The organism is Bacteroidota bacterium, assembly GCA_016718825.1.
GTDB lineage: Bacteria > Bacteroidota > Bacteroidia > J057 > JADKCL01 > JADKCL01.
In genome coordinates, this window is the sequence record JADKCL010000002.1 from 57,672 (window position 1) to 173,014 (window position 115,343).

Annotated in this window: 109 protein-coding genes, 3 tRNA genes and 3 pseudogenes (2 of these 115 cut by a window edge); 72 read left to right on the forward strand and 43 right to left on the reverse strand. The window is 50.3% G+C overall.

Annotation, left to right across the window (positions count from 1 at the left end; translation table 11 throughout):
* The 10 genes from IPN95_02230 to IPN95_02275 form a co-directional block, all read left to right on the forward strand.
* Positions 1-312, forward strand: partial view of a hypothetical protein gene (locus IPN95_02230; protein MBK9448236.1) — the 3' portion only. The gene continues 27 nt to the left of window position 1, outside the view; only the last 312 of its 339 coding nucleotides appear in the window; its start codon lies beyond the left edge, outside the window; the stop codon is at positions 310-312.
* Positions 302-1,066 carry a peptidylprolyl isomerase gene (locus IPN95_02235; GenBank protein ID MBK9448237.1) on the forward strand — a complete coding sequence of 255 codons (765 nt, stop codon included), beginning with the start codon at positions 302-304 and terminating at the stop codon, positions 1,064-1,066. Before IPN95_02230 ends, IPN95_02235 begins: the two co-directional genes overlap by 11 nt.
* A 23-nt stretch (positions 1,067-1,089) precedes the next feature.
* Positions 1,090-1,917 (forward strand): peptidylprolyl isomerase, encoded by an 828-nt coding sequence (locus IPN95_02240; protein MBK9448238.1) that lies wholly within the window; start codon positions 1,090-1,092, stop codon positions 1,915-1,917.
* A 59-nt stretch (positions 1,918-1,976) separates the two neighbouring features.
* Complete coding sequence (locus IPN95_02245; protein MBK9448239.1) at positions 1,977-2,231, forward strand: hypothetical protein; 255 nt, start codon at positions 1,977-1,979, stop codon at positions 2,229-2,231.
* Complete coding sequence (locus tag IPN95_02250; protein ID MBK9448240.1) at positions 2,192-3,730, forward strand: amino acid permease; 1,539 nt, start codon at positions 2,192-2,194, stop codon at positions 3,728-3,730. Before IPN95_02245 ends, IPN95_02250 begins: the two co-directional genes overlap by 40 nt.
* A gap of 124 nt (positions 3,731-3,854) precedes the next feature.
* Entirely contained in the window at positions 3,855-4,067 is a 213-nt protein-coding gene (locus tag IPN95_02255) for a DUF2281 domain-containing protein (GenBank protein MBK9448241.1), read from the forward strand.
* Complete coding sequence (locus tag IPN95_02260; GenBank protein ID MBK9448242.1) at positions 4,067-4,225, forward strand: hypothetical protein; 159 nt, start codon at positions 4,067-4,069, stop codon at positions 4,223-4,225. The genes IPN95_02255 and IPN95_02260 overlap by 1 nt, the downstream gene beginning before the upstream one ends.
* A 101-nt stretch (positions 4,226-4,326) precedes the next feature.
* The gene (locus IPN95_02265; protein ID MBK9448243.1) at positions 4,327-5,706 is read left to right on the forward strand and encodes a T9SS type A sorting domain-containing protein; all 1,380 of its coding nucleotides are present in this window, start codon (positions 4,327-4,329) and stop codon (positions 5,704-5,706) included.
* 47 nt (positions 5,707-5,753) lie between these two features.
* Positions 5,754-6,572 carry a T9SS type A sorting domain-containing protein gene (locus tag IPN95_02270; protein ID MBK9448244.1) on the forward strand — a complete coding sequence of 273 codons (819 nt, stop codon included), beginning with the start codon at positions 5,754-5,756 and terminating at the stop codon, positions 6,570-6,572.
* Between the two features lie 146 nt (positions 6,573-6,718).
* Positions 6,719-9,493 carry a T9SS type A sorting domain-containing protein gene (locus tag IPN95_02275; GenBank protein ID MBK9448245.1) on the forward strand — a complete coding sequence of 925 codons (2,775 nt, stop codon included), beginning with the start codon at positions 6,719-6,721 and terminating at the stop codon, positions 9,491-9,493.
* Positions 9,494-9,598: 105 nt separating this feature from the next.
* Here the strand turns inward: IPN95_02275 and IPN95_02280 are convergent, their stop codons facing one another.
* Positions 9,599-10,357, reverse strand: a complete 759-nt coding sequence (locus IPN95_02280; protein MBK9448246.1) for an NUDIX hydrolase — start codon at positions 10,355-10,357, stop codon at positions 9,599-9,601.
* 135 nt (positions 10,358-10,492) lie between these two features.
* Between IPN95_02280 and pfkA the strand changes: the two genes are divergently transcribed.
* The 5 genes from pfkA (at position 10,493) to IPN95_02305 (ending at position 16,939) form a co-directional block, all read left to right on the forward strand.
* Positions 10,493-11,476: a 6-phosphofructokinase gene (pfkA, locus tag IPN95_02285; protein MBK9448247.1), complete on the forward strand. Its 984-nt coding sequence runs from the start codon at positions 10,493-10,495 to the stop codon at positions 11,474-11,476.
* Positions 11,477-11,493: 17 nt separating this feature from the next.
* Positions 11,494-12,354 (forward strand): ATPase, encoded by an 861-nt coding sequence (locus tag IPN95_02290; GenBank protein MBK9448248.1) that lies wholly within the window; start codon positions 11,494-11,496, stop codon positions 12,352-12,354.
* 56 nt (positions 12,355-12,410) lie between these two features.
* Positions 12,411-14,855, forward strand: a complete 2,445-nt coding sequence (locus IPN95_02295; protein ID MBK9448249.1) for a DUF4968 domain-containing protein — start codon at positions 12,411-12,413, stop codon at positions 14,853-14,855.
* 98 nt (positions 14,856-14,953) lie between these two features.
* Positions 14,954-16,033 (forward strand): hypothetical protein, encoded by a 1,080-nt coding sequence (locus tag IPN95_02300; GenBank protein MBK9448250.1) that lies wholly within the window; start codon positions 14,954-14,956, stop codon positions 16,031-16,033.
* Positions 16,034-16,144: 111 nt separating this feature from the next.
* A complete protein-coding gene (locus IPN95_02305; protein MBK9448251.1) occupies positions 16,145-16,939 on the forward strand; it encodes a hypothetical protein in 795 nt (264 codons plus the stop codon).
* Between the two features lie 73 nt (positions 16,940-17,012).
* Here the strand turns inward: IPN95_02305 and IPN95_02310 are convergent, their stop codons facing one another.
* A complete protein-coding gene (locus IPN95_02310) occupies positions 17,013-17,663 on the reverse strand; it encodes a hypothetical protein (GenBank protein ID MBK9448252.1) in 651 nt (216 codons plus the stop codon).
* A gap of 632 nt (positions 17,664-18,295) precedes the next feature.
* Between IPN95_02310 and IPN95_02315 the strand changes: the two genes are divergently transcribed.
* A complete protein-coding gene (locus tag IPN95_02315; GenBank protein ID MBK9448253.1) occupies positions 18,296-18,583 on the forward strand; it encodes a DUF4296 domain-containing protein in 288 nt (95 codons plus the stop codon).
* Position 18,584: 1 nt separating this feature from the next.
* Entirely contained in the window at positions 18,585-21,011 is a 2,427-nt protein-coding gene (locus tag IPN95_02320; GenBank protein ID MBK9448254.1) for an endonuclease MutS2, read from the forward strand.
* Positions 21,012-21,116: 105 nt separating this feature from the next.
* Here IPN95_02320 and IPN95_02325 read toward each other — a convergent pair whose 3' ends face one another.
* The 3 genes from IPN95_02325 to IPN95_02335 form a co-directional block, all read right to left on the reverse strand.
* Positions 21,117-21,659, reverse strand: coding sequence for a phage tail protein (locus IPN95_02325; protein ID MBK9448255.1), 543 nt, complete (start codon positions 21,657-21,659; stop codon positions 21,117-21,119).
* 79 nt (positions 21,660-21,738) lie between these two features.
* Positions 21,739-22,287: a phage tail protein gene (locus IPN95_02330; protein ID MBK9448256.1), complete on the reverse strand. Its 549-nt coding sequence runs from the start codon at positions 22,285-22,287 to the stop codon at positions 21,739-21,741.
* A 42-nt stretch (positions 22,288-22,329) separates the two neighbouring features.
* Complete coding sequence (locus IPN95_02335; GenBank protein ID MBK9448257.1) at positions 22,330-22,872, reverse strand: tail fiber protein; 543 nt, start codon at positions 22,870-22,872, stop codon at positions 22,330-22,332.
* Between the two features lie 245 nt (positions 22,873-23,117).
* On the opposite strand from IPN95_02335, the gene IPN95_02340 reads away from it, so the two are divergent.
* The 5 genes from IPN95_02340 (at position 23,118) to IPN95_02360 (ending at position 27,570) form a co-directional block, all read left to right on the forward strand.
* Entirely contained in the window at positions 23,118-24,230 is a 1,113-nt protein-coding gene (locus IPN95_02340; protein MBK9448258.1) for a tetratricopeptide repeat protein, read from the forward strand.
* 368 nt (positions 24,231-24,598) lie between these two features.
* Positions 24,599-24,778 carry a TM2 domain-containing protein gene (locus IPN95_02345; GenBank protein ID MBK9448259.1) on the forward strand — a complete coding sequence of 60 codons (180 nt, stop codon included), beginning with the start codon at positions 24,599-24,601 and terminating at the stop codon, positions 24,776-24,778.
* Between the two features lie 53 nt (positions 24,779-24,831).
* A complete protein-coding gene (locus IPN95_02350) occupies positions 24,832-25,185 on the forward strand; it encodes a TM2 domain-containing protein (GenBank protein ID MBK9448260.1) in 354 nt (117 codons plus the stop codon).
* Between the two features lie 49 nt (positions 25,186-25,234).
* On the forward strand, positions 25,235-25,516 hold the full coding sequence (locus IPN95_02355) for a DUF2752 domain-containing protein (protein ID MBK9448261.1): 282 nt from the start codon (positions 25,235-25,237) through the stop codon (positions 25,514-25,516).
* 59 nt (positions 25,517-25,575) lie between these two features.
* On the forward strand, positions 25,576-27,570 hold the full coding sequence (locus IPN95_02360; protein MBK9448262.1) for a hypothetical protein: 1,995 nt from the start codon (positions 25,576-25,578) through the stop codon (positions 27,568-27,570).
* A gap of 266 nt (positions 27,571-27,836) precedes the next feature.
* Here IPN95_02360 and IPN95_02365 read toward each other — a convergent pair whose 3' ends face one another.
* Both IPN95_02365 and galE read right to left on the reverse strand, forming a co-directional pair.
* Positions 27,837-28,403, reverse strand: a complete 567-nt coding sequence (locus IPN95_02365; GenBank protein MBK9448263.1) for a TVP38/TMEM64 family protein — start codon at positions 28,401-28,403, stop codon at positions 27,837-27,839.
* Positions 28,404-28,407: 4 nt separating this feature from the next.
* Positions 28,408-29,442 (reverse strand): UDP-glucose 4-epimerase GalE, encoded by a 1,035-nt coding sequence (galE, locus tag IPN95_02370; protein MBK9448264.1) that lies wholly within the window; start codon positions 29,440-29,442, stop codon positions 28,408-28,410.
* Positions 29,443-29,602: 160 nt separating this feature from the next.
* Here galE and moeB point away from each other — a divergent pair, with 160 nt between their 5' ends.
* The gene (gene moeB / locus IPN95_02375; protein MBK9448265.1) at positions 29,603-30,769 is read left to right on the forward strand and encodes a molybdopterin-synthase adenylyltransferase MoeB; all 1,167 of its coding nucleotides are present in this window, start codon (positions 29,603-29,605) and stop codon (positions 30,767-30,769) included.
* A gap of 42 nt (positions 30,770-30,811) precedes the next feature.
* On the forward strand, positions 30,812-31,654 hold the full coding sequence (locus IPN95_02380) for a hypothetical protein (protein ID MBK9448266.1): 843 nt from the start codon (positions 30,812-30,814) through the stop codon (positions 31,652-31,654).
* A gap of 28 nt (positions 31,655-31,682) precedes the next feature.
* On the opposite strand, the gene IPN95_02385 is transcribed toward IPN95_02380, so the two are convergent.
* Positions 31,683-32,942 carry a DNA/RNA non-specific endonuclease gene (locus tag IPN95_02385; protein ID MBK9448267.1) on the reverse strand — a complete coding sequence of 420 codons (1,260 nt, stop codon included), beginning with the start codon at positions 32,940-32,942 and terminating at the stop codon, positions 31,683-31,685.
* 152 nt (positions 32,943-33,094) lie between these two features.
* On the reverse strand, positions 33,095-33,409 hold the full coding sequence (locus IPN95_02390; protein ID MBK9448268.1) for a tetratricopeptide repeat protein: 315 nt from the start codon (positions 33,407-33,409) through the stop codon (positions 33,095-33,097).
* Between the two features lie 64 nt (positions 33,410-33,473).
* On the opposite strand from IPN95_02390, the gene IPN95_02395 reads away from it, so the two are divergent.
* The 5 genes from IPN95_02395 (at position 33,474) to arsM (ending at position 37,166) form a co-directional block, all read left to right on the forward strand.
* Positions 33,474-34,211: an electron transfer flavoprotein subunit beta/FixA family protein gene (locus IPN95_02395; protein MBK9448269.1), complete on the forward strand. Its 738-nt coding sequence runs from the start codon at positions 33,474-33,476 to the stop codon at positions 34,209-34,211.
* A 4-nt stretch (positions 34,212-34,215) separates the two neighbouring features.
* Positions 34,216-35,196 (forward strand): electron transfer flavoprotein subunit alpha/FixB family protein, encoded by a 981-nt coding sequence (locus IPN95_02400; GenBank protein ID MBK9448270.1) that lies wholly within the window; start codon positions 34,216-34,218, stop codon positions 35,194-35,196.
* A gap of 10 nt (positions 35,197-35,206) precedes the next feature.
* On the forward strand, positions 35,207-35,824 hold the full coding sequence (locus IPN95_02405) for a bifunctional nuclease family protein (protein MBK9448271.1): 618 nt from the start codon (positions 35,207-35,209) through the stop codon (positions 35,822-35,824).
* Between the two features lie 155 nt (positions 35,825-35,979).
* Positions 35,980-36,306 carry a winged helix-turn-helix transcriptional regulator gene (locus IPN95_02410; protein MBK9448272.1) on the forward strand — a complete coding sequence of 109 codons (327 nt, stop codon included), beginning with the start codon at positions 35,980-35,982 and terminating at the stop codon, positions 36,304-36,306.
* A gap of 20 nt (positions 36,307-36,326) precedes the next feature.
* Positions 36,327-37,166 (forward strand): arsenite methyltransferase, encoded by an 840-nt coding sequence (gene arsM / locus IPN95_02415; protein ID MBK9448273.1) that lies wholly within the window; start codon positions 36,327-36,329, stop codon positions 37,164-37,166.
* A 31-nt stretch (positions 37,167-37,197) separates the two neighbouring features.
* On the opposite strand, the gene IPN95_02420 is transcribed toward arsM, so the two are convergent.
* Entirely contained in the window at positions 37,198-40,782 is a 3,585-nt protein-coding gene (locus IPN95_02420; GenBank protein ID MBK9448274.1) for a gliding motility-associated C-terminal domain-containing protein, read from the reverse strand.
* Positions 40,783-41,020: 238 nt separating this feature from the next.
* Here IPN95_02420 and IPN95_02425 point away from each other — a divergent pair, with 238 nt between their 5' ends.
* Both IPN95_02425 and IPN95_02430 read left to right on the forward strand, forming a co-directional pair.
* Positions 41,021-41,599: a hypothetical protein gene (locus IPN95_02425; protein MBK9448275.1), complete on the forward strand. Its 579-nt coding sequence runs from the start codon at positions 41,021-41,023 to the stop codon at positions 41,597-41,599.
* A gap of 11 nt (positions 41,600-41,610) precedes the next feature.
* Complete coding sequence (locus tag IPN95_02430; protein ID MBK9448276.1) at positions 41,611-41,835, forward strand: hypothetical protein; 225 nt, start codon at positions 41,611-41,613, stop codon at positions 41,833-41,835.
* Positions 41,836-41,840: 5 nt separating this feature from the next.
* Here the strand turns inward: IPN95_02430 and IPN95_02435 are convergent, their stop codons facing one another.
* The 6 genes from IPN95_02435 to IPN95_02460 all read right to left on the reverse strand — a co-directional run bounded on the left by IPN95_02435 (position 41,841) and on the right by IPN95_02460 (position 48,127).
* On the reverse strand, positions 41,841-42,443 hold the full coding sequence (locus tag IPN95_02435; protein ID MBK9448277.1) for a hypothetical protein: 603 nt from the start codon (positions 42,441-42,443) through the stop codon (positions 41,841-41,843).
* The gene (locus IPN95_02440; GenBank protein MBK9448278.1) at positions 42,440-43,687 is read right to left on the reverse strand and encodes a glycosyltransferase family 1 protein; all 1,248 of its coding nucleotides are present in this window, start codon (positions 43,685-43,687) and stop codon (positions 42,440-42,442) included. Before IPN95_02440 ends, IPN95_02435 begins: the two co-directional genes overlap by 4 nt.
* Positions 43,688-43,735: 48 nt before the next feature.
* Entirely contained in the window at positions 43,736-44,386 is a 651-nt protein-coding gene (locus IPN95_02445; GenBank protein ID MBK9448279.1) for a hypothetical protein, read from the reverse strand.
* An 83-nt stretch (positions 44,387-44,469) separates the two neighbouring features.
* Positions 44,470-45,123 (reverse strand): hypothetical protein, encoded by a 654-nt coding sequence (locus IPN95_02450; protein MBK9448280.1) that lies wholly within the window; start codon positions 45,121-45,123, stop codon positions 44,470-44,472.
* Complete coding sequence (locus tag IPN95_02455; protein MBK9448281.1) at positions 45,120-45,776, reverse strand: hypothetical protein; 657 nt, start codon at positions 45,774-45,776, stop codon at positions 45,120-45,122. Before IPN95_02455 ends, IPN95_02450 begins: the two co-directional genes overlap by 4 nt.
* Positions 45,777-45,790: 14 nt before the next feature.
* On the reverse strand, positions 45,791-48,127 hold the full coding sequence (locus IPN95_02460) for a TonB-dependent receptor plug domain-containing protein (protein ID MBK9448282.1): 2,337 nt from the start codon (positions 48,125-48,127) through the stop codon (positions 45,791-45,793).
* 141 nt (positions 48,128-48,268) lie between these two features.
* Here IPN95_02460 and IPN95_02465 point away from each other — a divergent pair, with 141 nt between their 5' ends.
* From IPN95_02465 to IPN95_02475, 3 genes are all read left to right on the forward strand, one after another.
* Entirely contained in the window at positions 48,269-49,273 is a 1,005-nt protein-coding gene (locus tag IPN95_02465) for an SMP-30/gluconolactonase/LRE family protein (GenBank protein ID MBK9448283.1), read from the forward strand.
* A 93-nt stretch (positions 49,274-49,366) separates the two neighbouring features.
* Positions 49,367-49,954, forward strand: coding sequence for a hypothetical protein (locus IPN95_02470; protein ID MBK9448284.1), 588 nt, complete (start codon positions 49,367-49,369; stop codon positions 49,952-49,954).
* A 95-nt stretch (positions 49,955-50,049) separates the two neighbouring features.
* Entirely contained in the window at positions 50,050-50,475 is a 426-nt protein-coding gene (locus IPN95_02475; GenBank protein MBK9448285.1) for a VOC family protein, read from the forward strand.
* A 30-nt stretch (positions 50,476-50,505) separates the two neighbouring features.
* Here the strand turns inward: IPN95_02475 and IPN95_02480 are convergent, their stop codons facing one another.
* Positions 50,506-51,249 (reverse strand): glycosyltransferase family 2 protein, encoded by a 744-nt coding sequence (locus IPN95_02480; protein MBK9448286.1) that lies wholly within the window; start codon positions 51,247-51,249, stop codon positions 50,506-50,508.
* Between the two features lie 257 nt (positions 51,250-51,506).
* Between IPN95_02480 and IPN95_02485 the strand changes: the two genes are divergently transcribed.
* Entirely contained in the window at positions 51,507-52,277 is a 771-nt protein-coding gene (locus IPN95_02485; GenBank protein ID MBK9448287.1) for a tetratricopeptide repeat protein, read from the forward strand.
* Positions 52,278-52,351: 74 nt separating this feature from the next.
* Complete coding sequence (locus tag IPN95_02490; protein MBK9448288.1) at positions 52,352-53,110, forward strand: DUF481 domain-containing protein; 759 nt, start codon at positions 52,352-52,354, stop codon at positions 53,108-53,110.
* On the opposite strand, the gene IPN95_02495 is transcribed toward IPN95_02490, so the two are convergent.
* The 6 genes from IPN95_02495 to IPN95_02520 form a co-directional block, all read right to left on the reverse strand.
* Positions 53,100-53,489: a hypothetical protein gene (locus tag IPN95_02495; protein MBK9448289.1), complete on the reverse strand. Its 390-nt coding sequence runs from the start codon at positions 53,487-53,489 to the stop codon at positions 53,100-53,102. The two genes, IPN95_02490 and IPN95_02495, sit on opposite strands and share 11 nt — an antisense overlap.
* A 2-nt stretch (positions 53,490-53,491) precedes the next feature.
* Complete coding sequence (locus IPN95_02500; protein ID MBK9448290.1) at positions 53,492-54,028, reverse strand: hypothetical protein; 537 nt, start codon at positions 54,026-54,028, stop codon at positions 53,492-53,494.
* A 667-nt stretch (positions 54,029-54,695) separates the two neighbouring features.
* The gene (locus IPN95_02505; GenBank protein MBK9448291.1) at positions 54,696-55,118 is read right to left on the reverse strand and encodes a hypothetical protein; all 423 of its coding nucleotides are present in this window, start codon (positions 55,116-55,118) and stop codon (positions 54,696-54,698) included.
* 60 nt (positions 55,119-55,178) lie between these two features.
* Positions 55,179-55,583 carry a DUF4258 domain-containing protein gene (locus IPN95_02510; protein ID MBK9448292.1) on the reverse strand — a complete coding sequence of 135 codons (405 nt, stop codon included), beginning with the start codon at positions 55,581-55,583 and terminating at the stop codon, positions 55,179-55,181.
* Between the two features lies 1 nt (position 55,584).
* Positions 55,585-56,163 carry a DnaJ domain-containing protein gene (locus tag IPN95_02515; GenBank protein ID MBK9448293.1) on the reverse strand — a complete coding sequence of 193 codons (579 nt, stop codon included), beginning with the start codon at positions 56,161-56,163 and terminating at the stop codon, positions 55,585-55,587.
* Positions 56,164-56,321: 158 nt separating this feature from the next.
* A complete protein-coding gene (locus IPN95_02520; GenBank protein ID MBK9448294.1) occupies positions 56,322-56,894 on the reverse strand; it encodes an AAA family ATPase in 573 nt (190 codons plus the stop codon).
* Positions 56,895-57,081: 187 nt separating this feature from the next.
* On the opposite strand from IPN95_02520, the gene IPN95_02525 reads away from it, so the two are divergent.
* Both IPN95_02525 and IPN95_02530 read left to right on the forward strand, forming a co-directional pair.
* Positions 57,082-57,158: transfer RNA gene (locus IPN95_02525), tRNA-His, on the forward strand.
* Positions 57,159-57,430: 272 nt separating this feature from the next.
* On the forward strand, positions 57,431-57,880 hold the full coding sequence (locus tag IPN95_02530) for a hypothetical protein (GenBank protein MBK9448295.1): 450 nt from the start codon (positions 57,431-57,433) through the stop codon (positions 57,878-57,880).
* A gap of 84 nt (positions 57,881-57,964) precedes the next feature.
* On the opposite strand, the gene IPN95_02535 is transcribed toward IPN95_02530, so the two are convergent.
* Entirely contained in the window at positions 57,965-58,462 is a 498-nt protein-coding gene (locus IPN95_02535) for a YkgJ family cysteine cluster protein (GenBank protein ID MBK9448296.1), read from the reverse strand.
* Positions 58,459-59,523 (reverse strand): ferredoxin--NADP reductase, encoded by a 1,065-nt coding sequence (locus IPN95_02540; protein MBK9448297.1) that lies wholly within the window; start codon positions 59,521-59,523, stop codon positions 58,459-58,461. The genes IPN95_02535 and IPN95_02540 overlap by 4 nt, the downstream gene beginning before the upstream one ends.
* Positions 59,524-59,560: 37 nt before the next feature.
* Here IPN95_02540 and IPN95_02545 point away from each other — a divergent pair, with 37 nt between their 5' ends.
* Positions 59,561-60,724: a glycosyltransferase family 4 protein gene (locus tag IPN95_02545; protein MBK9448298.1), complete on the forward strand. Its 1,164-nt coding sequence runs from the start codon at positions 59,561-59,563 to the stop codon at positions 60,722-60,724.
* Between the two features lie 169 nt (positions 60,725-60,893).
* Here IPN95_02545 and IPN95_02550 read toward each other — a convergent pair whose 3' ends face one another.
* Both IPN95_02550 and IPN95_02555 read right to left on the reverse strand, forming a co-directional pair.
* A complete protein-coding gene (locus IPN95_02550) occupies positions 60,894-61,307 on the reverse strand; it encodes a hypothetical protein (protein ID MBK9448299.1) in 414 nt (137 codons plus the stop codon).
* 9 nt (positions 61,308-61,316) lie between these two features.
* Entirely contained in the window at positions 61,317-62,072 is a 756-nt protein-coding gene (locus IPN95_02555; protein MBK9448300.1) for a hypothetical protein, read from the reverse strand.
* A 107-nt stretch (positions 62,073-62,179) separates the two neighbouring features.
* Here IPN95_02555 and IPN95_02560 point away from each other — a divergent pair, with 107 nt between their 5' ends.
* The 10 genes and pseudogenes from IPN95_02560 (at position 62,180) to IPN95_02605 (ending at position 71,747) form a co-directional block, all read left to right on the forward strand.
* Positions 62,180-64,552: a VCBS repeat-containing protein gene (locus IPN95_02560; GenBank protein ID MBK9448301.1), complete on the forward strand. Its 2,373-nt coding sequence runs from the start codon at positions 62,180-62,182 to the stop codon at positions 64,550-64,552.
* Positions 64,553-64,840: 288 nt separating this feature from the next.
* Positions 64,841-65,224, forward strand: a pseudogene (locus IPN95_02565) (GxxExxY protein).
* A gap of 122 nt (positions 65,225-65,346) precedes the next feature.
* Positions 65,347-66,306 carry a glycosyltransferase family 2 protein gene (locus tag IPN95_02570; GenBank protein ID MBK9448302.1) on the forward strand — a complete coding sequence of 320 codons (960 nt, stop codon included), beginning with the start codon at positions 65,347-65,349 and terminating at the stop codon, positions 66,304-66,306.
* A gap of 144 nt (positions 66,307-66,450) precedes the next feature.
* A complete protein-coding gene (locus IPN95_02575) occupies positions 66,451-67,473 on the forward strand; it encodes a dehydrogenase (protein ID MBK9448303.1) in 1,023 nt (340 codons plus the stop codon).
* 9 nt (positions 67,474-67,482) lie between these two features.
* Positions 67,483-68,061 (forward strand): D-sedoheptulose 7-phosphate isomerase, encoded by a 579-nt coding sequence (locus IPN95_02580; protein MBK9448304.1) that lies wholly within the window; start codon positions 67,483-67,485, stop codon positions 68,059-68,061.
* Positions 68,061-68,840, forward strand: coding sequence for a nucleotidyltransferase family protein (locus tag IPN95_02585; protein ID MBK9448305.1), 780 nt, complete (start codon positions 68,061-68,063; stop codon positions 68,838-68,840). Before IPN95_02580 ends, IPN95_02585 begins: the two co-directional genes overlap by 1 nt.
* Positions 68,841-68,854: 14 nt before the next feature.
* A complete protein-coding gene (locus IPN95_02590; protein MBK9448306.1) occupies positions 68,855-70,003 on the forward strand; it encodes a glycosyltransferase in 1,149 nt (382 codons plus the stop codon).
* A 94-nt stretch (positions 70,004-70,097) separates the two neighbouring features.
* Entirely contained in the window at positions 70,098-70,670 is a 573-nt protein-coding gene (locus tag IPN95_02595; GenBank protein MBK9448307.1) for an HAD family hydrolase, read from the forward strand.
* An 18-nt stretch (positions 70,671-70,688) separates the two neighbouring features.
* Positions 70,689-71,273 carry a methyltransferase domain-containing protein gene (locus IPN95_02600; protein ID MBK9448308.1) on the forward strand — a complete coding sequence of 195 codons (585 nt, stop codon included), beginning with the start codon at positions 70,689-70,691 and terminating at the stop codon, positions 71,271-71,273.
* A gap of 36 nt (positions 71,274-71,309) precedes the next feature.
* Positions 71,310-71,747 carry a DoxX family protein gene (locus tag IPN95_02605; GenBank protein MBK9448309.1) on the forward strand — a complete coding sequence of 146 codons (438 nt, stop codon included), beginning with the start codon at positions 71,310-71,312 and terminating at the stop codon, positions 71,745-71,747.
* On the opposite strand, the gene IPN95_02610 is transcribed toward IPN95_02605, so the two are convergent.
* Positions 71,728-72,912 (reverse strand): MFS transporter, encoded by a 1,185-nt coding sequence (locus IPN95_02610; protein ID MBK9448310.1) that lies wholly within the window; start codon positions 72,910-72,912, stop codon positions 71,728-71,730. The two genes, IPN95_02605 and IPN95_02610, sit on opposite strands and share 20 nt — an antisense overlap.
* A gap of 247 nt (positions 72,913-73,159) precedes the next feature.
* On the opposite strand from IPN95_02610, the gene IPN95_02615 reads away from it, so the two are divergent.
* From IPN95_02615 to IPN95_02640, 6 genes and pseudogenes are all read left to right on the forward strand, one after another.
* The gene (locus IPN95_02615; protein MBK9448311.1) at positions 73,160-74,449 is read left to right on the forward strand and encodes an MFS transporter; all 1,290 of its coding nucleotides are present in this window, start codon (positions 73,160-73,162) and stop codon (positions 74,447-74,449) included.
* A gap of 13 nt (positions 74,450-74,462) precedes the next feature.
* Positions 74,463-77,336, forward strand: a complete 2,874-nt coding sequence (locus IPN95_02620) for a T9SS type A sorting domain-containing protein (GenBank protein ID MBK9448312.1) — start codon at positions 74,463-74,465, stop codon at positions 77,334-77,336.
* A gap of 79 nt (positions 77,337-77,415) precedes the next feature.
* Entirely contained in the window at positions 77,416-78,537 is a 1,122-nt protein-coding gene (locus IPN95_02625) for a hypothetical protein (protein MBK9448313.1), read from the forward strand.
* Positions 78,447-78,941, forward strand: a pseudogene (locus IPN95_02630) (cyclomaltodextrinase N-terminal domain-containing protein). The gene IPN95_02625 and the pseudogene IPN95_02630 overlap by 91 nt, the downstream one beginning before the upstream one ends.
* Before the next feature lie 57 nt (positions 78,942-78,998).
* Positions 78,999-79,733, forward strand: a pseudogene (locus IPN95_02635) (alpha-amylase).
* Positions 79,734-79,845: 112 nt separating this feature from the next.
* Positions 79,846-80,526 (forward strand): cyclomaltodextrinase C-terminal domain-containing protein, encoded by a 681-nt coding sequence (locus IPN95_02640; protein MBK9448314.1) that lies wholly within the window; start codon positions 79,846-79,848, stop codon positions 80,524-80,526.
* Positions 80,527-80,609: 83 nt separating this feature from the next.
* Here the strand turns inward: IPN95_02640 and corA are convergent, their stop codons facing one another.
* A complete protein-coding gene (gene corA, locus IPN95_02645) occupies positions 80,610-81,704 on the reverse strand; it encodes a magnesium/cobalt transporter CorA (protein ID MBK9448315.1) in 1,095 nt (364 codons plus the stop codon).
* Positions 81,705-82,182: 478 nt separating this feature from the next.
* Here corA and IPN95_02650 point away from each other — a divergent pair, with 478 nt between their 5' ends.
* Positions 82,183-82,365: a hypothetical protein gene (locus IPN95_02650; protein MBK9448316.1), complete on the forward strand. Its 183-nt coding sequence runs from the start codon at positions 82,183-82,185 to the stop codon at positions 82,363-82,365.
* 501 nt (positions 82,366-82,866) lie between these two features.
* Here the strand turns inward: IPN95_02650 and IPN95_02655 are convergent.
* The 3 genes from IPN95_02655 to IPN95_02665 all read right to left on the reverse strand — a co-directional run bounded on the left by IPN95_02655 (position 82,867) and on the right by IPN95_02665 (position 85,920).
* Positions 82,867-82,940: transfer RNA gene (locus IPN95_02655), tRNA-Arg, on the reverse strand.
* A gap of 67 nt (positions 82,941-83,007) precedes the next feature.
* A complete protein-coding gene (locus IPN95_02660) occupies positions 83,008-84,600 on the reverse strand; it encodes a hypothetical protein (GenBank protein ID MBK9448317.1) in 1,593 nt (530 codons plus the stop codon).
* A gap of 300 nt (positions 84,601-84,900) precedes the next feature.
* Complete coding sequence (locus IPN95_02665) at positions 84,901-85,920, reverse strand: MoxR family ATPase (GenBank protein MBK9448318.1); 1,020 nt, start codon at positions 85,918-85,920, stop codon at positions 84,901-84,903.
* 280 nt (positions 85,921-86,200) lie between these two features.
* Here IPN95_02665 and IPN95_02670 point away from each other — a divergent pair, with 280 nt between their 5' ends.
* The 5 genes from IPN95_02670 (at position 86,201) to IPN95_02690 (ending at position 89,118) form a co-directional block, all read left to right on the forward strand.
* Positions 86,201-86,899, forward strand: coding sequence for a CoA transferase subunit A (locus tag IPN95_02670; GenBank protein ID MBK9448319.1), 699 nt, complete (start codon positions 86,201-86,203; stop codon positions 86,897-86,899).
* Between the two features lie 49 nt (positions 86,900-86,948).
* A complete protein-coding gene (locus tag IPN95_02675; protein ID MBK9448320.1) occupies positions 86,949-87,608 on the forward strand; it encodes a CoA transferase subunit B in 660 nt (219 codons plus the stop codon).
* 6 nt (positions 87,609-87,614) lie between these two features.
* Positions 87,615-88,133, forward strand: coding sequence for a hypothetical protein (locus IPN95_02680; protein ID MBK9448321.1), 519 nt, complete (start codon positions 87,615-87,617; stop codon positions 88,131-88,133).
* A 52-nt stretch (positions 88,134-88,185) separates the two neighbouring features.
* Positions 88,186-88,737, forward strand: coding sequence for a cob(I)yrinic acid a,c-diamide adenosyltransferase (locus tag IPN95_02685; GenBank protein MBK9448322.1), 552 nt, complete (start codon positions 88,186-88,188; stop codon positions 88,735-88,737).
* A gap of 159 nt (positions 88,738-88,896) precedes the next feature.
* Positions 88,897-89,118: a DUF2795 domain-containing protein gene (locus tag IPN95_02690; protein ID MBK9448323.1), complete on the forward strand. Its 222-nt coding sequence runs from the start codon at positions 88,897-88,899 to the stop codon at positions 89,116-89,118.
* Positions 89,119-89,176: 58 nt separating this feature from the next.
* On the opposite strand, the gene IPN95_02695 is transcribed toward IPN95_02690, so the two are convergent.
* The gene (locus tag IPN95_02695; protein ID MBK9448324.1) at positions 89,177-90,331 is read right to left on the reverse strand and encodes a hypothetical protein; all 1,155 of its coding nucleotides are present in this window, start codon (positions 90,329-90,331) and stop codon (positions 89,177-89,179) included.
* A gap of 337 nt (positions 90,332-90,668) precedes the next feature.
* On the opposite strand from IPN95_02695, the gene IPN95_02700 reads away from it, so the two are divergent.
* Positions 90,669-91,073: a BlaI/MecI/CopY family transcriptional regulator gene (locus IPN95_02700; protein MBK9448325.1), complete on the forward strand. Its 405-nt coding sequence runs from the start codon at positions 90,669-90,671 to the stop codon at positions 91,071-91,073.
* Between the two features lie 51 nt (positions 91,074-91,124).
* On the opposite strand, the gene IPN95_02705 is transcribed toward IPN95_02700, so the two are convergent.
* From IPN95_02705 to IPN95_02720, 4 genes are all read right to left on the reverse strand, one after another.
* Positions 91,125-92,462 carry a DUF5103 domain-containing protein gene (locus IPN95_02705; GenBank protein MBK9448326.1) on the reverse strand — a complete coding sequence of 446 codons (1,338 nt, stop codon included), beginning with the start codon at positions 92,460-92,462 and terminating at the stop codon, positions 91,125-91,127.
* Positions 92,452-94,404 (reverse strand): ABC-F family ATP-binding cassette domain-containing protein, encoded by a 1,953-nt coding sequence (locus IPN95_02710; protein MBK9448327.1) that lies wholly within the window; start codon positions 94,402-94,404, stop codon positions 92,452-92,454. Before IPN95_02710 ends, IPN95_02705 begins: the two co-directional genes overlap by 11 nt.
* Positions 94,405-94,499: 95 nt before the next feature.
* Entirely contained in the window at positions 94,500-95,474 is a 975-nt protein-coding gene (locus IPN95_02715) for a CPBP family intramembrane metalloprotease (GenBank protein ID MBK9448328.1), read from the reverse strand.
* 71 nt (positions 95,475-95,545) lie between these two features.
* Positions 95,546-97,789, reverse strand: coding sequence for a bifunctional (p)ppGpp synthetase/guanosine-3',5'-bis(diphosphate) 3'-pyrophosphohydrolase (locus IPN95_02720; GenBank protein MBK9448329.1), 2,244 nt, complete (start codon positions 97,787-97,789; stop codon positions 95,546-95,548).
* A gap of 300 nt (positions 97,790-98,089) precedes the next feature.
* On the opposite strand from IPN95_02720, the gene IPN95_02725 reads away from it, so the two are divergent.
* From IPN95_02725 to IPN95_02770, 10 genes are all read left to right on the forward strand, one after another.
* Positions 98,090-99,115: a leucine-rich repeat domain-containing protein gene (locus IPN95_02725; GenBank protein MBK9448330.1), complete on the forward strand. Its 1,026-nt coding sequence runs from the start codon at positions 98,090-98,092 to the stop codon at positions 99,113-99,115.
* Positions 99,116-99,257: 142 nt separating this feature from the next.
* Positions 99,258-99,339, forward strand: a tRNA-Leu gene (locus IPN95_02730).
* A gap of 31 nt (positions 99,340-99,370) precedes the next feature.
* Positions 99,371-100,768, forward strand: a complete 1,398-nt coding sequence (locus IPN95_02735) for a hypothetical protein (GenBank protein ID MBK9448331.1) — start codon at positions 99,371-99,373, stop codon at positions 100,766-100,768.
* 234 nt (positions 100,769-101,002) lie between these two features.
* Positions 101,003-103,723: an SBBP repeat-containing protein gene (locus tag IPN95_02740; protein ID MBK9448332.1), complete on the forward strand. Its 2,721-nt coding sequence runs from the start codon at positions 101,003-101,005 to the stop codon at positions 103,721-103,723.
* A gap of 194 nt (positions 103,724-103,917) precedes the next feature.
* Positions 103,918-104,595 carry an ATP-dependent Clp protease proteolytic subunit gene (locus IPN95_02745; GenBank protein ID MBK9448333.1) on the forward strand — a complete coding sequence of 226 codons (678 nt, stop codon included), beginning with the start codon at positions 103,918-103,920 and terminating at the stop codon, positions 104,593-104,595.
* A gap of 47 nt (positions 104,596-104,642) precedes the next feature.
* Positions 104,643-105,317 (forward strand): ATP-dependent Clp protease proteolytic subunit, encoded by a 675-nt coding sequence (locus IPN95_02750; GenBank protein MBK9448334.1) that lies wholly within the window; start codon positions 104,643-104,645, stop codon positions 105,315-105,317.
* A gap of 26 nt (positions 105,318-105,343) precedes the next feature.
* Positions 105,344-106,576, forward strand: a complete 1,233-nt coding sequence (gene clpX / locus IPN95_02755; protein MBK9448335.1) for an ATP-dependent Clp protease ATP-binding subunit ClpX — start codon at positions 105,344-105,346, stop codon at positions 106,574-106,576.
* Positions 106,577-106,907: 331 nt separating this feature from the next.
* Positions 106,908-107,747, forward strand: coding sequence for a hypothetical protein (locus IPN95_02760; protein MBK9448336.1), 840 nt, complete (start codon positions 106,908-106,910; stop codon positions 107,745-107,747).
* Positions 107,748-107,807: 60 nt separating this feature from the next.
* Positions 107,808-109,049 (forward strand): bifunctional folylpolyglutamate synthase/dihydrofolate synthase, encoded by a 1,242-nt coding sequence (locus tag IPN95_02765; protein MBK9448337.1) that lies wholly within the window; start codon positions 107,808-107,810, stop codon positions 109,047-109,049.
* Positions 109,050-109,084: 35 nt separating this feature from the next.
* The gene (locus IPN95_02770; protein ID MBK9448338.1) at positions 109,085-109,879 is read left to right on the forward strand and encodes an SDR family NAD(P)-dependent oxidoreductase; all 795 of its coding nucleotides are present in this window, start codon (positions 109,085-109,087) and stop codon (positions 109,877-109,879) included.
* 38 nt (positions 109,880-109,917) lie between these two features.
* On the opposite strand, the gene IPN95_02775 is transcribed toward IPN95_02770, so the two are convergent.
* From IPN95_02775 to IPN95_02800, 6 genes are all read right to left on the reverse strand, one after another.
* A complete protein-coding gene (locus IPN95_02775; GenBank protein MBK9448339.1) occupies positions 109,918-110,271 on the reverse strand; it encodes a T9SS type A sorting domain-containing protein in 354 nt (117 codons plus the stop codon).
* Between the two features lie 213 nt (positions 110,272-110,484).
* Positions 110,485-110,838: a hypothetical protein gene (locus tag IPN95_02780; protein MBK9448340.1), complete on the reverse strand. Its 354-nt coding sequence runs from the start codon at positions 110,836-110,838 to the stop codon at positions 110,485-110,487.
* A gap of 25 nt (positions 110,839-110,863) precedes the next feature.
* Positions 110,864-111,877, reverse strand: coding sequence for a SprB repeat-containing protein (locus IPN95_02785; GenBank protein MBK9448341.1), 1,014 nt, complete (start codon positions 111,875-111,877; stop codon positions 110,864-110,866).
* A gap of 33 nt (positions 111,878-111,910) precedes the next feature.
* On the reverse strand, positions 111,911-113,746 hold the full coding sequence (locus tag IPN95_02790; protein MBK9448342.1) for an HYR domain-containing protein: 1,836 nt from the start codon (positions 113,744-113,746) through the stop codon (positions 111,911-111,913).
* Positions 113,715-114,206: a hypothetical protein gene (locus IPN95_02795; protein ID MBK9448343.1), complete on the reverse strand. Its 492-nt coding sequence runs from the start codon at positions 114,204-114,206 to the stop codon at positions 113,715-113,717. The genes IPN95_02790 and IPN95_02795 overlap by 32 nt, the downstream gene beginning before the upstream one ends.
* Positions 114,207-115,099: 893 nt before the next feature.
* Positions 115,100-115,343, reverse strand: partial view of a hypothetical protein gene (locus IPN95_02800; protein ID MBK9448344.1) — the 3' end only. The gene runs 266 nt beyond the window's last position; the window shows 244 of its 510 coding nt (coding positions 267-510); its start codon lies off the right edge, out of view; the stop codon is at positions 115,100-115,102.

The following is a 115,343-nucleotide window of genomic DNA, read 5'->3' on the forward strand; positions in this document are numbered from 1 at the left end:
TTGCTCAGCGGCATCATCAAAACGAGATTTGGTAAGAAGCCAGACTTGGAAGCGATGCTTTTCCTGATCGGCGTACGCGAAATGGGGAGGATGCCCGATGATTTTACCAAGGAGCAGAAAGTGGACTTGATGCACGTCGGCCTTTGCGCTGTGCTTGCGCCCGGCGGTTACTTCAAAGTGAGTCATCAAGATCAAGACGGATGGCCACATTGGGAACAGTTGATGGATTTGCCGCACATCGACATTTTTTCACAGGAAGTTTTCATGAAATCGTTCATAGTTGATTATTTTGCAGACATCTATGATATCTAAGATGAAGTTTTGCTACCGCAGTTTGGGCATTTTGCTCCTGGCATTGTTTGTGTTGCCGGGATTGGTATTTGCCCAAAAGGAAAAGAAGGCCAAGAAACCTGCAAAGGTCAAGCCCGATGTGATCATCCATACCAGCATGGGAGACATTGGAATTCAGCTGTTTGAGGACACTCCTTTGCACCGGGCGAATTTCTTGAAATTGGCGCATGCGCATTTCTACGACAGCACGACCTTTCACCGCGTCATCAAAGACTTTATGATCCAAGGCGGCGATCCTTACAGCAAGGATCCGGCAAAGAAGTCGCTAGCAGGTCAAGGTGGCCCGGGCTACACCCTTCCCGCCGAGATTTTGCCGCAGTATTTTCATGCGAAAGGTATGTTGGCCGCTGCCCGAATGGGGGATCAGGTGAATCCGAAACGTGAAAGTTCCGGTTCGCAGTTTTACATTGTACAGGGCAAACCCATGACGGAAACTGAAATCGACCGCGCGGAAACCCAAATGAAGGGCGTTTTGGGACAGGATTTCAAGTTTTCTGCAGAGGCCCGCGAGGCCTACAAGACGATCGGGGGTTCGCCTTGGCTTGACGGCCAATACACGGTATTCGGAAAAGTCATTTCAGGCATGGAAGTCATCGATAAAATCGCTGCGGTAGAGAAGCGTCCCGGTGACCACCCGAAAGTGGACATTACGATGACGATCGAAGCGAAAACGAAGCTTCCAAAAGTCAAAAAGGAAAAAACAGCGTCCAACTAATGGTCTCAATGGCCTCTAAATCAATGATCAAGAAAATTATCCTCTCGGCAATTGTTGCCTTATCCGTCATCGGGTTCAGTGGCTGCGAAAGTGCTCCCGAAGGTGCCGATGTCAAAATCACTACAGATTTTGGCAATATCTACGTGAAACTCTACGATGAAACGCCCAAGCACAAGGAGAACTTCCTGAAGCTCGCGAAGGCTGGTTTCTATGACAATACCACTTTCCACCGGGTCATGAAGGAATTTATGATCCAAGGCGGTGACCCCAATACGATCGACAACAGCGGCCCTGCCGGCCAAGGCGGACCGGGCTACACGCTTCCCCGCGAGATCCAGTCACAGTTTTTTCACAAAAAGGGAGCTTTTGCGGCAGCAAGAATGCCGGACCAAGCCAACCCGAATTGGGAATCCTCTGGCAGTCAGTTTTATATCGTCGTTGGTAAAAAGTGGACGGACGAGGAAATGGACGGCATGGAACAGCAAGTGGGGATGATGATTGATTCACATGTCTCCGCGCAATGGCAATCCGATCCCAAAAATGGATGGGTGCGCACGATCGACTTGCAAGCGTTGCAGACCAACAATCCCGACAGCTTTGCCATTGTTGATGCCAGAATCAAGGAAGAATTTGGTGCCTTCAGGTCGCAATGGCCAACGTTTAAACTGACGCCGCAGCAGCGCGAAGTCTATAAAACAATCGGAGGAACGCCATTTCTTGATCAAACATATACCGTGTTTGGCGAAGTCGTCGGTGGAATGGAGGTTGTAGATGAAATGATCAATGTCGAAACCCAGCCTGGCGATGTTCCGACAAAGGAAATCAGGATGACTGTGAAGGCCCTGGACTGAGACCGTTTCCACTGCGAGCAGCATCGGTATGCTGAAATTCGCAGCGATTGAATATACCAATGGATGGCGCGAAACCGAGCTCTGAAAAGGGACGGGTTTCGCGCCATTGGTTTTGGGTGGAATTACAATCCAATCAAAATATGATCAAGATTGGATTGAATGATGATTTTGGCTATGTTTGGGCAAGGCAATCGCATATTCCGATCGATGATTTCGGTAGATTGCTGGAAAAGAATTGTTTACAAAGTACTTGCAAAAAAAAAGCTAAGGAAACATGTCTTCAATCTGGAGAAAAAAATCACTTGATCACCTGATCGCAGATGCCGACGAAGGTGAAAAAGGACTCAAAAGAACCCTGACCGCGACTTCGTTGATTGGTTTGGGTATCGGAGCCATCATTGGTGCTGGACTTTTTGTGCGAACTGCTGCTGCAGCCGCCAACAATGCCGGTCCCTCGGTCACCATTGCCTTTATTGTTGCGGCAATCGGCTGCGCCTTGGCAGGTCTCTGCTACGCAGAGTTTGCCTCCATGATCCCCATTGCGGGTAGTGCATATACTTATAGTTATGCAACCATGGGCGAACTCACAGCATGGATTATCGGCTGGGACTTGGTTTTGGAATATGCAGTTGGTGCCGCAACCGTGGCCATCGCTTGGAGCGAATATTTCAATAAGCTCTTGATGTTTTTTGGGCCGCAGTACGAAATTCCCTATCAATGGTGTCACTCGCCGTTTCAGGAGAGTGTCACCGGAGTTCAGGGTATTTTCAACGTGCCGGCCGTTGGGATTTTGTTTTTGTTGACGCTCTTGCTCATCCGTGGCACGCAAGGTTCGGCGTTGGTCAACAACCTGATCGTCGTGACCAAGGTCGCGATCGTAATCCTTTTCATCATCCTGGGTTGGGGCTTTATTGACGGAGCCAATCACGTTCCGTTCATTCCCGAGCCAACGATGGTGACCGATAGCGCTGGTGTGGAACATCATTATGGCGGTATCATGGGCATCCTTGGTGCGGCTGGTGTCGTGTTTTTTGCCTTTATCGGTTTTGACGCGGTTTCGACTGCGGCACAGGAAGCAAAAAATCCAAAGAAAGACATGCCGATCGGTATTTTGGGTTCGTTGGCCGTCTGTACCATCCTCTACGTATTGTTTTCCTACGTATTGACGGGGCTAGCACCTGTAGAGTTCTTCCGAACCAAGGGCGGGGAGGCGTCGGTCACTGCAGCAATCACAGGCTTCATGCCGGGCTATGAATGGCTGGGCAAATTTGTGACTGTGGCAATTCTTGCAGGATTCTCGTCGGTGATTTTGGTGATGTTGATGGGCCAAAGCCGCGTGTTTTACACGATGAGCCGTGATGGGCTTGTACCAAAAGTGTTTTCGGTCCTTCACCCCAAGCACCGCACTCCGTACAAAAGCAACTGGATTTTCTTGGTGTTTGTCGGTGCCTTTGCAGCATTTGTTCCAGGTGACATCGTCGGGGATATGACAAGTATCGGCACCTTGTTTGCCTTCATGCTCGTCTGCGCTGGCGTATGGATCATGCGCGTGAAGCGCCCAGACATTCCACGTCAATTCAAAACTCCATTGGTTCCGCTTGTTCCTATTTTGGGCATGCTCGTATGTGGCGCCATGATCTACGGATTGGATTGGCCAAACTGGTTGCGTCTGGGTGGATGGATGGCTTTGGGCATGATCATCTACTTTGGCTACAGCAAAAGCAGGAGCATCCTTAACAAGGACCCATCATCCAAGCACGGTGGCGACATCACCTCGATGCAGCACAAAGAGCCGCCACATGGCGAGTCTTGATCGGCTGAATTTCTTGATAAAATGCAAAAGGGAGGGCTTCGGTTCTCCCTTTTGCGTTTGAATGTTTGGTTACTTTTCTCCCAACCGGACTTGCGCTGGAAGGCATTCTTGTTTATTTTTTCGAATGTCAGACGCAGAATTCAACCTGAAATATTCCTTGCTTCCTCCCGAAATGAAGCAACAAGTGATGGATTTTATTGATTTCCTAAAGTTCAAACACGTGAAAGCTCAAGTTGATCCTCCGAAGACAAAGAGGGAATTTGGTAGCCTCAAAGGGGAGATGTACATGGCTCCCGATTTTGATGAGCCTTTGGAGGACTTCAAAGAATACATGTGATGCAATTATGGTTGGATACGCATGCGATCAACAGCCTCCCCATGCACCATCGTGACCCTTTTGACCGCATGCTGATCGCCCAAGCGATGGTCGATGGCCTCACGATCGTCTCTGCCGATGCCGAGTTTTCCAAATACAAGGCCAACATTCCGTGGTAATGGCGAAGATCTTCCTGCCTAAAATTCACTGTCTTCCATTTTTTGGTTTTTCGAAAATTCGCTAACTTGCCTGAGTGTCAAAATGACACGACATAGAATTGATGAAAATTGGGCGAATTCTCGGAATCTGGTGGATGCTGTGCTGCGCGAGCTATGGGTTGCATGCACAATGCACGGTCAGTCTTGGCCCCGATACCTCGCTTTGTGCCGCATCATTCACGCTAGTTCCTTCGCTGGCCATTTCGACCTTCGAAGACTCCCTTGAAATCATCTACGATGCCACCCAGGGTCAAACCGGCCTTGTAGGTGCCAACAAGGTCTACATGCACAGCGGTGCGGAAATGGTTCCTTTTGGTGGTTGGCAAAATACTGTCGGCAATTGGGGACAGGACGACGGGGTGGGGCAGATGACCAATATCGGAGCCAATCGCTGGCGAATCCGGATTTTGCCGCATGCCTATTACAATTACCCCGCAAATGTCACGCCCAACGGCATTTTCTTCGTTTTCAGGAATGCCGATGGCACTGCCGTCGGCAAGGACAATGCCGGCAATGATATCTGGGCCGACATGCAACAAGATCCGCCGGTATCGGCCTTTGGCGGGATTCAATTTTCCTGGAAACGCGATGCCCTTGAGAATCTTTTGTGGTCTGACGGATCAGCGGGTTCCTCACTCGCTGTCAATGCCGCCGGAACCTATTGGGTGACAATGACCGATACCGCGGGATGCATGGCTTCTGACACAATTCAAGTGAATCTAGGTTCGATCCCCTTCATCGATTTGGGCCAACCTGCCATCTGCGATGGTAATCCGGTGACATTGGATGCCGGCGCTGGATTCACTTCCTATGCCTGGAGCACGGGCGCAACCACGCAAACCATTACCCTCAGTTCCGCAGCATTGGTGACAGTCACCGTGACCAATTCGGTCGGCTGCACCGGGATCGACATTGTCAATGTCCCTTCAGCCACGGCGCCGACGGCATTTTTCACGCCTTCGGTTTTTGGATTTACGGTCCAAGTCGCCGACGGATCGACAGGTGGCGGTGATTACCGCTGGGATTTCGATGGCAACGGCTCCACGGACGCTACGACTCCCGGCACGACATCCCATGCCTATTCGACGGCGGGGACTTACACGATCACATTGATTGTGCAGAATTTTTGCGGCGTCGACACTTTTTCCCAAGCAATCACAATCGGTGGGGTGGGAATGGAGAATCCATTTGCCGGAGATGGAAAATTGTACCCGAATCCCGCGATGGATCGCGTGACCCTTGAATTGGACCTCATCAGGGGAGGAGCTTTGACCTTTCAGTTGATGGATGGCCAAGGCAGAATCCTAATGACAACATCCTCGGTGGAAAATCCGGGAACTTTCAGAAAAGAACTCGATATTCAATCTTTGCCGGGCGGAATATACCATATCGCCGCAGTGCAGAGCGGAAAGGTAGTTCGGCGTTCGTTCGTCAAAATTTGAATTCTTGTTAGGTAGAATATTGGAACACAGCTAAAAACACGGAATTTATGAAACGTATTGTTTTACTCTCCTTGATGGCTTTCGGAATAGCTTGTATGACGCAGGCGCAGGCCATTCAATTGAAAATCACAGTCGATGTCGCCCAAATGGCCAATCCAGATTGTTGGATGAATCAAGGCGTCGTCGCTGGAAACAAGGTGTACATCCATTCGGGCCTCTGTTCATCGGATCCGCAATTTTGCTCCGATTCGATCTGTCATCAAGGCTCCAACATCTGGCAAAATGTCGTGGGCAATTGGGGCTTGGACGACGGCGTCGGCTTGATGACCTTCGAAGGCAACAACAAGTGGAGTATCACGATGATTCCAACCACCTATTTCAACCAACCAGGCGCCACACCCTATACGTTGGGTTTGGTGTTTCGCAGCTCTGATGGAGGCTTCACGGGCAAGGACAATACCTGCAGCGACATCTTTATCAAAGGAATCAATACTTCTACACCGACTGTAGTGGGTTGTGACAATCAGGCATTTGCGCCGGTGACGGTTGAACGCACTGTTCTGGCAGGCGTGAAAGAGGCAAGCTATTTGGGCGGCCTTGTAATGAGCCCCAATCCTTTCCGTGACCGTTTGAACATCGACTACAACCTCCAGAGAAAAGCCAATGCCTTCTCTGTCAAGGTCTTCAACGGACTCGGACAAGCGGTGGTGACGCTTGCAAGCGGCAGCCAAGTGCCCGGTTCGCACCGTTTGACTTGGGACGGACGTACCGCTACAGGTCAAAATTGCAAAAATGGCTTGTACTATATGGTCATGAGCGATGGCAATCAAATGATCGCCACCGAAAAGATGCTGTTGATGCGTTGATTGAGTTTTGAAAGACACAAACGCCCCTCCTGAAACCTCTGGAATCGGAGGGGCGATTTTTATCATAGATCATGTATAGATCAAAAGTCAGCCTATTTGTATCATGTATGATCGTTTGTTTCATCTCGAATACAAACGCTCAAATAGTGTCGGTAACGCCGAACTATCCGACGATCGATGACAGCATCACCATCGAATTTGATGCTGCCCTGGGCAACGCAGCACTCGTGGGCGTGCCGGTGGTGTACGCGCATACGGGCGTGATCAACAAATTCAGCACGGATCTCGGCGATTGGGAACACCAAAAGAGTCCTTGGGATTCTGGCGACGACTCCACGATCCGCATGACTTCATTGGGTGGCAATCGGCATCGTATTGGCTTCAGGCCCAGGACATTTTATGGCATCGGGGCGAATGAAGAAGTGCGTGCGCTTGCCTTCGTTTTTCGGAATGAGGCTGGAACCTTGGCTGGCAAGAATGCAGATGGCACGGACATCGTCGTGCCGATTTACCCATCATCTGGGTTTTCGGCCATTTTTGCAGCCCCGATGGAGCGTCCTGAAGTTGTGGCCTTGGGTGCACAACTGCAGGTGAACGTACAAGCGAATGCACCGGGATTGATCACGGTTTTCCAAGATGGCATTCCCATCGGCCAATCCGCAGGGCTTGTTCAGCAATTCGCGATGACGATTCCGGGGAATATGGTTGGCCGCTACGACTTGAGCTTCACTGCCGACAATGGAACTACGGTCGTTCGGGATACCCTCAGCTATGTGGTACAGCCGCCTGTGAATGTCGTCAATCAGCCTACAGGCAGCCGTGATGGCATCAACTACATGAATGATTCGACGGTCGTCCTTGTCCTGCTCGCGCCTTACAAGGACTATGTCTATGTCATCGGCGATTTTAATGACTGGCAGATGGATCCGGCCTACCTCATGAATCGCACGCCCGACGGGCTTCGCTATTGGTTCGAACTCGGCGGCTTGACGCCTGCCCAGGAGTACCGCTTCCAGTATTTTGTAGATCATCAGATCAAAATAGGGGACCCCTACACCGAGAAAGTCCTGGACCCGTTCAACGACAACGGCGTCAACAACTTGGTTTATCCCAACCTGATCGACTATCCCGATGGAAAAACCACCGAATTGGTCAGCATTCTCCAAACCGCCAAACCAGAATACAACTGGCAAGTCAACAACTTCCAGCGGCCCGACAACCGAGATTTGGTCATTTACGAATTGCTGGTGCGTGACTTCAGCATCCGGCACGACTACACCACGATCATCGATTCGCTCAGCTATTTGAAAACTTTGGGAATCAATGCCATCGAATTGATGCCAACCAATGAGTTTGACGGCAATCAAAGCTGGGGCTACGGCCCGGCCTTCTATTTTGCGCCCGACAAATACTACGGAACTGAAAATAAACTGAAGGAATTCATCGATTCCTGCCATGCAAGGGGCATTGCCGTGATCATGGACGGCGTATTCAACCACATGTTTGGGCAGAGCCCTTTCCTTCGATTGTACCAAGACCGGGGGACTGGCAAGCCTGCGGGGAACAATCTTTGGTTCAATGTCGATGCACCTCATCCTTTGGGAGTAGGGTATGACCTGAATCACAGCAGCGGCTTTACGCGCGCTTTGGTAGATAGCGCGATGAGTTATTGGGCGCAAGAATACCGTATCGACGGTTGGCGCCTGGACTTGTCCAAGGGCTTTACGAACACCTTTTCTGGTCAGGATATTGGTGTTTGGAGCCAATATGACCAAAGCCGTGTAGACAATTTGCAACGCTTGGCCACCCATTTTTGGACGCACAACTTCGGAAAATACATCATTCTGGAGCATTTGGGTGGCAATGACGAGGAAACCGTTCTCGCCAACTATGGCATGATGCTCTGGGGAAAAGCTTCCGAACCCTACTATCAATCCGCCATGGGCTATGAGCAAAATTCGGATTTCAGTTGGTTCATTTCGCATCAACACCGCGGCTGGACCTACCACAATTTGGTCGGTTTTATCGAAAGCCACGACGAGCAACGTGCGATGTATCAAAACATCATGTATGGAAATTCGTCGACACCGGCGCATGATTGCAGCGATACGACGGTTGCCTTGAAGCGCATGGCGCAGATTGCGGCGTTCTGGGCCACGGTGCCGGGCCCCAAAATGATGTGGCAATTCCAGGAGCTTGGGTACGACTATCCTATCGAATTTGGATGTCGCACCTGCCCGAAACCCATTCGTTGGAATTACCTTCAAGATTCGCGTCGCCAATTGTTGTACAAGAAATTTGCAGCGATCATCAACTTGAAGACCAAGTATCCAGAGGCTTTTAGGTCAGGAAGTTATGATATCTCAGCTTGGGGAAAACAGAAGCAGATCCATGTCAACAGCACGGCGATGAACGTCACCGTGGCGGGTAATTTCGACGTGGTGAGCCAAAATACCTTCACCGGCTTCCAACATACAGGCCGTTGGTACAATTATATGGCCGGCGACAGCCTCGAAGTGACCGATGTGAACATGACGATTGCCCTGCTTCCCGGCGATTTCCGGATTTACACCGATGTACGGCTGCCCAAGCCCGACTTGTCGGTGACTGTGTTACCTGTCGGCGTTACGGAAGATGAAGCTCCCTCTGACATGGATTTGACGGCCTTTCCGAATCCGTTTTCGGGGTCCACGACACTTGCTTTTCGGCTTCCCAAACCTGCCAATGTGACGATGGAGGTCTATGATTTGGTCGGAGTTCTGGTGTACAAAATGGAACTGCCGAAGAGTGCCGCCGGTGAGCAACAGCTTACCTGGGACGGCCGGAATGCGCTAGGAATGCGGGTTTCTGCCGGTACCTACCTCTGTAAGTTGACGGCTGACGGGATGCAAGGATTTAAAAAATTGGTACTCGCGGATTGAAAGTCGAGTTTCGAATGTTTTAATTTTTTAAATCATTGAACCTTTAACTTATTGGCTTTAAAATGAAACACTTAGCTGCCTGTATTTTCATTATTTGATGGTCCATCAAAGCAAGAAATCAAACGAATTTCCTTTAAGGTTTTCATATTGGGTGCTGTCAAATTGATACAGCTTGGCCGGCTTATGCGGTACACCCAATTGCTTTTCCTCCAGCTCGATAAGAAACCCACGACTCAGGATTTTTCGGCGAAAGTTCCGCTTGTCAAGTTGAACGCCCAAGATGGCCTCGTACAATTTCTGAAGTTGACCAAGGGTAAATTTTTTGGGTAGAAGCTCAAATCCGATCGGCTCGACGCGTGCCTTGTTCTTGAGTCGTTGCAAGGCGGATTCCAAGATTTCGTTGTGGTCAAATGCAAGTTCAGGTACCTCGCTTACAGAATACCACTCGGCACTGCGGGCATAGTAGGCTGGTGCCGGCTTGAACTTATCGATACGCACCAAGGAATAATAACCGACGGTGATGACCCTTGCTTCCGGATTTTCACGCATTGACCTTAGCCAAGCCAAGTCCTTTTCTTTTCGCACGCGTGAAGGGTCTCCAAAGGCGTTGAACTGCTCTAGATAAATTTTGTCGAGGCTGGTAAGCGCTTTCAGAACCCGCAAAGCGCTGCTGTCAAGCGTTTCCGTATCCAAAACAAGGTCGCCAGGCAACATCAACGTGGGTTGTGCGCTAGGTTCTTGTCCATCGGGGAGGCCACGCTCGATCAACAAAACCTTCAGTTCCTCCATTCCGAATCCAAAAATCACGCAATCGACTGAAACGTGAGGGTTTAATGATGATTTTTGTATTAAAGTATTGGCCATCAAACGATTAATTGTGGGGGATTCGAATCAATCAAAGTTCAAAAAAACAAAAATATTCGGTCTGTAGCGAATAAATATTGCAATAGTGTCAATATGACACTAACTTACCTCGCTTTCGTAGAATTCGACGCAAAGATGGCTTTGGAAATTGAAAAGATCGGGGTTTTGACCTCGGGTGGGGACGCGCCGGGCATGAATGCTTGCATCAGGGCCGTGGTGCGCGCATGTGCCTATTACCACAAAGATGCTGTAGGCGTCATGAGAGGCTATTATGGCCTGATCAACGGACTATTCACGGATATGAAGGCCCGTTCGGTAGGCAATATCATACACCGCGGAGGAACGATCCTGAAAAGTGCGCGTTGCGATGAGTTTCGCACCAAAGAGGGAAGGCAGCTTGCCTGGCAAAATATGCAAGAAAAAGGCATCGATGCCCTCGTGGTCATTGGCGGCGATGGAAGCTTCACAGGTGCGCATTTGTTGTATGAAGAGTTCGGAATCAAGGTGATCGGTATTCCCGCGACGATTGATAACGATCTTTTTGGCACGGATTATACGATCGGCTACGATACGGCAACCAATACCGTTGTTCAGGCGATCGATCAGATTCGGGACACAGCTGCGTCGCATGGCCGATTGTTTTTTATCGAAGTCATGGGCCGCGAATCGGGATTTATTGCTTTACGGAGTGGTCTTGCAGTCGGTGCAGAAGCACTCGTAATCCCGGAAAGACCCAATTCGATTGAAGAATTGGTGCGGGTGCTGGACCGTAACTGGAAGAGCAGCAAGTCATTCAGTCTTGTGATCGTAGCCGAAGCTGGCGAAAGCGGCCGCACTTTTCAAATCGCCAACGAGGTCAATCAGAAGTTGAATTACTACGACACCAAAGTGACCGTTCTGGGGCACATTCAGCGGGGCGGCAGTCCGACCTGTTCAGACCGCGTGCTGAGCAGCAGACTAGGCGTCGCGGCTGTCGAAGGACTTCTGGAAGGCAGGACAGACGTGATGGCTGGCCTGCTCAACAACAAAATAGCCTATACACCTTTGCAGGAATCCATTGCCAAAGGGCAAGAACTGGATGACGAATTGTTGCGTATCGCGCATATTCTTTCGATTTAAACTCCCACAAGAAGACGATGATTCTGATTGCTGACAGCGGTTCCACCAAATGCGATTGGCTCTTGCTCGACAAGGGACAACTTTTGTTTGAATGCCATACTATGGGTTTCAATCCCTATTTTCATGATTCAGAGCTGATTGCAGCAGAAATGTTGGCCCAGCCTGATCTCCATTCCTATCACAATACCGTCTTGGAAATCTATTTCTACGGTGCTGGCGCAAGCAGTTTGGAACTCAAAGCAATCGTGGAGCGTGGACTTCGGACGGTATTTCCAAATGCAGCAATTCATGTCGGTCACGATTTGAACGCAGCTGCTTTGGCAACGTATGATGGCGTGCCGCATATTGCCTGCATTCTCGGCACAGGCTCCAACTCCTGCTTTTTTGATGGTGAACAAATCTATGAGGAAGTGCCTGCGTTGGCCTATATTTTGGGTGACGAAGGGGGAGGAAGCTACTATGGCAAGCGGTTGTTGGCTGATTTTTTCTACAAACGCATGCCGGCAGATTTGGCCCCTGTATTCAAGGAAAAGTACAACATGAACATGCATACGATGGTGGAAAAGGTTTATGCCGAACCCCATGCGAATGTTTATTTGGCGTCCTTGTCCAAGTTTTGCTCCGAGCATCGCGATCATCCCTACATCGCGCAGATGGTGCGCCAAGGCATGCGTGCATTCTTGGAAATACATGTAGCCTGTTTTGCCAATCACAAACAGGTTCCCGTGGACTTCGTCGGCTCAATAGCATTCTATTTTGAGGATTATTTGCGCGAAGTGGCCGCAGAGATGGGCATCCAAATTGGCTCCGTCGTGAAAAAGCCGATCCTGGGTTTGGTGCGTTATCATCAGCAGTTCAGCCTTTCCAAGGTAAGCTGAGCATTCAGGCGCAAAACCAAATTTCCGATTCTCGCTTCAAACGCATTATTTCGGGCATGAACCCATCTATTGGAACAAGGCGCAGCAAGAACATTCACCTCGGAAACTTGGTGTCTTATGCCCAGATTTCGCAAGGACTCCACATTCTTGCAGAGAATGGCTGGATACGCATCGAGTTTTGGAATCCCGGCGTTGTGCGGGTACGGGCAGGCCGGATGGGTGAATCCCTCGACGATTTTTCCTATGCTTTGGATCCAAATGCAACCCGCATTCCGGTTTCGGTTGAATTGGAAGCCGCACCTGAGAGTATTGTTTTGAGCGGGGGAGACGTTCAAGTGCGGATCTTAACGCAGCCTGTAAGCATTCAATTTTTGGATGAAACCGGCCGAATTGTAAACAGTGACGACCCTGCCTTCGGGATTTCTTGGTTGGGGCAGGAGGTGAGCGTGTACAAAACCCTTCAACCCGGAGAACGCTTCCTTGGCTTGGGCGAAAAGACGGGACCGCTAGACAAGCGTGGCCGCGCCTACGTCAACAACAATACCGATCACTTTGGCTATGGCCCGGATTCTGATCCGTTGTATGCGTCGATTCCCTTTTTCATCGGCGTTCACGCGCAAGGCATCTACGGTTTCTTCCTCAACAATAGCTACAAGTCCACGTTCAATTTTGGTGCCTCGAGTGATCGGTTTGCCTGGTATGCCGTCGACGACGGCCAAATGGACTATTTCTACCTCCACGGCGGCTTGGAGGGCGGAGTCGAACACGTGTTGAAAAGCTACACAGCGTTGACCGGTGCGATGCCGTTGCCGCCAAAATGGGCATTGGGATTTCAACAATGTCGCTACAGCTACTATCCTGATGCTGAGCTCCTTCGCATCGCCCAAACCTTTCGGGAAAAGCATATTCCTTGCGATGTCCTTTATTTGGACATTCACTATATGGATGCTTTTAAGGTTTTTACCTGGCATCCAGAATATTTCCCGAATCCAAAGTCACTGGCCGATCAACTCAAAGCGCTGGGAATCAGGTTGGTGATTATCATGGATCCTGGCATCAAGGTGGAAGAGGGGTATGCAGCGTATGATTCCGGAATGGCTGAAGGGCATTTTGCCTTGCTGCCGGATGGTAAGCCTTACCGAGGACAGGTTTGGCCCGGATGGAGTCATTTCCCGGATTTTACCGCATCCAAAACGCGAGAATGGTGGGGTGCTCAGATGAAAATCTATTCGGAGGCTGGAATTGAAGGCTTTTGGAACGATATGAACGAGCCGGCAGCCTGGGGACAGCATCTTCCCGGCCTGATCGAATTTGACATGGAAGGCGAGGGCAGCAGTTTCAAGGAAGCCCGCAACGTGTACGGCATGCAAATGGCGCGCGCAACCATGGAAGGTGCATCCAAATTGCTAGGCGACAAGCGCCCTTTTAATCTCACAAGGGCTGGTTTTGCAGGTATACAGCGTTATGCGGCCGTTTGGACCGGCGACAATACAGCTTCAGAGGAACACATGCTGGCCGGCGTGCGACTTGTGAACAGCCTTGGGCTTTCGGGCGTCGCCTTTGCCGGCTATGACATCGGTGGGTTTGTCGGCGAATCGAGTCCGGCTTTGTATGCACGTTGGATGCAATTGGGAGCATTTTCGCCCTTCTTCCGGGCCCATAGCATGATCAATTCCCGCGATTCGGAGCCGTGGTCATTTGGCGAAGAGGTAGAAGACATTGCCCGAAATTTCATACGCCTCAGGTACAGGCTTATGCCCTATCTCTATGGAGCCTTTGAAGGTGCAACCTCGGGTTTACCGATTGCGCGAAGCCTTGCCTTGGAATGGCCACAGGACCCCAAAATCTATCAGCAGCCCTACGACAATGCCTATCTTTTCGGTTCGGAAATCTTGGTGATTCCCGTCGAATCCCACAAACAATTGGCAAAGGTCTACCTCCCGCAAGGGCAATGGTATGATTTCTATGACGATGTGGCCTACGATGGAGGACGCGAAGTGCTCCTCGAATTGAACATCGAGAAATTACCGCTATTTGTCCGTTCAGGGGCCGTGATTGCCATGCAGTCACCCGTTACACATACGGGCGAGGCGCACGATGGCACATTGCAACTGCATGTTTATTCCGGCACGCAATCCCGGAGTTTCGAGCTTTTCCAGGATGATGGACTGGCAAATACAGCTTCCCATCGATCTGAATTCGCGCGAAACCGTGGTTTTCATGATGGCGCCTCCCGCATCCTTCAAATCCAAGGCAAAGAAGGCACATATCCAGGCGAATTTCAGCGAATCAAGCTTTATTTGCATGGCTTGACCTACGAACCGACCGTGCTGTTTAACGGCACCGACATAAACGTGCAATTTGAAGAATTCAGACTAGTGGAACCCGTTTCGCGGTTTGATCCATTTATGCCTCCGGTAGGAAACTCACCCAAGGTGGAGCGCCTTCCGTGTTGCACGTTTAGCTGGGACATGGAAAATGCGATTGAAATTCGGTATTGAGTGTTGTAGCACGCCCATTTTCGGAATGAAATTTGCATTGGCTGCCATGTCAAAATTTCTGTATTTTGCCTATCGCTCAGTTTAGCCAATTTGCAATGATGATGTACCGAATGCGGTTTTTGCTTTTTCTTTTCATGTTGGGCAGTAGCCTTTCAGTTTCAGCCCAAAGTGGCGGTTATGCCGTCTATGAGGACATCCAAGGATTTTTTTACGTGTTTGACAACGGTATCGTCAAGCAATTGGAGGGCCTCAAAGTCAAAGAGTACAAAGTCGCCCGCAATTATGTCGCCTACGTCAACAACCAAAGCCAATTCAAATTGTATGACAAAGGCTACAACAAAACCCTCGCTGAGAATCTCCCGGAATTTTTCACAACTACCGACTATTTGCTCGTTTTTGGCGTAGGCGGGAACCTCTACGTCTACGAAGACAAACGGGCGCAGCAAGTGGCGAGCTTTGTCAAACAGTATGTTGCGGGTGACAGCATCGTTGCCTTCAACAATTTGAACGACAATTTCACCGCATATTACAAAGGCCGCAGCCGGACTTTGGAGGTTTTTGCGGTCACGGGACTTCAGGCCGGAAAAAACATATTGGCCTATCTGGACAACATGGAGCAATTCCAGGCCTATCTCTATGGTCAGAAGTATCAGTTGGACAACAATCCACCCAAAGAGTATAAATGTGGGCGCAATACGATTGCCTACGTTGATTTTTATGGACGCTTCAAGATTTTCTACAAAGGTGAAATCATCGAAGCTGATCCCTTTTCTCCCAAGAGCTATCAGGTAGGGGACAATATGGTGGCTTACATCAATCGCAACGGTCAATTTATGGTCTTTGACGATGGCATCATCACCGAAATCGAATCCCAGCCGCCGATGGAGTATGAGTTGAACGACGCCATTATCGCCTATTCGCTTCCGAGTCGCCAATTCAAAGCCTATTACAAAGGGGAAACTTTTGTGTTGGAAAGTTACATTCCAGAGAGCTATAAGATTGACAACGAATTGCTTGTGTGGCCTGACTACATGAACTACTTGAAGGCGCTTGACCACGGAGAAATCGTTAAAGCGACCAACCGAATCCAGCAAGGTTATGAGCTTTGGCTCGATGTCGTGGTTTCCGATGTAGGAAAAGGAGTTCCTCAAATTTTCCACAAAGGCAAGTTTTACTGATTCCCATAGCGGAAACCATGATCTTTGGCGGGAATTGCACTTATCCACATTGTGGATTTGGGAGCGCAGGCTAGGTTGCGTAATTTTCAGTGCAATTTTTGAGAAAGGTAAATGCGAACACTATACATCCGGGTAAAGCTGCAACAACTCCGTTGCCACGACAAGCCCGACGGTTGGTCCAACGGCGAACCCTACCTCTGGAACATCTTCTTCAAGATCGATGGATCTTGTATCGTCCTCAATGACAAATTCCGTTTAGAGGGTAGGCCGGTCTATCACTTCAGCAAAGGCAGCCAAGGCAATCTATCGGCCAAAAATCTGGAAAGTGGCGGGATGGTGGCCATTCCTGAGGAAGTCGGTGAATGGAAGACGATGTTGGTCCCCATCACGATTCCTTACTTTGAGGCGAAGGTGTCAGGTGTCGCAGGTTTGGTTTCCGTTTTGATTGAGCAGAACTTGGTTTCAAGCTCAGGCGCCGAAGCCGGGCATGAGGCCTTCAACAAATACGTCGTAGAAGCGCTCGATTCCGTGATCAAAGGGTTTGATCCCAAGATGATCGACTTGGCCAATGTCGATGCATCCATCAAGAACTATTTTGACGAGGAGGTGCGCAAGTACACGGAAAACATCAGCAGCCTGGTCGGTCAGGCAGTGGCAAGCTCACAGACGATTCTGCAAAACTTTCTCGCCTTGGTGAAAAAGGACGTTGTGATTGGATACAAAATCTGGGACTTCTCGACAGAAGCCATTGAATTAGGTGGCGGCGAGCTTGCCTTTTCGCATCGCTGGGAAACCAAAAAATATGGCGACTGGGAGCTGAAGGGCCGCATTTACGCCAATATGGAATCGGACACCACCAATGCGCTCAAGCGCGTGCGTAGTAGGGGAGAGGAAGAGGAGGAATGACGGTGGAACCGGGTTATACAAAACAAAAACAGCTTGCCGAGGCAAGCTGTTTTTGTTAGATCGCTGATGGAAATTATCCGCGATTGTAGAGTTCTTCCAGCATATCGAGATCTTCTTCGTCCTCAAATTCAACATCCTCGTAGCCGTCCATTTCATCGATGATCTCATCCCACTGAGAATCCTCTTCCCACCAATTCAACTCAGCGGTTTCAATTTCCTCATCCAAGGAAATTTCTTCTTCCAAGTCAGCGGCAATTTCGAGATCATACGCCTCGACATCTTCTGTGCTCTCGCCGCGCATGGCGACTTCCTCGATTTCTGCTTCCTCGACAGAAGCTGTTTCTGCATCGTCTTGCGAATCGATCACTTGATCAGGATTCTCCCAAGACTCTTCAGACCAACCTTCTTCGATTTCTTCAGCTGCAGGAACTTCTGCCAAATCAAATTTCTCGGCATCTGAAGGATCCACTTGAATCGGATCAACATCCTCAGCCTCGGAACCGACCCAGAGGTCTTCTTCCCACTCTTCGTCAAAGCCTTCCTCGACATCGAGTTCGAAGCCGGCGTTCTCCATTTCGACCACCACAAGCTGGTTCTCCACCGAGCGTTGTGCGGCTTCCATGTTGGAATCGTCCGCTCCGCGGTTGCTGCCTTGGGCCACCACGGAGGCAGTCAATCCAAAGCTGGCAACTAAAACCACTAACACCGACAATAACTTTTTCATATTTCGATTAGAGCAATTTTGGGAATACCAAGTTACTAAGATGATCCACAATAAAAACAAGCGAATCGATAATTTTTGAAAATAAATCAAAGAACAGGTCGAATCATCTACCAAAAGAGCAGAAAACATCCGCCTTTAGTGACAATACGTTAATGCGAAGGCTAAGTTGATCGTGGATGATAAGATACCGATTTTCTTCGATGAAAATGCCCGAAATCGGGAGGAATCGCCCATTCTTGACGACGAACTAAAACGATTCAGGTTGAAATGAGATGCTCAGGCGAATGATATTCTCTTAATTGCAAAGCCATTTCATTGAAAAACCATCAGCAAATATTTTTTTGCCTCGGACAAAAAAAAAAAATCAACCTGGAAAGAAGTTTCTGCCTCTGACCGGCAATTTTCTCCTTCAAAACGATTTAAGTTCCGAATTTTGCAGGATTGGCAGACATTTTGACGGTTCATCAACGATTTCGGCGCCAACACGGAAAAAACGGTACTTTTGCACTCTTAATTTTGAAATGAAACAGTCTTTTCCATACAAGTCCCTGATTCTTGGTCTATTATTTTCTGCTCTGGCATGGGGTTGTTCAGAGGAAAGTCGTCCAGACGCATTGTTGCCTGAGGGGCAAATGGTTCCAGTGTTGAAGGAACTCGAGATTGCTTATGCAGGTGTGGATCAAACTGTTAAGGATCCCAAACAGCGCGCCGCCAAGTACGAGGAAATGAACAGCTTGGTCCTGAAAAAGAACAATTTGGAAAAGAAGCAATTCTTCGACAGCTACAAATGGTATGAAGCCCACCCGGTTTTGTTGGATACGATTCTGAAACAAGTGGTGCTGGAACTGAATGCCGACCTCATCAATCTGGAGCAAGGAGGCAATGTGAAGCCTCAAAACTTGGCACCTGCCGCAAACTGAAATGAAAAACCTGACTGAACAGACCGAAAACAAACTGGGGTATGACGCGATCCGAAAGCTATTGGAAGCGAGGGCCGCAACTGAGCAAGGAAAGGAGTTGTGCATTCAACTGCGACCCTACCGTCAAAGCAAGGAGGTGCTTCAGGAATTGACCCGCGTCGAGGAATGTAGGGACCTGCTTCAATTCGATGAAGACTTTGACCTCGATTATACCGGAAACGTCACCGAACTTCTTGGTTATGCCGCAGTGCAAGGCAATTGGTTACAAGTGCGTGATTTTTTCCAGCTCCTGCGTTGGTTGAGGATGGTGCGCGAACTGATCACATTCTTTAGCAGTCGACAAGTCAAATACCCTGCGCTTGCAGATTTGGTCAAAAACCTGAGTTGGAACAAGGCCTTGCTCAAAGGAATTGAAGCCATCGTCGATGAACGGGGCAACATCAAAGACAATGCAAGTTCCAAATTGCAGGAGCTTCGCAAAGAGCAGGCGCAGCAGAGTGCCGATTTGCGCAAGTCCATGCAAGCCATTCTTCGCAACGCCATTGACAAGGGGTGGAGCGATGCCAACGAGCTGACGATTCGCAACGACAGGTTGGTGATTCCGATGAAAGCAGATTTCAAAGGACGTATCAAGGGATTTGTTCAGGACGTTTCACAGTCTGGTCAGACCATCTTCCTTGAACCTTCGGCTGCATTGGAGGCCAACAACCGCCTGAGACAGTTGGTTTTACAGGAGCATAACGAGATCGTACGCATACTCACGGTTCTCACCTCGGCTTTGAGAGAAGATCTGCCCGGGCTCAAGCGCTATACGGAAGTCGTGGCCCAATTGGACTTCATTCGGGCAAAGGGGCGGCTTGCCGTGGACTTGGATGCGGTGAAGCCAATCTTTGAACCCTATAATAAGGTGTTGCTGTTGGTCAAAGGGAGGCATCCCTTGCTGTTGCTGAAACCCAACCTGGGCAAGTCCAAGGTCATGCCGCTATCGTTGGAACTTTCACCGCAACAACGAATCATCCTCGTCTCAGGCCCCAATGCCGGCGGGAAGTCTGTCACCCTTAAAACGGTTGGCTTGCTCGTGTTGATGCTCCAATCGGGATTGCTGATTCCAGCAGATGAAAGTTCGGAGTTTCCTTGGTTTACGGACATCTTTGTCGATATCGGCGACGAGCAATCGATCCAAAGCGACCTGAGCACATATACCTCGCACCTCAAAAACATGCGGGAGATGTTGAATCAGCTCAAGGAAAACAAGCTCTTTCTCATGGACGAATTTGGCGGGGGAACGGATCCAAAGCTTGGGGGGGCCATTGCAGAGGCATTTTTGGAGCGTTTTGTGGACTCAGGTGCCTATGGAATCGTCACCACGCATTACGGCAATCTCAAAACCTTTGCAGATCGCAAACCTGGCATTGTCAATGCCGCGATGCAGTTTGACCCTGAAACGCTGTCGCCTACATTTCGCATCGAAGTAGGAATTCCGGGAAGATCGTATGCATTTGAAATTGCCCAAAACGTTGGCGTAAGCAAGGAACTCCTCGATGATGCCCGCACACGCATCGAAGGCAATCAACTTCAAACAGAAGACCTTTTGCTCAAGCTCGAATCGCAAAAGGCCGAATTGGAGCATTTGCTGATTGAAAACCGGAAAAAGAATGAAGAGTTGCTGTCGATCATCAGGCGCAACCTCGAGCTTACGAAGCGTAACAAAGAGGAGGAGGCGGCTATTCTCAAGGAAGCCCATCAAAAGGCGCAGCACTTGATCGACAGCGCCAACGCCAAAATCGAAAACACAATTCGTGAAATTCGCGAAAGTCAAGCCGAGCGGGAGCGCACAAAAACGCTGAGAAGAGAACTTGCCGAGATGCTTCCTACCCCGCCACCGGAGGAGGCTGTTGAGATCGCAGAGGAACAGGCGGCTTATGAGGCAGAAAATCCCGAAGAACTTAGCCCCGAGACGATTCCGGGCGCTGCCATCGGCGTAGGGGACTGGGTGTTGCTTTCAGATTCCAATTCCTACGGACAGGTGTTGGAGCTCTTGGACAAACGCGCGGTGGTGAGCCTGGGCGAAATGCGCATCACAGTAAAATTGAAGCACTTGGTCAAGATCAAGGCACCCAAGGACGCCAACCGACCCATCTTGAGAAGGGCGGGGGCAATGGTCACCAAAAAGGCAAATATTTCGCTTGAATTGAGCGTCAAGGGTTTTCGCGTCGAACAGGCACTTCCTTCTGTGCAAAAATTCATTGACGACGCCATCTTGGCCAACCTGTCTGAGGTAAGGATTTTACACGGAAAGGGCACGGGCGCGCTGCGAATGGCAATCCGGGAGTATTTGGCGACCGTAAGAGAAGTGCGTCGCACCGAAGATGCACCTTTGGATCAAGGTGGTGCTGGATGGACGGTGGTCTATTTGGGCAATGCTTGAATGGGCGATCACGTGAATCAGCACGCAGCACCTTCCATTTCAGCTCAATGCTAAAATGAGAAGGGGGCCGAAGCCCCCTCTCTGAATTTTAAGAAAGCAATTTCATCAATTGCGACTTGGGTAGATACCCTCCACTGCGATGATGTAATTCATTGCGAGATAAGGCATCATGTTTTCGTGCGGCTGATTACTGCCTGTGATACCAAGATTGATGGTAAACGGTGTTGCGCCGCCCACTTGGTTGTGCGGTGTCGAATAGATTTCGCTCGAGGAAATGCTGAAGAAGCCATTTCCAGGAGTGCTTGCGGCACCTGCCCCGGATACATTTGCAGCCGGCGTGGCAACGCCATTTGCTGTATGGGTATGTGCTGCGAGTTGCGACTGTATCAGGGTGACCGTTTCTGTGCCTTCGACTTCTCCGAGGTCCCAATAGGACAAACCTGCTCCTTGACCTGTACCTACCGGCACGCGGCCGCGAAGATCTGGAAGTGCAAATGTTACTTGGCCATCACCTCCGTAGGTCGTGCCAATCAAGGAAAATAGCGCAGTATTTTCAGCAATGGAAAGCAAGGCGCCATTGCAAAATGCCCAAGACAATGGGGCAAAGTTTCCCGCAAAAATGCGGATTTCTGACAGGGTTGGATCCATAGTATATTTCGGCTAAACTTATTTTCTTGTTGAAAGTGAAATTACAATGCGTCCATTTGGACGACTTTTGACTGGCTGATCAGTTGCGACTTGGAAAAATTCCGTAGAGGCAAATGATGTAATTCATGCCCAATGATGGCTGAAAGTTGGAGTGTGGTTGACTGCTGCCGGTAACACCAACAGTCAAATTGACCGTGGTTGATCCCATGGAGCCATTTCCAGTTGCGCTGTACAAGTTGCCGGTGCCACTCGTGGAATTGGCAGGGTACCCGGTCGTCGGATTGGATTCGTCGCCTCCGCCATTAAATGCACGCGGATTAACGGAACCCGCCCCCGTATGGCTGTGTGAAGGAATTTGGTTCACCGTCAGACTCACGCCTTCGGAGCCATCCATTTCACCCAAGGTAATATTGGACAATCCTGCACCCTGACCAACGCCAACAGCTACACGAGAAGCGAAATTGGGCAAAGCAAAGGTTTGGACGCCATTTCCCCCGTAGGTTGTTCCCAACAAGGAGAAAAGTGCTGTATTTTGTGCGATTGAAAGCACCTGTCCTTGACAATAGGCCCAGTTCCGAGGTGCAAACGTAGCAGCAAACATTCTAATTTCTGCAATATATCCTTCCATAACGAACGATAGTTTTAGTCTAAAATTTGGTAAAAGTTGGATTTAGTTGCGTGAGGGAAAGATTCCATACATACACACAACATAGTTCATGCCCAAAAGGGGCTGCTGATTGCTGTGGGGCATATTTCCCCCGCTTGAGCCAATTGTCACCGAGACGGGAACGGCCCCCATCGTGGTATTTTGGTCGCCGCTGTAGATGTCGCCCGCGGGCGAAACTGAGAGGAAACCTCCGTTAGGATTCGTTTCATCTCCACTACCGCCCTGAACAAAAGGGGAGTAGGTTCCCATCGTGGCATGCGTATGCGCCGGGATCTGTGCTGTCGTCAATGTCACTGATTCCGCTCCCGACATCTGCCCAAGTGCATAATTCTGTAGCCCAGGACCTTGCCCGGCTCCAATACAGACGCGGCTTTGAAGGTTAGGCAACTGAAAATTGGTGGTACCGTTTCCGCCGTAGGTTGTACCCAGGATCGAAAAAAGTGCTGTGTTTGAGGCAATTGCAATTGTAGCGCCATTGCAATAGGCCCAATTTTTGGGGGCGAAATTCCCTGCAAATAGCCGGATTTCGCCAATCATTCCTTCCATCGAATAAAGTTTTTAGTTGATAAACGGGTTAAAACCGATGACAAGTTAGCAAAAATCTGAAATCGGAAAAGCATTCGGTCGAGAATGCCCAAAAAAACGTTGAAAGCCTTGTTATTCTTCATTGTAGGCATCAGCGGCGCGATTAATGCGGTTGATGCGCGCATTCTTTTTTACTTTTTTTCATCATTTCTCATTCAAAATTTTTGCCTTCTTCATATTGACAGCACATCCACGATATTTGCTCCGTGAAGGCCACGATTCCGATTTTATCCAACTTGACAGCTGTAAGGACGCTCAAAGAAGCGATCGCTTTTTCGCTTTGTCTGTTGATTTTCATGTCCTGTGAACCGCATACCCCATCGCGCACGAGCGATAATTTGGCAGATTCGATTGCTGCAGGGCCGAAGGGAAGCCTTTTAGATCAGGCAAAGAAGCTGCAGTCTCAACAAGACATTGCTGGCGCACTGTTGATCTATGACAAATTGCTTGCTGCAGATCCCATCAATGTGGCTGCCCTGGGAAATCGAGCCTATCTCTTGGAGTCCGCTGGAAATTTGGATGCTGCCTTGATGGACTACAATGTATTAATGGAGGTGGATCCCTCCAATTTCGCAGGGTTGATCCGCCGTGCAAAACTGCTTTCCTCGATGCAAAGGGATAGCGCGGCACTTCAGGACTTTTCGCTGTTACTGACGCATCGACCTTCTGACCCCGAACTTCTCAATGCACGTGGCGAGGTGAATCTGCGCTTGGAGAACTTCAAAGCGGCAATCGCTGATTTTGATGCAGCATTCCGGCTGCGTCGGAATTGGGAAAAGCCGATTTTGAACCGCGCTTCGGCTTGGTACTACCTTGGAGATGCCAAAGCAGCTACTGCGGACTATGAGTTCGTTTTGCAGTTGAATCCCAACAACAGTGAGGCTATCAATGGCCTCGGATTGGTCAGACAGCATTTGATGGGGGATCTTGGGAAAGCTGAGGAATACTATCAAAAGGCCCTTTTCCAAAACCCGAACAATGCCGGCGCTTGGTTCAACATGGCGTTTATTGAGGCGGGTCGTGGTGAAAAGGTCAAGGCTGTCGAAGATTTTGGGCAGGCTATTCGGTTGGACACCAATTATGTGGAGGCTCACATCAACCGCGGAATTCTTGAAATGCAAATGCAGCGGCAAAAGGAGGCAGTGTTGGACTTCCAATTTGCAGCAAAACGCCGCCCCAACGATGGGCGCATGTTCATGCTGCTCGGGTGGGCACAATGCGAAGTCTCACCGTCGATGCAAGGTTGTCTGACATTGGCCCGCGCAAAGGAGCTTGGAGAAAAAGGCGCCGAGGAACTGATCCAGAAGTTTTGCAATTAGACCTTCTCCGAATCGTTTTCTCAAGTTGGGAATTCAAAAGATTTGCAGGATTTAGTACCATTTTCTACCTTTGTCGGAGGTAGAGAGAAAACCCGATTTGCATTGGTTTCAGCGATTTCATTTTTTGAATTGGTGCTGAAAACGATTGCAATCAGGTTGCTAATAAGGCACTTAGTGAGGATTTGAGGCAATGGATTCGTGCAAATTATTGCTCGGTTCGGCTTTGAGTTTTTTTGATTGTAAAAATTGTTCCTATATTGGATCATATTTCGGGGAAGCCGAAAACCGGAAAAAAGAGTAGGCAAAAAAGAAGTTAAAGACACAAAAATTTTATGGCAGAGCAAAAACCAGTCCAGTCCAAGATGACGATGATCCTCATCGGTTTGTTCGTTGGTCAACTTGGTATTCACCGTTTGATGATGGGTTATTCCAACTGGTGGCTTCAGCTGATCACCTTCGGTGGTTGCGGTATCTGGGCCCTGTATGACGTCATCATGATTGCGACAGACAAAATGCCGATGGCAGACGGTCGTCCGCTCGAGAAGTAAAAAAAAAGGGGGCAATCGCCCCCTCTTTTTCTCCCTTTTTTGCTTGGTAGACTATGAATCTTGAAAAAAATACGTGCCCTGCTTGCGGCGCGCCAACTTCAAACCAAGGGCAGTTGTGCCCCGCTTGTGATGCAAGGCAACGTGATATTTTTGCAAATCCGCAAAACAATCAAGGCCGATCTGGCAACGGCGCTCCGCAAGGAGATCAATCCAAATGGATCATCTGTCTGTTACTATGCTGGTTCCTAGGCGCATTTGGCGTACATAGGTTTTACACAGGCCATATCGGGATCGGCATTGCACAACTGCTGACCCTGGGTGGATGCGGTATCTGGACCATCATCGACTTCATCATTTTGGTAACAGGAAACTTTAAAGACTCGGATGGGAACCCCATCAAAGGCTAAAGAAGTCCTTTCTTTGCTGTGGCGCTATGCGCTAAGCAAACCCTTTCTCATGCTGCTACTCAGCTATGAAATGGTGGCGATGTTGTTGTATGCCATCACGGATGGCGAAATCGACGTCTGTATTCCTTGTTTGTGGACAACCATCTTTGGTGTCCATTGTCCTGGTTGTGGCTTGACGACCGCCTCAATTGACCTGCTCAAACTGGATTTTGCCGGTGCATGGGAGGCCAATCCACTTGTTTTTGCTGTGCTTCCGGCGATCGTATTTTTCGCAGTGTCGGATTTCCTGAAGTTCCGCACCAAATCCATTTCGGAAGCCGCTGTGGCTTGAAGCTTTTCTCTGCGAATTCCCGTTCTTGAAGTAAATTCAATGCTGAAAAGGGAATCATCATGCCTTCAAAACTTCAATTTTTGCATCCTTACCAGTTTTTCTTGCTGTTGGTCTTCATGATGTGCGGGAGCGAAGCCAAAGTTCAATCCGTCAATCCTGAGTTCCTTCACCGCATTGCTACCAAGGCCGAATACGACCTGCTTAAAGGCAAACCCTTGACCGAAAAATACGGTATGGTAGAGTCGGTCAAAATTGTCCTCGACCTCCGTGACGATCAACTCTACTTCGTTTCCAGCGACAAATGGCGCTGGCATTACGACTTTTGCCACGATAAACTCGGCTTCTGGCAAAGCAATTTCCTCTTCAATGAAGCCAATTACAGCGACAGCCCCAACCGTAGGTTTGCACTCGCCAACATCAACCACTTTGTCTCCGATGATCGCTGGACGCTCGAATTTTCCAGCGCCGATAATATTCCAATGTCCTTGGTGACAGATCTTTATCACCGTGTTGCGCGGGCAACATTCGTCGGCAAACAATTGCAGCTATTCCTGAATACCGCAAGGCTGGAAACGGCGATGGGGCTTGCGGGCGTTTCAAAAGGTATTCCCGTGGTCCTTCCCGACGAAATCTATGCTGGGCTCACATACCAAGCACTCAACTGCAAAACGGGTTATGGTTATCTCCGCAGAATTCCCGTCGCCAGTCTGGATTCAACCCCGCCGGGTCCGACCGACATCGTTGTCTTGGACGGTCCAGCCCTTGATATTCCTGCCGTTGCAGGCTTGATGAGTCCCGAATTCCAAACGCCGCTCAGCCATTTGAATGTGCTCTGCAAAAATCGCGGGACGCCCTATTTCGCCATGAAGGGCATTTGGGACGATTCCCTGATTCGTTCGCTGGAGGATCAATTGGTTTTCTTTGAGGTCTTTCCAGACAGTTTTCATTTGCTGCCGGCGAATCTGAAGGTGGCGCAGAAATTTTGGGAAAGCCAGCGACCCAAGAAAGTGCAGCAGCTCAAAATGAACCTCAAGCCGACAGAATTGCAGGCAATGGACCGTTTGGGTCTGAATTCGATCGATATCGTAGGAGGGAAGGCAAGCAATTTTGCCGTTTTGCAGCGGCTTGCGGCCGAATCCAAGGGAAAATTCCGTGTGCCGGAAGGAGCATTTGCGATTCCATTTCACTGGTATTGGGCGCATTTCACCGAAAGTGGCGCCAAAAAATTGGTTGAATCCCTGCTTGCCGATCCCGCAGCCATGGCCGACACCCGCCAATTGCGCCACCGTTTGCTCGGCATTCAATCCAAGATCGAATCCCATCCTGTGAATCCAAAGTTGTTGGCGATGATTGACGAAAAGGTGCGCGCCACGAGTCCGACACTGCGTATGCGGTTTCGGAGCAGCACCAATGCCGAAGACATTCAAGGGTTTAACGGTGCCGGCCTCTACGAAAGCAAAACCGGAATCGTGGGAGATTCGAAAAAGCCCATCGAGAATGCAATCCGGCAGGTGTGGGGAAGCCTTTGGAACTTCCGCGCATTTCAAGAGCGGGAATATTTCCGCATCAGCCACCTGAATTGTGCGATGGGACTTTTGGTGCACCGCAGTTTTCCCGACGAAGAAGCCAACGGCGTGGCGATTACCAAAAACCTCTACCGCCCGAATTACTTCGGCTTTGTCATCAACGTGCAAAAGGGAGAAACCAGTGTCGTGAGCCCGCCCGCAGGCGTGGAATGCGATCAAATTATTTGCTACAGTGACAGCGATTTGGAGTTCTACAAAAACAAACGCATCGTCGAATACATCACGCTCGGCAATCAAAACGATGGCAAACCCGTACTTTCAGAGGCCGAAGTCATCCTGCTGACCGAGCAGTTGGCTGCGATCAAACGCTACTATTACCAGCGCCGACCAGAATTTTCCATGGAATACGCTGACGGAAATGCTGACGATTTTGATGCCTACAACCGCTTCGCACTCGACCTGGAATTCAAATTCGACGGGCCAGAAAGAGTCTTGTATATCAAACAGGTACGACCTTACAATGATTAATGGAGAACTGCGAAGCACATCAGCAAAGCTAATTTAGAATTGAAAATAGAGAACTGCGAAGCAATTGAGAAGCACACCGACGCCTGAGTACTCACGAAGACCCAAAAAAGACCCCCCCGCCCCCCACGGGGCAAATCAAAAAGGGGTTTGGCCCAATTGCGGTTCATAAGTTTGGCTGATTTACGCAGCTTTGTCCAACTTCCCATGTCTTCGTGCTGCTCCATTCTCCATTCTGCACTCTCCATTCTCCATTCTCCATTCTCCATTCAAAACAGCCACCCAGCTACCGCATTGCCGCCAAAAACATAAAGGCTCACCAAGGGCAGTTCGCCGATGAGGATTCCCAGGAAAAATTTCCAAGGCTTCATGCGCACAACGCCTGCGACATAGGCGACCAAATCTGTCGGAACCACCGGGAAAAATGCCCATGCGGCGACGATCCACAGACCGTAGCGCTCCATTTTTCGTTGGACAAATTCAGTTTTGTGCGCGAACCGCTTCTGGAAAAACTTTTCGAAGCCAAGGAATTCGGTGAAGTAATAGATAATGGCGGCGCCGGCAAATACACCGATCATGGAAATTGCCAAAACCATCCATGGAGAATCCGGGAAGAGCAAAACCCCGGCAAAAATGAAGGCTGTACTAGGAATCAAAAACGCCCCGCGGGCGAGACAGATCAACAAATACACCAGAAACATCTGGTTTTCATACTGTCGGATGAATCCTGAAATGGCCTCTTTGGAACGGTATTCCGGAAATGCAAAATAGAGGATCAGTCCGACTGCAATCAGGACGCCCCATACAATGGCCAATACCTTTTTTGACTTTTCCACGGAATCAGAGTGGGTTTTGGGCGAGCATTTGTTGCCAGTTCCAAGCATCGCGCATTGCCTCTTCCAAGGTCAATTCGGCCTGCCATCCCGGCAAACGCGTCGCATCATTGGCCGCCCAAACCGCCTCCACATCTCCAGGTCGACGATCGACAAATGAGTAGGGCAACGTCATACCGGAGACTTTTTCAAACGCTTTTACCGCCTCCAAAACCGAGTGACCTTTGCCGGTTCCGACATTGGCAACGTGGTTGAATGTCGTTTCGGACCGATTTTTGAGGATCTCAAGCGCCATCACATGTGCCCGTGCGAGGTCCACCACATGGATATAGTCACGGATGGCGGTTCCATCCTCTGTATGATAGTCTTGTCCGTAGATACTGAGTTGTTCCCGGAGGCCGGCTGCGGTTTGTGTGATAAATGGAACGAGATTGTTGGGGGTCCCAATTGGTAATTCACCGATCAGTCCGCTTGGGTGAGCGCCGATGGGGTTAAAGTAGCGAAGGGTAACGGCGCGCAAGCCGCGATCTGCGATTACGCTGTCGTTGATGAGTTGTTCGCAGACCTGTTTGGTGTATCCGTAAGGTGAGGAAGCCGGTTGAATCGGCGAATCTTCTGTCACCGGCAACTCCTTCGGTTGACCGTAAACGGTACAAGAAGACGAAAAAACCAAACCTGGCTGACCAAAATTGGCCATCAGCATCAGCAGGCGCGCGAGCGAACCGATGTTGTTGTCGTAGTATTCTGCAGGTCGGGCGACTGATTCACCCACTGCCTTGAAAGCCGCGAAATGAATGACAGCAAACAGATCGCCAACCTTTTCAAAGACTTGGATCATCTCGGAGAGATCACGGCAATCGCATTCGAAGACCGGAATTTCCTCACCGCAGATGATGGCCAACCGGTCCAAAACGCCCCGTTTGGAATTGGCAAAATTGTCAACAATCACCGGCTGATAGCCTGCTTTGAGCAATTCGACCACGGTGTGGCTGCCGATGAATCCGGCGCCGCCTGTGACGAGGACTTTTTTGGTTGCAATCATTCTGCGGGCGAAGATAGATTTACTACATCGGAAATTCAAGGAGGATTGGAAATGAGGCATGGACGCGGTATTCTGAATACGGGCTATAATTGAATCTTCGACTTGCACAATCAGCCGTGATTCGCAGCAATCCGAAATTTTCTCCCGATTTTTGCAGACGATGGAATCCACTTTCTCCAACCCCGAACTCGCGCGTTATTCCCGGCACATCATTCTCCCGGAATTTAACATCGAGGGGCAGACCAAGCTGAAAAATGCCAAGGTCCTTGTCGTCGGCGCCGGCGGATTGGGAAGCCCGATGCTATTGTATTTGGCAGCGGCGGGCGTCGGGACGATCGGAATTGTGGATTTTGACAAGGTGGAGGATCACAACCTCCAAAGACAAGTGCTATTCGGGGTGCGGGACATCGGTCAATCCAAAGCCCAAGCTGCCAAATCACGGATTCTGGATTTGAATCCTTTCATCCATGTGATTGTGCACGAAGTGGCCTTGCGCGCAGACAATGCCCTCGAGATCATCCGAGACTACGATGTCGTTGCAGACGGGACCGACAATTTTCAAACGCGCTACTTGGTCAATGATGCTTGCGTTCTGCTTGGCAAAGTCAACGTTTATGCCTCCATTTTCCGGTTTGACGGCCAAGTTTCCGTCTTCAACATGTTGATGCCCGATGGAACCCGAGGCCCCAATTACCGCGATTTGTACCCTACGCCGCCACCTCCCGGAATGGTTCCCAGTTGTGCTGAGGGCGGTGTTTTGGGGGTATTGCCTGGGATTATCGGTTCCCTGCAGGCGAATGAAGTGATCAAGGTGATTGCAGGAATCGGCGAATGTCTCGCAGGAAGGCTCTATTTGTTTGATGCACTCAGCTTCGAATCCCGGACACTCAAAATTCGAAAGGACCCTGCCAATCCGTTGAATGGCAGCCATCCAACGATGACCGAATTGATCGACTATGACCAATTTTGTGGGGTCATTCCAACAAATGCGGATTCAAATACGGCATCAATCCATGAAATTTCAGTGTTTCAGCTCCGCGAAATGCAAACTTCGGGACAGCAGTTCCAACTGATCGACGTCCGCGAACCCTACGAATTTGAATTGGCCAACTTGGGCGGATGGCTGATTCCGTTGAAGGAAGTGGAGGCAAGGCAAGCAGAGATTCGGAGGGATATACCTGTGATTGTACATTGTCGCAGCGGCAAACGAAGTGCACAGGCCATTGCAAAGCTTCAATCAATCGAATCTTGGCCCAATTTGTTCAATTTGCATGGCGGAATCCTCGCTTGGGCGGATGCTTTTGATCCGGAAATGCCGCGCTATTGATAGGGCTTTCCAATTCCAAATATTTTCCGAAATTTAGCCTCGATGAATTTCCAACGGCTCATACTGATCCTGTCGCTGACATTTTGCCAAGCAGCCACCATGGTTGCCCAACGGGTAGAAATGACCGGTGGAGAAGATAGCTTGTATGCTGCCAACCGTGCCGAACAAGTCGAGCAACTCAACCACCGCATCGACGAATACCGGCTTTTGGACATGACCAATCCTGGAAAGATTGACCTGCGCCTCAACCTTTTGGATCTTTGCGCAAAGGCCAAACGATATACGGATGGCGTGTCTTATTACGAAAATTGGGGTTATCATCCCACCAATGTCCCTACCGAATTGCGGCGTAAATATGTCGGGCTTTACTTTCTTTCGCATGACTTTGATGGAATGCGCAAGAAATTGGGCGAAGACATCGTAGTGAAGGAACCTGAGCGGACGCAGATCGCGCTCCATCTTGCGCTTTACGATCAGCAATGGTCCGTGGCCAAAAACCTATACCAACGGTTTGAAATCCAGCATGTTTACAAAACGAAGGAGGCCTATCGGCCGGTCATGGCCGCTGTGGAGCGATTGCGCTATCACCCGGTTGTCGTGGGTGGACTTTTGTCGATTTTTCCCGGTGGAGGTCTCGCTTACAACAAAAAGCTCGGTCCAGCCGTCGCCATGATCGCTTTGGTTGGTGCATCCAGCATGGCGACTTGGAACTTCGCCCGCCAAGGCGAACGGGGCGTGGTTCCAGCTAAGGTATTCGGCGCATTGACCGCCTCACTTTTTGCCGTCAACATCGGGGCAGGTGCCCTTTCCTCCAAGCGCTACAATCAAAATCTCGAGAAACAATTCCAACAAAACATGGACTGGTTTACCGCCCGCCAATTCTAAAACCCGGCAAAACCGAACTTTTCGCTCATCACTTTCCACTTTTCACTTCAAAAGCTTCCATTTGCTTTTCATTCGTGATGTACATCGCTGCTGTACCTCCGAGGTTGATCACTTTCCCTTTGACAGCCACGGTTTTTCCAAGCCACACGGCTTCGGGATCGAGGCTGAAATTCGGGATGTCCTCTTCCTTGATGAAAACAGTGAAAATTTGATCGGGAAACTGCTTGTCGAGGTTAAAAAGAATGTTCCCGGCCTTGCTCCGGCGCGCTCCGACGACTTTGCCACAAATCACCACCTCTTGGTTTTTGTCCATGTAAAGCTTTGCCTGCACGGTGTTGAAGTGGTTTTTGGGCAGGCTGGGAGGGAAGATCGGCTCGACATTCACCAACGATTGTTCCGGCAACCAATCCTTCAGATTTTTTTGCGCCTCAAGTGTTCCTTCGAGGTCATCCGGCAAACTGGCAAAGAAATCCAGACCGGTTTGTTGCTCCACCTCGTCGATCGACAATGCAAACGTATATAAAGGTGTCTCCGAATTCTGGTGCGGAACAATGAAGCCAATCGCGCGGCCCTTTTCAAGGTCGGCCATGACTTTGAAGAAGGCCTTCGGAATCGCGACCTTTTTCGGGCTACGCTCAATCACTGCTGGTTTTGCATCGATAATCGGCCCGGTCACCACAAACAACTTCGACGTCGGATTCTGGAAAATATAGCCCCGCACCTTTGCCTCAAGGTCCGACCAGAGTTCGCGGTTGAATTCCGGCAGCTGCGGCGACATGTTGGAATAGAAATAGGATTCGGAGAGCGCGGTCAATGACCACCGAAAGTCCGCCGAAGGAGCCAAGTGGCCGCGATCGTAACCAAATCCATCGTAGAAAAAGGTGCCGTCAGGTTTGGCAGTCTTGGCAAAGAAGTCAATTTCGTCGGTTGTGCCCGTTTTGACTGCGGGATCCACCCTGAAGTCATTGCTACGGGTGATTTTACCTTCAATAATGTCCGGCGTTACGATATGCGCCACCCATTTTGCTTGTTCGTGGGATTCGTCATAGACCAATGCCATGCAGCTGTGCATCACCACTTCTTCACCTGCCTTGAGCGCAGGCAAGCCCTTTGCTTGGAGATCGGTCTGGACGTTGGCGAGTTTGCGACCCTCGATTTTCCCTTCGATGGCCACGATTTCCTTTTGGAGGCGCTCGCGTTCCGCCTGCAGACGCACGAGTTCTGGATCTTGCGCAAAGGCAGTTACCCATCCCAACAGCACAAAACCAATCAACAACAACTTTTTCATGCGCAAATTCTAGGTAGTCGAAATACACCTTAAAGAAAAGGAATCCATTTGGGATTGCGAAGCAATCGAAGTGCCATCCTGCGGCAATTGATGAAATCTTAAGACCTTTCTACTTAAAATTTAATCCCCTCAAGTCGATTTTGGTTCATCCACTACTCCAAATCCTCGATCAAGGCTTCGATTTCGGCGGCGGTTTTTCCATCTTTTTGCTTTTTGGCCAGTTGGAATCCGATAGAAAGGACCTCCAATGCAGCCGCGATATTTCCCAGCTTGACCAAGGCAAGGCCATGGTGGTAATAGGAGGGCAGATATTCTGGAAAATTCGAGGTGACCTCTGCAAATTGAGCAGCAGCTTCCGTCCAATTTTCGGCAGCCATATACTCCTGAGCCACAGCATAGGGCAAGAACGGATCAGACTTGTCAGTGGCCATCAAAGCCTTGAGTTGAGCGATTCTTTGGTGATTCATTTTCCTTTGGATAACTAAAAACCTTGCATAACTTTGCCCTTCAAATTTAGAAAAAGAGGTAAAAATGAAGTCTCTCGTCTGTATCAGTCACGTGCCCGACACAACGACAAAGATACAATATACAGCCGATGGTAAGTCACTCGACAAGAACGGCGTGACTTTCATCATCAACCCGTACGATGAATTCGGTTTGGTTCGCGCCATCGAGTTCAAAGAGCAATCCGGTCAAGGAAACGTAACCGTCCTTTGTGTCGGTGGCGCCGATGTGGAACCGACGCTGCGCAAAGCGCTTGCAATTGGTGCCGATGACGCCGTGCGCATTGATGCTGAACCGCTTGACGGCATGTACGTTGCCGAGCAGATCGCTGCTTTTGCCAAAGGCAAGGGATATGATTTCATTTTCTTTGGCAAGGAAAGCATTGACAGCAATGGCTCCGAAGTGCCAGGAATGGTGGCCGAGTATCTCGACCTTCCTTTCGTTTCGCAAGGCATTCACCTGACCGTCGAAGGCGGAAAGGCAAAATTGCAGCGCGAATTGGATGGTGGCTACGAAAGCATCGAATCCAGCATTCCAGTGGTGGTTTCCTGCCAAAAAGGTATCGCTGAATGGCGGATTCCAAACATGCGCGGCATCATGATGGCCAAAACCAAAAAGCTTGAAGTTGTCGCTGCTGCTCCAGGTGAAGCAGCCGTCTCCACCGTCAAGCTCGAACTTCCACCCTCAAAAGGTGGTTGTGTCTACATCGACGCAGAAAATGCAGGTTCACTCGTTGAAATGTTGGTTGACAAAGGATTGATCTAAGGCTATGGCAGTACTACTCTTCGCAGAAAACGGGAACGGTAAGTTCAAAAAGGCTGTCTTTGAGGCAGCAGGATACGCCAGCGAGCTCGCCGGCAAATTTGGTGTGGAACTTCATGCGGTGTCCATTGGCCCGGTCAGCAATGACGAGTTGGCCAAATTGGGTGCCTATGGTGTTTCCAAGGTGCACAACATTACGGATGGCGGTTTGAGCACATTCAGCGATCAGGGTTATACCCGCGCGATCGCCGAAGTTGCCAAAGCGATTGCTGCAAAATCAGTCGTTTTTGCACAGACCTACAATGGTAAATCCATTGCACCTCGCGTTGCAGCCCGCCTTGGATCCTCTATGGTTTCCGGCGCAGCTACCAATCCGACACTCGACGGCGGCAGCTTGGTCATTACACGCGGGTGCAATTCCGGAAAAGGAATGGAGACCGTGCGCACCAACCGTGCTACGTCCGTGATTACTGTCAAAATGAACAGCTACGGCCTCAAAGAAAATGCAAAATCAGCCTCCATTGAGGGATTTGCATTCCAGTCGCAGCCTTCGGACTTTGGCGCAAAATCCATTGAAATCGTAAAAACCGCCAGCAAAATCTCCATCACGGAGGCCGATACCGTCCTTTCCGGCGGTCGTGGCTTCAAAGGCCCTGAAAACTGGCATTTGCTGGAGAAATTGGCTGATATGCTGGGTGCAGGTACCGCCTGTTCCAAGCCGGTGGCAGACATGGATTGGAGGCCTCACCACGAGCACGTGGGTCAAACCGGTATTCAGATTGCACCGAATCTCTACATTGCAATCGGCATTTCCGGTGCAATCCAGCACTTGGCAGGGGTCAACTCTTCCAAAAATATCGTCGTGATCAACAAAGATCCGGAGGCACCGTTTTTCAAAATTGCTGACTACGGAATTATTGGCGACCTTTTCGAAGTATTGCCCAAGATTACTGCGGCAGTAGAAAAAGTGAAAGCGGCACACGCTTAATCAAGGAAATTTGGAAAAGATCAAACTAGATATTCTAGGATTGAGCTCAAGCCAATCGGACGTGGGCCATTTTGCCTTGGTCCTGGGTGAGGTCAAAGGGAACAGAAGGTTGCCGATCATCATTGACGGCTATCAGGCAAGAGCTATCGCGCTGGAAATGGAAAGCATCAAGCCCAACCGGCCGATGACCCATGACCTGTTCGTAACATTGGCCCGCACTTTCAACATTGGTTTGGTGGAAGTGCTCATTACCGACTTGAAGGAAGGAATCTTCTATGCCAAGCTTGTGTTTGAGCAAGATGGCGAGCATTATGAAATCGATTCCCGTACGAGCGACGCCGTCGCGATTGGGGTCAGGTTCAAGGTTCCCATCTTTACCTACGAATCGGTTCTCTCCGTTGCGGGTATTGTCGTCAGCGAAAGCGATCTTGAAGAAGAGAATGACGATTACTTCACAGAAGAGGAGGAAGGTGAGGAAGAAGGCGAGGAAATCCCAGCCGATGAGACCATCGAGGACAAAATCGTGCGGATGAAGCGTGAGATGGACGGCGCAATTGGCGACGAAGACTACGAAAAAGCTGCCCGATTGCGCGACGAAATCGCCAGACTCGAAGGCGAGAACAACTAAGTATCGAATTTCAAAGATAAAAAGAGCCGCAGGTGAACAATCTGCGGCTTTTTTATGTCTTCGAATCCTTATCGTAAAAATACGATAAATATTTTTCATCGGTATTGTACGATGAGAATCCTTATCGTATTTTTGCGATGAATAATTTGATTGCTATGTCCAAAACGAAGACAGAAGGATTTTCACCGGCGACCTTGGAACTCGCCACTATTTTGAAAGCGATGGGCCACCCCGCGCGCATTGCCATTCTCCAATTCATTTTGGAGCGGCAAGCCTGCATTTGTGGTTCGATCGTGGATGCATTGCCGCTTTCGCAGGCAACTGTCAGTCAGCATCTTGCGGAATTGAAACTCGCCGGACTCATCAAGGGTACCATTGACGGTCCGAGGGTTTGTTATTGCATTGATACAGAAAACTGGGAAAAGGCCAAGGTCATGGTGGAGAACTTCTTCAAAGCTTCGAATTGCTGTAGCAGTTGTTAGGAAAATCAAAAACACGAAAAATGGAAAATTCAGAAAAAACCAAAACGATGGTGCGTGAAAAATACGCCGAAATCGCCTTGCAGTCCGCTGGGGAGAATGCAGTTTCCTGTTGCGGCGTTAACAGTTGCAATACCCTCGATTACAGTATTTTCAGCGAGGACTACACCAACCTCACCGGCTATCTTGAAGCTGCGGATTTGAAGTTGGGATGCGGCATTCCGGTCGAGCATGCGCAGATTTCCAAAGGCGATACCGTGGTGGATCTTGGATCGGGTGCCGGCAACGATGCCTTCGTTGCGCGCGCGCTCGTCGGCGAATTGGGCGAAGTCATCGGCATCGACATGACGCCTGCCATGATTGACAAGGCGAAGGCACTTGCCGAGCAGCTCAAGATGGACAACGTCCGTTTTCGGTTGGGTGACATCGAGGCCATTCCCTTGAATGCCAATGTTGCCAACGTGGTGGTGAGCAATTGTGTGCTCAACCTTGTCCCAGACAAGCAAAAGGCATTCTCCGAAGTCTTCCGCATCTTGAAGCCCGGAGGCCATTTCTGCATCTCAGACGTGGTACTCAAAGGCGAGTTACCTGAAGAAATCCGTGAGGCTGCTGAAATGTATGCAGGCTGTGTCAGTGGAGCGCTTCAGAAAAAGGAATACATGGGCATCATCCATGATCTTGATTTCCAATCGGTGTCGATCAAGGCTGAAAAGGAAATTCAGATTCCTGACGAAGTGTTGCTCAAATACTTGGATGCCAATCAATTGGCTGCCTACCGCAAAAGCGGCGCAGGAATCTTCAGCATCACCGTTTTCGCAGAAAAAGCCAAATCCTGCTGCGCGCCAGGCGCAGGCTGCTGCTAATTGATCCGAATGAGTTGTTGATAAGACGACCTTATCGCAACACCGTCAGCGACATACCGTCGTCGTGGAAGTTGATTTCATCGACGTACTTGTAGTGCAATCCGATGAAGTAAACGCCGTCGGGCACGTCATTCCCATTCAGTTTTCCATCCCAAGTGGCGGTAAGCGAATTGCCGACAAACATCATTTTGCCCCAGCGGTCGGTGATCCAGAAGTCCACGGACTCGATGTTCTGACCGCGCAATTGGAAAATGTCGTTGATGCCGTCGCCATTAGGGGAAAAGACGTTGGGGATGTCAATCGTGCTGTTGCATTCGTCGCTGAGATCCACTTCGTCCACGAGTTCGCAGTTGGCAAAGGTTACACTCACAGTGTAATTGCCAGGATTGCTGACATTGATCGTCTGTGTGTTGGCTCCGGTACTCCAAGCATAGGAGGTAAATCCGGAACCGGCATCCAGTGTCGCAGTTTCGCCGGGGCAGACGATCACGCTTTCCACTTCGAAGGGCGGAAGCGGGACCAAAGTCACGACGATGCCATCGTTGCCCGTGCAACCTGCTGCATTCGTGACGGTGACTGAATATTGCCCCGAATCGGTCACAACGAGATACTGATCAATGCTTTGGCCGTTGCTCCAGAGATAAGTCTGCAATCCTGGTCCAGCATCGAGAAGCAATTCGCCATTCTGGCAAAGCGGAATCGTGTCTGCACCAAGGTTGACCACAACGGGCGCACTGATTGAGATGGCAATTTCGTCAGCACCTTCACAACCGTTTCCGTCTGTGACCGTCACTCCAAAATTTCCCGTAGCGGAGGTTGTGATTGTCTGCGTAATTGCAGCATTGCTCCAAAGGTAGGAACCGAAACCGGCACCTGCATCCAATGTCAGGCTACCGCCGTCGCAGAGTGCCGTGTCAGCGCCTAAGAAGACCGTTGGGACTGGAAATGCATTCACTGTTACCGTATCGGAGGCTTCGCAGCCGTTGGCATCGGAAACAGTCACGCTGTAATCTCCTGCAGCGGTCACATTCAGCATTGCTCCCAAGCTTCCATTCGACCAAGTATAGCTCGGAAATGCCCCGGAAGCCGTAAGCAGCAAGGTATCTCCCAGGCAAAAGTCCTGAATTGCCGGACCTGCCGAGACGGTCGGGGCGGCAAAAAAGTTCAGCGTTGCGCTTGCTGTACCATCGCAGCCATTGGCATCGGTCACGCTCACGGAGTAAGTCCCGGCGGTAGTTGGTTGAATGAACTGACTGATACTGCCATTGCTCCAAAGGTAGCTCACGAATCCGGCTCCGGCATCGAGCAATGCCGGTTCGCCAGGACATAGATCTAGATTGGCCAATGAAATGCTCACGGCGGGCACCAGCGTCGCCAGAATCGTATCAAAAGCTTGGCAGCCATTCGCATCCGATGCAATTACAGAATAGGTCCCGCCCGCGGTCACGTTGATACTTTGTGTCGTGGCACCTGTGCTCCAAAGGTAGTTGGCAAAGCCTGCGGTCGCCGAAACCGTGACGCCCGGACCTCCTGTGCAGACGTTGATATCAGGTCCCAAATTCACCAAAGGCGCGAAATACCAGCCCAAATTGATTGTATCGATCCCTTCGCAGCCATTCCCATCCGTTACAGTGAGGGAATAGACGCCCGGAAAGGTTGGCGAAATCGATTGTGTGGTCGCCCCGGTATTCCATTGATAACTGGAAAGGCCGTTGGGACCGGTCAATGTCGTCGTGGTACCTTGGCAAAAGTCGTAATTGGCGCCGAGATTGACCGCTGGCGGCGTGAAGGTTCCGATCGTAATCGCATCCGAATTTTGGCAGCCGTTGATGTCAGTGACGGTGACAGAGTAGGTTCCAGCGCCGACATTGACCGTGGAAGAGGTCGCGCCATTGCTCCAGGCATAGTTCACGAAGCCTGTTCCGGCATTCAAAGTCGTCTGCGTTGCCGTACAGATGTCGAAGTTGGCACCCAAGTTCACCACCGGAAGGGGATCGACACCGATTACAACGGTATCCCGCACGGTACAGCCATTCGGATCAACGACAATCACGGAATAAGTCCCTGCGGCCGAGACAATGATCGTGTTCACGCCCGTCGTGCCGGTGCTCCACGTATAGGAGGTCATACCTGCAGGCGAATTCAATGCTGTGGATGAACCGGAGCAGATGGATCTGTCAGGCCCGAGATTGACCACCGAAGGCACAAAATTGTTGATCACAACCGTATCACGCCCGATGCAGCCCGCCACGTCAAACACGGTCACACTGTAACTGCCAGGATTGGTCACATTGATCGTTTGAACCGCCGATTGGCCTGTACTCCAGAAATACTGCGCATAACCCGCGCCCGCATTCAATGTCACCGGCGAACTCGGACAAACGGTTTGATTGACCCCCAAACTTGGTGTCGGACCAGAACTTACCGTAACCGTCATCGCGTCGGTGTCCACGCAGCCGCGGCTGTCGGTCACTTGCAAAGTGTAGGTAGTGGTGGCGGTTGGCGAAGCAATTGGATTGGCAATCAATGGATTGCTAAGGTTTGTGGTGGGTGTCCAGCTGTAGCTGTAGGGACCCAAGCCACCGGAAACCGGAATCAAATCGCCTATGGCAGTACTCTGTCCAGAACAAATCGTTCGGTCAGGACCTGCATTTGCAGTTGGTACCAACGTTGGATTTTCGGAAACTGTAAGTGTAAACGTTCCCTGCGCCAGCGCCGTCGCGCCATCGACCACGATATAATAGATACCCGGCTGACAAATTCCGTAGTTGATCACGCTCGCATTGATTCCGCAGCCGTTGTCGTCACTCGTCACGGTTGTACATGCGCTGTTCAGCAGATAGAGGTAGGAGTCCCAAGTAGCGCCACCGCAAAGCGAAATTGTCAAACCGGTAGGCTGCGTAACGTTGATGGCATAAAAAACATCATTTCCCGGCGAGGAGGCGAAGTTGTTGGTGTAGCACTCATTGGAGTTAAAATGCGTCAATGCGGTGAATCCCGGCGCAACATTTCCCAAGGAAATCGAATTCGCGCAGGCGGTTCCACGGGTGTAGCGCCAAAATGTCTGGATATGCGGTTTGTACCAGTTTGCCGAACCACAAGCTCCGTTGAGAAATCCATGGTCATACCATTGACAGGGTGGGCCACTGCGGTAATTCAAATTGTCATAAAACACCGATGGATTGCAGCGTTCATCGTCGCCTTCATTCACGCAGCCAACAAACGGAATGTTGACGCAGCAAAAAAGCGGGTTGAATGTACAGCGGTTGAAGGTATTCGAATCCCCGCAGACCGTCAGGCCGGAAACAGGCACAAAGTCGGTCGCGATATCGTCTTCCCAGGCATCGAGGTTGATGTCCAAGTATTGTGGAACCGTCGGCGTCAAATAGGTATAGTTGAAAAAGTTATAGTTAAAGTCGACCGATGTATTCGGCACTGTAACAAAGCTTTGACGCAAACAAGCACCTCCCGTGTAGCCGGTAAGATCGAGATCCAAATCGTCGCGTCCGTAAACTTTGAAGGTGTATTCATCGTCGCTGTAAGGACCAAGATTGAGCGGGCCGACGGTGAGGGTCAAGTCAGAATTTGCTGCAAGTGTGACCTGCATTTCACGCATACGCGCCTGCAGTTGTATGGGGCCGTCTGAGTAGGATTGGGCGAATAAAAGGCTTGAAAACAACAAGCAGCAAGGGAGAATGAAAAGTCGTGACCAAAAATGCCTCATGTTTCCGAATTGATTCTTTGAATTCTTACCCCACCAATTTATAAGTTTTCCGCGAAAATTCAGCAAAGTGCATGGAAAACTTGAAGTCACCATTAGTCGGAAAGGTCGTTGGAATTTCTAATTTTGTGGCATGAAAAGGGGAGGCTTTCATCTTCGCATTCCAAGAATCCGTGGCGGGCATTTTGCGCGATCCTACGGGCATTTGACGATTCGCAAGGCTGGCTTGCTGGTTTTTCTCATGATTTTCCTGTCCTTGAGCCGTTGCGCCAATCCAAAGTCGGCCAAACCTGATCTTCAACAAGCATTGATTGGCGACTGGACAGGCGTTGCTACACAATTGACATTCCAAACGGAGGGAAGGTCGCAAAGGTCCCGAACGATCACCGTCAGTGAAGGCGAATGGGAGACGAGAATGTCCCGTACGGCTCCGCAAATGACCTATTTTGCTGATCATCGCTATGTTTCGATGTATGTGTCTCTCGTCGATTTTGAAGGCAGACAAGCGCGGGATACCGTGCGGCAAGAAGGGACTTGGCAATTGAAAGGAGATACCCTTGCCATCAAGGAGCCCATGCTTTCTGTGCCGGAAACGACATTTTTGCTGAAATTTAGCGGCGATGAGGTCGAATTGTCCTCGACCATGGACATGGATGGGGACGGCGAAGTCGATGACAAGTACTGGATGTTACAACGCAAGCGCAAACAATAAAACGCATTCTCGTGGAAAATCAATCCCCCGTCAACCGCCCAAAAGTAAAAATCGGACTTCGAGCAGAAGTTGCATTCGGATTGGTTATTTTGCTTACGCTTAGCGGATTGACTGCGATGATTTTTGGGATCTTGACGAATGCGGTAAACATGCTCGGAATAGGATTGGTGAGCCTCACCATCGCTGGAGTCATGGGACTTTTGCTGCTCAAACCCCGTTCGACGAAGAAAAAGTAGGCCATTCAGTTCATCGAGCCTTCAAATTCGACCAACAGCGCCAAGGTACTGTCGGGCAACTCGCTCAATTGAACCACTTTTTGCAAATCCTTCACAAGGTCATTGGTAGACAGGCGGAAGGTTTCTGGATCTGTCAACAACACTTCCAGTGCCAGGTGCATCGCCTTGATACGATCCGATAGTGCCGCTTCATTTTTCTGCTGCTGAATCAGGATTTCCGCACGCTCAAACAGCAATTCGGCGGCCATCGACCACTTCTGTGCATCAAAATCCTGCTTGTGGTCAATGGCGTTGAGGAATTGGTCTAGCGGAAGGTCCACCAAGGCCTTCGCTTCCCGGTCTTCTGCAAATGCCTCCTGAATGGTCTTCAATGCTTCTTCCAATTCGTTGTTTTTGCGCTGGAAAACCGCCTCAGCCAAGGCTTTGGCAAATATTTGCAAGTAGCGCAGGAGGTAATCGCGTTCCAACATCGGCATTTCAGTGAAATCCTCGAGGGTGACTTTTTTGTCCGCTTCTTCCTCGGCAGCCATTTTCTTGCGCTCCTGCCAAAACTTGCGGATCGAATAGGCCGTGAGAAAGACAATCGTACCGATGATCACCCATTTCATAGCTTCAAATCTCGCATGAATTTTTCGATTCGCGCGACCGAACGTGCATTGCCTTCCTCCGCGAGGATCGTGGGTTGCAGGCTTTTGGCTTTTTCTTGCATTTCCTTCGAATGCATCGCCTCATCGAGCCGTTTTGCAAGGTTTTCCGGGCGCATCCGATGGTACCAAAGCATCTTGGTGCTGATGCCCAGCCGGCGAAGGTTCGCGGCGAAATAGGGCTGATCCGCGATAAACACCACGGGCACGTGGGGAACACCTGCGCGGGCGACGGCCGTGGTTGTGCCCGCACCCGCGTGATGCACCACCGCGCCCGCGCGTGCGAAGAGCCATTCATGCGGCACGAAATCCGCAAAAAAGACATTTTCGGGAGCCTCAGCCGCAAACAAGCCACTGTACCCGCTTTGGATCACAGCTGGATGACCACTGAGCTTCAACGCCGCCAATACCGTTCCGGTCAATTCCGGCCCTTTCGTTCCGCCCATCGAACCAAAGCTCACAATGACGGGTTTGGGATGGTTTTCGAGAAACTGTTTTAAATCATTTTTCGGGGTGAATGCATTCTCCTTCAATATCCAAGGTCCCATTACCTCAATCTTTGCTGGAAGGTCACTGAAAGTGGGACCTAGGGTAGGGGAACAGGCAAGCAGGTTGAGCTCGGGGGCAAGCACGTGGTACATTTTCGGCTTGATGGAGGGTCCGCCGACGCGTGTCAGAAAACTGGCAGCCTTCCGGTCGATGCTTTGAAGGACTTTGGCCATGGCCTTCCACCAAAGTGGATTCAGCCATTTTCCGAGATTGGGCAAATGCGGCGGTGCCCCAAATGCCGTGGGAATGCCGGCAGGCGCAAGAATCCCGCCGATGCGGGGAATGCCAAGCTGTGCGGCAGCTTCGCTTCCCAAAAAGTCCACCATGTGGCAAATGGCGAGGTCGCAACCCATCAAAGCTGCCTTCGCCGAATGAAAATAGCTTTCGCCGTCTGCAAAAAAGGCCTCGAGCATGAGCAATTCCAGTTGTTTCAGCGGATTGCGCATCGCAAGCATCTTGTCGAGCATCTCGTTGAGCTCCTGTTGTGTTACGATCGGGCCGCAAGGGGCAAATTCGAAGCCGAATTGCTCAAAGCGTTGCTGATGAAAGGGATGGCTCACAATTTTCAGCGAATGACCGGCCTCGCGGAGGCTCACTGCAAGTGCGAGATAGGGCTGAATGTCGCCCGTACTGCCAACCGTGCAAATCGCAATTTTCATCGGCGGCAAAGATAGGCCTCGATTGATTCAGCCACAAAGTGCAATCGATCAATTCTGAAAGTAGTAACTCCTCACGAACAGGCCGATGCTGATGCTTAAGGAGATGAACAACAGCCCCTTCGCGAGCAGTTTCTCTTGCTTTCCATACAATGGATAGGAATTTCCATCGATGTCCTTCCCCTTGAGTGTGAGCACGGCAATGGAAAATACACTTGCGATCGGTGCACCTACAATGGAAAATAAGACCCAAAGGATCATTCCGAAGTTCTTGATTTCGATAGGTTTGCGTTGTTTTGAAAGCATTTCTGCACGTTCCTCCTCGATTTTCTCCTTCGGAAGCGCGATTCCACGTTCAGCGAGCAGCTTCTTGGCCATTTCGACTTGATCCGGAAGATATTCGCGGTAATTGACGGCGATTTCGAGCAATTCATCGTTTTCCAGCCCGCCGAGCATTTCACGGTAGGCATCATCGACGTTGACATCGGCAATCAGGCCATATTCAATCAGCAGGGTATTGGCAGCAGGATAATCCGCCTCGGAAACCATCAGTTTGACCGCATTTGTTGGACGGGCAAATGTGAAGTTGGGATTGTAATCGGTGCCAGCGGTTTCGATTTCGAACGCGATGTCATTTGCTTGAAGAATGGCCACGAGTGGTTCAATATCTTCGGGAACGGGACTGGAAAAGAGTTCTTTCATGTTGTCTTGTTTTATTTGTGATTTCCTTGAATGGTAGCAAGTTAAGGTAATTTGACGAGGAATTGCATTGCATGAAAACAGATTCAATAGCCTTTCATGGTAATGTAAACAAGAATCGAGGTTGAGATCAAGGATAGCAAAATGCCGACACCGGCTGTTTGTCGCACATTCGCGACATACCCTGGATGACGTGAACCATCTGGCGCAACGCTTTTGGCGGTTACGATATCAAGCGCCATCAACAGCCCCAGCGGTGGGAGTGCAATGCAGGCCACCAACAGGACGGGACGTGTGAACCAAGGCAGTTCTGCAACTTTCGGCTGACTCCGAAACTTGAATTGCAGCATTTCAACCACGCTCGCAACCGGCAATTTGTTGCGGTTCTGCAGTTCCTCTTTGCAGGCCTGCGCCAATTCGGGATCTTCCTCGATCAGTTCCACCAAAGTTCGCAGCAACTCGTCGTCGTCCATGGAGGCTACAATGTCCAAGCGGTCAAAAACTGCATGTTCGATGCCAGAAAGTTCGTCCTCGAGGGCTTGCTGAAGCAGGAAAATCGCTCTATCTGCCTGGTCATTAGGGCAAATTACCAAATACAGGATTGTCGGATTGTCCTCGGAAACATCAACTTGGGAAATGGCCGCTGTCACCGCATTTTTCACCAATAGGTTAAGCGCCGCAAACGCTTCCGTTTTGGAATCGGTAGAAAATACCTCCTCAAATTCTTCGGTATGCGTCATTTTCTTTGAATGCGCCAGTAAATATTGACGGCAAAAGTGAAAACAAGCATGAGCCAAATTAGACCGCCGAATATGGTTCCAACCGCGCCGCCATGGGCATTAGCGTTTTTGAACCAACGTTTTGGGCTGAATTCAGGGTGATCGGGTGCAACAAGCAATAGCGTACCCAAGATCAATCCCCAAAACGGAATCAACACGATCGACAAATAATGCCGAATACTTTCTTGAATCGGTGTATTCTCCCATTCCTGCTGTTCGTTCGCGGTGTGAAACAATCGGTCCACAGTGGATTGAGAAGGTTTGTTTCCTCGGCGCTCCAGTTCCATTTCTGCCGCAATCGAGACGGCTGGATTGCGATGAAATTCTTCAACGAATGTATTGAGAAGGTCCTCGTCGTCAAGTTCGGGCAATAAAGCAATTCGTTCATGCACGCCAATTGGCGGACTCCACAGTTCGAGGTGGTCCAAAACAGCAACAGCAGCGTCATGATCGGCGTCGTGACAAAAAATGGCGTAGTAACCCGTTGTTCGGCGTTCCGGATCGTGGGTGGGGTCTGTTGCGTAGACGACTTCCGATTCGATGCCTTCTTCCTGCAACCATTCCTGGACCAGATCGGCGCCATACTTGGAGGGGGCAAGGAATATTTGTTTCATGGGTTATCAGGAATTTAGAATCTACAATCTATGCCCCCAAATGCATTGATTCCCGGCGCCGGGTTCCAGAAGCGACCGTTGACGGCATTGAGATTGGGAAAGTTCGTATACCGCGTGTTGAGCAGGTTGTTCACGCCAACGAATGGCGAAAGGGTAACGGCAGTTCCAACTGGTTTTGTTTTGTATTGCCGAATTCTAAAAGTATGGGAAGCTTTCAGATTGAGCAGCATATAACTGGGTTGCGCCACCGTGTTGGCGTTGTTCAGCCAAGATTTGCCGACCAATTGTTGGGTAAATTGGATTTCTGTCGACTGCTTGATCAGCCAATCCGCTTGAAAATTGGCGGTGAAAGTTGGCACCCCTGGGATCGCCTTTCCAGCAAAAGAAACGCCATCCAATGCATAGTCATTGAATCTGAAATACTGAAAAGCCCCCGATGCCGTCAAAGCCAACACATGCGCATCCGATGTCCTTGAAAGTTTGATTTTCGGAGCCGAAGCAAACATTTCCAGTCCGATTTGTGTGGTGCGGCCATTGTTTTCAAAGACGGTTCGGCCGCTGTTCAATGTTTGGGGCACGATCGTATTCCAAATGGTATGGTGGTAGAGGCTGATTTCTGCAACTGCCTTGCGTTGGAAAAACCTGAACAATCCTTTGACTTCTCCATTCAGACCATATTCTGGGAGCAGATCGGTTTGGAATTGCCCGAGCGAGTCCGTCATTTCCCAGAGTGCTGGCGGCGAATAACCCGTAGCCAATCGCACCGCAATCGACTTTCTGAAGTAATTCGGAGCATCTCGCCATTTCCAAGTGAAACTGACCGCCGGCGTTGGAGCCAATTTCGTTTTGCCTAGCGGAATGGTTTCGATGGAGGACCATGCTTCAGATTGCAAATAGGCCACTTTGCTGAGGCTCACATCCGAAAGGAGTTGCATCTTGGAAGACAAGCGGTGCTCCAATGCCGCGAAAACATGGGCTTGTGTCGAACGTGTTTTGGAGTCCGTATTCAGTATTCCCGGATTCCCGAGTACGTTTTCAAACTGCTGGTAATCAAGGAATCCAACTTGGTATTCTGTCCCGAATTGCCATTGGAAATCGAAATTTTTGTAGGTCCTCAATTCGATTCGACCACCGAAACTATTGTCTTGCTCGACTTTGTAGCCTTGATTGAAAACGCTGGTCGCAAAGGGATTTTGCTTGTCGGTCCAATGAAAATAGGCGTTGGTGCTGATCCGAGTCCATTTTCCGAGATTGGTCGAATGCGCGCCTGCGAGCCTCAGGTGGCGTCTCTCAACATGCGCATCACCAGCCTCGCTTACGGGTAGTGCCTGCCTGGGATTGGAAGCAGCCTCGGCACTGTCCAGCGAACCCGGCAATTCCCAGAAACCTTGATAATAGGTTGCATTTCCCTGCAAAAAGTGCCTTCCAGCGACTTTATTCCCTGAAATTTGAGCAAGAATTTTCTGATTGGCCTCCTGTGCGCGGTAGCCCGCGTAAGATTGCCTCACCAACGTCAAGGTGACGTTCTCATTGGTGTTGTGCTCGCTCATCCAGCCCACTTGCAGCGCCGATCGAAGATAACCGTAGGAACCGACGGATTGGCTAAGCAGCCCTCCTCGGAGACCGATTTGGGGACGATCTTCGAAGGAAAGCAGCGCAACGCCTGACGACACCGGACCGTACCGGCTTGCCCAAGGGCCTTTCAAAATCTCCATTTTCCCGATGGCAACCGGGTCGATCAATTCCAATGCAGTAGAACCGTCAGGATTGGTCAAAGGTGTGCCCGCTAAATACGCCTTCACGTCGCGCACACCAAAAGGGGAACGGAGAAAGCCGCCCCGAATCGCCAAGCGCCGACTTCCTCCCGGCCCGCGCGATTCAAATTTGACGCCGGGCACAAGATTCAAGCCCTGTTCAATAGAGGAATTGTCGCCTCGCCGCGTCTCGGATTCGGAGATTTTGTTCATTCCGCGGATGTCCTCTTCGATTTCGACGGTGATCGGGACGGGACCTCCGATATATTCGATCTCCCGAAGCACGGAATGGTACTCAAATTGGTTCTTGCCCTTGGGCCAAATTTTTTGCAGCCGGTAGAGGGTGTCTTCGTAATAGCCTATCGCCGAGATCAGCACAAATTCGGGAATTTCCTTCATTTTCAAGCTGAATCGGCCGTTTTCGTCGGCGTAGGCACCTTCATGCCCATTGGCTGACACGACTTTCGCAAACGCAATGGGCTCATTCGGATCTTCGCTGTGGACGGTCCCGGTCAATACAAATCCCTGCCCATTTTGCGCCATGGTCGAGCAAACAAAGAAAAGCGAAAGGAAAAGTGTCAGGAGGCCGTTCTTCATTCGACCAAAATAATGAGAATGAATTTGGGGTGCAACTTCCATGCAGCGTAGTTTTGATCCTATTGCGAAAGCACGCGTTTGCTGGAAGTTAATGCGCTTTGGATCACCAATAACGCTAAATTGCCAGCAAAATTGATGTCCGTGAATCCGATTCGACAAAAACTGTTCCTGCTGATTGTCCTGGCCGCCGTCGGCGCGACAGGCTGTGTTTCCATTCCAAAAGGACCGCTCAATGGCGGGAAACAAATTGCCGTCGGCCCGGGAACCGAAGATTTGATTTTGGATGATTTCGGCGATCGTCCACGCATTTTGATTTCCTGCGATGATCGCCGCCATGGCGTTCATTCGCAGTTTGGCGCCATTTGCAGCTATGATCCGGCGACAGGAAAAGTGGATACCCTACGAATGAAAGAATACCCTCACGGATTGGCATTCCGGCCACACGGCATTGATTTGCAGCAAATTGGGGAGCGGTTGCATCTATTTGTCGTCTGCCACGACGACACTGCCGGCCACCACTGGATCGCTGATTTTCAAGTAGATGGCAACGATTTACTTTGGGTGCAAAATTTCCATTCGGGAATGCTCACGTCCCCAAATGGCGTTGCTGCGATGCCAAGCGGGGATTTGTATGTGACCAACGACCATCTCAAACGCGGAGACAACGCTGAGTCCCTCTTCAAGAAAAAAGTCGCCGAAATCATCCATTTCCGCCCGGATCGCAGCGATGAAGTGGCTTACAAAGGTATTGCCTACGGCAATGGCATCACGCAACGCAACGGCTACGTGTACGTGGCTGCCACCGTTGAAAATGCTATTTACAGATTCAAAGTCAACACAGACGGGACTTTGGGTGACAAAACCAGGATCGCAAAGGTCAAAGGACCCGACAATTTGCGCTGGGATGGGGACGACCTGCTGGTAGCCTGCCATTTGCGCCTTTTGAAATTTCTTGCACACGCTAAAAATGCAAAAAAGCGCAGTCCCACAACTGTTTACCGCATTCAGCCGGGAAATATGAAACCGATTGCTGTCTATGGCGACAAGGGTAAAACGATTTCTGGCGGATCCACAGCCTTGATGTTCAAGGACCGATTGTTCGTGAGCCAAGTGTTTGAAAACTGGATCGTTGAGGTCCAAAAGTAAACCGGTTGTGGAGAAATAGGAGTGCAATTCACCAAAAATGGACTGAATTTTGCCTTTCAAAGGAATCTGAATTTACTCGAAATCCCATTCGTTATGAAGAATCGCTATTTCATCGCCCTTTTGCTCATTGCGGTCACGCTAGGCGGTTGCAAGTCGATGCGTGAGTTGAAGAATCTCACAAAGTGTCAGTTCCGGATCGGAACGGTGAAGGGGATTACCCTTGCCGGCGTCAACATTCAGACCGTTCGCCGATTTGCAGATTTGAAGCTCACCGATGCCACCAAGGTCGGCGCTGCTTTGGCATCCGGCAATCTTCCTTTGGCGATGACGATCAATTTGGAGGTAAAAAACCCCAATAAGTCGCTTGCAGCCATGAATCGTATGGAATGGATCGCAGTCATCGATCAGTATGACATCCTCAACGGAATCGTTGGCAATCGTATCGAGGTAGCACCCAATGGGGGAGTGGCGACAATTCCTTTGACCGTGAGTGCCAACTTGAGAAGCGTCCTGAAAACCCTCGGCAAAACCGAATTGCTGGACTTTGGGATGGGGTTGACCGACCAAAGTGACCGGCCTTCGCGGGTGGCCTTGAAGCTGAAGCCGACCATCATGGTGGGCAAACATCCGCTGGAGTATCCGGGATGGCTCACGGTGAAGCGCGAGTTTACCTCGCAGTAATTTGATGCAAGCAATGCCAAAGGCATTCCTTGCTGATCCAGCCCTTGGTTTTTCAAACGGATTGTTGATATTCGAAGAAGAAAAATAGATTCACAATGTCGATTCGCCCATTTCACCTTGCATTTCCGGTCAAAGACCTGGACGCAACCCGTAAGTTTTATACCGAAACCCTCGGCTGTCGCGTAGGGCGCAGTGCAGATCTCTGGATCGACTTTGACTTTTATGGACATCAGATCAGCGCCCATTTGGTGCCGGAAAACCAGTCTGAGAAGCGGAGCAATCCCGTGGATGGCAAAAATGTACCTGTTTCGCATTGGGGCGTCATCCTCGATTGGGATACTTGGCATGTGCTGAGCGAACGCCTCACCGATCTTGGAATCGAATTTATCATTGCGCCTTACCTGCGTTTTGCAGGAGAACCTGGCGAGCAAGCAACGATGTTTTTTCAGGATCCCAGTGGCAATTGCTTGGAATTCAAGTCATTCAAGGACGATTCGCATATTTTCAGGGCTTCGTTTTGAAGACATGGTGGGAAGAGGGCGGTGGCGGAATCAGTCGCGGGATTGAAAACGCAACCGAATTCCACGCCAAAAAATCGATGCAAAATTGAGCGATTCACGCAGCAGAATGCCGATTCTTGCCTTTGAGAAAACCACCCCCGGTTTCAATTCAACCTCTACAGGTACAATTTTCAGGTCTGGAGTACTCGAGGCGAGGAAAATGAACTCAAGATCGAAGAGAAAGCGGTCAATCCGCGTCTGAAGGAAAAGCTGTTTCCCCTTCGCATTAAAACCTTTGAGCCCACACTGTGTATCTTGAATCTTGATGCGCAGAAAGGTTTTTAGCATCCACCTTAAAACTTTGGAAATGAACCGTCGAGCGGCAGGTACGTGCGTGTAATATTCCGCATCACGAATCCCGGCTGCGATATCGGCTTTTCCGCTGACCAAGGTATCGAAAATGGCCAAAAACGAAGCATCTGTATAGGGAAAGTCAATGTCTGTATAGATTTGGAAGTCACCTTTGCTTGCCTCCACGCCTGCCCTGAGTGCATGGCCTTTCCCATGATTGGGATGGTAGGAGAAATAGCGAAACCGGGTAAGTTGTTGGTGAAGCCCTTCAATTTCAAGACTTCCGACTCCCCGCTTAGATCCATCGTCGACCAAGATCAAGCACACTTCTACATCCGGCCCCAAAACCTTCTCCAAATGCTGGACTGTTTGTGGCAAAACCGCAGCCCATCCGCTGGGTGGATTGTAGCAAGGCAATATGATATCGAGCCTGATTGTGGACATGTGGCCTCTGAAAGCGCAGAATGAACCGCAAACTACAGATTTCAACCACCATTTTCCAAAGAGAAGAAAAACATGGAGGCCAAGCTGGCACGAAAAATGCAAAGCACCCTGTGTCCCTCGGCTTTTCCGCGGGATCCTTGCGCGGAAAATTGTACAATTTCTATGCAACAGGTGCCGAGGGCTGTGAATATCTCCGCGGATTGAAATGAGATTCGTTTTAAAATTTGATTAGTTTTACCATCCAAAATCCAAAAACGATGAAGAAATTTTTGCTGATAGCTTTATTATTGGGTGCATTTGGCTTCGTCCAAGCCCAAAAAAATGCGCAAATTCTTGAATTGATGACTGCCGCCCAGCGTTTGCGGGATGCCAACAATGAGGGGGCAGCGATTCCAAAGTACGAGGCGGTTCTCAAGCTTGATCCAGGTCATTATGAGGCTTTGCATTCGATCAGTCTGATGTACTCGCGTGTAGGAAACCGATTTACCGAGGCTGACCGTGCCAAAAAGGAAGAATACTTCAACAAGGCGAAGTCTTACGCTGAAAAAGCCATGGTTGCCAATCCAACTGATGCCGAAGGCCAATTTGTGATGGGCGTTGCCATGGGCAGAATGGCGCTGATTTCGGATGCCAAAGGCCGCGTTGCAGCCTCCAAGGATATCAAAAAGTATGCTGAAGCAGCGATCCGGTACAATCCCAATCATGCAGGTGCATGGGACATCTTGGGTCGTTGGAACATCAAAGTTGCCAACTTGAACTTTGCGGAGAAAGCAGCTGCCAACTTGCTTTTTGGCGGTGTGCCCGAGGGTGCGAGCAACGAAAACGCAATTCGCTGCTTTAATAACGCGCTGAGCTACAAACCCAACTACATCCTTTATATGTATGACTTGGCCACGGCGTATTATCAAATCAAAAATGTCACCAAGGCCAAGGAGTTGTTGAATGCACTCATCAAGCTTGCCCCTGTAACGCAGGATGATCCTGACGTGCAGAAGGAAGCAAAAATGATGCTTCAAACGATGAAGTAATCCTTTTTTGAAACGTATCATTGATTGGTTAGTCCGCTTCGGTGGGTTAACCAATCTCTTTTTTTGACGGCAGTATGACGAAGTTCGTTGTTCTTCTCACGTTTTGGGCAGCATTGTTGGCTGGCGTTCCCGTGACCGCACAAGTCATCAACACAGAGCAAAAGCGCACGATCCAAGACTCCGATGGTTGGATCGGTTCCGTAGACGTTGGCTTTGGCCTGACAAAAAACACACGTACGATCCTGCAAACAAATTCGCGGATCAATGCGCAGTACCATAAAAAGCGGCATACGCTTCTGTTGCTCAATGACTTGAGCCTTTTGAAGGTCGACAGCAATTCGATCCAAAACAGCGGTTTTCAGCATGTGCGTTATGCCTATCAACTGCGAAAGTACCTGATCCCTGAGGCTTTCGTACAGGCCCAGTACAACCAGGTTTGGAAATTGGATTTCCGGTTTCTGGCAGGGGCGGGGCCGAGGTTCCAGCTCCTAAAAAATGATTCAAACCGCGTTTTTATGGGTGTTTTGGGCATGTATGAATTCGAAAAGGTCGATGGCGGATTGCGCTACAACCGCGATTTCAGAGTGAGTGCGTATTTAAGTATGGGCTTCGGGCTGAACAAAAAATTGACCTTTGAAAGTATCACCTATTTTCAGCCTTTGATTCGGATGCCAAGGGATTTCAGGTTGAGCAGCGAATCTTCCCTGCGCGCGGCCATTACCAAGCACCTCGGTTTCAAAACCAGTTTCCAGCTCAATTTTGATTCGCGTCCGCCAGACGGTCTCACACGGATGTTTTACAGCTTCCAGAATGGGCTGACGTTCAAGTTCTAGGTGAACGAGCCCTTAACTGACTCACGAAGTCCAGAAAGCCCTTCCGATACCCGCAATGGTCGCAAACCCAGTCAAATGCGAGCTTGGGTTCGATCTTTTGCTGGAAGACCAAGTCGTTGAATCCCAAATGCTGATGCCTCGGCAAGCCGAAAAAGTAGGAGGGGTAGGTGCCGAAATCAATCTGGCAGAAATCACAAAGGACAAGCGAAAATTCCCCGAAGACGAGCACCTCGTTGTAACTATGGGCCAAGTCCTCCAACATGCGCAATTCGCGTGGATCACCACCGCATTCCATGCAGGGGGAAACCGGTCGCCAAACCAATGCGGTGTTGCACAACGGGCATAACGGAGCCGGTTCAGCAGGAGGATTTTCCTTCATGCCTATTTGGTGGAGTCGCCGACGAAATTGTCTTCCTTGTGCTTGAAAAGTACATTGAACGTTGTCAAGGTCCCGTAGATGCGGGTGATGTACTGTTGCAGATCCACCTTTTCGCCATCGTCAAGGCCTTTGCTGGCATTGATTTTTTGCTCCATGACGCGCAGGCGGTCGCGTAGCATCACGATCTTGTGGAAAAATTGCTCGATGGGGACTTCCTTGGCGGCAAGTCCTGGATCTTTGGGTTGCAGGAGCATGTTCCCGCCGCGCCAGCGATCGCCGATTTGCACGAGTTCGGTGACGTCGCTCCATTTGCGCAGGATGCGCATGAGCATTTGTTCGACATCCCAAAGACTCACGCCATCTTCGTCCGGATCGATCTTCTCGATGATCATGATGTCCTGATCATTTTTAGCCAGGTCCTTTTCGCCTTCTTCGATGAACATCACCGTGTACGTCATTGCATGAATGCCGATGATGACCCCTTTTCCAAATTTGTTGTGGCTGATGCGCGAGCCAATTCCAAGTTGTGCGATACCCATATTCCGTTTCAATAGATTAGAGTCGCTAATCTAGGGAGCGGGAGTGTAGGATTCAAGGATTTTGGACGTGGATTTTGCGGAAATGCAATTCGACCTAGCATCTCCATAGCCAACCGCCCACTTCTCTGGACTTGTTAAATCACTTAACAACTACCACACAACTCGCCTAATTTGTTAGACACCCCCCTGTTCTAAAGCGGAGACAAGGGTAAATCGATTTAGGTGGTTTTGGTGTAAGAATTGACCAAAAAGTGCGTTGAAAATCGTTAGTAAAGTTTGGCGAGGAGATCATTTTTGTGGTTATCAACATCAAAAATAGCCCATGTTGATAGTTTTAGTAAATTGATATACAGAGAATTATGAACTATTTTAGCTTTAGTTATGATTTTTCATTGACTTCCGAATCGAATTGTATTTAATTCGCACTCGAAAAGTAACACCACCCGAAAAGTTTACAGTGATGAAAGTTAAAGTAGTTTTGATGTCCTTGGTTCTGATCTCCCTCGCGCTTGTTTATTCTGTCAAGGTCATCGTTCGTCTTGCCCGTGTGATGATGGGCCGTCAGGTCGGAGCCTGATTCTTCGCGCTTGGCGATGGCTTTGCGTCATCGCCAAGCGCTTTGAATTTTTACAGGACAAACCGCCTTCCAAACGACCAATCGCTCAGCTTATTGAATTCCGGTACTCACGTTGAGATTGAGACTTACTGTCCCTTTGTCGGCGACCGTGAAGCTGTTTTTCTTCAGATTGTCGTCCTTGGGGCCGTTTTGTGTAAAGATCACGTAGTCACCCTTGGGCAATTCTACTGAATAGTTTCCCTTTGCATCCGTCATGGCTGTTGTTTTGAGGTGCTTTTCATCGGCAGCCTCGTACACTTCAACTTTGTAATTTGGATACGCACCGGTGCAAGGCGGCACATTAAAATCAGGTTGCCCCGGCTGACAGCCGAGTCCGCTGAAGGTCACGACACCGACGACCTTGCCTGCTGTCGCACTTTTTTGCGACGAGCGGTTGCATCCCCCACCTGTTGGGCCTCCGGCAATGTCAAAAACGAAAAATCCAAGTGTTGCAAAAAGCAGTAGCCTTTTCATAGTTGTGATTCAATTTCAATGATAAGGAGGAAAGTTAACGAAAATCCGTTCTCCGCCAACTCAGGAACAGGTGCATTTGTCGGGTTTGTCCAGCCGGATTGCGGTCACAATCACATGTTTGCCATCGTCGTCTTCCACGATGATGCGGATGATATCACCGCTTTCATCCCGTTTTTCCAAGGCCCAGCGGGCATTTCCCTTGGATTCCGAACTCTTTTTGCAGTTCAATTCGCCATGCAAATAGACGTCTTCCACCAATTCACGGTCGATGTCCCTGCATTCCATGCGGCAACGAGCATGCGCCACGTACACGAGTTCATCGAGTGGCTTGCGTTCGGTGAATTCGCAACTTCCTCCGGGATTCATGGCCACGCGGCCGATTCGCCAAATCGCAAAGGCAAGAATGACAATCAGCAAAATGCCTTGCCACCAAGATTTTCCACGACGTTGGAGGGTGCCTGCCATGTCAGATCGATTCCTTGACCGCTTTCATTCCTTTCCAACCCTCTTCGTACATTCTGAATGCCACCGGAACGAGTATCGAGCCTGTGAAAACCATTTTCCAGTCAATGAAAAACATCGCCGCAAATGGCGCCATGAGGATCAAACTCGCCAGGATCATAAAAACACCGACGATCAGAAATTGCAGATAGAGAAACACGGAGGCTTCCGTCCGTTCGAATTTGCTGTTTTTGAAGTCTTGGTAATTCTTGCTTGCATCGGCCTTGGCTTGTGCGCGGGCTTGCTGTACCCACTGCTGATAGGCTTGATCGCGCGCGCTTTGGGCAGACTGCGTAGCTTGGGCATAATTTTGCCCGGCACTGCGTGCAGCTTGGTCTCGCAATTTTTGGTTGTAGACCTTGCGCTTGTTGGCATCGCTTAAGATCGCATACGCCTCATTGACCTGAACAAATGCATCTGACGCTCCCGGGCTGGGATTTACGTCGGGATGCGACTCCATGGCTTTTTTGCGATATGCACGCTTGATCTCGTCTTGCGTTGCCGTCGCCTTCAGCCCAAGTATATCATAATAGGTGCTAGACATGCCTTTTTAAAAATCGGCAAAAGGAATTGGAAAAACAAGTAGCGCTTTTTAGTTGAGGGGTCAGAAGTTTGTTTTGGGAGTTGAGAGTTGAAAGTGGAGAGTTGAGCGTTGACGCGATTGCCTTTCAGCAATGCATTTCACTTTTCACTTTTCACTTTTCACTTTTCACTTTTCACTTTCAACTTTTCCTTCCACGCTTCGAACGCATTCAGGATTCCTTCAGCAACGGCCTCGGGGCTGCGGTCTGCGGTGTCGGCGATATAGTCGAAGTTGGCCATATTGCCGCAGTCGCAGTTGTATTTGGCGAGAAAACGTTCATTTTCACTGCGTTTTCTTGCAGAAATATCGGCAATCGCCTGAGCTTCTGTTTCGTAGCGTTCGCCTTTGCGGGTGGGGTCGCCCATGATACGCGCAGCAGCAACGTGTACGGGTACACGCATGTAGATTTTGAAGGAATTGGGCATAAAGTGCCAAGCAAGGCGGGAATCGACGATCAGTCCTTCGGGGCGATGGTTCAAGCTCGCAAAGGCCGAATCGATTTCCTCGTCAATTTCAGGATGCGTGTGTGCGTACTGATTCAGCTCCAGCGTGGTCATTCCATAACGGGCCGCGATTTCGCGTTGAACTTTGCCTGTGGAATAAACTTCGTAACCGAGCTTGTCTTGGAGCAGTTTGCTCACGACAGATTTTCCGCTGCCAAGATCGCCCGTGATTGTGATTTTAGGTTGCATAAACGCTATTGAATCTGCCTTGAAAGCAGCTAGCCCGTAAAATTAAGGAATTTTCTGAAGATGCGCGGTTGATAGTCTGGCAGTTGTCAACAACCGACCTTTAAATCATGGATTTTTCAACTTTTTTTCTTCAAAATGTTGCTTTTTCTTGTTCTAGTGGCTTATCTTTGTCTCCTCATTAGAAATGGTGGTTGTAGCTCAGCTGGTTAGAGCATTGGTTTGTGGTACCAAGGGTCGTGGGTTCGAACCCCATCATCCACCCCACTTCGAAAAAAAGAATCCCGCTCACAAGGCGGGATTTTTCATTTCTCCCTTTCTGCCCGGATTTACTTTCATCCGAATCTGTCCAGCAACAAACATAGTTTGATACACTGCAATCCATGATTCTCGCAGAAGATTCATTCGTGTGCAACAAAAGTTACGGAACAAACGGTACCCGATGAGGTTACTTTACCGAATATATTTCCATTGATCATGCTGCGATCCGAATTTTCTTTGCAGCGTCATTTTGATCATTCACACTTTAAGATTTTGATATGAATACCTACAACATCCAATGGACCAGCGCAAATGCAAACCAACTGCCCCTCGAGCGTTACGCGCATTTTTTCGCCATTGAAATGAACGGAGAACTCGTTTTTTTGGGAAAAGCGTACCGCGAAGACTTGCCAGCACTGATTCCTGCCTGCATCGCTCAACTTGACCTAAGCCATTCAGCACCCAATGTTTACCTCGGAAGAATCCGGGAAATCGGATTGGGGCGCATCAGTGACGCCACGGTGGATGCCATGCTTGGAATGTTGGTTTTTGCACGGAAGCCCAGGCTCAACCGTGTCGGGAAATACCGTTACCAAGGAATACTCAATATTGATTTGACCAACGTCGGCCTCGAACTTCTGCCCGCCAAGATGCAGGCAGAAAACAATGTGGTGATTGTAGGGGCACAACCTGCAATCAACGCACATGCCCCGATCCTCGCCTGCTAATGGCACAAAAACACCGACCACCCTTGGATTTTTTTGTCCGAGTCGACGAATGGCAAAATCGGGAAATGGGCTTCGGCCCATTTCTTATTCCTTCAAACCGTAGACCGCTTGCAGCTTTTCCACTACACGAAATGCAGCAGGGCAGAAGAGGATGTTTTTCTTCGTGATTTCGATATGGGAATGGAATTTCCGCTGTCCCGTATGCGGATACTCGCGGCAGGCCTTGGGGCGGTCTTCATAGACGCGGCACTTGTTGTCGGGAAGCAAAAATGGGCAAGGACTGCTTTTCAAGACCATGTCTTGGTCTTCGTCGATGCGGAGATAGACTTCCATGAATCTGCCCGGACTCATTCCTTCGTGTGCTGCGAGACGTTCGACATCTTTGGAGGTAAAGATCGGCGAGATGGATTTGCAGCAATTGGCGCAATCCAAGCAGTCGAGCGTTGCAAAAACGGCTTCATCAGCCTCCATTACGCGCTGATCCAAATCTCTCGGCGGATTCCGCTTGAGACGATCGAGCAATTTGTGGTACGCCTTCTTTGCCTTTTGGGCCTTTTCCTTCTCCGCCCGGAGGTCGATCATTTGTATTCGATGACGACGTTGGAGGTAAGGGGGTGACTTTGGCAGGTAAGTACAAAGCCGTCCTTCATTTCGGCATCGCTCAATCCTTCGTCTTCCTCCATCTCCACCTTGCCAGAAATGCATAGCGCGCGGCAAGTGCAGCAAACACCCATTTGGCAAGCGTAGGGCGGATCCATTCCAACACCAATCACTGCCTCCAGAATTGTCTGGGTATTTTTGACCAGAACTTGCTTTTCCACGCCATCGAGCCTCACCGTGATGGTATAATCCCCACGTTTGGCCTCTGCTGCAGCCTTCGCTTCTGCATTCTCCTCAGGCAATGCTGCAGTAAACACCTCGCGGTGAATCACTTCCCGGCCAATCCCCAAAAATCCGAATGCAGCTTGTGCTTCATCCATCATCGGGACCGGACCACACATCCAATAGGATTTTGGCAAATTATCGGCGCTCATGAGGTTTTGGACGATGCCAAGAATCACATGTCGCAGGGGCAATCCTGTCATCCCGATCCAACTTGAAGATGGTTGAGCCAGAATATGAATCACCCTGAATCGGTCCGGATGTGCTTCAGAGAGCCTATCCAACTCGTTTTTGAAAATGATCGAATTCTCATCGCGGTTGCCATAGATCAGACTCACCTTGCTTTGAGGTTCGGTGCCGAGGATCGTCTTCAAGATCGACATGAGCGGCGTGATGCCACTGCCGCCGCCGATCAACACGAGGTGGCGCGCCGTAGCGGGATTGGGAACAATCGCAAAATTGCCCATTGGAGGAAAAACCTCCAGGACATCGCCGGCCTGCAGCGAGGTGTGGATAAAATTACTGGCTTTACCACCCTCGACACGCTTCACAGTGACCGCCATGTCAGTATCGGAATAGGGGCTGGTGCAAAGCGAATAGGCCCTGCGGATCGATTCTCCGCCCACATTCATCTTGAGTGTCAGGTACTGTCCAGCTTTGTAATTGAAACTGCCATCACTTGGCTTTGCGAAATAAACGGTGCTGGCATCGGCGGTTTCCTTGACCACCTTCAGAACTTTCAACGGTACAAACTTGCTCATCTGAGGCTTTTTCTAGTGCTTTATTCCCGAATTGCGGATGCGAGACGAAGTAGTCAACGCGGCTGCAAATATAGAAGATTATTCTACTTCGGATTTCGTGCGCATTGCCCTTATTCATACAAGATTGTTGTACCGCGGCGGATTGGAGTCGCGCCTGATTGCCTACATGCGTTATCTGCAAGCGCAGGGGCACAAGGTCACCGTCTGTGTATGGAAACGTGACCCGACTGTGGAAATACCCGAAGGGGTGGAAATCAGGTTGTTTCGGTTGCGGTGGCTGCCCAAAATGTTTCGCGCCTGGGTTTACGACAAACGCCTCTGCCGCTATTTTGCCTCCGAGCAATTTGACTTGCGGATTTCGTTGGGGCGCACCACTTGTCACGATGCGATGATCGTCGCGGGAAACCATCTTGGCTTCCTACAAGCGATGGGACGCAAACCGAGAGGTATTGATGACCGCCTTCAAATCATGATGGATGGTCGATCCTACAAGGCACCGGGCGTGTTGCTGCCCGCCTCGGAAATGTTGCGCGACCAAATGCTTGCCTTTCACGAGGTTGATCCCTCAAAAATTCAAATACTGTATCCGCCGACCGATGGAAGGCGATTCCATCGTGAATTGAAAGCACGCAAAGCCGAATTCCGCAAAAAGCATGGCTTTGCTGAGGGAAAACGCACATTCTTGCTGATCTCGGCCAACCATGGCCTCAAAGGCTTGCCAATTCTCATGCAAGTCTTCGATTCCCTACAGCATTTGCCGATCGAACTTGTGGTAGCCGGTGGAAAAAAGGAGGAATCGGGGCTACCCAATGTGCGGCACATCGGTTTTGTGCGCGAAACCGAAGAGTTGTATGCGGCAGGTGATTTCACCTTGTTGGCTTCTCTCTACGATTCATTTGGTCAGGTGGTCACCGAGTCATTGCTCTGTGACACGCCCGTGATTGTGAGCAGCATGACCGGGGCAAAGGCGATTGTCGGTCCAAAAGAAGGAATCATCGTTCAAACGTTTGAAGTGGCGGATTGGAAAGCTGCCATTTTGAAGGCGTTGGAAACGGAATTCGACATCGACCCTGAACTGGCAAAACACAAGGGGTTGCTGTTTGAGGATCACATGACGCGACTTTTGGATTGTGCCGGGGCGGGTAGATTGGGCAATCCAGCTAGCGGTGAAGAAGGAAAGCTGAAGATTGTAGAAGATTGAAAGCCCATTCCTACGCTTCGACGACGAATTGGGCTTCTGATTGCAAACAAGCCACGGTAATCTAGCGAATGCGGTGCGGATTTGGTTTCTCGGATCAGCAAGTCGGCACCGGGTTGACCTCCTTTTTCAACGCAGGTACACATTTTGATCAGAAGATGCCCGCAGGCACCTATTTGCCAGTATCAATTCCTGCGGAATCCAACTTAGGAGGAGACATTAGGCGATTCAGGCTGTCTTGCCGTGCTTGCTCTCGTTCGACTTGTGCTTTGCCTTTTGCCTTCTCCATGGGACTCCCCGTGAAATAAGGATAAAACATCACCAACATCATCAGTAAGAGACTGATCATGAAGAGGATGCGAATCTCCTTCCACATCGTAAACGTGCAAAGGATGGCCAGGGCGATCCCCCAGATATGGTATACAATGAAGAACTTTTGGGATGAAAAAATGGAGTAGGGTCCAGCAACTTCCGGCCCGAAAGGATAGTCGCTGTTGGCGAATGTGAGCAACGTAATCACATTAAACAGTGCAAAACTCATGAAAATCACCGAGCCCGCCCACTTCATCAATTTTGAGTTTTCCATTCGTTGTGCCTAAAATTCTGGCAGCAAAAATAGCAATCCGCCTTCAATTCCTAGTCCATTGAAGCTTGCTTTGTTGTATTTCTCGCCTTCGCCGACACCGTAGCTTTCCAAATCGCCATTTGCGTCGATTTTCGGGTCAAAAAATTCACTGAGGCGTCTCATTGGCGAATTGAAGGAGAATTGCGCCACCGGCCTCAGAAACAACCGCAGATTTCGGTGCAACCTGAATTGCGCTTCGTAGCAAAGGCTCAGGCCAAAAATGCCGCTGTTGTCGATGTTGAACATCTTCCGGGCGCCATTGTAACCCGATTCCGTCGTCCAAGCGGTATGCGCACCCATTACCCCAAACAGGATTCCGCCTCCGGCATAATGGCTGAAAAAATCATCCTCACGCAACGGCATCACCATTCCCACCTCGAGCGTACGCGCACGAAACAGGTATTGCCGGAATTTGGGAAAGTCTGCGTAAGGCGCCTCGATGAACTGCCGCCGCGTTTTGAAGACAGTATAAAAGATCATGTCCTCACGGAAAAGGTAATTCGCTCCAAATTCGAATCCCATCGGCCAATTGATCGAACCAAGATTTTTGTAGATGACGTGGGGGAAGCGGTTGTTGTTGAATTTGGTGATTAAATGGTTGACCGAACGGGAGCCCGTGTTGTGCACGTTGTATCCAAACCGGAACTGAAGCTGCGATGTCGAAAATTGGGCACGAAGATTGCAAACGCAGAAGAAGAAAAGGATAGGCAGCAGGAATTTTCTCATGTAGTCCGATACGGCAGTGTGGGAAATTGGATTCCGTTCTTTGCACGAAGATTGCTAAATTTGGCCTGTTTAGCCTGCTAAGTCTAATAATATTTATTCACCAGTCTATGAATCAGGAATCAAAATTGTTTTCCCTGCGGCGAATTGCCGCTGTTTTTGGCACCCTCGTTTTCTTTTTTGCTTCGCAATCCTTTGCCCAAGTCACCAACCGTTCAGGTGTTGACTCCACGATTTTTGTCTCCCACACGGTTTTTGTACCCAAGGCTCCCTACGAATCCGGAGTGGAAAACTGGGGCGTCGACCTGGGTGACATTGACAAGGACGGTGACCTCGACGTGATCACCTGTTCGAATCTTGACAAGAAAGTTACAGTTCACTTCAACACTGGCAAAGGCATTTTCCCGAGGACCCAAAGCTATGCAGCCGGCAATTACAACCGTGCGGTCGTTGTAGCGGACCTTAACAAGGACACTTGGCTCGATATCGCCACTGTTTCTGTGAGCGACATGAAAGTCAATTGGCTCCTCAACAATGGTTCAGGAGGATTCCTCCCGATGAAATCCGTGGCAGCCGGCGGCGGATTCCCGCACGATATTCAAGCTGCCGACGTGAACCAAGACGGATTCATTGACTTGGTGACGGTCTGCAATACCGCCAACAAAGTCGCGTTGCACTTCGGTGATGGCGCGGGCAATTTCACCGGCGCCAAAAGCTTTCCAACAGAAGCCAAGCCACGTTCCGTGGTCGTCGCAGATCTCAACAAAGACAATATCCCCGACCTGATCGTCGGCACGGACAGCCGTACCGTCAACTACCTTTTGGGTACGGGTGGCGGCAATTTCGCACCTTATGTATACCTCATTTCGGGCGTCGCCAACTGGGGCATCGGGGTAGGGGACTTTGACAAAAACGGTGCTTTGGACATCTGCGCCGCCGATTACATGGAAGACAAGTTGAGCATTCACTTGAATACCGGCAAGCTCAAGGCTGGAAAGATGGAATTCCTTCCGGTGCAGCAAATTCAGTCCGGCGACTACAATTTTGACCTGGTGGTGGGCGATTTTGACTTGGATGGCGACCTCGATATCGTGACAGCAAGTACCCGCGACGAGGTCATCAACGTGCACCTCAACGACGGAAAAGGCGTTTTTGGCGAAAAGAACAAAATCACCTCCGGCAACTGGAACTCGGCCATTGTCGCTGCCGACTTGGACGCCGACGGCGACTTGGACATTGCCACTTCGTCCATCAAAGACAATAAAATGAACGTCCACCGCAACGCCTCGATCGATCCGGAAGGGATTCCGACCTCGACCTGCGTCTATGGAACAGTACGCGACAAAGACAGCGGCGATCCGTTGATGGCCATTGTGTCGGTCGTTGGCGATGATGGATTCAGCCTGAAAAGCATGAAAACCACTGCCGATGGCAAGTACAAATTCTGCGAAATCCCCTTTGGCAGCGGTTTCCACTTGGTGGCAAAGGTCAAGGGCTATCCCAAGTTTGACGAGACCTTCGATCTTCCCGAATCCTTGGGCAAGGAAGGGCTGAAAAAGGATGCCATCCTCGAAAAAATCAAAGCCACGGACATTTTTGGCCGCGTGACCGACATCGAGACGCAGCTGCCCTTGGCAGGGGCCACGGTTGAAATCAAGGACAAAAACGGGGCAGTGGTCACCAAATTGACCTGCGACAGCGACGGAAAATACCGCACGACCTTGCCTTTTGGCACCAACTACGAATTGACAGCAGGTATCGAAGGCTACAATGCCAAGACTGCGGTTGTTTCGTTGTATCCCAATGACTTCCCTGCCGGCAAAGAGCAAAACTTCGAATTGGGCAAGATCAAGCCCAAAACGACCGCTTGTATTAAAGGTTATGTGCTGGAAAAAGGAACCGGCATCAAGCTTGCCGATGCCGAAGTCAAAGTCATGGACGCAGAGGGCAACACCGTCAAGAAAGTTACTTCGAATGCCCAGGGTTACTATGAAGCCTGCGATGTTCCCTTCGGGACTTACAACCTCGCCGGCAACAAAAAGGGCTATATGTACAACATCATCGAAGGGATCAATGTCACGGAAGCCGACGTCGCCAACGGCGTGACCCAGGACATCGAATTGGTGAAATTCGAAGTCGGAATGAAGATCGTGCTCAAAAACATCTTTTACGATGTCGCCAAAGCCACTTTGCGTCCGGAATCCGTTGCGGAGCTTGACCGCTTGGTGCGCATCATGGAGCAAAATCCGACCCTCGTCGTTGAAATTGGCGGCCATACCGACAGCGACGGCTCCGATGTCTACAACGAAAAGCTGAGCCAAGCCCGCAGCCAATCCGTCGTGGACTACCTACTCGACGCCGGCATCGCTGAAAACCGCCTCGTCGCCAAAGGCTACGGCGAAAAAGAGCCCGTAGCGCCCAACGACACCAAGGAAAACAAGCAGTTGAACCGTAGAACGGAGTTTGGGGTGCTTGCCTTCTAGGAGCAGAATTCTCAGAATTTCCAGAATTACATTTTGTGTTGAATTCTCGGGATAGCGCTGAATCTTAGCGTTATCCTGAGAATTTTTCTTTTCATGATCAGCATTTACAGAATCGTACTTTGTGTTGAATTCTCAGGATGGCGCTGAATTTATGGGCTAGGTTGAGAATTCTCTTGGAAAAATAGGCCTTTATCCATTCTAATTGGTTATATTCCTATTTAGTTGGTTTATTAAATTTGTTTTGCTATATTTGTGCAAGCTGGAATTGTTAAACAACAAAACAAAATGATGGAAATAGACCCTCTTACTTATGCTGTTATTGGCTGTGCAATGTGTGCACCGGAAACTTGGGCCTGGATTTCAAGAAAAGATCTATCAGAACGCATTGGAAATAGAGCCGAAGAAGCTTAACTCGATATTGATTGCGAGCTCGAACGACCAATATTTTATGATGGGCAATTGGTCGGTGCACGAAGAGTTGACGTGCTAGTGCATGGGCAATTGATCTTGGAGCTCAAAGCCGTTGCTTGCCTGAAAGATGAGCATGTCGTACAAACGAAAAATTACACAGTGGTTTTCGGATACCCACGTGCCCTTCTCATCAACTTTGGTGCAAGAAGTTTGGAGTACAAGCTTATTTTCAATCCCAATCAGACTTCCAAAGCATCCTGATTTTAGCCGCCATTGGATCAAAACCCAAACATGCGAGAAATTGACCAATAATAGCACGATCGCTCAAATTCAGCATCAACACTGATTCTATAAATTCTGTAAATTCTGCTTAGGTTTGTAACATGGACATTTCAGTGGTGATCCCACTTTTCAATGAAGACGAATCGCTCCCTGAGCTCACTGCTGAGATCAAGGCGGTGATGGAAGCCAATGGCTATGACTATGAAATCATCATGGTCGACGATGGCAGCACGGACCGGTCATGGGCGGTGCTGAATGAGCTTCGAGCCGTAAATCCAAGGATCAAAGGCATTCGCTTTCAGCGGAATTATGGAAAATCGGCTGCTTTGCAGGTTGGTTTTCAGAAAGCGCAAGGCGATGTTGTGTTCACCATGGACGCCGACTTGCAGGATCGGCCGCAGCATATTCCGGAATTCTACAAGATGATCAAGGAGGAGGGTTATGACCTCGTTTCCGGGTGGAAACAGAAGCGCAAGGACCCGATCACCAAGACCATTCCCACGAAATTGTACAATGCCGTCAACCGCATCGTCAACGGCGTCTCCCTGCACGACATGAACTGCGGCTTTAAAGCCTATCGCCGGCAAGTCGTCAAAAGCATCGAAGTGTACGGCGAAATGCACCGCTACATCCCCGTGATCGCCAAAGCTGCAGGCTTCCGCAAAATCGGCGAATTGAAAGTAGAGCACATCGCAAGGAAGTATGGCGTGACCAAATTTGGAATTAACCGCTTCCTGAACGGCTTTCTCGACCTGCTCACCATTACTTTCATCACCAAATACATGAAACGTCCGATGCACTTCTTCGGATTTTGGGGTGTAATTTTTGGGATGATCGGAGGCTTCTTGCTCTTTGGAATGTATTTTTTGAAGCTACTGGGAATGACGGGATTGACCTCCGAATATTTCATCAGTACGCACATTCCGGCATTGTTTTTTGCCATGATCACCTTCCTTTTTGGCGGCTTGTTGCTTTTCACGGGCCTCATGGCCGAATTGATCGGCCGGAATTCGCCATTTAGAAATGAATACCTGGTTGCCGAGCATTTGGGCTTGGATTGAGTACATCGAACGCCCGCACATGGGCGTCGGTTTGTCGAGATCTTTCATGAGGCGTCGAGCATCGCGACAGCATTCTAGTGGCGGTGGATAATCTCCTTTCGCATTCCCCCAAAAAAACTAAATTTGCCTCAAACGCAAAAAGCGATGATTTATCGTTCAAAAGCGCCCTTGCGCATTGGCTTGGCAGGTGGAGGCACCGATGTGAGTCCGTATTCCGATCTCTATGGCGGCGCAATTCTCAACGCCACGATTTCGATGTACAGCTACGCGACGATCGAGCCCCTCGAAAATGGCAAAATCGAATTCGTCTCGATCGACCAACAGCAATCCTTGATCGTGGACGCTACCGACTACCTTACGATTGACGGTACGCTGGATTTGTTGAAAGGCGTTTACAACCGCGTGATCAAAGATTTTATTCACAAGCCCCTGTCATTCAGGTTGTCCACCTTTTCGGATGCGCCTTCCGGTTCGGGTTTGGGATCGTCCAGTACGATGGTCGTGGCCATTTTGGGCGCTTTCGTCGAATGGTTGAAGCTGCCCTTGGGCGAATATGACATCGCCCACCTCGCTTTTGAAATCGAACGCAAGGATTTGAGCATGTCGGGCGGCAAGCAGGATCAATATGCGGCCACGTTTGGTGGTTTCAATTTCATGGAATTTTATGCCGGGGACAAAGTCATCGTGAACCCGTTGCGGGTGCGCAGTGCCTATCGCAATGAATTGTCCCACAACATTTTGCTGTATTACACCCAAACCAGTCGTTTAAGCAGCAAGATCATTGAAACCCAGTCCAAGAACGTCACTTCGAGCAAGGAAGCGCCCTTGCAGGCGATGCACGAAGTGAAAAAATCCGCCAACGAAATGAAGGAAGCGGTGCTGACCGGCAACATTTCGCTGATCGGACCGATTTTGCACCGCAGTTGGCAGCATAAAAAGGCGATGGCTGAGGGCATCAGCAACGACAGCATCGACCTTTTGTACGATGCAGCCATCGCAGCAGGCTCGACGGGAGGAAAAATCTCGGGTGCAGGCGGGGGAGGGTACATCTTCTTCTATTGTCCTGTCAATACCCGATTTGCCGTCGCAAAGGCCTTGTCGCAGTTTGGCGGCAGCGTCCAGGAATACAGTTTCACAGAGGCCGGTCTCACGACTTGGTCCATCTAAAGATAAATTATGCAAGACCGCATCTCCCATTTGATCAAGGATTCGATTGACGTCAAACTCAAGACGCTGCAGGATCCTGAATTGCTCCAAACCGTCGAAAAAGTCGTCCATGAGGTCGTCAAGGCCCTTCAGGCCGATAAAAAAATCCTCTTTTGTGGCAATGGAGGCAGTGCCGCCGACGCCCAACACATCGCAGCCGAACTTTCGGGTCGCTTTTACCACGACCGCGATCCGCTGTTTGCGGAGGCATTGCATGTGAACACGAGTTACCTCACGGCCGTCGCCAACGACTATGGCTATGACCATGTTTATTCGCGGTTGGTCAAGGCAAAAGGCCGTCCGGGAGACGTCCTTTTTGGCATCTCGACAAGCGGCAACAGCACCAACATCACCGAAGCCTTGCGTGTCGCACGTGAGCAGGGCATGGTGACGGTCTCGATGACCGGCCTAACCGGCGGAAAAATGCGCGGCTTGAGCGACTTGCTGCTCAATGTCCCGAGCACGGATACGCCTCGTATTCAAGAGGTTCACATCCTGCTCGGCCATATCATTTGCGAATTGGTGGAGCGCGAACTGTTCCCCCAATGATGCTCTACCCCGAGGAGGCGATCATCCTGGCCGGTGGCATGGGCACCCGGCTGCAATCCGTTGTGAGTGAGGTTCCCAAACCGATGGCACCCGTTGCCGGAAAGCCGTTTTTGGAATACTTGTTCCCGATGCTCAAGCAAGTCGGCGTCAAACGTGTCGTTTTGTCGGTCGGTCACAAATGGGAAGTGATCCAAGCGCATTTTGGGGCCAATTTTATGGGCATCGAAGTGGACTATGCCGTCGAATCCACCCCCTTGGGTACTGGAGGCGGCATCAAGTTGGCATTCGAAAAGACCACATCGCAACATGTCCTCGTCTTGAATGGCGACACGCTGTTTCTGCATGACCTGATGCTCCATTGGGAAATGCACCAAATGTGGAATGAAGGTGCCTTGATCAGCTTGGCATTGAAGGAAATGCGTGATTTTGACCGCTATGGCACCGTCGAAATCTACAAAAACGAGCGGGTAAAGGCATTCCGCGAAAAGCAGCCCAAGGAAAGCGGTTTGATCAATGCCGGCGTCTATGTCATTGACCGTGAACTCTGGAACCTGGTCGATGTCCCCGAAAAATTCAGCTTCGAAAAGGATGTTTTGGAGCGTTATGTGCGGAAATTGCGCTTCATGGGCTACAAACACGAGGGCTATTTCATCGATATCGGCATTCCCGAAGACTATGAAAAGGCAAACCGTGATTTGGTGAATTTTGACTGGACGATTCCTGAATCACCCGCCCAAATGGATGAAATAACATTCGAAGACGGCGAGATTCCCTATTGACAACCAACGGAAAAATGGACAAAAAGCGAATTGTCATTCTGGGAACAACCTATCCGTTTCGGGGAGGATTGGCGGCATTTAACGAACGTCTTGCCCGCGAATTCATCGCGGAGGGCCACGAGGTGACAATTTTCACCTTCAGCCTTCAATACCCGAAATTCCTTTTTCCGGGGAAAACCCAGGAATTGCAGGAAGCAGCACCGACGGGCCTGGACATCCATATCAAGGTCAATTCGGTCAATCCTTTCAATTGGCTCAAGGTCGGTCGAGAACTGCGCAAAATGGCTCCGGACCTCTTGGTTATGAAATTCTGGATCCCGTTTATGGGTCCGAGTTTGGGAACGATCGCCCGCAAGGCCCGCAAAAACGGAAAAACGAAGGCGGTCGCCATCGTGGACAACATGATCCCGCATGAGCGGCGGATCGGTGACATGCAGCTCATCCGCTATTTTGCGCGGAGCATCGACGCCTTTGTGGCCATGAGTCACAGCGTCGAAAATGACATTCACAGCTTCAAGACCGGGAAACCCGTGGTTTTTGCCGCGCATCCGATCTATGACAATTTCGGGGACCGATTTGAAAAGCAGGAAGCGAAAAAGCTGCTCGGATTGGACCCCGAATTCAGCTATTTGCTGTTTTTTGGCTTCATTCGCGATTATAAAGGCCTGGATTTGGCCTTGAAGGCGATGGCCGACCCACGAATGGCCAACCGCAAAGTCAAATTGATCGTCGCTGGCGAATTTTATAAAGATCCCAAGCCGTATTTGGACCTGATTGCGAGCTTGGGAATTGAGGATCGACTCGTGTTGCGCACGGATTTCATCCCCAACCACGAAGTCGGGAAGTACTTTTCGGCGAGCGACATGATCGTGCAGCCCTACAAAGAGGCCACACAAAGCGGCGTGACGCAGATTGCCTATCATTTTCACAAGCCCATGCTCGTGACCAACGTCGGTGGACTTCCCGAAATCGTGCCGCATGGCCGCGTAGGATACGTTACGGAAGTCTCGGAAAAAGCCATTGCAGATGCTCTCGTGGACTTCTACGACCACAAACGCGAAGCATCCATGGTGCAGGAAGTGATCCATGACAAGCCCAAATTCCTTTGGGACCACTTCACGGGGGAAATTTGGAAGCTGTACGCGGGCATGAAGCCGCATTGATTTCTGAATGTCATTGAATTGCAAGCAGGGGACAATTCGATTTTGAACAAAACAGAATTCCTCGGTAATTTGAAGGAAGGCAAAATTTTCCGCCATGAATCGCAAGGATTTCCCCGACAAGATCGATCAAAGCTGGACCTTGTTTCTAGACAGGGACGGTGTGCTCAACGAGCGTATCGTCGATGATTACGTGCGGAAATGGGAGGATTGGGTCTGGGCAGAGGACGCATTGACCGCTTTGGCAACGCTATCGCGGGTTTTTGGAAAGTTGGTGGTCGTGACGAATCAGCGGGGAATTGCACGCGGGCTCTATTCGGAGAAAGATTTAGAAGCCATTCACAAGAAAATGTTGGCTGATGTCAAGGCCGCAGGTGGGCGAATCGACGCTGTTTACCATTGCCCGCATGACAAGGATGCCGGCTGCGAATGTCGGAAACCCAAGCCGGGAATGCTTCTGCAGGCAGCAAAAGACCATCCGGCGATCGATTTGAAACGCGCGATCTTGGTGGGTGACAGCATTTCGGACATGCAAGCCGCCAAGGCGGCCAAGGTTCCGGGCGTATTCATCGGCAAGATGCACCGTGATCTACCCGACAATGTCCTCACGGCTTTGCCGGATTTGGCGACCTTTGCAAGGTTATTTGAACGGGAAACGCCCACAGATTGACCGCATACACAGATAAATATGGACGAAAAATATTGGCAGGAGCGTTGGAAATCAAGTGATACGCCGTGGGACATGGGGACGGCTTGCCCGGCATTGGTCGCCTATTGCAGTCAATTGACCGACAAAGACATCGCCATCCTCATTCCGGGTGCGGGAAGCGGCTACGAAGTCGATTGGCTTTGGGAAAACGGCTTTCACAATGTCACCGCGCTCGATTGGTCCCCACAAGCTTTGGACCGTATTTTGGACCGGATTCCCGATTTCCCCGAAAATCAGTTGGTTTCTGGAGATTTCTTCGAGACAAAAGGCGAATTCGATTTGATCTTGGAGCAAACTTTTATGAGCGCCATCGATCCGGCGAAGCGGCATGCCTATGCGATCAAGATGTTTTCCCTGCTCAAGCAGGGAGGGACCTTGGCCGGACTGTTGTTTGACTTTCCGCTCGACGGCGGACCGCCCTTCGGGGGCAGCGAAGCCGAATACCGGAAGCTGTTTGAGCCGCTGTTTGAAATCAAGACGATGGCGCGTTGCTACAATTCGATTCCTCCAAGAGACGGCCGGGAGTTGTTTTTTATCCTGAAAAAGCGCATGTTGAAGGCTTAATCGCCTGAATCAATTCCCATGGTCGGATCCTTTTTCATTTTGACATCCTATCTCAATTCCCTGCCTTTCCGCGTGGTTGGAATTTTACTGTTGCTCTTTTTTGCCGTCCTGTTTCTGCAATCCGGATTTGACAAGGTGCAAGACCGAAAAGGCAACTTGGATTGGTTGATCGGGCATTTTTCCAAGAGCATGTTTAAAAATGCGGTGCCGTTGCTGCTTGCGGTAATTACCGTCATGGAGTTGATTTCCGGATTTGCTTCGCTCGGCACTGCCGTTTACTTGGGCTTCGCCGAATTGTCACAGATTTGGATTCCCTTTGCCGTGGTCAGCTTCTGTGCCTTGACTTTGCTCAATCTCTTTGCTGGTCAGCGAATTGCGAAGGACTATGCCGGAGCTGCCGGAATTGTACCGTATTTTATCGTTGCCTTTTTGGCAATGGTTTTCTTTGGTGGGCTTATTTTTTGGGAAGGCTGACGGCTTTGTCCCTGACGAAAAGGGCCCACAACACGGCCGAAACCACGAGCGACACGCCGCAAATCACAAAAATGATGTCCAGATTCGCAGCATCCTTGAAAATCCTTCCAAATACTGCACTGACGACGACTTGCGGAATTACTACAGAAAGGTTGAAAATTCCCATGTAGAGGCCTTGTTTGTCCGCGCTGACGTATTCGGTCGCAATTGCAAATGGCAGGCTTACCACGGCAGCCCAACCGATTCCGAGCAAGGCCATGACGACATACATTGCGACCGGCGAACTTCCTGCCAATAAAACCCCAAAATAGGAGAGCGCCATGATGGCGATCGCGGCCGTATGCACCCGTACGCGCCCAAACTTGCCTGCGAGCGGCTGCAACACCAATGCAGGCAAAAGGAAGCCCACCGTATTGAGAATCAGGAAGCTGATGTCAATGATACGCCCCATTTCCGCATCGTCCGAGATGCCCATTCGGCCCTTGATATAGGCATAGAGGAAGACAAACATCGTCTGAACCCCTAGCCACGTGAACGAATGCGCGACGTAAATGGCCAACAGCTGCTGAATGTTGGTGCGTTTTCCATCCTTCGAATCGGCTTCAGCAATCACTTTGATGGTACGCGGCTCTTGAATGAAAAACACAGGAATCAGGTTAAATGCAAGCATCACCGCCATTCCGACATAGATCAGCGTCTCTTTTCCCCAAGCCAATGCAATGAAATAGGCACCCACGCCAAAGAATCCCGAGACCGTTTGCATGATGGTATAGCCCCGCGTACGGGCATCGCCTTCGGGTGTCACGTCCGCGATGATGGCCCTCGTGGGATTGAAGCCAATGTTGATGGCAAGGTCCAATGCGAGCGCGACAGTGAGGGCAACGTAAAGAATATCTACAGTATCTAACGCATTGGAAATAAGATCCAAACGGGGCAACATCCAAAGCATTCCTGCAGCTACAATTCCGCCGATGATGATCAGCGGACGGCGTCTGCCGCCGAGGAACCAAATCTTGTCGGAGATGACTCCGGCGAGCATCTGCCCGATGATTCCAGCGAGCGGGCCTGCCAACCATACGTAGCCAACCTCGTCGATTTTGAGGTGGTATTTGGTCGACAGAATCCACGAAAGGGCAGAAATCTGAACCGCCAATCCGAAGCCCATAGCCGTCGAAGGCAGGCTCAGAAGCAGGTAAAATGCCGTGGAAATCGAATTTTTGGGCTGCGACATCTCGTTTTCAATCATTCCCCGAAATCCACATCGGATTTGGGCAAAACAATAATAGTGTTAAAGTGACACTAATTAAAATTTTTCCTTTTATCTTGGTTAACGAATTGGTATCGAAGTCCTTCAAAACGGTAATATTCTGATGACGCAAAAACCCAGTCTCTCTTTCTGGCAGATTTGGAACATGAGCTTCGGCTTTCTGGGCATTCAGTTCGGATTCATGCTGCAAGTCACGAACATCAGTCGCATTTTCCAAACGTATGGTGGTGAGGTTGAGAACCTTGCCTTGTATGCCATCGCCGGTCCTGTGACCGGTTTGCTCGTGCAGCCGATCATCGGCTACCTGAGCGACCGTACGTGGAGCCCGAAATGGGGGAGAAGACGTCCATTTTTTATGATCGGCGCCCTGTCGGCAACCGGTGCGTTGGTGATGATGCCCAATTCGCCGAGCCTCGCCATTGCGATCGGCATGCTTTGGGTGATGGACAGCGCCTTCAACATCTCCATGGAGCCTTTCCGGGCATTTGTGGGCGACATGTTGCCGGAAAAGCAACGTACATTGGGTTATGCCATGCAGAGCTTTTTCATTGGCATTGGATCCGTCATTGCCGCGTTGTTACCAACGATCTTGACCAATTTTGGCGTCGCCAATACCGCTCCGGACAAGGAAATCCCTGATTCCGTGAAATTTTCATTTTACGTTGGCGCATTTGCGATTGTCGCAGCCGTGATGGTGACCGTCTTTACGACCAAGGAGTATCCACCGGCAGACATGAAGGCATTCGAAGCTGAAAAACAACGTACCAAAGGTCTCTGGCATGCATTTGCCGATATTTTTGGTGGCCTGCTGAAGATGCCTGCGACGATGATTCAACTGGCATTTGTTCAGTTTTTTACTTGGTTTGGGTTGAACGCCATGTGGGCCTTTATGACGCCCACCGTGGCAGAACGCGCCTTTCACGCCACCAATCCCGACTCCGCCGAATTCCAAGCTGCCGGCAATTGGGTCGGGGTGATGTTTGCCACCTATTCGTTGGTGTCATTCCTCGTCGCCTTTTTGTTGCCGGTTTTGGCCCGTTTGACCTCCCGCAAGACCACGCACATGATTTCGATGGCAATTGGCGGCATTTCCTTGCTGTCGATCATGTTCATCGAAGACCAATATATGCTGCTGCTGCCGATGATTGGTGTAGGCATTGCGTGGGCAAGCCTGCTGTCGATGCCTTATGCAATCCTGATCGGGGCCTTGCCGCAAGGAAAACTCGGTTATTTCGTCGGTGTCTTCAACTTCTTCATCGTCATTCCCCAATTGGTGGCAAGTTTCGCACTCGGCCCAATCCTCACCGAACTATTTGGAGGTAAAACGGTGTTGATGAGCACCTTGGCAGGGGCTTCATTCTTGATTGCATCGATTTTGGTATTGATTGTTTCGGATCGCAGCAACCCCGAAGAAAGCCGCCTTCAGAAATCATAAACTGGGTACTATCATGGAAAAACGCCTACGCCCAACCACATTTTTCCGTTCCCTGCTTCTTGTTGTCACCTTTTTTGCCATTCAAAGCGCGGTTTTTGCCCAATTCAACACGGCTATTCAAGACGGCGTGATCAACGCCAATGAATACGGCACCCATACGAACGGCCAAAACCAACAAACCGATGGCGGAACGACCTATTTCATGAGTTGGGACGCCACAAATCTTTATGTTGCCTTCACGGGTTCCAATTTCAACGAAGCCGCGGTCATTTACATCGACCACAATCCGGTAATTCCGGTAAACGGCGGTACGAATGCCGATGGGAGCAATCAAGGTCTGTACACCTACGACCGGAACCACATGATGCTCCCCATGCGCGCCGATTTTGTCTTGTATTTCAAAAACGGGTACAATGAGTACCGTCGAATGGATGGCGCAGGCTATTGGGGCGGCAGCACGGCCTTTGGATTGACTACGGGGAACAATGGCGGCTCGAACACCTGCGAAATCGCCATTCCATGGACGGCAATCACAGGAGGCGGTGCTAAGCCCGCCCAATTTAACTGGCTCACTTACAAGGCCTATGACTACGGTCCAGGAACGAATGGCATTTACAGTTCTCTGCCCGTCGGCAACCCCAATTGCGCCTGCAATCAAGATCCGAGCCGGCTATTTGCCACGCGGTATTACAATGTCTTGAATACGAACAACGGAACCTCAACAGCCCCTTTTTCGACAACGAGCTTCACTTACCATGAAGACTTTTCGACGGCAGGTACTGGTGGGTATTACCAGAATGGAGGTACATTTTACGACTTCACCATCAATGACAACAGTGCCAACAACAACGACAATGCACCTGCATTTCACCTCTACGAAAACAACGAAATCTCCAATCGGGTATTGGTCGACGGGAATATCAGCATTACGCATAATCTGTACGTTGGTCAGGGTTCGGCACTTCTGCCAGCCAACAATACGCCAACGGCGGTCACTGCGAACGTCACCTTCAGCGGCAATTCGGGCAGCATTTACAACTACGGTCGCATTGACCCCAATCCGGAGGCCGTCAATGCCAATGACTGGAACAACCGCCGGATGAACTTCATTTTCGCCGGAACCACGCGTTTGATGCCTTCGAATCTCTTCAAGGACCTCTGGCGCTTGAGCAATGTCACTGTCAATGCCGGCGCAAGTTTGTTGGGTCCGACGGTGGATTCGACGAGTTTGGAGGTTCAGTGGGGCACCTGGAACAATTTGGGGACCGTGGATTTAGGTGACGGAAGCGCAGGGTTTGCAGATGTCGGCACCCGGGGCGACTGGGCACAACACAACGATTATTTTCTGACAGGAACGGGAATCTGGAAAATGCACCAAGTGCTCATCGGGCGCAACAGCTCCAAATTGCAGCCCGCCGTGGGCGGTACGGTCGTGCGTTTGGAGGTGCAAGGGGATTTTGAAAACTACGACGAATTCCTTGGACGGGTCGGTGCAGCAAGGATCGACGTCGTCATGAAGGGTACCCGCCGGCAGTATCTCAGGGGCAATGTGACCGAAACCACGGGCGCCGCCACGAGTTTTTACAACTTTGAAGTCGACAACAGCAATAGCCTGCTGAATTTCAACAACACCGCCGATGTTTGGTTCCTTTCCTTTGGTGGCGGCAACATCACGTACTACGTTACCGGCAATTTCACGATGCGCAACGGGGACCTTGTGACCCGTGATCGCGTGAGCAATGTCGTCCACGACTGGATTTTGAGGGATTCTGCCACTGTGACGGCCACTTTTGTTCACAGCAACCTCACGCCGGTAGGCTCGAGTTTCGTGGATGGGCCGATGAAATGGGAGATTCAGCAGGCGATTACCGTGAACCGCGGCTTCCCGATCGGAAAAACGAAGAATGTATTCGGCTTGGCGGTCGGCGACGCGCGGCCGGTTGTGCTCACCATACAGCATGATGCGCCTACGCGCACCACCTACACGGGGGAAATGTTCCTCGACGACCGCAGTACGACCTATTTGTGGCCTTCGCCTGTGCCTGAGATCATTGCCTGGATTTCGCAACAACGCTACTGGAACATCAGCAAAGGTGCCGGAGCTAACGTGCTTGCTGCGCAAGTCACATTGAGTTATGATGTCACGCAGCGCGTGGATGGCGTGATCAATGCACCTGCATTGCGCATCGTCAAGGACAATGGCGTTGGTCAATGGCTGAACATCACGCCGTTGGGTCCAGGTGGTTCGGCCAACAATACAGGATTCATCACCTCGCACCCGTTTACGACCTTCAGCGACTTCACACTAGCGAGCATCGATGGAAACATGCCCTTGCCCGCAACCTTGGTTTCCTTCGAAGCGACGTTGGAGGGTGATCAGGTGCGTCTCGATTGGAATACCACCCAAGAAATCAACACCTCCGAATTTGTTCTCGAATCCAGCAGCAACCGTATGGATTTCAAAGAAATCGGACGCGTGAATGCCGCCGGAAATTCGGATGTACCGATGGATTATCAATACTGGGACCAGCAACCTGATTTGCAGCAGCCACTGTTGTATTATCGCCTCAAAGTGATCGATCTGGACGGCAATTTTGGCTATTCAGAAGTCAGGACCGTGGCGATTGACCCGCAGCAGACGGCCCAATTGTTCCTCTATCCCAATCCGGCAAATGATGAAGTGACTCTGGAGCTGATCGCATCCAATGAATTGAAGGTGAATCAGGTGAAGTTGGTAGATGTGGTCGGAAGGACGGTTTGGGAAGGAGAGTGGAAGGAGGATCTGCAGCGAATGAGACTCGATGTCAGCGGTTTGGCTGCCGGATCTTATTCTGTGGGATTGAGCACGAGCAACGGGATGGTTTGGCGCAAATTGAGCATTCGCTAATGCTGGATTTGTCCTACGGATTTGTGGCACTATCTTTGGACTTTGGCTATCTGGAGGAAGGGAAATTGCATCCGATTCGATGAGCGAAAACAAGTTTTCCATTGGACATATTCTGGGAATTGGATTCTCGATTTTCTCCTTGTTGGTGACCTTGGTTCAGGTTTGCACACCGAGTAAATCCTCGCAGCGGCTTTCTCCCGAGGAGCAACGTGCCAAGCTTCCAAGTCCCAAGGTGCCCGTCATCAATCCGGCCTATTTCGCAAGTTTGGACGAATTCCATTGGCAGGACTCGTTTCCATTTCGTTGGGAAGCATTGACCGCAGCCAAAATACGGTACATCGAATTGGAGGGAATGGGCTTGCCGCAGGGCGATGATACTGTTGCTGCGAATCGGAATTTGGGATCCGGATCCGGCGAACGCCTCAGTATCATGACCTATTTTGTGAAGCCGGAGGAACAGCGGCTCGACCATGTTTACAGCAAGAAGCTTGGCAATTCGTCAGGCCGGGAATTTTCTGCCGACAACGTCTACTTCAAACAATCCCGCTATTCGGGTTATCCCGAGATTCGTCGTTCTTATTCCATGCAAGGGGCAGATTTTGAGGACAATGGCACCTGGATTTTGGAAGATGATGGCAGGCCTTACAGGTTGAAATTCGACAAAGGCGGGGAATTGAAATTTTTCTACGAATCGAATGCGGAAATTTGCCTGAATAAGCTTGCTGCCAATTCAACGATGTCGATTCGCTTTCTGGATTCAACAATGAGTGCTTCGGCCATGGAATCCAAGGCGTTGGAACTTAAAAGAAAGGTTCTCACGAGGGAACTTGAAGACCTCGATGCCTTTTCTCTAACCTGTTTGCGAGGATCACTGACACATCCCACCTTGGTCATCGAAATCGACAAAGCCAATCAGGTTCAATCCGTCTGGGAAAATGAATACGACTCCCTGCAAAGGCCAATCTCCCGAAAGAGAACAGACGGACGTTCAAAAGAGGTATCCCAATCGTTCAATTTTGAGTACGATCCCGAAACCGGAGACTTGCTTGGATGGGTGCATGACCGTGGGAGCAGTATCCTTCACGTCGAATTCAAATACACCGAAAAGGGATGGCCGGAGCGAATGATCCGTTGGATCGACAACAAAAACGGGACCATCCGGATACTTTCAAGGACTTTCTTCGAATTCAAACAAGCCTGATGGGAAATCCAGTTGAAATGCAAAACATGAAGAATCAAAGATTCAATTTGAAGTTCAATACATCGATGTTTCGTGCATTCGTTGCCGTTTTGGGGCTGTTTGTCGCGTTTTCGCTGCAAGCCCAGGCACCCAAGTTGGGCCTTTACCGTGTAGATCCGCCGTTTTGGTGGGCCGGCATGCAAAATCCGAATCTCGAATTGATCCTGATCGGCGAAGGCATTGGCAAGAAGACGCCGACGATCAATTATCCAGGCGTGACCCTTTCGGAAGTCATTCATTCTGAGGAAGATGGTTTCTTGTTTCTGAAGCTGAGCCTGAGCGACGCTGTGTTGCCGGGGAAATTCGACATTCAACTGACAGAGGGTAAAACCAAGGAATTTGTTCCCTACGAATTGCGGGCACGCACGCCGCAGGCCAATCGACAGCAGGGGATTGACGGTCGGGACGTCATTTATCTCATCATGCCGGATCGTTTCGCGAATGGCAATCCCAAAAACGACGATTTCAAGAGCATGAATCAACGCGGAACGGGCCGGGATTCGATCCTGTTGCGGCATGGAGGGGACTTGCAAGGTATTCAGGAGCATCTGCCTTATATGGTAGACCTTGGCGTGACGGCATTGTGGCTCAACCCGATTCAGGAAAATGACGAACCCAAGGAAAGTTACCATGGCTACGCCATTACCGATCATTACCGCGTCGATCCAAGGCTAGGCGACAACGAAAGCTACCGCAAACTCGTGGAGCAATGCCATGCCAAAGGCCTGAAAATGATCATGGACATGGTTTACAACCATTGGGGCGATCAGCATTACCTCAACAAACGCTTGCCTTCACCCGATTGGATCCATCAGCAAAAGGAGTTTCAGCGCACGAGCTACCGCGCCAATACGCTGATCGATCCGCATGCTTCAGATTCCGACCTGAAGATCTTCACCGACAATTGGTTTGACCGGCACATGCCCGATCTGGACCAAACCAATCCACGCGTGGCGAGCTATTTGATCCAAAACAGCATTTGGTGGATCGAATATGCCAATCTCGATGCCTTTCGCATCGACACCTATCTTTATTCCGATCAGCAATTTATGCGCGACCTGCTCGCTGCGATCTTCCGGGAGTACCCGAAATTCGGGGTGTTTGGCGAGACTTGGGTGCAGGGCACGGCCTTGCAGGCCTACGTCACGCGCAATACGCTTGTACAGGCAGCTCCCGCAACGCTCCCGGGCGTGACCGATTTCCAATTGTACGACGCCATCAACGAGGCTCTTGTCCAAGAAAATGGGCTGGACAGAAGGGATTTCACGCATGTACACCACCCTCGCGGAAGACTATCTGTATGCCGATCCCAATCAAAATGTCGTTTTCCTCGACAACCACGACCTGAGCCGCTTCTATTCGATGGTCGGAAAAGACTTGCGCAAATTCAAGATGGGGATCGCTTGGCTGCTGACGATGCGCGGAATTCCGCAGCTGTTTTATGGCACAGAAATCCTGATGGACAGTTATTCCGGCCCGGATGCCAAAGTGAGAATTGACTTTCCCGGCGGTTGGGCAGGGGATAACAAGAACAAGTTCACCCCGGCGGGACGTACGGAACAGGAAAACGAGGCATTTGACTACCTGCGCACGCTCCTACGCTGGCGCAAGGGCAAGTCGCTCTTCAAGGATGCAAAGCTCACCCATTTTGTGCCCGCGGATGGCATCTACGTCTATTTCCGCACTTCAGGAAGCGAGCGCATCATGGTGGTGATGAACTGCAACGATGAAGGCAAGAAGCTGCAACTGGGCAGATTCGCCGAATGCCTCAAAGGGGCAGCCAAGTTCAAAGAAGCCGTTACGGGTTTGGAAATTCCAGTTGCGAATGAGCTTCCGAATTGGTCCATGGACCACGTTGGTTCTGGAGGTGCAATAACTTCTGCGGGCGGTGCAATTGCCTATTTAGATGGTTTTGAGCTCAAATGGTTGATATTCAATGGTCCTTTGTAAGGGGCGCTCGCGACCGGCCCATACAAAGAACCATTTGCATGCGTCAGCAACCGACGGCAATCCGTCCCTTGAAGGGCCCAACGTCACAACCAATTCCGCCACTTGAAGAGCATAAACATCGAAACACCGATCACCAACATCAAGGACATCGCGGCAGGATATCCCCAAGCTGCCTGTAATTCAGGCATATCTGCGAAGTTCATTCCATAGATGCCTGCGACCAAGGTCATGGGCAAGAAGATGGTTGAAATCAGTGCAAGCACTTTCATGATCTCATTCATCTTGTTGTTTACCACTGACAAATAAAGATCCTGCATCCCGCCGAGAATATCCCGGTAGGATTCAATGGTATCGATGATTTGCACGCAGTGATCATAAAGATCATGCAAATAGGGCTTGGTCTCCTCGGCAACCAAGCTCGATTCGGACTTCATGAAGTTGTTGATCACCTCGCGAAGCGGCCATATCGATTTGCGCAATGTAATGATCTCCCGTTTGAGCACCTGCAGATTGCCGATTTGCCCTTGCGATTTTCCGCTCATCAGCACAGTTTCCAAGGTTTCAATGCGGTCACCAAATTCCTCGAGCACGAGAAAATAATTGTCGACGATGGCATCAATGAGTGCGTAGGCCAAATAATCGGCTTCCGCCTTGCGGATGCGGCCCTTGTCTGAACGAATGCGGTCGCGGACGATTTCAAACATGTCACCTTCCTTTTCCTGAAAGGTGAGAAGCCAACCATTTCCCATGATCAAGCTCACCTGCTCAAACTTGAGCTGCGTACTTTCCTTGTCTTTCAGGATCATCTTGATGACCACAAAAAGGTATTCTTCGGTGACTTCCGTTTTAGGCCGCTGCCCAGTGTTCATAATGTCTTCCAGTACCAACGGATGCAGCTTGTAGCGTTTTCCGACCTTCCGCATCGTGTCTGCGTCGTGCACTCCGACAATATCTAACCATTGTACACAACCGGTATCGGCTGGGCCGGGCATTTCCTGTATGTTTTCCGTTTCCTCGAATGTGGTTTCCCCATAATGCATCAGACGCATGGAAACGCCCACTTCATTTTTCTCACCCAGATAAACAAGTGTACCGGGAGCCACACCGATCTTTTCCTTGCGCGTAGGAGGATGGTGATGACGCCGTCTGTCGCCGATTCCGTTTTGCTTCTGATTCATCTTGACAACTCCCTTCGTCGACCGAAATTCATAACTTCGGCCAAATTAGCAAATTGCCAAGGAAAACCTGTCAGAATTGTCAGTCCCAGACAACTTGTGCCAAAAGCGCATTGCTTTGAGTCACTTTTTGGGGGAACAAAGTTTTGGTGCCGACAGCATCCAAAGCCTGGTCATGTACAAAATTGCTTTGCGCCCAGCCTCGGGGCAGTCCAATTTTTTGATTCTTGCGCATCTTCATCCTCTTCACGGTTCAAAAATGGATCTAAATACAAGAAGAAAGCATCCCATTGTCATTCCTTTCTCCTTTACAAAGCTAAGACAATTGTCCAGAATTTGCAATGGCGCCTAAATTTTTCCCATCATTATTTGCATTTCTCTCCATTTCCAAATAGAGAAACTCCTATGGAGGCGGATTTGCATACTCCACTGCCATTCTTCTTCGCACCAGAAAGGCCTCGTAATTGACGCCGGGTTCGAAATGTTGTATGTGCAGTTTCTGATCTTCTTTACGTACCAGACCTTTGATTTCGAAAACCAGTCGCAGTTCGTCAAGCGCCTTGTTGATCGCCATCCGGTAGAGGCGGGTGCGGCCTGCACGAACTTCCTTGGAAATGACCGTTCGTTCTGGGTACCGGTCGAGAAAAGCAGAACCCTTTTTTAAGCATGGTGGCAAGCATCTTTGTCGCGGTCCGTTGTCAGAAACGATTTGACATCATTCAGATCATCTGTCCCAATAGGTCGCCAAATGCGAGGTTGAATACCCCTTTGCGATTTGGGGTTTCGTGTATGTTCAATTGGACCACTTTCCAGATGGGACCAGATTAGAACGCCCTCGCTTTGGAACTGGAAGGTCCGCAAATCGCTTGAAAACAGAATCTCGCTGTAACTCAAGGGAAATTCATCCGCCGCTTCCTCCTTCGCCTCTTTTTGAATTGGAATGTAGGTAGCAAGGTAATGGTTTTTAACCAAAAAAGCAATCAAAGTTAGTTAAATGCTAATTAAATATATTTAATGCGAGCATTGGTGAGCGGGCTTTGCCAAGTGCGATAAGCGCTCGCCGTGGGTTGTCGGAAGTGTTTTGGGTTTGTATTTTTCAGGCAGAGGTCACTGGAGGTGTTAAGACCCAACCAAAAACGAAAAGCTGGCTAAAAAGCCAGCTTTGTACACCTGTAGGGATTCGAACCCCAAACCTCCTGATCCGTAGTCAGGTGCTCTATCCAGTTGAGCTACAGGTGCAATTGGGAAGGCAAATGTAGGGGTTTATTTGACATTCTACCAACGTTGGACCGAAATATTTTTGGAATTATTCCAATGCGTAGATTTTCAGGGAATTAATTTTGATCAGGCTGTCGATGTTGGGGTGGCTTTCAAAGTAGATGCAGACTTCGACAAAGTCCTTTTGCAACGGCAGTTCGATGATTTTTAAGTTTTGGATGCTTTCCTTGTCTGCGCCGTGGAGCATCTCTGCAATCTGCGCATCCTTATATGTGTAGCTCCGATCCGCAGGAAGGTCGGGCAGATAGTCGCACCGCAGCGAAATCAAATTTGGCTTTTTGCGCGTGATGAATCCAAAATCCGCAAGGCGGGTATGGCCGGGTCCGTACCCGGTAAGGTAACTTGTAAACTCCGTTCGTGGTTCATTCAATCCATAAAGGTCAATGCCATAACAGTTTGAATAGTAGGGAATCCCGCCACAAGCGCCGATCGCCAGCCGTATCGTCCGGTCATGGTCCAGCAGTTCGCCGAGTGCCTTGCCTTGCTCCGCAAAGGAGAGAAAATGTTCTTCATTGGAGCGGGGATGAATCGCCGAATTCATGTACCAAATTTTGAAAAAACGCCCGTGGCCTTGTCCCCAGGCCAACGATACGACTACCATGGCGATCGACACCGCTATGATTTGCCGCATTTGCAAAGCCTTCCGCGCAAGCCGCCAACCCGGCAGCAGGATCAGCAAGGGCAAAATCGGCGTCATCAACCGGAATTCGAGGTAGTCGCCACCCGCCCAAACGGCGTATCCGACAAAAACGGCAACCAAACCCGCACCGACGATGAGAAAAACATCAAAATACCAGCTTCGAAGCACCTTTGTGGTGCGCATCACCAATTCGGGAAGCCAGAATCCGGAGGCAAGCAGGAACGCCAAGGCATATTGCAGGCCCATGGCCCAGGTCCCCGAACCTGTCTTGACGTAGAAGGTATTCGGAAGGAGCGAGCCATAAAAGGCCATTTTCCAGATCAACCAAGGCAGCAATGCCAATAAAACCGCGGCACAGAAATGCCAAAGTCGAACCCATATCCCATGTCTTGCGATTTTGAGCCACATCCAAACGGCGATCGCGCACGCTGCAACGAGCAATGCCCCTTCGGGTCGGCTCATCACCGCCAAGGCACAGGTAAATCCCAGCAGCCAGAGGCTTTTCGGACTTGGAATCCGGTTGCCGCGAAGCAGCGGCTGCAATTGCCATAGCGCTAACGTCCACAGAAAGCCATTGAAAGCGGTTTCCATTCCCGAGGTCGCAAAAATGAGCAGCGTATGGCTGAAGACCAGGGGCAACCAAGCCCAGAAGCCTTTTGCAGGATCTTCGGCTTGTCGGCGTGAAATGTCAAAAAGCAACCAAAGACTGAAGGCAAGGCAGCCCAGGGAAATGACCATCGACGGCAAAACGGGATCAATTCCGAAGGCAATCGGAACCGCCATCATCAGCATCCAGAGAAAATTGGTGTAGCCTTCTACCCGTTGATCGACGTTCCAGACCGGACCATGACCTTCGACAAGATGTTGACTGTAGCGGAAGGTGATAAAGGCATCGTCCTCGACATGACGGTTCAGCCAGGCAAAGCCCACGCCCGCCAAGATCAATATCCAGACCAAAATCGGCCAATGCCTATCCTTCACGCAGCCAAACTAGCGAAAATTGCCACGATTTAACCATGCGAAGGCGGCGCTACCCAAAACAAAACTTGAGCGCCGCCTTAGCTGATTTGCACCAACCGCGATCTTGAAGTTGAAGAATAGCGTCATTGGCGCTCACACCGTGCTTTGGGTAGCGCCAACGACGCTTAGAAACATGCGAAGGCGGCGCTCACACCGTGCTTTGGGTAGCGCCAACGACGCTTAGAAACATGCGAAGGCGGCGCTACCCAAAACAAATGGTGAGCGCCGCCTTCGCTAAAACCTCAAACTGTTATCTCGAACTCAAACTGCCGAAGGCGTGGGAAGTGTCCGGAGGATTTTCTCCGTGATCATATTCGTCGTGACTTCCTCGGCTTCGGCTTCGTAGTTCAGGATGATGCGGTGATTGAGCACGTCGGGCGCAATCGCCTTGATGTCTTCGGGCATCACGTAGCTGCGTCCTTGCATAAAAGCATGGCATTTGGAGGCCAGGTTCAACGCGATGGATGCACGTGGGGATGCGCCAAATTCGATGTAGGGCTTCATTTCCTTGAGACCGTAGAGCTCAGGATTGCGCGTGGCAAGCACGATATCGACGATATAATCTTCCAAACGATCGCTCAGTCTCACTTGATCGACCAATTTGCGGATTTCGAAAATTTCCTCCTTGGTCAATTGGGCACGCAACGGCTCTGGCGCGGAAGTGCGGGCCATCCGGTGCATGATCTCTTTTTCCTCAGACTTGCTCGGATAATCGACGTAGACCTTCATCATGAAACGGTCGACCTGCGCTTCAGGCAGGGGATAGGTACCTTCCTGTTCCACAGGGTTTTGTGTGGCAAGCACGAGGAACGGTGGTTCAAGCTTGAAGGTGGTTTCGCCAATCGTCACCTGCTTTTCTTGCATGGCCTCAAGCAAGGCGCTTTGGACCTTGGCCGGCGAACGGTTGATCTCATCGGCGAGCACGATATTGGCGAAAATCGGGCCTTTCTTGACCTCGAAGGTAGCCTCGCGCTGATTGTAAATGAGTGTGCCGATCAAGTCGGCAGGCAAAAGGTCAGGCGTGAACTGAATCCGCTTGAAGCTCAGGTGGAGCACTTGCGCAACAGAGGAAATCGTCAACGTTTTCGCAAGCCCAGGTACGCCTTCGAGCAAGATATGCCCGTTGCTAAATAGGCCAATGAGCAAACGACTGACCATTTTTTTCTGTCCGACGACCGTCTTTTCGATCTCGGTAAAGAGTCGGTTCACTTTGGCTGCCTTGTCTTGGATTTGCTCCTGCAAGGCGGCATTTGTATCACTTTTAGCGTATTGATCCTGCATAAATCTATTCTCTAATGCTAGCGGGCGCAAAAATAGACCTGCGAGGCTAATTAATCAACTTCTATCGGCCATTAGTTGGGTTCCGAGGGTGAAATCTTTGTGGAAATGCTGCGAATGCTGACAAAACGGCCTTTGGAACGCGGGTTGGGCGATTGTTAAAAATTCCTATTCAGGTTTCCTTGCCTTCGAATGCGTTTTTCATCCGGCTCAACCAAAGCGAAACGCGGCATGTTTTTCTTCCCAAAACACCTTAGCTTTGGTCGGAAATTAATTCAAGTTCATGAACAAGGTCGTTTCAGGCGCCGAAGAGGCCATCAAAGACATCCAAGACGGCATGACGCTCATGCTCGGCGGATTTGGTTTGTGCGGAATCCCCGAAAATTGCATTGCGGCATTGGTCAAGCAAGGGACCAAGGGCCTCACCTGCATCTCCAACAATGCCGGTGTCGACGATTTCGGAATCGGCCTCATGCTCAAAACGCGGCAGGTCAAGAAGATGATCAGCAGCTATGTCGGGGAAAATGCGGAATTCGAAAGGCAATTATTGTCGGGCGAATTGGAGGTCGATTTGATCCCGCAAGGCACGCTCGCCGAGCGCGTACGCGCAGGTGGCGCAGGCATTCCTGCATTCTATACGCCCGCAGGCTACGGCACAGAAATCGCCGACGGAAAGGAAATCCGCGAATTTGATGGCAAATACTACCTCTTGGAGCATTGGCTCCGTGCAGATTTTGCCATCGTGAAGGCTTGGAAGGGCGACACCATGGGCAATTTGATGTTCAAAGGCACTGCCCGCAACTTCAATCCGATGATGGCGACCGCAGGCAAAATCACGATCGCAGAAGTCGAGCACCTCGTGCAACCCGGCGAACTTGCTCCCAACGAAATCCACACGCCCGGCATCTTCGTGCAGCGCATTTTCCAAGGCAGCAACTACGAAAAACGCATCGAGCAACGCACCGTCCGCCCACGTCCTTGATTATTCATCCAGTACTTTTCACTTATCACTTTCCACTTTTCACTTGCAAATGGCTCTGAAAAAAGAACAAATAGCACAACGCATCGCCCAGGAATTGCGCGACGGCTACTACGTGAACCTCGGCATCGGCATTCCGACCTTGGTTGCGAACTATATTCCAACGGGAATTTCGGTTGTGTTCCAGTCAGAAAATGGCTTGTTGGGCATGGGGCCCTTTCCATTCGAAGACGAAGTGGATGCCGACATGATCAACGCTGGAAAGCAGACGGTGACGACTTTGCCAGGTTCGTCGCTGTTTGATTCGGCCACGAGTTTTGCCATGATCCGCGGCGGACATGTGCAGCTGACCGTGTTGGGAGCCATGGAGGTGAATGATCGCGGCGACATCGCCAACTGGAAAATTCCCGGGAAAATGGTCAAAGGAATGGGCGGCGCGATGGATTTGGTGGCAAGTGCCGACAACATCATCGTAGCCATGCAGCATACCAACCGCGAGGGCGAATCCAAACTCCTGAAGCAGTGCACTTTGCCGATCACCGGCGTTGGTTGCGTCAAGAAGGTGGTTTCGGATTTGGGTGTCTTTGACATCGATCCCGCACGTGGGTTCATCTTGCTCGAACGTGCGCCGGGCGTGAGCGTCGAAGAAATCGTGGCCAAAACAGAAGGAAGGCTCGTCGTGGAAGGCGAAATTCCGGAAATGACATTCTGAGAATCCATGCTCCGCAAGCCTACATTCGGGAGAATTTTGATCGGCATCGTGCTGATGCTTGTTGTATTTGCAGGCTGTAAGCATGAACAGAAGCGTTCAGAAATCTTTGACCAAGTTTTCAAGGAGTCGGCGGGAGGGACCTTTCGTGGTGTGGATCTGGGAATGCCCCTTGAGACCGTTCGCAAAAAGGAGGGAACTGAGCCCAAACACGACGATCAATGGGGATATGTCTTCGAATACAGCATCGGTGGAAAGAATAAATACTTCATCGAGTACCTCTGCAAGGATCCCAAGGCCAAGTTGGTCAATTCCATCGTGGTCAATGTTTTTTTGGAGGAAAAATCCGAAGCATCAGAGTTTTTTTCCAATTCCGAATCGCATTTGCGCAACCGTTATGGCGTCGCAGACGGCAACCTTGGAAACCTGAGATGGCTTGACGAGGAGATCAATTTGGTGGTTGCACTGCGCATGCTGGACGACAAAAAAACCATTTCGCTGAGTTACGGGGCCATTCAATCCTTCTGAGTTCGGAACATTCTTGCTATTTGGAGGTTATCGTTCTCAAATTAAATCAAGCATGAAAGTCTATACCAAAAGTGGCGATGATGGAACCACGGGCCTCTTGGGAGGAACGCGCGTTCCCAAGCACCACCTCCGCATTGAGGCATACGGCACTGTGGACGAATTGAATTCCTGGATGGGAATGCTCAAAGACCAGCCGGCCGCGGCACCTTTTGGAGCGTTCATCAAGCAAATTCAAGACAATCTTTTCACACTTGGGTCCAACTTGGCGTCTGATCCAGAAGCCAATAGAATGGTTTTGCCAGAAATTTCAGAGGCCGATGTGGTTGTCCTCGAGCAGAGCATCGACCAGATGGAGGCATCGTTGCCCCCGTTGAAGAACTTCGTTTTGCCGGGTGGGCATCCTGCCAATTCGGCGGCGCACGTGGCGCGTTGTGTTTGTCGGCGGGCCGAGCGACTTGTTGTCCATCTCCATGAACATTCGGCAGTACCGCATCAGAACCTGCAATATTTGAATCGCCTTTCGGATTGGCTGTTTGTCTTTTCGAGGGAAATGACGCGTGTGACCGATTCCCAAGAAATCGCCTGGACACCGCGCAACACTTGAACTTTTTCTGCGTAAGGAAAAGGTGTCAACCGAAAAAAAGGCCTTCAAAGCCTGATTTCGATGGTTTTAATTTTTTTTCCACGAAGGATCAAATTCTTCACTTTCCGTTCTTTTTTTCCTTTCCTTTGCGATCATTTTCCACATTTTTATTGAAAGACTATGTATTGGACCCTCGAACTCGCAACCTATCTTGAAGACGCTCCTTGGCCTGCGACCAAAGATGAATTGATTGACTTTGCGCAACGCTCAGGCGCGCCGCTTGAAGTTGAGGAAAATCTGGAAGACTTGCCCGATGACGGCATGGCTTATGAAAGCATCGAAGAAATTTGGCCAGATTACCCGACCAAAGACGACTTTCTCTTCAACGAAGACGAATACTGAGATAGGTTTTCTCAAGAAAATAGGGCATCCTCAAGCAATTGGGGATGCTTTTTTTATGCTACCAAATGAAGCTGCGCTTGAAAACGTCCTTGCCATTGCTCATCATGAACATGTACTCGCCATGGGGGAGGGCACTCATGTCGATCGTAATGTCGCCGTCCCGTATGGGTTCGCTTTCAAATGTCATTTGCTTGACTTTCTCGTTTGCGGCATTTTCAACGGAGATGAAATACCGGGCGCCCTTTTTCCGGTTGATGTAGTGCACTTGGAATTTTCCAGCTTCAGGCCCAGCCTTGACCTCGCGTACATCAAAGGATTCGACAAGTTTGGCCTTCACCTCCATCGTTTGGGAAATGAGCCGAATGCCATCTGCCGATACCGAAACGATGCGGTAGCGGTAGGTTTTGCCTTGGTTGAAGGGCGTGACATAGTCCGTAAAGGAGTAGGCGGTACGTCCCGAGCCGACAAATCGATGCGGATCCACAAAGCCAACCACGCGTGCATAGCGTGATTCTTGCTTCACTTCTGCAAGATCAGGGAGCAATTCGATGATGTACAGATCCGGAGCCTCGTTGGGTTCAGCGGACCAATTCAGGGTCGTGGTATTGTTGGCGAAGGTGGGTTGCAAATCCGCAATCTCTGCGATCGGTTCATTCTCCAAGGAATAGTCAAATCTCAGAAAGCGATAATCGACTGCCGTGAGGCGCTTGCGCGCACGCAGGGCGATGTCAAACTCGCAAACCGTTCCGTCGTAGCCATCGACCCAAACAAAGTAATTTTGGCCTGCTTCCGGCGCGGGAAGGTAGAGTTTGATCGTGTCGGTGGTGATCTTGTTGGAGCAGCCTCGGTAGACAAACGAGGAGGCGTTACAGCCATCGGCTTGGATCAGCAACGCCTGCAGGCCCGCGGGAGTCGTACAGAAGCTCGCCACGATCGTGATTTCGTAGAGGTCGACGTCAGCGGCAGCCTGAAATTTGTACCACACGTCGTTTTCGATGGTTTGAATGCAAGTCGCTTCAAACACCTCCGGACTTTCAAACGGAAGGCTTGGTGTGGCATCGGCATTGGTGTGGCCGGTGAGTAAATCGCCTTCGTCAAGGACGATTGCCTTGGCACAAATGTCATGGGGAGGAGCCATTTGTCCAGGATACTGGGCGTAAGTGGCCGCTAAAGCCCAACAAGTCAAAACCGTCGCAAGTAGAAAGCGCTGCATATTCGCAAAATACGGAAGGGTAACGAGCTCCCGTCCTGTTCATTCAAAAATTGTTCCAATGCTGTGGAATCTGGAATGTTTCCCGCGCTTCGCCCAGAAACTTGGGATAGTGCAATTCGTATTGAAATTCATAAATTAAAGTTTGCTTTATGAAAATAAAGATTGATTTAAAATGTGAATGCGTGGTTTGGTAACGTAAATGTGAGTGGTATAAACGAAGCGTGGTATTGGAAAATTAATATTTGCAATTGTAAATCAATCCTTCATTTTTCATTCAAGGTTTGCTTGTTTAACTGCAATCAACGAATTTCGACTCGGAATTAATGTTTACAAGTACATGAAGAAGCTCACCCGTGCGGAGGAGGAAATGATGTTGGTGCTTTGGAAGCTCAACAAGGCCTTTTTGAAGGATATTATCGCCTCTTATCCTGAACCCAGACCGAATCAGAGCACGGTCTCCACGATCCTGCGCACGCTCGAGAAGAAGGGATTTGCCCGGCATACTGCCTACAGCAAAACTTTTGAATACTATCCAACGGTTCCCAAACGCGCCTACAGTCGCATATTCTTCAACGACTTCCTTGAAAAATATTTTGGCGGCTCGTACGAAGAGCTTGTAGCCTTCCTTTCTTCGGAAATGGCCTTGCAACTCCGTGTTCCTGAGGAGGTTGCGACCGAAAAGACAAAAGTTCAAAAACCGGTTGAGCAGGTCGAAAATTTGGCGCAGCTGAGTTTGTTTTAGGATGTTGGCCATCAGAAGCGTCGGCCTTCGGCCGAAACGCTTAGGCTTCCATCACCTTTCGTAAAAATTCACATGGCTCATTCCGATCAACTCGCTGCCGCGTGCACCGATCGGCTTGTAATACACCAGGATCGTGTAATAATTCTCGGTTTCCGCATGGGAGCCTTCCAACCTTGCTTCGTCAACCATGCCGTCTTTCCTGCGCTTGACGATGTAGTGGTAGTCATAGACGCCTTGCTTCATCAGCAATTCGCCTTCGTAGCGCAAAGCCGCGGCGTTGTAGCTCAGTTGATTGGTACTGTCCAGCCGCCAATCGTTGAATTTTCCGTGCACATACACATCCCCGTCTGTAATGGGTTCGCCCAATTTGAGCCCAAAGCGCACAAAGGCATAGTCTGCCTCGAAAGCTGAATTCGGATATTCCTGAACGTCAATCGCGTAATTGCCGTTCAAGTCTTGCTTGGAATAATAAATGTTGCGAAGGCGTGGTTCGTCGGTGAACAAATCAAAACGGTAGACCGAATCAACATTGGAGATTTCCTTGATTTGGGCTGTTTTGAACCGGGTACTGCGAATGTCCAGCAGCCGGAATTCGTTGCCGCCTTCGAAGTTGTTGGCTGCATCAAATTGGTATTGCAGCTCCGTGGGCGTGGTAAACATCGGTACCAATCCACTTGCAGCATTGTCCCAACGGAAATTTTGAAGGACATACACCTTCAAATCCTGCCGCGGATCAAATACGCCCGGAAAGGAATGCGTGAGCTGCAAATTGAAATCGACCCTTTGAATGCGGCGGCGATCGGAAGCCATGCGACTTTGCCCGATCAGCGGTTCCACTCCGATTTTCTGATCCGCAACGACGAGCCTGCGGGTGAGTAGCAGGTCGTTTTCATCGCCACTGCGGAACACCTTGAGCAGGTAATTGCCTGATTTCTTGAAGGCTGAGCCCTCGGCCGGGAATTCGTAGCGGTAATGAATGTAGGGGATCAGCGTGTTTTGAGACGGGGTGTAATCATACATCCGGTCGCTGCTGAAGCCTTCCATGAATTCAAGCGGCAACAATCCGCTGGGTGTCCAATCGTGGTCGCAGCTCACCACTTCAATCCAATAATCGGGTACACCGGCCTCCTCGGGCTGCAGGATGTCAAATTCCAGCTTCAATTTGGTGGCATCCCCGAGGTAGAGGATCGGGTAGGAGAAGGGGTCTGTGCCGCGGTAAAACTGCACGGTCCTGACATTCGGCTCATAGACCTGATCGGCATATTCCAGGGTTTTGAAGGGGGCATCGGTCTTGGAATTGCCGCTGCTGACGGAACTTTCCGTCTTCGGGCAGCCCAGCAGGGTCAGCAATCCGAAGAGGGTAAACAGGATATGCAACCTAGTTTTCAAGCTGCAATTGCTCCATTTCTTCGATCAGCTTTTCCCAGGTGACTTGGGCAGGCCCAAGTTCCTTGTCGATGGCATCGGACTCTTTTTGAAGGGTTACCAATTGGTCAAACTTGGTCGCCATCGTCGGATCGGCCATTTTATTGAGCAATTCGGTCTTCTTTTCTTCGAGCTCCATGATGCGGGCCTCGATGCGTTCGAGGTCGCCCTTGACCTTGTTTTCGCGCTTTTTGCGTTCCTTTTCCTGCTGATAATCCCGCTTGACTACGGGCGCTGCAACTGCTGCGACAACTTTTGCCTGCTTGGTCGCGGCATCAGTCTGCGCTTTTTTCTCGTTTTTGAGCTTTTCCTTCTGCAGCGCGAGATGGTAGTTGAATTCCTCGTACGTGCCCGGGAATTCGCGCACCAATCCGTCCTCGATGTACCAAATCTTGTTGGCAACTTCGCGGAGGAAAAACCTGTCGTGGGACACTACTATATATGTGCCTTCGTATTGCTTGAGCGCGCCAGACAAAATCTGAATGCTTTGAATGTCCAAGTGATTCGTTGGTTCGTCAAGCATCAGGAAATTCGCCTCCGAAAGCAGGGTTTTGGCCAAGGCGACGCGTGACTTTTCGCCACCGCTGAGCACCTTGATCTTTTTGAAAACATCGTCGCCGGTAAACAGAAATCCACCCAAAATGCCGCGAACGTAGGCTTCGCCCTTTTGAAAGACGAACTTGCTCATCTCTTGCAGAATCTCATTCTCCGGCGTCAACGCCTCCAATTGGTGCTGCGCAAAGAAGCTTTCCTTTACATTGTGGCCCAAGGTCAATTCGCCATCAAACGGCTCCACGTTGGCGATGATGCGCAAAATGGTGGACTTTCCGATGCCGTTGGCGCCGATCAGGGCAATTTTGTCCCCGCGATAGATATGCAATTCGGAGTCATGCAAAATCACCCGGTCTCCGAATGCTTTTGTTTTGACTTTCAGATCAAGAATATTCCTTCCCGGCGTTGTTTCCGCCTTGAATTTGAAGTTGACCGGTCCGCCTTCGCCTTCCGGGGCTTCGATGCGATCTACTTTGTCGAGCAATTTGACCTTGCTTTGCACCTGTTTGGCCTTGGTGGCCTTGGCGCGAAACCGTTCGATGAACCGCTCGGTGTCCTTGATCGCCTTCTGCTGATTTTCGTATTCGCGTTGATGTTGCTCGGCGACGACAACTTTTTCCTTGAGGTAGAAGGAATAATTGCCTTTGTAGCGGTTGAATCGGCCTTGGGAAATCTCCACCACCGAAGTAATCAAACGGTCCAGGAATTCCCGGTCGTGGGAAACGATCACAAATGCACCCTTGAAATCCTTCAAATAATCTTCGAGCCACTGGATCGCCGGCAAGTCCAAGTGGTTGGTCGGTTCGTCGAGCATGAGCAGGTCGGGCTCCATCAGCAAGAGCTGCGCAAGCATCACGCGCATGCGCCATCCACCTGAAAAAGTGTCAAAATTGCGTGCTTGAGCGGCTTCGTCGAAGCCCAAACCTGCAAGCACGGACGCAATTTTGGCGTCGATGTTGTAGCCGTCCATGGCTTCGAGCGCATGCTGCTTGTCTGCAAGCTGATGCACCAAGGCCTCATCGTGGTTCAATGCCGGATTGTTCAGAATGGCATCAATTTCGTCGCGGAGCTGCATTTGTTCGCCAAATGCCTGCATCGCCACCTCAAACACGCTTTTTCCGGTATGGGTGCTGAGCATTTCCTGCTCGAGGTAGCCAATTTTGAGCCCACGGGCCATGCTGACTTTCCCTTCGACGGGCGTCATGTGCCCATTGAGCAATTTCAGCAGGGTTGTTTTCCCGGTTCCGTTGCGGCCCACAAGGCCGATGCGGTCGCCTGGTTTGATTTGCAACGTTGTATCACGGAACAGCCATCGGCCGCCGAATTCAAATCCAATATTTTCAAGGGTTATCACGGGCGCAAAATTAGCACAATCGCCGCATCCGACCAAGGAATTCGGACTTTATCCAAGTGGTCGACACTGATTGCGGTTGCGGATGAAAGTGTTTTTCAGGCCTTTTCGAATGCGTCTTCCGGCTCTGCGGGGCCCGTGCTGATGTTTTCAACAATGGCCAAAGGGGCATTTTTCCGCCTGCCAAAGAAGATGAAGTACATGATCACGACAAATGCCAGCATGACCAAAAAATCCGCTGCGGCGGCCATGCCTTGCTGTTCCAAAAGCGTTGGGGTTGAAAGGCTCGAACCGGGGTAGGAAACCAGACAAAGCGAGAAAAGGTTATTGCCCGCATGGATGCCGATGCTCAGTTCCAAACCTTCGTCGATCAAGGCAAAAGCGCCCAAAACCAATCCAAAGGTAAAATAATGCGCCATCATCAACACGACGCCGTATTCTTGGACTTCATTGTTCATCCCGTGCAGAAAAGCAAAAATCCCGGAACTCAACAGCAAAGGAAGGTAGGGGGCACGCGGCGCAAGGCGAATCAAGCCATGCATCAATTGCCCGCGAATGGCGATTTCCTCAAATGCACTTTGAATCGGGACCAAAACCATGGCGATCGGCAGGAATACCAGAAAGCGGTTCATATCCACCGTCATTTTCACCGAATCCGGATCAATCAGGTATCCCACCAGCTGGTAAATGCACATCATTCCCATCCAAACGCCCATTCCGGCCATCATCCGGCGCCACCGAAACCGCTTGAATCCTGTGACTACCCAGCGAAATTGCTTTTTCAAAACATAACGTTCCATGATCCAGAGGCCGACCATCCCGACCACGAATTGCATCATGATCAGCACAAAAACCAAGGTCATGTCAATACCCAACAAGCTGAAATTGGTTGGATCCTCGAGGTAGGCAGCTGCTTTGGATGGATCCGTAATTTGAAGTGCCAAAACAGGAACAAGCAACAAACTTCCTCCAAGGACGAGAAAGATGACCCAGGTTGCGAAAATGGCGACGACCTGCAAGGTTGGGTCTTGCTGCCCTTTCCAGGCTCCTGCCAAAAAACGATTGATATTCATTGCGGGCGAAGATACGGTTGATTTTCGTTTTTGAGGATGCCGAATCTAAAGTCCATCACCTGGGTATGGACTTACATATGGTCCACGCGACTCACGGTAAACACACCCGGAACGGTCTTGAGTTTGGTTCCCAAGTTTTCCAACTCCTTGGTATTCCGCACGAATACCTTGAAGACTCCCTCAAACATGCCGTCCATCGAGTCGATGGTAATGCTGCGAATGTTCAGTTTCATTTGCCCGGAAACAACCCGAATCAGGTCGTTCATCATGCCTTGCCGGTCTTCGCCGATGATTTTCACCCCTGCCAACAGGCTGATATCGGCCATCTCCGTCCATTTTGCCTTGATGATATTCTTGCCCCAATTGCTCATCAAAGAAATGGCTTTCGGGCAATTGGGACGGTGAATCACCAATCCTTCCTCGGGCACAAAAAAGGCCAGGATATCGTCTCCCGGCACTGGGTGGCAACATGTCGCGAACTTGTAGTCCCGAATGTCCATGTCTTCGCCAATCAAAAGACTGTCAGACGTCAAGCCCTTGTTTTCAATCAGCCACTCCTCAAATTCTTGCCGGCTTTTGATGTTCTTTTGCGTCGGTTCGAGATCCTCGATCCGAATTTTCCCACCTTGTTCCTTGATCCGAATAAACTCCTGCAACCGGTCCATGTCCAGTTTATGCAAGCCGAGGAGGTAGAAAAATTGACCTTCATTCGGGATTTTGAAGAAGGCGAGGAGTTCCTTGGTGACTTCCTTTTTGTCGAGACTGTAGTTGCGGGCCTTCCACTTGAAGATTTCCCGGCCTTTATCTTCGACCGTCCTTCGCTGCAATTTGAGCGACTCCTTGATCTTGTGTTTGGCCTTCGTGGTATGCGCGTATTGCAACCATTCGTCCTTGGGACTTTGCTTTTTGGAGGTGATGATTTCGACCTGATCGCCGTTGTTGAGGGTATAGCTCAGCGGCACCACCTTGTTGTTGACTTTTGCTCCGATGCAGGTGTCGCCCACGAGGCTATGGATTTCATAGGCAAAGTCAATCACGGTCGAGCCGGCCGGCAACTGCTTCAAATCGCCTTTGGGGGTAAAGACAAACGCCTCGTCAGGAACGAGATTCGTCTTAAACTCCTTGACGACGTCGACTGCATTAAGATTCGGATTTTCAAGCAGTTCACGCACACGTCCAAGCCAGTTCAGGAAGCGCTCGTCATGCATCTGTGTGCCGTCCTTGTACTTCCAATGCGCTGCCATGCCATGTTCGGCGCCATAGTCCATTCTTTCGCTGCGAATCTGAACCTCGATCCAGCGCCCGCGGGGGCCCATGACCGTGACGTGGAGCGATTCGTAGCCGTTGGACTTGGGAATCGTGAGCCAGTCCCGCATCCTTTCCGGATTGGGGCGGTAAAGCTCCGTCACCAAGGAATAGGCTTTCCAGCACTCTGATTTTTCGAGGTCGGCCGGGCTGTCGATGATGATGCGAATGGCAAACAAGTCAAAAACCTCCTCAAACGGAATCTCCTGCTTGACCATCTTCGCATAAATCGAATAGACCGATTTGAAGCGGTGCAGGATCCTGAACTGCATTCCGGAGGCACTCAGCTTTTCGCGGATCGACCGGATGAACTGCAAGATGTAATACCTGCTCTCGCGTTGCACGCGCATCAACTTGGAATTGATCTGCAGGTAAATCGTTGGTTCGGTGTATTTCAGCGCAAGGTCCTCCAACTCGACCTTGACAGCATGCAAACCGAGCCGGTTGGCGAGGGGTGCATAGAGGTAGATCGTTTCGGAGGCGATTTTGAGCTGCCCTTCCTTTTTCATGTACTGCAGCGTGCGCATGTTGTGCAGGCGGTCTGCGAGCTTGATCAGGATCACCCGCACGTCTGCGCTGAGGGTCAGCAGCATTTTCCGGAAGTTCTCTGCCTGTGCCGAGCTTTTATTGTCAAAAACGCCGGAAATCTTGGTGAGCCCGTCAATGATCGTGGCGACTTCGGAGCCAAACTCTTCCTTGATGTCGGAGATTTCGGCAAATGTGTCTTCAACGACGTCGTGCAACAAGGCTGCGATCACGCTTGTGGCGTCCAGGTGCATTTCCTTGGCAGCAATTTTCGCCACGGCAATGGGATGGAGGATATAAGGTTCGCCACTTTTACGCCTTGCGCCCTCATGCGCCTGCAATGCATACTCAAATGCGCGCCTGATCTCGCGACGCTCGGAACGTGATGCCAAATCCTCGCAGGCGCGCATGAGACTGCGATAGGCGCTCAGTATCTCTTGCTTGTCTTTTTCTTGCCGATCTTGCTGACTCGTGGTATCGATCATCTTCTCTTTAGCTCCAAATCCTACGTTCGCAAGGTATCAAAAAATGCCACTTTTTGCAAGCCAAAGCCGATTTAGAAAAGTCTTGGATGCGAAATCCCTGACCGCTGCTGACAACCACCCATGAAGATCGAGTGGTGTTCCTATTCGAATGAACTTGCGTATTCACAAAGGTAATCACCGACACAAATCACTTATTTAGATAATTGTAAATCAGTGAAATAGACTTGAATATTGTCGGTAACAAAAATTTAATATCCGGTTAATAAGTTGTAAATGTTACCTTTGTGAAAATTCTAGAAAATGACCGAAGACGCACTTCAACACATCGCCAAAGCCAAACGGAAAAAGTCTAACTGGCTCGATCTCACCGACTGCGGCATTGCAGACAGCCTTCCTGAAGAGGTTGCAGAAATGGTTTGGCTTGAGGAATTGAACCTGAGTCAGAACCCCTTGACGGCAGCGGTTTTGGAGGCGGTTTCCAAGTTGCCGAAGCTCCGCCGACTTGCTTTGCTGGGTTGCCCCGTCGTCGATTTGACGCCGCTATCTGGCATGACGAAGCTGCGTTTTTTGGACCTTTCCGATACCAAAGTGACTGATTTGGGACCTTTGGGCGGCATGCGCAAGCTCAAAGAACTACGCCTCCGTAATTTGGAAATCGCAGACCTGAGTCCCCTGATCACATTGGGCAACCTTCGGTTTTTGGATCTTGAAGGCAGCAAATGTCAAGATTTGAGTCCTTTGGCTGCCTTGGCTGATTTGCGATTCCTGAATCTTGAAGGCACAAACACCACCGACCTCACTTTGGTGAGTGAATTCTCCACACTCCGCTACCTTAATTTGAGCGGGGCTGCAATTGCCGATATTTCTCCCATCATTGCGCTTTCCAAGCTCAAGCACCTGGATTTGAGTCATATCCCGGCCACAGATTTCAGCCCGTTGTCGCACTTGAAAAAGTTGACCGATCTTTGGCTTGCCGGTACCGGCGTAACGGATTTGCTTCCACTTGCAACGCTTTCAAAGCTTGAGACGCTTGACATCAGCGAAACGAAAGTAAGTGACCTGTCGCCGCTTTCCAATTTGGGCAGTTTGTCTTATCTCGACCTCACAGCGACTTTGGTCGCAGATTTGACGCCCCTCAAAAAACTGAAGCGCCTCGATGATCTGCTGATCGGGCTTTCTGCGGTCACCGACCTCAGCCCGATGCAAAAGCAAATCAAAAAAGGCCTGGAAATGGTGGTATTCGATTGCAAGCTGGAAAATCCGCCACAAGAAATTGCTGAGCAGGGAAGAAAGGCGATTTTGAAATATTGGAAGGAAAACAACTAATCCCTTCAAGATTGTCTGCACTTGCATGGAGTCTTGAACTTAGGGGAATGTTGCGTTTGCCAAGATTTTTCTAGAGGGAAGGCAAGTAATTCGCAAAATTACCGTACTTTTGCCCTTCCATTTTGGATGCGTTCATTTTCATGCGGGTATGGCGAAATTGGTAGACGTGTCAGATTTAGGATCTGATGCCGCAAGGCGTGGGGGTTCGAGTCCCTCTACCCGTACATTTATTATCCATCTTAATTCTAGATAGTCTTGGAAATCAAGCAAGAAAATACCGGCCATCTCACTGGTCGCCTCACCGTGGTGATCACTCCTGAAGATTACCGCGAGCCTGTCAACACCGTTTTGAAGGATTATGCCAAGAAGGCCCAGATCAAGGGCTTTCGTAAAGGAATGGTTCCGACAAGCGTCGTGCGCAAGATGTTTGGCAAAGGGGTCATTTTTGAGGAATTGAACAAGCTCGTGAGCAATGCGCTCAACGAATATGTCAATCAAGGCCATCTCTCACTTGTGGGAGAGCCCATTCCAGTCTCCAAAGACATCGACCTTGATCCCGAGAAGGAGCTTTCCTACGAATTGGATTTTGAAATCGGAATGGCGTCACCCTTCGAGATCAACTATTCAGGATTGGCAAGCAGTCCTATTTATAAGGTTGTTGCAGACGACACACTGATCGACAGAGAGATCGAAGGCATGCGTACGCAGCATGGCGAGATGTCCAATCCGGATGAGAGCCAAGTGGGCGATACCCTTTTTGGCAAGCTTTGGGAAGTTGATGCCAATGGCAACACCGTTGAAGGTGGTTTGGAGCGTATGTTTGCGATGAACCCGGAACGCGTTGTCAGCGAAGCCCTCAAAGCAGAAATGGGCAATGGCAAAAAAGCCGATGACCGCATCGCAGTCAAAATGTCCGACCTTTTTGACAATGACGGCGAAATCCGCAATCTCTGGGAGAAAAACGTTCAAGGCGAAGACGTCCGTGAATTGACAGATGCCGAGCTTGCCGAAATCAAAGAAAAATCATTCAGCTTCGAAGTGCGCAAAATCAATCGCAGCGAGAAGTTGGAGGTGAACCAAGAATTGTTTGACAAGGTTCTTGGCGCAGATCAAGTGAGTTCGCTGAGCGACTTCCGTGATAAAGTCGCGAGCGACATCGAGGGGCACCTGAATACCCAGGCTGCGAAATTGTACCGTTCCTTGGCGATTCGTGCGATCATCGATGCAACTGAAATTGAACTTCCACATGAGTTCATGCGCAAATGGTTGATCGCAACACGCGAGCAAATCAACGAAAGCAACATTGACGCATTGTACGATACATTCTTGCGTTCCTACAAATGGCGCTTGATTGTCGAGCGCATGCAAGAAGAAAACGAGCAGGTCAAAGTTTCCCAAGAAAATGTAATCGACCGTGCCCGCGCAATGGTGCGTAGCCAATTCGGTTCCATGATCGGCGAAGATGAATCCCGTCTCGAGAGCTTCGTGCAATACTATATTCAGGACGAAAAGATGGTGCAGCGTCTGTTTGATGAGGAATTGGAAGACCGTGTCTTCTTCCACATCAATGCGCTCAATCCTCCTAAGGAAGAGGAAGCCACAGGCACCCAATTTATCGACATCTTGAAAAAGGAAAATTCAGCGGCCCGCTAAGGAGCTGCGCGAAAACGGGTTTATTCCCGCGTTTTCCTATTTGACTGCGAATACCAACTTGGAAAACCAAGTGACGTATTCGCAGTCTTTTTTTGTGGAATTCTGTGCCAGACACGAACATCATCTTGCGGGTATCCATTCTCTGTCGAGACTTATTTTGGCTGATGGAGAGGCATGGAAATGCGCCAAATTTTTGCTAACTTGGATATGTTTTCTCAAGGTCCTCCAAGTTTTATGAATAGATTCCTGCGCATTTGCTCTGTATTGACAATTTTCTTTGGGTTGCCCGCGGTATTGTTGGCCACAGATGCTTTCGGATCAGGCGGTCTCAGATTCACGGAAAACCTTGGGCAATGGATTGATACTGATGGAAATCCGAGGAATCAAGACATTTTTTTCAAAGGACAAGTGGGCGGATCGGATATCTATCTGACCCGCAGTGGGATCAGCTTTGTCATCGTCTCGTTGGACGTCGAAGAGCGTGAATTTGACGATATGGAAGGTGAGGCTGCTGAGAAGATGCGCTTTGCGAATGCCAATCAAATTTCGGAACGCATCGACATGAACCTTGAAGGAATCTCCCCGCATTTTTCGATTCGTCGTGGTGAGGCATTGCCGTCGGTAGACAACTACTATTTCGGGCACTGTCCTGAGGGAATTGTCAATGTGCGCAGTTATTCGGAGATCGTTTATGAGAATGTTTTCCCGGGGATTGACTGGCACTTCGCCGTGAAGGATGGGCAACTGAAGACGGAATTCCATGTGGCCCCCGGAGCCGATCCCAGTCAGATTCGATTTTCATTTGCCGGTGCTCAGGGATTCAACATTCTACCTGACGGTAGTTTTGACCTTTTGGGAGTTACCGGCCATGTCGTGGATGATCAGCCGGTTGCATTTCAGGAAGAGGAAAACGTCGAAGTGAATTACAATCTCATTTCCAATTCGCTGCAATTCACTTTGGGAGCCTATGATCCAACTAAAACTTTGATCATTGACCCTTACACCCGTGTTTATGCCACCTATTTCGGAGGAAGTGGGAGTGAATGGTACCTTGGACACGTGACAACGACTGATTTAAGTGGCAATATTTACCTTGCCGGACATACAAACAGCGCCAATTTCCCCGCTACGCCCGGCGTTTTTCAAACTGCCAATGCAGGTGGAAATGATGGCTTTGTGGCCAAATTCAGCAATGTCGGTGCACGACTTTGGGCCACTTACTACGGCGGTTCCGGAAGTGAAGGTGGCATCGCATTCAAAGCCGGCCTTGCGGTGGATCCAACCGGCAATGTTTGGTTTTCGACTGTGACCGCAAGCGCTAATTTTCCGGTAACTGCCGGATGTTTTCAATCCGTAAGTGGTGGATCGACCGACGCGACACTCGTTGAACTTACGAATGCCGGGATTCGGATGTACGCCACCTACTACGGCGGATCTGGCACGGAAAGCCCTAGTATTTCGCGCTGGGGAGCCAATTCTGCGCCGGCCATCGCAAGTGATATCAACGGCAACATTTTCATGACCGGCCTGACCCAAAGCGCCAATCTTCCGGTTACGGCAGGTTGTTTTCAGGCGACCAATGCGGGTGGCACGGACGCCTATTTAGTCAAGTGGAGCAATGCAGGTGCAAGACTCTATGCCACTTACTATGGCGGTACAGGAAACGAAGAAAGCGCTGCGGTAGGAATCGCCGTGGACAATAGCGGAAATGCTTGGATGACAGGATGCACGGGCAGTACCAATTTTCCAGTAACCGCTGGCTGTTTCCAGTCCGCCAACGCCGGGTCATTTGATCAATACCTTGTGAAGTGGAACAATGCCTGCGTCAGGCAATATGCTACCTACTATGGTGGGAGCAGTGACGAGGGCATCCTTTGCGATGTCGATGTTTCCGCATCAGGCGAGGTTTGGATGGGTGTTTTTGTGCAGAGCAATAATTTTCCTGTCACTCCCGGAGCAAGTCAAACAGCAAGCGCCGGTGGATGGGAATTTGGTGTTGTGAAATTTAACAATGCGGGGGCCCGCATGTACGCGAGCTACTATGGCTCTGCCGATCAGGAGGAGCCTTGGGACATCAGCGTCGACAAGATCAATGGCAATGTTTGTTTGAGCGGAGCTGCTTGGGGGGCCAATTTTCCGACTTTGGGTTCGCCGTATCAACCCAACAGCGCAGGTAGCCAAGAAGGGGCAATCGTCGTACTGAACTCCTTGGGAACGCCCATTTACGTCACGTACTATGGCGGAAACGGACATGATGAGGTCTTTGGCACTGCTTTCGATGTTTTTCAAAACCTCTGGGCAGCCGGCATGGCAGCCAATGGGACTTTTCCCGTGACCCCGGGAGCCTTTCAAACCACGATTGGCGGAGGGGCGGATCCCTTTCTGGTGAAATTCACGCCACCGATCGTCTTGGACGAAAGCAAAATTGACTTGCGCATCGACGATGTCGCCGATCAGACCGTTCACCTTTCATGGAGCTGCCAAATGGATCCCGAAGTGGAAACCTACATCTTGGAACGTGACTTGGGAGGCCGCTGGGAAACTGTTTCCACGATTTCTGCCTCCGGGAAGGAAAACTATCGTTACACTGATGAAGTTCCGATGCAAGGAATGGTGCAATACCGAGTCAAGTTGCAGCTGAAGGATGGTGGAAACGCCTACAGTGAAATGGTAAGGGTTACCACAAAAATCACGGAAGACAGGCTGATTGCCGCATGGCCGGTTCCCGCACGCGTCGGAGAAGACATTCATCTTTCCTGGCAAATGAAGGAAGAGGGAACGGTAAACGTGACCGTAACGAATTTGGAAGGCAAGCTGATCTATTCAAAAGTGGAGCAACTTTCTGCAGGTCGTTCTAGATTTGATTTCCCTACGAATGGATGGGCTGTGGGTGCTTACCTATTGTCCATCAAATCCACCAACGGCACAGCAGTTGCCAAGATCACGCTCGAATAAGTTTGGCGATTGCGCACCGGATGCCTTTCTAATTCTATCCTCGGAAAACAAAACTGCGATCCGCATGTTTATTTCCTTCAAGCCGGTGGAGCGAGAGGGTATATTCCTTTGCGAGATGCGCGAGTTCACGTTTTGCATTCACGATTTTATACCTAATTTTGATCGTTCGGGCCGAGGTCAGAAACAAAATGAAAATGGATCAAAACGAATTTTTGAAATATGCCGTGGGGCACCGCGGAATCAGCAGCAACACAATGCATCGCTATTCCAATGCCGTTTCCAACCGTTTTTTTGGGATGACTCCCAACATCATTGAGGAGCGGCAGCTCAATATTGCCAAGATGGACGTGTTTTCCCGTTTGATGATGGACCGCATCATCTTCATGGGCATGGCCATCGACGACGAAGTTGCCAATATCATCGTTGCGCAACTGCTGTTCCTGGACAGCACCAACAAAACGAGCGACATTTCGATTTATGTCAATTCGCCAGGCGGTTCTGTTTACGACGGCATGGCCATCTATGACACCATGCAAATCGTGCAGCCGGATGTCGCCACCATCTGTACCGGAATGGCCGCTTCGATGGGAGCCGTATTGCTTTGCGCGGGCGCAAAAGGCAAGCGCACCGGTCTTCCACATTCGCGCGTTATGATTCACCAACCCTTGGGCGGTGCCCGTGGGCAAGCAAGTGACATCGCGATCGTGAACACTGAAATGCAGAAGATCAAATCAGAACTGTATGACATCATCGCCCGGCATTCCGGCCAACCATTTGAAAAGGTCGAGAAGGACTCTGACCGCGATTATTGGATGATCGCAACCGAGGCCAAAGCATACGGTTTGATCGACGAAGTGCTTGTCAAACCATAATACAGGCCATTTTTCTAATTTTTTGACTGTTATTGACTCAATAAGATATGTACCAAAGTGAATTTGAAAGTTACGCGGTGAAGCACAGGGGCATCAGCAGCATGACCTTGCACCGTTTCACCAGCGAAGTCAACCGCTCGGTCTACGCGATGACCCCCAACATTATCGAAGAGCGTCAGTTGAACGTGATCGGTATGGACGTGTTTTCGCGCTTGATGATGGACCGCATCATCTTTATGGGCACGGGCATCGACAGCTATGTTGCCAATATCATCGTGGCTCAATTGCTGTTCTTGAACAGTACTGACCGCAAATCGGATATCAGTATCTACGTGAATTCGCCTGGCGGATCGGTTTATGACGGACTTGCCATCTACGATACGATGCAATACGTTGATCCAGACGTGAGTACGATCTGTACCGGTATGGCAGCTTCCATGGGAGCTGTGTTGTTGTGTGCGGGCGCTGCCGGCAAGCGCACCGCGCTTCCGCACGCACGCGTGATGATTCACCAGCCCTTGGGTGGTGCACAGGGTCAGGCCAGCGATATCGCCATCGTGCATGAGCAGATTCAAAAAATCAAGCAAGAGCTCTATCACATTATTTCCAAGCACAGCGGCCAATCCATGGAAAAGGTTGAAAAGGACTCTGACCGTGACTATTGGATGATTGCAGAAGAAGCACGTGCATACGGTCTGATAGACGACGTTCTCAAGCGCTAATACCTTTTTTTTGGAATTCATTTCTCATGGCTGAAAAGAAACAACAGTCTTCATGTTCCTTCTGTGGAAGGTCCAAAAAGGACGTCGATGTATTGCTTGCCGGGTACGGTGGGTCTCATATTTGTAATTATTGTGTCGATCAGGCGCATCAGATCATCAAGGAGGAGTTTCGCAAGAAAGCACCTGCCAAAATGCTCAGTGTGCTGAAGCCGAGCGAAATTAAAAGTCACTTGGATGACTATGTCATCGGCCAAGACGACGCCAAGCGCGTCATCTCGGTTGCTGTCTACAACCACTTCAAACGCATCAACGCAAAAGGGCAAACCGACGACGTCGAACTGGAAAAGAGCAATATCCTGCTTTTAGGTCCGACCGGAACCGGAAAAACCTTGCTCGCACGCACGATCGCTAAAGTGCTCAATGTTCCGTTTTGCATTGCCGATGCGACGGTGCTCACGGAAGCAGGCTATGTTGGGGAAGACGTTGAAAGTGTGCTCGTCAGGCTCCTGCAGGCAGCTGAATATGACGTTGAGGCCGCGCAACGCGGTATCGTGTACATCGACGAACTCGACAAGATTGCCAGGAAAAGTGACAATCCGTCGATTACGCGCGATGTGAGTGGCGAAGGCGTGCAACAGGCACTCTTGAAATTGCTCGAAGGCACCGTGGCCAACGTGCCACCCAAGGGGGGCCGCAAGCACCCCGAACAAAGCATGGTGCAAATCGATACCAGTAATATCCTCTTCATTTGTGGAGGTGCATTCGACGGACTGGACAAAATCATCAAAAGCCGGTTGTCAGTGCAGCGGGTTGGATTCAAAGCAGGGGAGAAGGCACATACATATGACGAAACCCATATTTTCCAATACGCTCAGCCTGCCGACTTGCGTCGTTTTGGCCTGATTCCGGAAATCATCGGTCGTTTGCCCGTTCTCACGAGCATGAAACACCTCGACAAGGCAGCTCTGAAGCGCATCCTGACAGAGCCCAAAAATGCATTGGTGCGCCAATACCAAAAACTGTTTGAACTCGAAGGCAAAGAGTTGGAAGTTGATGACTCAGCAGTGGATTACATTGTTGACTTGGCCGATCAATTGGCGCTCGGTGCGCGTGGATTGCGTTCCATCATGGAAACCATCATGTTGGATGCGATGTACGACCTTCCTGACAGCAAGCAGAAGAAATTCGTGGTTGATGCGGAGTTTGCCAGAGAGCAGTTTTCCCGCCTTGACACCGTTAATTTGAAACTCGCGAGCTAATTACCCCAACGGGAACGTTAAAAACTGTCGCAGATACTGCCGATGGACGTGCAAACGCATATCCATGGCAGCAGCTGCGACAGTTTGCTTTTTATTTCCTTGGTCTAGTGGAAATCCATTGTTCAAATCGGCCAACCAATCTGGTTGTTCGTCTGAATTATTACCCGTCTTGCCAGAATGGAATGTGGATAAGCTGTGAACAATCGTCCGATTCGGAGTAATTTTGTGTTTCTGCATTTAGTGGAGGATTTATGGAATCTGAAACATGGATGCACCTGTGGACGTAGTGACCAAGTAGGTACGCTAGAAGGTTCACCTAAAAGATTGAGTTATGCATGAATTGATGGACAGGTTGGAAGTGATCGAGCGCAAAGACAAGCTCGTGGGCATCGTTTCTTCCTCGTTATTGGCACTCGTCTTGTTTATCGTCCTGTTGTTTTGGTTTGCAAACCAGAATTTGAGAATGGGAATCGAAGAACCCGAATGGAAAACCATCGGCTTGATCGGCCCCGGCGGAATGGACTACGGCACAGATGATCTCGGCAGCGGCGAAGTGAACAACTTCTTTGCGCCTTCCGAGAATCCTGCCGATCGTCCTCCGACCCCAAACAGCAGCAGCAATTCCAACGAATCGTCTTCCGCTGCAACCAATGCAGGTGCAAGCACGCCTGCGGCAACCGGTGTCATCACCGGCAATGAAGAAACGGGCGTGACTGCAAATTCAGGACAAAAAGAAAACCCTACACCAACCAAGCCGGACCCAAAGGCAACCGGAACCGGAAACGGCACCAACAATAACGGCACCAACAACAATGCCGGCGGATCGAACGACGGAAATACAAATACGGTTGGCAATCACGGAGATCCACGTTCAACCGTGCTTAATCCTGATGGCAAGTTCGCCTGGGGCTTTGGCATTGGCGGCTCGGGTGGACGAATGCCCATCAAAACCGAATTGACCGGCTACAATGTTCAACTCGAAGAGAAAATCAGGTTTGAAATCACCATTGATCCCTCTGGCGACGTGATTTTTGTGCGTGCTCCGTTTGCCATCAACCAGGAATTGGTGGCGATCGGCAAGGAAAACATCAAAAAATGGAAGTTTTCCGAAACTGATCCGAGTGCAGGTAACCTGAAAACAACGGTCACGATTTCCTTCCGTCTGAAGTAAACGCTTCGTTCACACGTGAACTATCCTGAAGCAGTAGAATATTTATACGCCCGGCTCCCGATGTTTCACCGCATCGGGGCCGCTGCATATAAAGGTAGCCTGGACAATATCGTCGCCCTTTGTGCAGCCTTGGGTTCGCCGGAAAAGGGGCTAAAATACGTCCATATTGCAGGCACGAACGGCAAAGGCTCCGTTTCCTCGATGGTCGCGTCCATCTTGATGGAGGCGGGTTACAAGGTCGGATTGCATACTTCGCCGCACCTGCGTTCGTTTACCGAGCGCATTCGGGTGAATGGCAAGGAGATTCCCGAAGCAGCTGTAGCAGCATTTGTCACAGCAAACCAAGATCTAGTCGCCCGTATCGAGCCGAGTTTCTTCGAATTGAGCACGGCGATGGCATTCCAATACTTCAAGGAGGAGAATGTCGATATCGCCGTGATCGAGGTTGGCATGGGCGGAAGATTGGATTCTACGAATGTCATTTTGCCTGAATTGGCCGTTGTCACGAGTATTTCGCTTGACCATACGCAGTTTTTGGGAGACACCTTGGCGGCCATTGCCGGCGAAAAAGCTGGAATTTTGAAACATGGCATTCCGCTGATTATCGGGGAAGACCATCCAGAAACGCGACCCGTATTTGAGGCAAAGACGAGGGAAATGAATAGCCCCATCGAATTTGTGGGTGAGCGGTATCAAGCCATTCGTATTAGTGGTGATCTGCAAACGCAGCATTTCCAAATCAAGGTCGATGGCCAAATTTTGTGGGAAGACATCGAATGCGACCTTGCCGGCCACTACCAACGTTGGAATGTTCCGACCGCGATTTGTGTGGCCGACCACCTGGAACGCTTGGGTTGGGAAATCTCCCATTCAGCTATGATAGAGGGAATTAGGAAGGCAAGCTTCAACAGTGGCTTGAAGGGTAGAATGTCCGTTTTGCAAACGAATCCGACCGTCGTTGCCGACATCGCGCACAACGAAGCAGGTATTCGGGAGGTTTTGGCTCAACTGGAATCGGCACCAAAAGGCCAATTGCATATCGTTTGGGGGATGGTAGCCGACAAAGATGTCCCCAAGGCTTTGTCTTTGTTGCCCAAGGATGCGCATTACTATTTCGTAAAGCCCAACCTTCCGCGCGGACTCGCGCTCGATCAGTTACAGGCAGCCGCGCAGGAGGCAGGGCTGAACGGAAAAACCTGGCCTTCGGTTGCGGAAGGTTATCAAGCAGCCTTGGCATCGGCATCCGCAGAAGATCTCATCTATGTCGGTGGGAGCACGTTTGTGGTGGCCGAAGTGATTTGATTTGCCTATCTTGAGCCTCCAAATCGAGAATCCCATTGGAGATCAACGGAAAAATTGCAATTGTAACGGGAGCTTCCCGCGGAATCGGAGCTGCGACAGCCAAAGCCTTGGCAGCCAAGGGCGCGCAAGTATTGCTGTTGGCAAGATCAAAAACCGAATTGGAGGCGCTTGCTGCCGAAATTACACATTCGGGAGGGCAAGCCGAGGTGTACGCAGTAGATTTGAGTGACATCCAACAGATCGAAACTTGCTTCAACCAATTGTTCGCCAAGCACGGAAGGGTGGACATCCTCGTGAACAATGCCGGCTTGGGCAGGTGGCTATTCACAGAGGAAACCCCGGGCGAAGAAGCCGAAATGATGCTCAAATTGCCATTTTTGGCCGCTTTTCACATGACGCGCTTGGTGCTTCCGGACATGCTCAAGCGCAAGGCCGGTCATATTGTCAATGTCAATTCGCCCGCATCCGTCCTCGTTTGGGGCGGCGCCGCAGCTTATGCCTCTTCCCGTTGGGCTTTGAGAGGATTCTCAGAGGCGCTCAAGATTGATCTTCATGGCTCAGGTGTCGGAATCTCCAATGTCGTCTTGGGCGAAGTGGAAAGCAATTATTGGGAGGCCAACCCCGGTGCCCGCGAGCGCCTTCCCGCAATTGCCAAAATGATCCCGCGGCTCACCACGGAAAAAGCAGCCCATTATATCCTCAAGGCCATTCGCAGCGAAAGAAAGGAATTGACAGCACCCTTCATGCTGTGGCTCTTTCGGCGAATGCTATGGCTCACGCCAGGCATCACCAAATGGGTGGTGCGGGTTACGAGTTTTAGACGGACGTAGCGGGCAGGCAACGAAAAAGCTCTACGTGGAAAACTGTGTCAAGGTATTTCTGCCACCTCATTAACCGGCAATGCGACCGCCTTGGCCAAAAAAAACGGGCGCCCAGAAATGTATCTGGACGCCCATGAATTGAATTGCATGCATTCGAATCTCAGTCCTGCAGCAGCAATTTGTGATAAATTCGGTCTCCTGAGCGCGTTTCCAAGACACAGAAGTACACCCGCAGCCAGGCAGGCTTGACTGTGTACTACGCCCCCTTCAGCATTTCCTTCAAAAAGGCTTGCGATCTCCACGCCGGTAAGGCTGAAGAGCTTCAGACTCACGCTTTGCGTCGTCGGCACGCTGAACTCCAGCGTCGTGGCGGCTTGGAATGGATTGGGATAAGCGGCCAAGTGAATGGTTTGAATGGCTGACTCTGGCTGTGAAGCCTCCGCCATTCTGAGATGGCCAGCAGGGCAAGCATCTCCATTTCCGTCCAAATATGCCGTGACATCAAAATAGCCATGCCTTTGACGACTTCAAGGGTGTTGCAGGTCGTTTCGATGGGTGTCGCCCACGCTGCCGACGATTTCCACAAAGATCTTGAAGACATTGTTCAAGGGAAATCAACGCTTGGTTGGTGGTACGCCCTGAAGTAGCAGCGGGGGTGAGGTCCTCCAATGCGCACCAATACGGGGCTCCACACAAGTGAGCGAGAGGCTCGTGATGTTGCCACTGCAAGGGCATGGCACCGGTGCATCTTCATTGCAGGTGAGGCCATTGACATCGGTCCAAGTGACCAGCACCAGTTCTGCATAGTCCTGCGGAATTACAATATTTCCCATGCCAGCATCAAATTGCAGTGCTGACCCATTGTCGACGACGGCGTAAATCTGGTTGGGGAAGGTGTTGCCTGGCAAGCCATTTGCAGAGATGCACACCGTGCTGCCCGCAACGACGTTGCTGTACGTGGTAATCAATTGCGTCCCTGGTTGCGGTAAAAGCTTACGGTGCCTCCATCGACCCCACGAAACTTGAAGCAAATCTCGGCGATGTCTCCGTCGGTGCCATGCCGCAGGCGCTTTCAAACCGAGTTCCGCAAGCCCCGTCCAACCTGAGGAGGCGCTGGGCTACGTTGCTTGGATTGACGCACATCAACTGGTTGGAGCCACTGCACATTTTCACATTTTCCAGATTCTGCCCGCAGCGCACATCGACCACGGTCACCCAGTGATCCGCTTGCACTTGGCAATTGTTGGCGTCGGTGACATTGAGTGAATACTGGGTGGTGATACCTGGGCAGACGGTTGGCTGTGCATCGGTGGAATTGTTGCTCCACAAGTAACTATAGGGTGCGCAACCGCCCGTCGTCGTCGTGCCGATGAGCGCGCATTGCTCAGGCTGCCAACCCAATGTGACGTTCTGGTCTGGACAAATGGTGACTTCAAGCGGCGCGGGTTCGGTAAGTGTAATGTCGTCGGTTTCTGTACAACCATTCGCATCCGTCAGGACTGCGGTGTAGTACCCTGCATCGAGATTGGCAAATGCGGGAGCGCTGGAATGGAAGCCGCCAGGGCCGGTCCAACTGTAGGTATAAGGCGCGCATCCGCCAGAAAGGGAGCTCCCGATGAACCCATCGTGGCTTCCATAACAATGCAGGTTGTGGCCGCAGGCGTAAGTCTGGCTGCTCAGAGAGAAGATGAGGAGAGGTGGTTCTGTGACGTAAACGGTAGCGCCAGCCACCGTACCGTTCCCATCGGTAACGGTGACGTTGTGGTTGTAGTGATCCAAATGCGTCGCCGTGGCGCTCGTTTCCCCATTGTCCCAGAGGTAGGAGTAGGGGGGACAACCGCCGATGGGTGTCGCGACAGCGCGGCCGTCGCTCAATCCGTTGCAGCTGATGCCGTAGCCACAATTGTAGGTCTGCACTTGCGTCGTCACGGACATGGCGCCTGGGACCACATTCACTACCGCGACACAGGAACTGGTATTCCCAGGCATCCGGACCGTAAGTGTCACGTGTTCCCGGCAAGCAATCACGCGGCGACAGCGTCACCGCACCGCAACGTGGGCTGCCGGGGGGGGGCGGGGGGTTGTCTTTTGGCAACCCGCCGTCGGCGCTTCCTGATCCGCTACCGTAACCGTGAAATTGCAAAATCCCTGATTTGCCGAGATGTCATGCGCCTCAAAAGCATAGCTGTAAGTCCCGACACCCAAGGTCGCGCCAGCAGGATTTCCTGCAATTTGAACGACCGTGGGAGAAGGACAGTTGTCGGTTGCAGTGGGCAAGGCAAAATTGACCATGCATGCGGACCAGTTGTTCACGTGGGCGGGGGGTGATTGTCCACTGGATTCCCCACAATGTTCAAGGACAAGCCCGCGGAAGAAGGAGCCGCTGCCAGTCCCAAAGCGCGACCAAGGTGAGGTTGGGACATTGTCGCTGCCCGTGGCCAGTGGTAGCGGAGGCCCGCGCGCTCGCAATTCACCGTAATGTCGCCGGACATGTGGAGTAACGGCATCGCCGGAGACAGGCGGCCCGTACCAGCCCGGCAGAGAAGTTAGTGAGCGTGGGGTTCTGAAGGATGGAAAACCATTGGTCCACCATTGATAAGAAGTTCCCGCAGTCGCCGTCAAATTGAGATCAGTGCCGCCACAAACGGGGCTGTTGCTGCCTGCGACAATCACGGGTGCGACAAAAGCTGAGCAAGGCGCTCCATTGCCAACACCGGGTGCAACCCAGTTGGAAATCAATCCATTCACGGCAAAACTTTGCAGTGTTCCATTGTTTCCATTGCCGCTTCCATCCAACAAAGTGGTGATGCCCGCATTGTTGCCAAAGGCAATTCCCTGATTAAATGAATATTGTGCCAACAAAGCAGTTTGCAAGCCACCCAGCGTGCAATTTTGATTGTTCTGCAATTCGCCAAGGCAAAGGGCGCGGTTCCAGATGCGGATCTCGTCCATATCGCCTTGATACACTAAGGTACCATTGACGTTTGTGCAGGGGCTATAGCCCAAGCGCAGCACAGCAGTGTTGTTGAGGTCTGCAACAAATGAGGGATTGGCGGAATTTTCCAGCACACCATCGATATAGAGCGAAATCAAAGTCCCGTTGCGCGACAGGGCGATGTGGTGCCATTGGCCATCCACCACGCTGGAGACGCTTGTAAAGGTCGTGTAGTTAAAATTGCCGGGACCCTGACCGACTTCGATCGCGACTTTTCCGTTTCCGATGATAAAGACATTCCAGAAATTCCCAAAATTGCAGGAAGGCCGTTTCGCGATGATGTATTCACCCGTTCTGGTCGTGCGCACGTTCAGCTCCACCGTAAAATCGCCCGTGCCGAAGTTGCCCAGCGAGGGATTGATGTTCACGAGGTCGTCCACGCCGTCGAAGTTGAGGGCTTGGGCCGGGCAGGTTGGGGTGACTGCAGTGGTGGCTGTGCCGATGCAGCCTGCTGTATTGGTGACCGTGACCGCATAAGTTCCATAGGCCGCTCCGGGAAAATTGGAGATGATCGGATTCTGATCCGTAGAGCTGAAGTTGTTGGGGCCAGACCAATTGTAGCTTGCGCCGTTGCTAGCATTCAAGCTGAGGCTGCCTCCAGGACAAACATTGCCGCTGTTGCCAGCAGTTGGAAGGAAGGGCGGACCTGCATTGATGGTTACAGATGCCGTGGCTGTGCAGCCTGTGTTGTCTGTAACTGTTGCGATGTAGGTCCCGGGAGCAAGGTTTGAAACATCTTCTGTAGTTGCGCCATTGCTCCAGGCATAAGTATAAGGAGGAATGGCACCCGTAACCGTCAGGTTCGCGCTGCCATTGCTCAGGTTACTGCAGGGGGATTCAGAACGATACTTAAACCAACAGAAGCAAAACTGGATTCGCATTCGTGAAGCTGATGTCATCGATGCCGAAATCGTTGCCTGAATTTTCCAGGCGATTGTTGACAATCCTGATGGTCGCCGTCGTATTGCCAGCAGCATTCCAGGTAGCACTGTATTGCTGCCAATTGTTGGGTCCGTCAGGCAAGGTGATCAGCCCCGTAACAGGCGATCCATTGATGAAGATCAAGATTTGAGGGTCATTTTGTGTACCCATATTCGTCAGCCACACGGAGAAGTTGTAAGCCGAATTGGGAGTTACAGGAATGGTTTGCTGCCATACTGTTTTGTTTGAGGCTGTGGCGCCGTTCACCATCATCCATTTGCCATTGCCGGTGGTGTGGTCCACTCCGGTGAAGTTGGGGCCATAAGGAGTTCCCGCATTGGTGGTGACTGCAAACTTGCCTTGCTGGAATGCGCCATTGCCTTGCAAAATGTAATTTGTAATGAATCCTGTGTTGCCCATTTCAAAATCACCATTGGCAACGAGGTTGCCTCCGACCGAATTACCGGGCAGTTGGATGTTGATTTGCGCACTGGACGTGCAGCCGTTTGAATTGGTTACGGTTACCGTATAGGTTCCGGCCTGCGTTACCGTGATTGGATTTCCTGTGGTTCCGGTGTTCCATTGGTAGGAGGCGAGCCTGAGGTGCTATTCGCCGTGCATAGTTGGCGGTGATTTCGGGGAGGGGGGATGGTTCATAGGTCACGAGTGTAGAAGCAGTACATCCATTAGGTAACGAAACAGTATATGTGCCTGCCATAGACGCAGCAAAATTTGAGACGGATGGATTCTGAAGAGTTGAAGTATAACCGTTGGGGCCTGTCCAGTAATAGTTGTTGGTCGAGCCGGTATAATTTGCCGTGAGCTGGAGTGATTGGCCTTCCTGGCACATAGGACCATTGTTGGAGGCAGTGAGCGAACGGAGGGCTGCAGTTGTACCAGCAACGCCGGAGCATCCGTAACTATTCGTGATTGTTACAGTATAGTTTCCAGCATTCAAGGCAGTCGCGTTTGCAATATGAACCGAATTACTGGAAGACTGCTGTGTAAATCCATTTGGGCCGGCCCAGGAATAGTAGACATTAGGATATGTATCTGACAGCGTTAAACTGCCTCCTTCACAGAAGGTTTGTGAAGGTATATAGATCCCCATTTGTGGATGTACGGTCACGTAGGTGCTGGCGACTGAGGAACAACCATTATCTGTTACGGTAACGGAAAAGTTTCCTGAACAAACTTGGGAGTTCGCATAGGTGGTTGGGTTTTGTACATTGGATTGAAAGCCATGGCCCAATGGTAACTTGACCCTCCAGTTGCTGCAAGGTTGAGATATGTATAGCGACAAACAGGGCTAGTCAAAGTAGCTGTTGCAACTGGCAGGGGTTAATAATGACCGTAGTGCTTGCAGAGAGAACAGCCGTTAGCCCAGTAACGGCTACGAAATAAGTTCCTACATTGATATTCGTGAAATTGAGAATGGTGGGATTCTGCAAAGCTGAGGTAAAGCCATTGGGCCCGGTCCAACTGTAGCTTGTTCCTCCGCTCGCATGTAAAAACAGGGTATCCCCATCTCCGCAAACTGTGTTATGGGATGCTGTT

What these genes read in the sequence shown, in the direction of transcription:
- IPN95_02235 (MBK9448237.1), top strand. Translation starts at nt 302, where the DNA reads ATGATATCTAAGATGAAGTTTTGCTACCGCAGTTTGGGCATTTTGCTC.
- IPN95_02240 (MBK9448238.1), top strand. Translation starts at nt 1,090, where the DNA reads ATGATCAAGAAAATTATCCTCTCGGCAATTGTTGCCTTATCCGTCATC.
- IPN95_02245 (MBK9448239.1), top strand. Translation starts at nt 1,977, where the DNA reads ATGGATGGCGCGAAACCGAGCTCTGAAAAGGGACGGGTTTCGCGCCAT.
- IPN95_02250 (MBK9448240.1), top strand. Translation starts at nt 2,192, where the DNA reads ATGTCTTCAATCTGGAGAAAAAAATCACTTGATCACCTGATCGCAGAT.
- IPN95_02255 (MBK9448241.1), top strand. Translation starts at nt 3,855, where the DNA reads ATGTCAGACGCAGAATTCAACCTGAAATATTCCTTGCTTCCTCCCGAA.
- IPN95_02260 (MBK9448242.1), top strand. Translation starts at nt 4,067, where the DNA reads ATGCAATTATGGTTGGATACGCATGCGATCAACAGCCTCCCCATGCAC.
- IPN95_02265 (MBK9448243.1), top strand. Translation starts at nt 4,327, where the DNA reads ATGAAAATTGGGCGAATTCTCGGAATCTGGTGGATGCTGTGCTGCGCG.
- IPN95_02270 (MBK9448244.1), top strand. Translation starts at nt 5,754, where the DNA reads ATGAAACGTATTGTTTTACTCTCCTTGATGGCTTTCGGAATAGCTTGT.
- IPN95_02280 (MBK9448246.1), bottom strand. Translation starts at nt 10,357, where the DNA reads ATGGCCAATACTTTAATACAAAAATCATCATTAAACCCTCACGTTTCA.
- pfkA (MBK9448247.1), top strand. Translation starts at nt 10,493, where the DNA reads ATGGCTTTGGAAATTGAAAAGATCGGGGTTTTGACCTCGGGTGGGGAC.
- IPN95_02290 (MBK9448248.1), top strand. Translation starts at nt 11,494, where the DNA reads ATGATTCTGATTGCTGACAGCGGTTCCACCAAATGCGATTGGCTCTTG.
- IPN95_02295 (MBK9448249.1), top strand. Translation starts at nt 12,411, where the DNA reads ATGAACCCATCTATTGGAACAAGGCGCAGCAAGAACATTCACCTCGGA.
- IPN95_02300 (MBK9448250.1), top strand. Translation starts at nt 14,954, where the DNA reads ATGATGTACCGAATGCGGTTTTTGCTTTTTCTTTTCATGTTGGGCAGT.
- IPN95_02305 (MBK9448251.1), top strand. Translation starts at nt 16,145, where the DNA reads ATGCGAACACTATACATCCGGGTAAAGCTGCAACAACTCCGTTGCCAC.
- IPN95_02310 (MBK9448252.1), bottom strand. Translation starts at nt 17,663, where the DNA reads ATGAAAAAGTTATTGTCGGTGTTAGTGGTTTTAGTTGCCAGCTTTGGA.
- IPN95_02315 (MBK9448253.1), top strand. Translation starts at nt 18,296, where the DNA reads ATGGTTCCAGTGTTGAAGGAACTCGAGATTGCTTATGCAGGTGTGGAT.
- IPN95_02320 (MBK9448254.1), top strand. Translation starts at nt 18,585, where the DNA reads ATGAAAAACCTGACTGAACAGACCGAAAACAAACTGGGGTATGACGCG.
- IPN95_02325 (MBK9448255.1), bottom strand. Translation starts at nt 21,659, where the DNA reads ATGGATCCAACCCTGTCAGAAATCCGCATTTTTGCGGGAAACTTTGCC.
- IPN95_02330 (MBK9448256.1), bottom strand. Translation starts at nt 22,287, where the DNA reads ATGGAAGGATATATTGCAGAAATTAGAATGTTTGCTGCTACGTTTGCA.
- IPN95_02335 (MBK9448257.1), bottom strand. Translation starts at nt 22,872, where the DNA reads ATGGAAGGAATGATTGGCGAAATCCGGCTATTTGCAGGGAATTTCGCC.
- IPN95_02345 (MBK9448259.1), top strand. Translation starts at nt 24,599, where the DNA reads ATGATCCTCATCGGTTTGTTCGTTGGTCAACTTGGTATTCACCGTTTG.
- IPN95_02350 (MBK9448260.1), top strand. Translation starts at nt 24,832, where the DNA reads ATGAATCTTGAAAAAAATACGTGCCCTGCTTGCGGCGCGCCAACTTCA.
- IPN95_02355 (MBK9448261.1), top strand. Translation starts at nt 25,235, where the DNA reads ATGCTGCTACTCAGCTATGAAATGGTGGCGATGTTGTTGTATGCCATC.
- IPN95_02360 (MBK9448262.1), top strand. Translation starts at nt 25,576, where the DNA reads ATGCCTTCAAAACTTCAATTTTTGCATCCTTACCAGTTTTTCTTGCTG.
- galE (MBK9448264.1), bottom strand. Translation starts at nt 29,442, where the DNA reads ATGATTGCAACCAAAAAAGTCCTCGTCACAGGCGGCGCCGGATTCATC.
- moeB (MBK9448265.1), top strand. Translation starts at nt 29,603, where the DNA reads ATGGAATCCACTTTCTCCAACCCCGAACTCGCGCGTTATTCCCGGCAC.
- IPN95_02380 (MBK9448266.1), top strand. Translation starts at nt 30,812, where the DNA reads ATGAATTTCCAACGGCTCATACTGATCCTGTCGCTGACATTTTGCCAA.
- IPN95_02385 (MBK9448267.1), bottom strand. Translation starts at nt 32,942, where the DNA reads ATGAAAAAGTTGTTGTTGATTGGTTTTGTGCTGTTGGGATGGGTAACT.
- IPN95_02390 (MBK9448268.1), bottom strand. Translation starts at nt 33,409, where the DNA reads ATGAATCACCAAAGAATCGCTCAACTCAAGGCTTTGATGGCCACTGAC.
- IPN95_02395 (MBK9448269.1), top strand. Translation starts at nt 33,474, where the DNA reads ATGAAGTCTCTCGTCTGTATCAGTCACGTGCCCGACACAACGACAAAG.
- IPN95_02400 (MBK9448270.1), top strand. Translation starts at nt 34,216, where the DNA reads ATGGCAGTACTACTCTTCGCAGAAAACGGGAACGGTAAGTTCAAAAAG.
- IPN95_02410 (MBK9448272.1), top strand. Translation starts at nt 35,980, where the DNA reads ATGTCCAAAACGAAGACAGAAGGATTTTCACCGGCGACCTTGGAACTC.
- arsM (MBK9448273.1), top strand. Translation starts at nt 36,327, where the DNA reads ATGGAAAATTCAGAAAAAACCAAAACGATGGTGCGTGAAAAATACGCC.
- IPN95_02420 (MBK9448274.1), bottom strand. Translation starts at nt 40,782, where the DNA reads ATGCGTGAAATGCAGGTCACACTTGCAGCAAATTCTGACTTGACCCTC.
- IPN95_02425 (MBK9448275.1), top strand. Translation starts at nt 41,021, where the DNA reads ATGAAAAGGGGAGGCTTTCATCTTCGCATTCCAAGAATCCGTGGCGGG.
- IPN95_02435 (MBK9448277.1), bottom strand. Translation starts at nt 42,443, where the DNA reads ATGAAATGGGTGATCATCGGTACGATTGTCTTTCTCACGGCCTATTCG.
- IPN95_02440 (MBK9448278.1), bottom strand. Translation starts at nt 43,687, where the DNA reads ATGAAAATTGCGATTTGCACGGTTGGCAGTACGGGCGACATTCAGCCC.
- IPN95_02445 (MBK9448279.1), bottom strand. Translation starts at nt 44,386, where the DNA reads ATGAAAGAACTCTTTTCCAGTCCCGTTCCCGAAGATATTGAACCACTC.
- IPN95_02450 (MBK9448280.1), bottom strand. Translation starts at nt 45,123, where the DNA reads ATGACGCATACCGAAGAATTTGAGGAGGTATTTTCTACCGATTCCAAA.
- IPN95_02455 (MBK9448281.1), bottom strand. Translation starts at nt 45,776, where the DNA reads ATGAAACAAATATTCCTTGCCCCCTCCAAGTATGGCGCCGATCTGGTC.
- IPN95_02460 (MBK9448282.1), bottom strand. Translation starts at nt 48,127, where the DNA reads ATGAAGAACGGCCTCCTGACACTTTTCCTTTCGCTTTTCTTTGTTTGC.
- IPN95_02470 (MBK9448284.1), top strand. Translation starts at nt 49,367, where the DNA reads ATGAAGAATCGCTATTTCATCGCCCTTTTGCTCATTGCGGTCACGCTA.
- IPN95_02475 (MBK9448285.1), top strand. Translation starts at nt 50,050, where the DNA reads ATGTCGATTCGCCCATTTCACCTTGCATTTCCGGTCAAAGACCTGGAC.
- IPN95_02480 (MBK9448286.1), bottom strand. Translation starts at nt 51,249, where the DNA reads ATGTCCACAATCAGGCTCGATATCATATTGCCTTGCTACAATCCACCC.
- IPN95_02485 (MBK9448287.1), top strand. Translation starts at nt 51,507, where the DNA reads ATGAAGAAATTTTTGCTGATAGCTTTATTATTGGGTGCATTTGGCTTC.
- IPN95_02490 (MBK9448288.1), top strand. Translation starts at nt 52,352, where the DNA reads ATGACGAAGTTCGTTGTTCTTCTCACGTTTTGGGCAGCATTGTTGGCT.
- IPN95_02495 (MBK9448289.1), bottom strand. Translation starts at nt 53,489, where the DNA reads ATGAAGGAAAATCCTCCTGCTGAACCGGCTCCGTTATGCCCGTTGTGC.
- IPN95_02500 (MBK9448290.1), bottom strand. Translation starts at nt 54,028, where the DNA reads ATGGGTATCGCACAACTTGGAATTGGCTCGCGCATCAGCCACAACAAA.
- IPN95_02505 (MBK9448291.1), bottom strand. Translation starts at nt 55,118, where the DNA reads ATGAAAAGGCTACTGCTTTTTGCAACACTTGGATTTTTCGTTTTTGAC.
- IPN95_02510 (MBK9448292.1), bottom strand. Translation starts at nt 55,583, where the DNA reads ATGGCAGGCACCCTCCAACGTCGTGGAAAATCTTGGTGGCAAGGCATT.
- IPN95_02515 (MBK9448293.1), bottom strand. Translation starts at nt 56,163, where the DNA reads ATGTCTAGCACCTATTATGATATACTTGGGCTGAAGGCGACGGCAACG.
- IPN95_02520 (MBK9448294.1), bottom strand. Translation starts at nt 56,894, where the DNA reads ATGCAACCTAAAATCACAATCACGGGCGATCTTGGCAGCGGAAAATCT.
- IPN95_02530 (MBK9448295.1), top strand. Translation starts at nt 57,431, where the DNA reads ATGAATACCTACAACATCCAATGGACCAGCGCAAATGCAAACCAACTG.
- IPN95_02535 (MBK9448296.1), bottom strand. Translation starts at nt 58,462, where the DNA reads ATGATCGACCTCCGGGCGGAGAAGGAAAAGGCCCAAAAGGCAAAGAAG.
- IPN95_02540 (MBK9448297.1), bottom strand. Translation starts at nt 59,523, where the DNA reads ATGAGCAAGTTTGTACCGTTGAAAGTTCTGAAGGTGGTCAAGGAAACC.
- IPN95_02545 (MBK9448298.1), top strand. Translation starts at nt 59,561, where the DNA reads ATGCGAGACGAAGTAGTCAACGCGGCTGCAAATATAGAAGATTATTCT.
- IPN95_02550 (MBK9448299.1), bottom strand. Translation starts at nt 61,307, where the DNA reads ATGGAAAACTCAAAATTGATGAAGTGGGCGGGCTCGGTGATTTTCATG.
- IPN95_02555 (MBK9448300.1), bottom strand. Translation starts at nt 62,072, where the DNA reads ATGAGAAAATTCCTGCTGCCTATCCTTTTCTTCTTCTGCGTTTGCAAT.
- IPN95_02560 (MBK9448301.1), top strand. Translation starts at nt 62,180, where the DNA reads ATGAATCAGGAATCAAAATTGTTTTCCCTGCGGCGAATTGCCGCTGTT.
- IPN95_02570 (MBK9448302.1), top strand. Translation starts at nt 65,347, where the DNA reads ATGGACATTTCAGTGGTGATCCCACTTTTCAATGAAGACGAATCGCTC.
- IPN95_02575 (MBK9448303.1), top strand. Translation starts at nt 66,451, where the DNA reads ATGATTTATCGTTCAAAAGCGCCCTTGCGCATTGGCTTGGCAGGTGGA.
- IPN95_02580 (MBK9448304.1), top strand. Translation starts at nt 67,483, where the DNA reads ATGCAAGACCGCATCTCCCATTTGATCAAGGATTCGATTGACGTCAAA.
- IPN95_02585 (MBK9448305.1), top strand. Translation starts at nt 68,061, where the DNA reads ATGCTCTACCCCGAGGAGGCGATCATCCTGGCCGGTGGCATGGGCACC.
- IPN95_02590 (MBK9448306.1), top strand. Translation starts at nt 68,855, where the DNA reads ATGGACAAAAAGCGAATTGTCATTCTGGGAACAACCTATCCGTTTCGG.
- IPN95_02595 (MBK9448307.1), top strand. Translation starts at nt 70,098, where the DNA reads ATGAATCGCAAGGATTTCCCCGACAAGATCGATCAAAGCTGGACCTTG.
- IPN95_02600 (MBK9448308.1), top strand. Translation starts at nt 70,689, where the DNA reads ATGGACGAAAAATATTGGCAGGAGCGTTGGAAATCAAGTGATACGCCG.
- IPN95_02610 (MBK9448310.1), bottom strand. Translation starts at nt 72,912, where the DNA reads ATGGGCTTCGGATTGGCGGTTCAGATTTCTGCCCTTTCGTGGATTCTG.
- IPN95_02615 (MBK9448311.1), top strand. Translation starts at nt 73,160, where the DNA reads ATGAGCTTCGGCTTTCTGGGCATTCAGTTCGGATTCATGCTGCAAGTC.
- IPN95_02620 (MBK9448312.1), top strand. Translation starts at nt 74,463, where the DNA reads ATGGAAAAACGCCTACGCCCAACCACATTTTTCCGTTCCCTGCTTCTT.
- IPN95_02625 (MBK9448313.1), top strand. Translation starts at nt 77,416, where the DNA reads ATGAGCGAAAACAAGTTTTCCATTGGACATATTCTGGGAATTGGATTC.
- IPN95_02640 (MBK9448314.1), top strand. Translation starts at nt 79,846, where the DNA reads ATGTACACCACCCTCGCGGAAGACTATCTGTATGCCGATCCCAATCAA.
- corA (MBK9448315.1), bottom strand. Translation starts at nt 81,704, where the DNA reads ATGAATCAGAAGCAAAACGGAATCGGCGACAGACGGCGTCATCACCAT.
- IPN95_02650 (MBK9448316.1), top strand. Translation starts at nt 82,183, where the DNA reads ATGTTGTATGTGCAGTTTCTGATCTTCTTTACGTACCAGACCTTTGAT.
- IPN95_02665 (MBK9448318.1), bottom strand. Translation starts at nt 85,920, where the DNA reads ATGCAGGATCAATACGCTAAAAGTGATACAAATGCCGCCTTGCAGGAG.
- IPN95_02670 (MBK9448319.1), top strand. Translation starts at nt 86,201, where the DNA reads ATGAACAAGGTCGTTTCAGGCGCCGAAGAGGCCATCAAAGACATCCAA.
- IPN95_02675 (MBK9448320.1), top strand. Translation starts at nt 86,949, where the DNA reads ATGGCTCTGAAAAAAGAACAAATAGCACAACGCATCGCCCAGGAATTG.
- IPN95_02680 (MBK9448321.1), top strand. Translation starts at nt 87,615, where the DNA reads ATGCTCCGCAAGCCTACATTCGGGAGAATTTTGATCGGCATCGTGCTG.
- IPN95_02685 (MBK9448322.1), top strand. Translation starts at nt 88,186, where the DNA reads ATGAAAGTCTATACCAAAAGTGGCGATGATGGAACCACGGGCCTCTTG.
- IPN95_02690 (MBK9448323.1), top strand. Translation starts at nt 88,897, where the DNA reads ATGTATTGGACCCTCGAACTCGCAACCTATCTTGAAGACGCTCCTTGG.
- IPN95_02695 (MBK9448324.1), bottom strand. Translation starts at nt 90,331, where the DNA reads ATGCAGCGCTTTCTACTTGCGACGGTTTTGACTTGTTGGGCTTTAGCG.
- IPN95_02700 (MBK9448325.1), top strand. Translation starts at nt 90,669, where the DNA reads ATGAAGAAGCTCACCCGTGCGGAGGAGGAAATGATGTTGGTGCTTTGG.
- IPN95_02715 (MBK9448328.1), bottom strand. Translation starts at nt 95,474, where the DNA reads ATGAATATCAATCGTTTTTTGGCAGGAGCCTGGAAAGGGCAGCAAGAC.
- IPN95_02720 (MBK9448329.1), bottom strand. Translation starts at nt 97,789, where the DNA reads ATGATCGATACCACGAGTCAGCAAGATCGGCAAGAAAAAGACAAGCAA.
- IPN95_02725 (MBK9448330.1), top strand. Translation starts at nt 98,090, where the DNA reads ATGACCGAAGACGCACTTCAACACATCGCCAAAGCCAAACGGAAAAAG.
- IPN95_02740 (MBK9448332.1), top strand. Translation starts at nt 101,003, where the DNA reads ATGAATAGATTCCTGCGCATTTGCTCTGTATTGACAATTTTCTTTGGG.
- IPN95_02745 (MBK9448333.1), top strand. Translation starts at nt 103,918, where the DNA reads ATGGATCAAAACGAATTTTTGAAATATGCCGTGGGGCACCGCGGAATC.
- IPN95_02750 (MBK9448334.1), top strand. Translation starts at nt 104,643, where the DNA reads ATGTACCAAAGTGAATTTGAAAGTTACGCGGTGAAGCACAGGGGCATC.
- clpX (MBK9448335.1), top strand. Translation starts at nt 105,344, where the DNA reads ATGGCTGAAAAGAAACAACAGTCTTCATGTTCCTTCTGTGGAAGGTCC.
- IPN95_02760 (MBK9448336.1), top strand. Translation starts at nt 106,908, where the DNA reads ATGCATGAATTGATGGACAGGTTGGAAGTGATCGAGCGCAAAGACAAG.
- IPN95_02765 (MBK9448337.1), top strand. Translation starts at nt 107,808, where the DNA reads ATGTTTCACCGCATCGGGGCCGCTGCATATAAAGGTAGCCTGGACAAT.
- IPN95_02790 (MBK9448342.1), bottom strand. Translation starts at nt 113,746, where the DNA reads ATGCGAATCCAGTTTTGCTTCTGTTGGTTTAAGTATCGTTCTGAATCC.
- IPN95_02795 (MBK9448343.1), bottom strand. Translation starts at nt 114,206, where the DNA reads ATGGGCAACACAGGATTCATTACAAATTACATTTTGCAAGGCAATGGC.